The sequence below is a fragment of the Vibrio sp. Vb2880 genome (assembly GCF_033337975.1).
Classification (GTDB): Bacteria; Pseudomonadota; Gammaproteobacteria; order Enterobacterales; family Vibrionaceae; genus Vibrio; species Vibrio alginolyticus.
Genome location: NZ_JAWORT010000005.1, coordinates 115,049 through 230,391 on the forward strand (window position 1 = coordinate 115,049; position 115,343 = coordinate 230,391).

The 115,343-nt window shown below is 44.7% G+C and carries 91 protein-coding genes and 1 pseudogene (2 of these 92 running past the window's edge); 48 read left to right on the top strand and 44 right to left on the bottom strand.

What is annotated here, in order from left to right; genetic code table 11:
* The 4 genes from R7M92_RS07565 to R7M92_RS07580 all read right to left on the bottom strand — a co-directional run.
* Nucleotides 1–2,826 carry the 5' portion of an efflux RND transporter permease subunit gene (locus R7M92_RS07565; RefSeq protein ID WP_115386747.1) on the bottom strand. 354 nt of this gene lie to the left of the window's left edge, so 2,826 of the gene's 3,180 nt are visible here — the first part of the coding sequence; it begins with the start codon at nt 2,824–2,826; its stop codon lies beyond the left edge, outside the window.
* A gap of 2 nt (nt 2,827–2,828) precedes the next feature.
* Complete coding sequence (locus R7M92_RS07570; RefSeq protein WP_318133038.1) at nt 2,829–4,547, bottom strand: efflux RND transporter periplasmic adaptor subunit; 1,719 nt, start codon at nt 4,545–4,547, stop codon at nt 2,829–2,831.
* 146 nt (nt 4,548–4,693) lie between these two features.
* Nucleotides 4,694–6,085 (bottom strand): TolC family protein, encoded by a 1,392-nt coding sequence (locus R7M92_RS07575; protein WP_318133040.1) that lies wholly within the window; start codon nt 6,083–6,085, stop codon nt 4,694–4,696.
* 135 nt (nt 6,086–6,220) lie between these two features.
* A complete protein-coding gene (locus R7M92_RS07580) occupies nt 6,221–6,643 on the bottom strand; it encodes a hypothetical protein (protein ID WP_132696777.1) in 423 nt (140 codons plus the stop codon).
* A gap of 315 nt (nt 6,644–6,958) precedes the next feature.
* On the opposite strand from R7M92_RS07580, the gene fdhF reads away from it, so the two are divergent.
* Both fdhF and R7M92_RS07590 read left to right on the top strand, forming a co-directional pair.
* Nucleotides 6,959–11,197: a formate dehydrogenase subunit alpha gene (fdhF, locus tag R7M92_RS07585; protein WP_318133044.1), complete on the top strand. Its 4,239-nt coding sequence runs from the start codon at nt 6,959–6,961 to the stop codon at nt 11,195–11,197.
* Nucleotides 11,198–11,560: 363 nt separating this feature from the next.
* A complete protein-coding gene (locus R7M92_RS07590; RefSeq protein ID WP_141135663.1) occupies nt 11,561–11,932 on the top strand; it encodes a hypothetical protein in 372 nt (123 codons plus the stop codon).
* Between the two features lie 109 nt (nt 11,933–12,041).
* On the opposite strand, the gene R7M92_RS07595 is transcribed toward R7M92_RS07590, so the two are convergent.
* From R7M92_RS07595 to R7M92_RS07610, 4 genes are all read right to left on the bottom strand, one after another.
* Nucleotides 12,042–13,139: an ABC transporter permease gene (locus R7M92_RS07595; RefSeq protein ID WP_031778897.1), complete on the bottom strand. Its 1,098-nt coding sequence runs from the start codon at nt 13,137–13,139 to the stop codon at nt 12,042–12,044.
* Nucleotides 13,139–14,065 (bottom strand): ABC transporter ATP-binding protein, encoded by a 927-nt coding sequence (locus R7M92_RS07600; RefSeq protein WP_033906808.1) that lies wholly within the window; start codon nt 14,063–14,065, stop codon nt 13,139–13,141. The genes R7M92_RS07595 and R7M92_RS07600 overlap by 1 nt, the downstream gene beginning before the upstream one ends.
* Before the next feature lie 4 nt (nt 14,066–14,069).
* On the bottom strand, nt 14,070–15,020 hold the full coding sequence (locus R7M92_RS07605; protein ID WP_005385136.1) for an HlyD family secretion protein: 951 nt from the start codon (nt 15,018–15,020) through the stop codon (nt 14,070–14,072).
* 207 nt (nt 15,021–15,227) lie between these two features.
* Nucleotides 15,228–16,019: a PhzF family phenazine biosynthesis protein gene (locus R7M92_RS07610; RefSeq protein WP_262639119.1), complete on the bottom strand. Its 792-nt coding sequence runs from the start codon at nt 16,017–16,019 to the stop codon at nt 15,228–15,230.
* Nucleotides 16,020–16,206: 187 nt separating this feature from the next.
* On the opposite strand from R7M92_RS07610, the gene R7M92_RS07615 reads away from it, so the two are divergent.
* Together R7M92_RS07615 and R7M92_RS07620 are read left to right on the top strand one after the other, a co-directional pair.
* Nucleotides 16,207–16,740 carry a YbhB/YbcL family Raf kinase inhibitor-like protein gene (locus R7M92_RS07615; RefSeq protein ID WP_017635230.1) on the top strand — a complete coding sequence of 178 codons (534 nt, stop codon included), beginning with the start codon at nt 16,207–16,209 and terminating at the stop codon, nt 16,738–16,740.
* 19 nt (nt 16,741–16,759) lie between these two features.
* A complete protein-coding gene (locus R7M92_RS07620; protein ID WP_047101663.1) occupies nt 16,760–17,539 on the top strand; it encodes an AraC family transcriptional regulator in 780 nt (259 codons plus the stop codon).
* Nucleotides 17,540–17,575: 36 nt separating this feature from the next.
* Here R7M92_RS07620 and arsB read toward each other — a convergent pair whose 3' ends face one another.
* Together arsB and R7M92_RS07630 are read right to left on the bottom strand one after the other, a co-directional pair.
* Nucleotides 17,576–18,631: an ACR3 family arsenite efflux transporter gene (gene arsB / locus R7M92_RS07625; protein ID WP_005385145.1), complete on the bottom strand. Its 1,056-nt coding sequence runs from the start codon at nt 18,629–18,631 to the stop codon at nt 17,576–17,578.
* A gap of 85 nt (nt 18,632–18,716) precedes the next feature.
* A complete protein-coding gene (locus R7M92_RS07630) occupies nt 18,717–19,058 on the bottom strand; it encodes an ArsR/SmtB family transcription factor (RefSeq protein ID WP_182039344.1) in 342 nt (113 codons plus the stop codon).
* A 270-nt stretch (nt 19,059–19,328) separates the two neighbouring features.
* Between R7M92_RS07630 and R7M92_RS07635 the strand changes: the two genes are divergently transcribed.
* Together R7M92_RS07635 and R7M92_RS07640 are read left to right on the top strand one after the other, a co-directional pair.
* Nucleotides 19,329–19,913 (top strand): NAD(P)H-dependent oxidoreductase, encoded by a 585-nt coding sequence (locus R7M92_RS07635; protein ID WP_054730289.1) that lies wholly within the window; start codon nt 19,329–19,331, stop codon nt 19,911–19,913.
* Nucleotides 19,914–20,080: 167 nt separating this feature from the next.
* Complete coding sequence (locus R7M92_RS07640) at nt 20,081–20,446, top strand: winged helix-turn-helix transcriptional regulator (RefSeq protein WP_005375456.1); 366 nt, start codon at nt 20,081–20,083, stop codon at nt 20,444–20,446.
* A gap of 195 nt (nt 20,447–20,641) precedes the next feature.
* On the opposite strand, the gene R7M92_RS07645 is transcribed toward R7M92_RS07640, so the two are convergent.
* Both R7M92_RS07645 and R7M92_RS07650 read right to left on the bottom strand, forming a co-directional pair.
* Nucleotides 20,642–21,325, bottom strand: a complete 684-nt coding sequence (locus R7M92_RS07645; RefSeq protein ID WP_005385150.1) for a hypothetical protein — start codon at nt 21,323–21,325, stop codon at nt 20,642–20,644.
* Between the two features lie 512 nt (nt 21,326–21,837).
* On the bottom strand, nt 21,838–22,377 hold the full coding sequence (locus R7M92_RS07650) for a redoxin domain-containing protein (protein ID WP_005385152.1): 540 nt from the start codon (nt 22,375–22,377) through the stop codon (nt 21,838–21,840).
* A 637-nt stretch (nt 22,378–23,014) separates the two neighbouring features.
* On the opposite strand from R7M92_RS07650, the gene R7M92_RS07655 reads away from it, so the two are divergent.
* From R7M92_RS07655 to R7M92_RS07700, 10 genes and pseudogenes are all read left to right on the top strand, one after another.
* On the top strand, nt 23,015–24,094 hold the full coding sequence (locus tag R7M92_RS07655; protein ID WP_225473264.1) for a phosphoribosyltransferase domain-containing protein: 1,080 nt from the start codon (nt 23,015–23,017) through the stop codon (nt 24,092–24,094).
* A 5-nt stretch (nt 24,095–24,099) separates the two neighbouring features.
* Nucleotides 24,100–24,843 (top strand): HAD family hydrolase, encoded by a 744-nt coding sequence (locus R7M92_RS07660; RefSeq protein ID WP_053303784.1) that lies wholly within the window; start codon nt 24,100–24,102, stop codon nt 24,841–24,843.
* A 7-nt stretch (nt 24,844–24,850) separates the two neighbouring features.
* Nucleotides 24,851–25,969, top strand: a complete 1,119-nt coding sequence (locus R7M92_RS07665) for a cysteine protease StiP family protein (protein ID WP_053303783.1) — start codon at nt 24,851–24,853, stop codon at nt 25,967–25,969.
* Complete coding sequence (locus tag R7M92_RS07670; protein ID WP_225473266.1) at nt 25,966–26,841, top strand: HpcH/HpaI aldolase/citrate lyase family protein; 876 nt, start codon at nt 25,966–25,968, stop codon at nt 26,839–26,841. Before R7M92_RS07665 ends, R7M92_RS07670 begins: the two co-directional genes overlap by 4 nt.
* A 70-nt stretch (nt 26,842–26,911) precedes the next feature.
* The gene (locus tag R7M92_RS07675) at nt 26,912–28,024 is read left to right on the top strand and encodes a hypothetical protein (protein ID WP_225473267.1); all 1,113 of its coding nucleotides are present in this window, start codon (nt 26,912–26,914) and stop codon (nt 28,022–28,024) included.
* Nucleotides 28,025–29,272, top strand: a complete 1,248-nt coding sequence (locus tag R7M92_RS07680; protein ID WP_318133047.1) for a toxic anion resistance protein — start codon at nt 28,025–28,027, stop codon at nt 29,270–29,272.
* A 3-nt stretch (nt 29,273–29,275) separates the two neighbouring features.
* A complete protein-coding gene (locus R7M92_RS07685) occupies nt 29,276–29,842 on the top strand; it encodes a TerD family protein (RefSeq protein WP_318133048.1) in 567 nt (188 codons plus the stop codon).
* Nucleotides 29,843–29,851: 9 nt separating this feature from the next.
* Nucleotides 29,852–30,430 (top strand): TerD family protein, encoded by a 579-nt coding sequence (locus R7M92_RS07690; RefSeq protein WP_017635838.1) that lies wholly within the window; start codon nt 29,852–29,854, stop codon nt 30,428–30,430.
* Nucleotides 30,431–30,918: 488 nt separating this feature from the next.
* Nucleotides 30,919–31,434: pseudogene (locus tag R7M92_RS07695) on the top strand (IS5/IS1182 family transposase); the annotation flags it as partial.
* Between the two features lie 508 nt (nt 31,435–31,942).
* Nucleotides 31,943–33,700, top strand: coding sequence for an SgrR family transcriptional regulator (locus R7M92_RS07700; RefSeq protein ID WP_318133050.1), 1,758 nt, complete (start codon nt 31,943–31,945; stop codon nt 33,698–33,700).
* Between the two features lie 9 nt (nt 33,701–33,709).
* On the opposite strand, the gene R7M92_RS07705 is transcribed toward R7M92_RS07700, so the two are convergent.
* Nucleotides 33,710–34,585: a LysR family transcriptional regulator gene (locus R7M92_RS07705; RefSeq protein WP_318133051.1), complete on the bottom strand. Its 876-nt coding sequence runs from the start codon at nt 34,583–34,585 to the stop codon at nt 33,710–33,712.
* Between the two features lie 154 nt (nt 34,586–34,739).
* On the opposite strand from R7M92_RS07705, the gene R7M92_RS07710 reads away from it, so the two are divergent.
* The 3 genes from R7M92_RS07710 to R7M92_RS07720 all read left to right on the top strand — a co-directional run bounded on the left by R7M92_RS07710 (nt 34,740) and on the right by R7M92_RS07720 (nt 36,651).
* On the top strand, nt 34,740–35,708 hold the full coding sequence (locus R7M92_RS07710) for an aldo/keto reductase family oxidoreductase (protein WP_318133052.1): 969 nt from the start codon (nt 34,740–34,742) through the stop codon (nt 35,706–35,708).
* A gap of 9 nt (nt 35,709–35,717) precedes the next feature.
* Nucleotides 35,718–36,122 carry a GlcG/HbpS family heme-binding protein gene (locus R7M92_RS07715; RefSeq protein WP_005385161.1) on the top strand — a complete coding sequence of 135 codons (405 nt, stop codon included), beginning with the start codon at nt 35,718–35,720 and terminating at the stop codon, nt 36,120–36,122.
* A 148-nt stretch (nt 36,123–36,270) separates the two neighbouring features.
* Entirely contained in the window at nt 36,271–36,651 is a 381-nt protein-coding gene (locus R7M92_RS07720; protein WP_031780944.1) for a hypothetical protein, read from the top strand.
* Nucleotides 36,652–36,761: 110 nt separating this feature from the next.
* On the opposite strand, the gene R7M92_RS07725 is transcribed toward R7M92_RS07720, so the two are convergent.
* Nucleotides 36,762–37,094 carry a helix-turn-helix transcriptional regulator gene (locus tag R7M92_RS07725; RefSeq protein ID WP_318133053.1) on the bottom strand — a complete coding sequence of 111 codons (333 nt, stop codon included), beginning with the start codon at nt 37,092–37,094 and terminating at the stop codon, nt 36,762–36,764.
* A 141-nt stretch (nt 37,095–37,235) separates the two neighbouring features.
* Here R7M92_RS07725 and R7M92_RS07730 point away from each other — a divergent pair, with 141 nt between their 5' ends.
* The 3 genes from R7M92_RS07730 (at nt 37,236) to R7M92_RS07740 (ending at nt 39,990) form a co-directional block, all read left to right on the top strand.
* On the top strand, nt 37,236–37,547 hold the full coding sequence (locus R7M92_RS07730; RefSeq protein WP_005375472.1) for a hypothetical protein: 312 nt from the start codon (nt 37,236–37,238) through the stop codon (nt 37,545–37,547).
* Nucleotides 37,548–38,270: 723 nt separating this feature from the next.
* Nucleotides 38,271–39,428 (top strand): amino acid permease, encoded by a 1,158-nt coding sequence (locus R7M92_RS07735; RefSeq protein ID WP_005375474.1) that lies wholly within the window; start codon nt 38,271–38,273, stop codon nt 39,426–39,428.
* Nucleotides 39,429–39,660: 232 nt separating this feature from the next.
* Nucleotides 39,661–39,990, top strand: coding sequence for a hypothetical protein (locus tag R7M92_RS07740; RefSeq protein WP_081008272.1), 330 nt, complete (start codon nt 39,661–39,663; stop codon nt 39,988–39,990).
* A 144-nt stretch (nt 39,991–40,134) separates the two neighbouring features.
* On the opposite strand, the gene R7M92_RS07745 is transcribed toward R7M92_RS07740, so the two are convergent.
* The 4 genes from R7M92_RS07745 to R7M92_RS07760 form a co-directional block, all read right to left on the bottom strand.
* On the bottom strand, nt 40,135–42,006 hold the full coding sequence (locus R7M92_RS07745; RefSeq protein ID WP_017821611.1) for a methyl-accepting chemotaxis protein: 1,872 nt from the start codon (nt 42,004–42,006) through the stop codon (nt 40,135–40,137).
* A gap of 436 nt (nt 42,007–42,442) precedes the next feature.
* A complete protein-coding gene (locus R7M92_RS07750; RefSeq protein WP_054578688.1) occupies nt 42,443–43,807 on the bottom strand; it encodes a YjiH family protein in 1,365 nt (454 codons plus the stop codon).
* Nucleotides 43,808–44,262: 455 nt separating this feature from the next.
* Entirely contained in the window at nt 44,263–44,934 is a 672-nt protein-coding gene (locus R7M92_RS07755; protein WP_005375484.1) for a YoaK family protein, read from the bottom strand.
* A 153-nt stretch (nt 44,935–45,087) separates the two neighbouring features.
* A complete protein-coding gene (locus tag R7M92_RS07760) occupies nt 45,088–45,489 on the bottom strand; it encodes a GFA family protein (RefSeq protein ID WP_017635849.1) in 402 nt (133 codons plus the stop codon).
* 200 nt (nt 45,490–45,689) lie between these two features.
* Between R7M92_RS07760 and R7M92_RS07765 the strand changes: the two genes are divergently transcribed.
* The gene (locus R7M92_RS07765) at nt 45,690–46,319 is read left to right on the top strand and encodes a hypothetical protein (RefSeq protein WP_017635850.1); all 630 of its coding nucleotides are present in this window, start codon (nt 45,690–45,692) and stop codon (nt 46,317–46,319) included.
* A 124-nt stretch (nt 46,320–46,443) separates the two neighbouring features.
* Nucleotides 46,444–47,727, top strand: coding sequence for a peptidoglycan DD-metalloendopeptidase family protein (locus tag R7M92_RS07770; RefSeq protein WP_318133057.1), 1,284 nt, complete (start codon nt 46,444–46,446; stop codon nt 47,725–47,727).
* A 106-nt stretch (nt 47,728–47,833) separates the two neighbouring features.
* On the opposite strand, the gene R7M92_RS07775 is transcribed toward R7M92_RS07770, so the two are convergent.
* Both R7M92_RS07775 and R7M92_RS07780 read right to left on the bottom strand, forming a co-directional pair.
* A complete protein-coding gene (locus R7M92_RS07775; protein WP_005375494.1) occupies nt 47,834–49,654 on the bottom strand; it encodes a putative bifunctional diguanylate cyclase/phosphodiesterase in 1,821 nt (606 codons plus the stop codon).
* A gap of 183 nt (nt 49,655–49,837) precedes the next feature.
* A complete protein-coding gene (locus R7M92_RS07780; protein WP_025768470.1) occupies nt 49,838–50,725 on the bottom strand; it encodes a LysR family transcriptional regulator in 888 nt (295 codons plus the stop codon).
* Nucleotides 50,726–50,830: 105 nt separating this feature from the next.
* Between R7M92_RS07780 and R7M92_RS07785 the strand changes: the two genes are divergently transcribed.
* The 3 genes from R7M92_RS07785 (at nt 50,831) to R7M92_RS07795 (ending at nt 52,816) form a co-directional block, all read left to right on the top strand.
* Nucleotides 50,831–52,024 carry a multidrug effflux MFS transporter gene (locus R7M92_RS07785; protein WP_053303775.1) on the top strand — a complete coding sequence of 398 codons (1,194 nt, stop codon included), beginning with the start codon at nt 50,831–50,833 and terminating at the stop codon, nt 52,022–52,024.
* 176 nt (nt 52,025–52,200) lie between these two features.
* On the top strand, nt 52,201–52,548 hold the full coding sequence (locus R7M92_RS07790) for a hypothetical protein (RefSeq protein WP_005375501.1): 348 nt from the start codon (nt 52,201–52,203) through the stop codon (nt 52,546–52,548).
* Between the two features lie 133 nt (nt 52,549–52,681).
* Nucleotides 52,682–52,816: a hypothetical protein gene (locus R7M92_RS07795; protein ID WP_017635854.1), complete on the top strand. Its 135-nt coding sequence runs from the start codon at nt 52,682–52,684 to the stop codon at nt 52,814–52,816.
* Between the two features lie 127 nt (nt 52,817–52,943).
* Here the strand turns inward: R7M92_RS07795 and R7M92_RS07800 are convergent, their stop codons facing one another.
* From R7M92_RS07800 to R7M92_RS07810, 3 genes are all read right to left on the bottom strand, one after another.
* Nucleotides 52,944–53,558, bottom strand: a complete 615-nt coding sequence (locus R7M92_RS07800; RefSeq protein ID WP_053303774.1) for a glutaredoxin domain-containing protein — start codon at nt 53,556–53,558, stop codon at nt 52,944–52,946.
* A gap of 43 nt (nt 53,559–53,601) precedes the next feature.
* Nucleotides 53,602–54,459, bottom strand: coding sequence for a DMT family transporter (locus R7M92_RS07805; RefSeq protein ID WP_005375542.1), 858 nt, complete (start codon nt 54,457–54,459; stop codon nt 53,602–53,604).
* 464 nt (nt 54,460–54,923) lie between these two features.
* Entirely contained in the window at nt 54,924–55,895 is a 972-nt protein-coding gene (locus R7M92_RS07810) for a porin (protein ID WP_005375535.1), read from the bottom strand.
* 609 nt (nt 55,896–56,504) lie between these two features.
* Between R7M92_RS07810 and R7M92_RS07815 the strand changes: the two genes are divergently transcribed.
* Together R7M92_RS07815 and R7M92_RS07820 are read left to right on the top strand one after the other, a co-directional pair.
* Entirely contained in the window at nt 56,505–57,563 is a 1,059-nt protein-coding gene (locus tag R7M92_RS07815) for a porin (RefSeq protein ID WP_053303773.1), read from the top strand.
* 221 nt (nt 57,564–57,784) lie between these two features.
* A complete protein-coding gene (locus tag R7M92_RS07820) occupies nt 57,785–58,399 on the top strand; it encodes a fumarylacetoacetate hydrolase family protein (protein WP_082240193.1) in 615 nt (204 codons plus the stop codon).
* Here R7M92_RS07820 and R7M92_RS07825 read toward each other — a convergent pair.
* From R7M92_RS07825 to R7M92_RS07835, 3 genes are all read right to left on the bottom strand, one after another.
* Entirely contained in the window at nt 58,396–58,707 is a 312-nt protein-coding gene (locus R7M92_RS07825; RefSeq protein ID WP_005385193.1) for an AzlD domain-containing protein, read from the bottom strand. The two genes, R7M92_RS07820 and R7M92_RS07825, sit on opposite strands and share 4 nt — an antisense overlap.
* Nucleotides 58,707–59,417, bottom strand: a complete 711-nt coding sequence (locus R7M92_RS07830; protein ID WP_005375526.1) for an AzlC family ABC transporter permease — start codon at nt 59,415–59,417, stop codon at nt 58,707–58,709. Before R7M92_RS07830 ends, R7M92_RS07825 begins: the two co-directional genes overlap by 1 nt.
* A gap of 79 nt (nt 59,418–59,496) precedes the next feature.
* Nucleotides 59,497–60,324, bottom strand: coding sequence for an AraC family transcriptional regulator (locus R7M92_RS07835; protein WP_005385198.1), 828 nt, complete (start codon nt 60,322–60,324; stop codon nt 59,497–59,499).
* A gap of 229 nt (nt 60,325–60,553) precedes the next feature.
* Between R7M92_RS07835 and R7M92_RS07840 the strand changes: the two genes are divergently transcribed.
* Both R7M92_RS07840 and R7M92_RS07845 read left to right on the top strand, forming a co-directional pair.
* Nucleotides 60,554–61,186, top strand: a complete 633-nt coding sequence (locus R7M92_RS07840; RefSeq protein WP_005375522.1) for a LysE family translocator — start codon at nt 60,554–60,556, stop codon at nt 61,184–61,186.
* 79 nt (nt 61,187–61,265) lie between these two features.
* Entirely contained in the window at nt 61,266–61,688 is a 423-nt protein-coding gene (locus R7M92_RS07845) for a GNAT family N-acetyltransferase (protein ID WP_053307844.1), read from the top strand.
* A 99-nt stretch (nt 61,689–61,787) separates the two neighbouring features.
* Here the strand turns inward: R7M92_RS07845 and R7M92_RS07850 are convergent, their stop codons facing one another.
* Nucleotides 61,788–63,482 carry a phospho-sugar mutase gene (locus tag R7M92_RS07850; protein ID WP_064369155.1) on the bottom strand — a complete coding sequence of 565 codons (1,695 nt, stop codon included), beginning with the start codon at nt 63,480–63,482 and terminating at the stop codon, nt 61,788–61,790.
* Between the two features lie 330 nt (nt 63,483–63,812).
* On the opposite strand from R7M92_RS07850, the gene coxB reads away from it, so the two are divergent.
* Genes coxB through R7M92_RS07870 form a run of 4 tightly spaced genes read left to right on the top strand, consistent with a single transcriptional unit; the run spans nt 63,813 to nt 68,097 of the window.
* Nucleotides 63,813–64,976, top strand: coding sequence for a cytochrome c oxidase subunit II (coxB, locus tag R7M92_RS07855; RefSeq protein ID WP_005385208.1), 1,164 nt, complete (start codon nt 63,813–63,815; stop codon nt 64,974–64,976).
* Nucleotides 64,973–66,604, top strand: coding sequence for a cytochrome c oxidase subunit I (ctaD, locus tag R7M92_RS07860; RefSeq protein WP_005375510.1), 1,632 nt, complete (start codon nt 64,973–64,975; stop codon nt 66,602–66,604). Before coxB ends, ctaD begins: the two co-directional genes overlap by 4 nt.
* A 17-nt stretch (nt 66,605–66,621) precedes the next feature.
* On the top strand, nt 66,622–67,161 hold the full coding sequence (locus tag R7M92_RS07865; protein WP_017821600.1) for a cytochrome c oxidase assembly protein: 540 nt from the start codon (nt 66,622–66,624) through the stop codon (nt 67,159–67,161).
* Nucleotides 67,162–67,212: 51 nt separating this feature from the next.
* Complete coding sequence (locus tag R7M92_RS07870) at nt 67,213–68,097, top strand: cytochrome c oxidase subunit 3 (RefSeq protein WP_318133060.1); 885 nt, start codon at nt 67,213–67,215, stop codon at nt 68,095–68,097.
* Nucleotides 68,098–68,121: 24 nt separating this feature from the next.
* On the opposite strand, the gene R7M92_RS07875 is transcribed toward R7M92_RS07870, so the two are convergent.
* Entirely contained in the window at nt 68,122–68,358 is a 237-nt protein-coding gene (locus tag R7M92_RS07875) for a DUF2909 domain-containing protein (protein ID WP_005375504.1), read from the bottom strand.
* Here R7M92_RS07875 and R7M92_RS07880 point away from each other — a divergent pair.
* The 4 genes from R7M92_RS07880 to cyoE are packed head-to-tail and all read left to right on the top strand — an operon-like array spanning nt 68,357 to nt 71,597.
* Complete coding sequence (locus R7M92_RS07880; protein WP_186585627.1) at nt 68,357–69,148, top strand: SURF1 family protein; 792 nt, start codon at nt 68,357–68,359, stop codon at nt 69,146–69,148. The two genes, R7M92_RS07875 and R7M92_RS07880, sit on opposite strands and share 2 nt — an antisense overlap.
* Nucleotides 69,138–69,674 (top strand): hypothetical protein, encoded by a 537-nt coding sequence (locus R7M92_RS07885; protein ID WP_017635864.1) that lies wholly within the window; start codon nt 69,138–69,140, stop codon nt 69,672–69,674. Before R7M92_RS07880 ends, R7M92_RS07885 begins: the two co-directional genes overlap by 11 nt.
* A gap of 11 nt (nt 69,675–69,685) precedes the next feature.
* A complete protein-coding gene (locus R7M92_RS07890; RefSeq protein WP_017635865.1) occupies nt 69,686–70,705 on the top strand; it encodes a COX15/CtaA family protein in 1,020 nt (339 codons plus the stop codon).
* The gene (gene cyoE / locus R7M92_RS07895; protein ID WP_206947006.1) at nt 70,698–71,597 is read left to right on the top strand and encodes a heme o synthase; all 900 of its coding nucleotides are present in this window, start codon (nt 70,698–70,700) and stop codon (nt 71,595–71,597) included. The genes R7M92_RS07890 and cyoE overlap by 8 nt, the downstream gene beginning before the upstream one ends.
* Before the next feature lie 82 nt (nt 71,598–71,679).
* On the opposite strand, the gene R7M92_RS07900 is transcribed toward cyoE, so the two are convergent.
* On the bottom strand, nt 71,680–72,153 hold the full coding sequence (locus R7M92_RS07900) for an FKBP-type peptidyl-prolyl cis-trans isomerase (protein WP_258495345.1): 474 nt from the start codon (nt 72,151–72,153) through the stop codon (nt 71,680–71,682).
* Between the two features lie 13 nt (nt 72,154–72,166).
* On the bottom strand, nt 72,167–72,799 hold the full coding sequence (locus R7M92_RS07905; protein ID WP_191115890.1) for a thiol:disulfide interchange protein DsbA/DsbL: 633 nt from the start codon (nt 72,797–72,799) through the stop codon (nt 72,167–72,169).
* A gap of 282 nt (nt 72,800–73,081) precedes the next feature.
* Here R7M92_RS07905 and R7M92_RS07910 point away from each other — a divergent pair, with 282 nt between their 5' ends.
* Entirely contained in the window at nt 73,082–73,708 is a 627-nt protein-coding gene (locus R7M92_RS07910; protein WP_053308082.1) for an OmpA family protein, read from the top strand.
* A 191-nt stretch (nt 73,709–73,899) separates the two neighbouring features.
* Here the strand turns inward: R7M92_RS07910 and R7M92_RS07915 are convergent, their stop codons facing one another.
* From R7M92_RS07915 to R7M92_RS07930, 4 genes are all read right to left on the bottom strand, one after another.
* Complete coding sequence (locus R7M92_RS07915) at nt 73,900–74,259, bottom strand: glutaredoxin family protein (protein ID WP_005375631.1); 360 nt, start codon at nt 74,257–74,259, stop codon at nt 73,900–73,902.
* A 111-nt stretch (nt 74,260–74,370) separates the two neighbouring features.
* The gene (locus R7M92_RS07920; RefSeq protein ID WP_005375629.1) at nt 74,371–74,913 is read right to left on the bottom strand and encodes a hypothetical protein; all 543 of its coding nucleotides are present in this window, start codon (nt 74,911–74,913) and stop codon (nt 74,371–74,373) included.
* Nucleotides 74,900–75,445, bottom strand: coding sequence for a YaeQ family protein (locus R7M92_RS07925; RefSeq protein ID WP_005375627.1), 546 nt, complete (start codon nt 75,443–75,445; stop codon nt 74,900–74,902). Before R7M92_RS07925 ends, R7M92_RS07920 begins: the two co-directional genes overlap by 14 nt.
* Nucleotides 75,446–75,534: 89 nt before the next feature.
* Nucleotides 75,535–75,744, bottom strand: coding sequence for a cold-shock protein (locus R7M92_RS07930; protein WP_005375625.1), 210 nt, complete (start codon nt 75,742–75,744; stop codon nt 75,535–75,537).
* Between the two features lie 365 nt (nt 75,745–76,109).
* Here R7M92_RS07930 and R7M92_RS07935 point away from each other — a divergent pair, with 365 nt between their 5' ends.
* The 3 genes from R7M92_RS07935 to R7M92_RS07945 all read left to right on the top strand — a co-directional run bounded on the left by R7M92_RS07935 (nt 76,110) and on the right by R7M92_RS07945 (nt 79,294).
* On the top strand, nt 76,110–76,397 hold the full coding sequence (locus tag R7M92_RS07935) for a ribosome alternative rescue factor ArfA (protein ID WP_318133062.1): 288 nt from the start codon (nt 76,110–76,112) through the stop codon (nt 76,395–76,397).
* A 230-nt stretch (nt 76,398–76,627) separates the two neighbouring features.
* On the top strand, nt 76,628–78,070 hold the full coding sequence (locus R7M92_RS07940) for a sensor domain-containing diguanylate cyclase (protein ID WP_318133064.1): 1,443 nt from the start codon (nt 76,628–76,630) through the stop codon (nt 78,068–78,070).
* Between the two features lie 333 nt (nt 78,071–78,403).
* Nucleotides 78,404–79,294: an RNA polymerase sigma factor RpoD/SigA gene (locus R7M92_RS07945; RefSeq protein WP_017635872.1), complete on the top strand. Its 891-nt coding sequence runs from the start codon at nt 78,404–78,406 to the stop codon at nt 79,292–79,294.
* Between the two features lie 26 nt (nt 79,295–79,320).
* Here the strand turns inward: R7M92_RS07945 and R7M92_RS07950 are convergent, their stop codons facing one another.
* The 7 genes from R7M92_RS07950 to R7M92_RS07980 form a co-directional block, all read right to left on the bottom strand.
* Nucleotides 79,321–79,695, bottom strand: a complete 375-nt coding sequence (locus R7M92_RS07950; protein ID WP_005375619.1) for a hypothetical protein — start codon at nt 79,693–79,695, stop codon at nt 79,321–79,323.
* A 105-nt stretch (nt 79,696–79,800) separates the two neighbouring features.
* Nucleotides 79,801–81,939: an ATP-binding cassette domain-containing protein gene (locus R7M92_RS07955; RefSeq protein ID WP_053350479.1), complete on the bottom strand. Its 2,139-nt coding sequence runs from the start codon at nt 81,937–81,939 to the stop codon at nt 79,801–79,803.
* A complete protein-coding gene (locus R7M92_RS07960) occupies nt 81,936–83,522 on the bottom strand; it encodes an ATP-binding cassette domain-containing protein (RefSeq protein ID WP_005442631.1) in 1,587 nt (528 codons plus the stop codon). Before R7M92_RS07960 ends, R7M92_RS07955 begins: the two co-directional genes overlap by 4 nt.
* Nucleotides 83,512–84,936 carry a TolC family protein gene (locus tag R7M92_RS07965; protein WP_318133067.1) on the bottom strand — a complete coding sequence of 475 codons (1,425 nt, stop codon included), beginning with the start codon at nt 84,934–84,936 and terminating at the stop codon, nt 83,512–83,514. Before R7M92_RS07965 ends, R7M92_RS07960 begins: the two co-directional genes overlap by 11 nt.
* The gene (locus R7M92_RS07970; RefSeq protein WP_318133068.1) at nt 84,911–87,142 is read right to left on the bottom strand and encodes a response regulator; all 2,232 of its coding nucleotides are present in this window, start codon (nt 87,140–87,142) and stop codon (nt 84,911–84,913) included. Before R7M92_RS07970 ends, R7M92_RS07965 begins: the two co-directional genes overlap by 26 nt.
* A gap of 3 nt (nt 87,143–87,145) precedes the next feature.
* Nucleotides 87,146–88,495 carry an HlyD family type I secretion periplasmic adaptor subunit gene (locus R7M92_RS07975; RefSeq protein WP_033906830.1) on the bottom strand — a complete coding sequence of 450 codons (1,350 nt, stop codon included), beginning with the start codon at nt 88,493–88,495 and terminating at the stop codon, nt 87,146–87,148.
* A gap of 9 nt (nt 88,496–88,504) precedes the next feature.
* The gene (locus tag R7M92_RS07980; protein ID WP_031777210.1) at nt 88,505–88,873 is read right to left on the bottom strand and encodes a hypothetical protein; all 369 of its coding nucleotides are present in this window, start codon (nt 88,871–88,873) and stop codon (nt 88,505–88,507) included.
* A gap of 182 nt (nt 88,874–89,055) precedes the next feature.
* On the opposite strand from R7M92_RS07980, the gene R7M92_RS07985 reads away from it, so the two are divergent.
* The 4 genes from R7M92_RS07985 to R7M92_RS08000 all read left to right on the top strand — a co-directional run bounded on the left by R7M92_RS07985 (nt 89,056) and on the right by R7M92_RS08000 (nt 111,993).
* A complete protein-coding gene (locus tag R7M92_RS07985) occupies nt 89,056–108,306 on the top strand; it encodes a tandem-95 repeat protein (protein ID WP_318133070.1) in 19,251 nt (6,416 codons plus the stop codon).
* Nucleotides 108,307–108,737: 431 nt separating this feature from the next.
* Nucleotides 108,738–109,091 (top strand): hypothetical protein, encoded by a 354-nt coding sequence (locus R7M92_RS07990; protein WP_005375589.1) that lies wholly within the window; start codon nt 108,738–108,740, stop codon nt 109,089–109,091.
* A gap of 121 nt (nt 109,092–109,212) precedes the next feature.
* Complete coding sequence (locus R7M92_RS07995) at nt 109,213–111,213, top strand: methyl-accepting chemotaxis protein (protein ID WP_053303759.1); 2,001 nt, start codon at nt 109,213–109,215, stop codon at nt 111,211–111,213.
* Nucleotides 111,214–111,513: 300 nt separating this feature from the next.
* Nucleotides 111,514–111,993 (top strand): Dps family protein, encoded by a 480-nt coding sequence (locus R7M92_RS08000; RefSeq protein WP_005388254.1) that lies wholly within the window; start codon nt 111,514–111,516, stop codon nt 111,991–111,993.
* 108 nt (nt 111,994–112,101) lie between these two features.
* Here the strand turns inward: R7M92_RS08000 and R7M92_RS08005 are convergent, their stop codons facing one another.
* Nucleotides 112,102–112,716, bottom strand: a complete 615-nt coding sequence (locus R7M92_RS08005) for an HAD family hydrolase (RefSeq protein WP_318133072.1) — start codon at nt 112,714–112,716, stop codon at nt 112,102–112,104.
* Nucleotides 112,717–112,840: 124 nt separating this feature from the next.
* Here R7M92_RS08005 and R7M92_RS08010 point away from each other — a divergent pair, with 124 nt between their 5' ends.
* A complete protein-coding gene (locus tag R7M92_RS08010) occupies nt 112,841–113,836 on the top strand; it encodes an LD-carboxypeptidase (RefSeq protein ID WP_318133074.1) in 996 nt (331 codons plus the stop codon).
* 27 nt (nt 113,837–113,863) lie between these two features.
* Here the strand turns inward: R7M92_RS08010 and R7M92_RS08015 are convergent, their stop codons facing one another.
* Together R7M92_RS08015 and yiaY are read right to left on the bottom strand one after the other, a co-directional pair.
* Nucleotides 113,864–114,940 carry a PQQ-dependent sugar dehydrogenase gene (locus R7M92_RS08015; RefSeq protein ID WP_318133075.1) on the bottom strand — a complete coding sequence of 359 codons (1,077 nt, stop codon included), beginning with the start codon at nt 114,938–114,940 and terminating at the stop codon, nt 113,864–113,866.
* 149 nt (nt 114,941–115,089) lie between these two features.
* Nucleotides 115,090–115,343, bottom strand: partial view of an L-threonine dehydrogenase gene (gene yiaY / locus R7M92_RS08020; RefSeq protein WP_318133076.1) — the 3' end only. It continues 895 nt past the right edge of the window; only the last 254 of its 1,149 coding nucleotides appear in the window; its start codon lies off the right edge, out of view — the gene reads right to left on this strand; it ends in the stop codon at nt 115,090–115,092.

Below are 115,343 nucleotides of genomic sequence, written 5' to 3' on the forward strand. Positions count from 1 at the left end.
GTTGAGGTAGACGAGCATGATGACCCCAATTTCAACCGCGACGCCTGCTAGGGCAATAAAGCCGACCCCGACGGCAATCGAGAAGTTGTAGTTGAGGATATGCATGAGCCACAAACCACCGACCATAGCGAGTGGTAGCGTAAGCATGATGATCATTACTTCGCCGACACGACGGAAGCTGAAGTAAAGCAGTAGCATAATGATGGCGATGGTGATTGGTACCACGACACTCAAGCGATCTTTCGCACGTTCCATGTATTCGTATTGACCAGACCAAGCCAGCGAGTAACCCGCAGGAAGCTCCAATTGATCAGCCACGACTTGCTGTGCTTCCACGACGTAAGAGCCAAGGTCACGACCATCGATATCGACAAACACCCAGCCGTTTGGACGCGCGTTTTCCGTCTTGATCATCGGAGGGCCGTCTTCGTAACGAATGTCCGCTACATCAGCCAGCGCAATACGAGCGCCATTTGGTGTCACCAATGGTAGGTTTTGCAGTTTAACCACTGAGTCGCGGTAGTCTTGTGGGTAACGAACGTTGATTGGGTAACGCTCCAAGCCTTCAATGGTTTCACCCACATTCATGCCACCCACCGCAGTGGAGATCACTTGTTGAACGTCTTTGATGCTTAAGCCATAACGCGCTGCGGCACGACGTTTAATGTCGATCGTGACATAACGACCACCTGCTACACGTTCTGCATAAACCGATGCCGTGCCTTGTACGTCGTTAAGAATTGGCTCCAACTGAGAACCGATCTTCTCAATCACTTTCAGATCAGGGCCCGCGATTTTAATGCCGATAGGGGTTTTGATGCCCGTTGCCAGCATGTCGATACGCGTTTTGATCGGCATTACCCAAGCGTTAGTAAGACCAGGGAACTGAACCAGTTTGTCGAACTCTTTGCGCAGTGACTCGGTTGTGACCCCTTCGCGCCATTGATCGCGTGGCTTCAACTGAATCACGGTTTCAATCATGGTGAGTGGCGCTGGATCGGTTGCGGTCTCAGCTCGGCCAATTTTGCCCCATACGGTTTTCACTTCTGGAACGGTTTTGATCAGTTTGTTGGTTTGCTGTAGAAGCTCACGCGCCTTACCAATTGAGATACCCGGATAGGTCGTTGGCATGTACATCAAGTCGCCTTCATCCAGCGGCGGGATGAACTCGCTACCCAGTTTACTGGTTGGGTAGTAAGCCGATGCCATTAGACCTAATGCGATAACAATCATGGTCTTAGGGTATTTTAAGCTGGTGTTCAACAGTGGGCGGTACAACGCGACCAAGCCACGGTTAACCGGGTTTTTGTGTTCCGGTAACACCTTACCGCGAATGAAGTAGCCCATAAGCACAGGGACGAGTGTGATTGCCAAACCTGCTGCCGCTGCCATGGCGTACGTCTTAGTGAACGCAAGCGGCGAGAACATCTTGCCTTCTTGGCCTTCTAAGGCGAACACCGGTACGAAGCTAAGAGTAATGATCAGCAACGAGAAGAACAGCGGTGCGCCGACCTCTTCTGCGGCTTTACCTATTACTTGCCAGCGGTTTTTGTCGGTCAGTGGCGTTCGTTCAATGTGCTTATGAACGTTTTCAATCATCACGATTGCACCATCCACCATGGCACCGATGGCAATCGCAATACCACCCAAGGACATGATGTTGGCGTTGATGCCTTGCCAATGCATTACGATAAACGCAGTGAGAATGCCGACCGGTAGGCTCAGAGCGATAACCAACGAAGAACGAATGTGGAATAAGAACAACGCGCACACAATCGCAACGACGATGAACTCTTCTGCAAGCTTCTTCCATAGGTTTTCTACCGCTGAATCGATAAGGGTAGAGCGGTCGTAGGTTGCAACAATTTCCACGCCTTCTGGCAGGCTGCGTTGTAGGTCTGCGAGTTTGTCTTTGACTTTCGCAATCACTTCACTGGCGTTTTCACCAAAGCGCATCACGATAACACCACCTACCGCTTCACCTTCGCCATTCAGCTCTGAGATACCACGGCGCATTTGTGGGCCAAGGTTAATGTCTGCGATATCACCTAATAGCAACGGCGTGCCTTTCTCGGTGACTTTTAGCGGCAGTGATTTTATGTCTTCAATGCTGGTTAGGTAACCCGTGGTACGAACCATGTGCTCGGCTTCGGCCACTTCGATAACGGACGCGCCGGTTTCTTGGTTACCGTTTTGGATTGCCATGTTCACTTGTTGCAGAGTGAGGTTGTAAGCACGAAGCTTGGCAGGGTCAATCTGCACTTGATACTGCTTCACCATGCCGCCCACGGTAGCAACTTCAGAAACGCCATCAACGGTTTGCAATTCGTACTTCAAGAACCAATCTTGCAGGCTGCGAAGATCCGCCAAATCATGCTTGCCAGTTTTGTCTTGTAATACGTAGCTGTAAACCCAGCCCACGCCCGTTGCATCAGGACCTAGGGTTGGTTTTGCGTTCGGTGGCAGCTTTGGTGCTACTTGGCTCAAGTACTCCAACACGCGTGAACGTGCCCAGTACATGTCGGTATCATCGTTGAAAATGATATAAACGTAAGAATCACCAAAGAAAGAGTAGCCACGAACCGTCTCAGCACCCGGCACGGCAAGCATGGCGGTGGTGAGTGGGTAAGTAACTTGATCCTCGACGACTTGAGGAGCTTGACCCGGATAGCTTGTCTTGATGATCACTTGCACATCAGAAAGATCCGGAATCGCATCAACAGGCGTATTCTTTACACTGTAAAGTCCGCCTAATACAAGGGCTAAGGTCGCGACCAACACTAGGAATCGGTTGCTCAGTGACCAACGAATAATTGCATTGATCATAATTAACCCTCGACGGCTATTGTTGCAGGAACTAGCTGTTTAAGAACGTAGTCAGATCCTTGTTTTTCAACTAGAAACCGAACTTTCTGTCCTTCTTCAAAACCCGATAGATCAACATCTTCACCCACAGAGAAGTTCATCTCGCCAGCATCCCAGTTCCATTCTGCAACCGGTAGGTGGTTTAAGGTGATCATGCCAAAATCAGCCATCAGCATGCTAATGTCACCAGTTAGCCAAACTTCTGCGGCAATGACGCTGTTGTCTGCCTTATAGTCGATGATTTGGTACTGACCGGACTCCGTCTTTTGCATTTCAAATTCGATAGCCTGACCTTTTTTCAAGTCACCCATTTCAACGCCATCTGCGAAAGTGAAGTTCATTACCATGCCCGGCCAATCCCATTCTGGTACAGGCTGGTGGTTTATGGTCAGCATACGGTGATCTTTCATCACATCCGTGATCTCACCTTTAGCCCATGCCGTTTCTGCGGCCGCTTCCACACCATTGATGCGAGACAGATCCGCCGACTGGCTTGATTCAGAATCGAGCATGAAGTGAGATGAAGTAACGATCTTGTCGCCTTGCTTAAGCCCTTGTAATACTTCGATTTGTTCTCCAGCCTCACGGCCAACTTCAATTCGAGCTGAGCGATATTTGCCGTCGCCTTCAGCCAGAACCACACGAGTCATACCACCGGAACGAATGACGGAGGACTTAGGAATCGTTAACACTGCGTCGTCAGTGACAGGCTGCAAGGCAATGTTTGCGAACATGTTTGGCTTCAATGCACCATCTGGGTTAGGGAATTTAAGACGCACACGCAACGTACGTGTTTTCGGATCAAGGATTGGGTACACGTAATCTACGACGCCTTGCCATTCATTGCCCGGAATCGCGTCAAGGGTCATCGTGGCTTGAGAACCCGCTTTCATCCAGTGCGCTTGACGCTCAAAGACTTCCGCATCAACCCAAACATTGTCCAAAGGACCTGCACTGATCACCGCTTGAGCAGGGGACAAATAGCCACCTTCACGCACGTTTAAGCTCGCGATAACGCCATCAGAAGGCGCTTTGATTTCAATGGTTTGCGATGCTTTACCACTACGAGTAATGGATTTGATTTGAGCACGGTCAACACCAAGCGTTACCAAGCGCTCGGTCGCGCCTTTTACAAGACCTTTGCGGCCAGTGCGGTACGCATTCAGCAATTCTTCTTGTGCTTTAACCAGTTCCGGAGAGTAGAGCGTGAACAGCACATCGCCTTTCTTCACTTTCTCACCCACGGCATTGATGTAGAGTTTTTCTACCCAACCCGCCACACGAACGTTGGTTTGCCATAACAGACTTTCATCAAAGGCAATATAGCCAACCGTTTCGATGCGTGGTGATAGTTGTTGTAGTGTCGCGTTTGCGGTTTTAACCCCGAGGTTGTTTTCTACTGAAGGGTCAATAGTCACTGTACCCGGTGCGTCTTGTTCACCGGATAGGTCTTCTGCGTAAACCGGAATCAAATCCATGCCCATTGGGGACTTACCCGGCTTGTCGCGTTTGTAATTCGGATCCATTGGGGCAACCCAGTAAAGCGGATCATTAGAGCTTGCAGCAGATTCGCCACCCATCGCACTCATGTCGTGAGCCGAGCCCGTAAGAAAATGATTAGCACCAAACCCTAAAGCACCACCAACAATCAGCGCGATGGTTGCAATTTTTAATGTTTTCATTGTATTACCTTATTTTCCCCTTCACATTTGACGCTACAGCGTTGTTGCCTGCTCTCGTTCACCCAAATCACATAGCAGATCTATGCTCATGGGATTCTCTCGTTTGCCGCCTAGCTGCAGCCCCAACTGTCTTGGGGAATCACAAATTAATATGTCGAAATAGAGCGAGCTTCCGGTGAAGCCACTTGGTAGTCGAAACCACCGAGTAGGGTGGCTAAATTGCTGTTTGCGATGTTGAGATCGGTCAGTAGACGTTGTTGCTCCAATTGCAGAGCCAACTCGTCAGTCGTGGCGGAAATCACATCGTTAAACTGCGCTGTGTTGTTTTGATAACCCCGCTCAACGGCTTGGATGCGCGCTTTCGCTTGAGGCAATAAGGTGGATTGATAACGTTCTAAGCGTTGGGTTAAGTTGCCGCGATCAACCAGCAAAGTGTTCACCTTGGCATTCATCTGCGTTAGTAAGGTGTCCTTTTGTGATTGTGCCGCGCCAACTTGGTATTGAGCGGCCGCGAGATTGCGATCTTGGCGGTCACCCGTAAACAACGGAATGTCCATTGTGAGGTAAGCGCTGACCAAGTCTGATGCGGGTTCACCCATCATGTTGTCGGCTTGGCGGTAGGCGTACATTACTTCGACGCCAAACTGCGGGTTGTAGGCTTGCTCAGCAATCTCCACCTGAGTTTTATTGGCAGAGATGCTAACGTCGGCTATCTTAACCATCGGGTGTTGGCTGAGTTGCTGATAATGCTTGGTGGAACCCTGACTGGCAGCAAGTTTGCTGTTCAGTGTGTCCCAGTTCAATTGATTGCTCGCGTGCAGAGCTTGTTCGTTTGCCAACCAATCTGACCCCAACCATTCGGAGAGTTGAGAGATAAGACGACGTTGCATTTGTGCGTTGGCTTGCAGTTTCTCATCCAACTTGCTGACTTGTAATTGAGCGTTGAGTAGGTCTTGCGCTTCACTCTTACCAATCGAATAGTTGGTTTGAATAAAGCTTTCCATCTCCTTCATCAACTTGCGGTTCTCAAGCATGATTTGCTCCGCGCGTTGCTGGTAACCAAGCTCTAACCAAAGTTGAGTCATGCTGTTGGCTACCTCAAGCTCACGAGCGTGCACTTGAAGCCCAAGGCCGTCGGCTTGTTGGTTGGCTTTCTTCTGTTGCAAATCAAGCGTAGAGCCACGCTCAAACTGTTGCATTAAACCAACGGAGATGTTGGTCATTGGGTCTTCATCGAATTTGAAGCTGTCGACAGGCAAGCCACCAAAACCCACTTTCAGTTTTGGGTCCATCAAGGTCGCGCTCGCGACGCCCGTTTCACGCATGGCTGCAGATTGCGCTGAGTATTGCTTACGATTGCCATCGTTACTCAAAGCGACGTTGATCAGTTGGGCAAGCTTGGTCGTTGAAGCTCGCTCACTTGATGCGGAATTTTGTGCTGCGTGCGTCTCTTTACCTGCGGCGTTAACCAAGGTTGGCGCAGCGACCAGAGCCACCATAAAAATAGGTGCAGCTAAGCGGTATGGTTTGATATCCATAATCTAAATCCAGTGTTCGCCGGATCGATGGAGGTGCGGATTTTATTGCGGGAACAGTAAAGCCTTGTTACCTCATCGTTCAGGCGCATTAAAACAACCTGCGATACACGCGCAGGGTCGAATGCTAGGACGGATTTAGGCTATAGGAGGTCGGTATAGGTCGCGGCTGACGTGTACGACTGGGGAAGCAACTTCAGGAGTAATAGTTGCGCGATAGACGACGGGCATTGGGCTACTGACAGGATTAGGTAGGGGGACGAAAACTATCGTACACGCGGCAGTACAGCAGGTGTGAACCATGCCGGAGCCTCCACCACAGTTCATGCTGGTTTCTCTTACATCGCCATCTTCGGACATAGAAGCGTCAGTCATGGAGACGTCCATCATGCCAGGCATACCGCAGTGTTCGCTGTCACTCATCATAGAAGCATGGTGAGCCATGCCAGTAGACATCATTTGAATATTCATCAACGGCTCACTGTTCGCCACACTAGATACCAATAGTACTAGCGTCGTGAAGAGAGTTAACCAGATTGTATGCAGCGATTTTAAGTGCATACCCTTTCCCATGTATTTGATGAAAATGATGAAAACCCTTCGATTCTAAAGGTTAACCTAAGGGTAAGGTCAATCATTTATTACTCTTATTATCAAAATAGTCCAACCCTACAGTTTTCGCACTTTCGAGGGAGTAAAACGTTTGTTAAACACCGAGTGTTGAAAGTTAGCGAAAGAAGCCCTCGCTTTTTATGACACGTGAAAAATGTGGTTTATAAGTTTTACATCACACTAACTTGTCTTACAAATGATTATCCTTATAGAATGCATGGTTTTACTTGTGCAGATTTGGATTTGCTTTGCTGCGGGGGTTGCATGATAGAAATTGTCATCGATGGAAAATATAGAATTGTAGAAGAGGGTCTAACCCTTTTAGAAGCAGCAAAAGTGTGTGGGGTCGAGATCCCATCGCTGTGCGGAATGAACAAAAGTAATGAAAAAGTACCGTGTGACTTGTGTGTGGTTGAAGTCGAAAGCGGCGGTACTAAGCGTGCGTGTGAACTTGAAGTTTACCGCGGCCTTAATGTGGTCACGCAATCAGAACAATTAAGCGAGCACCGCAGAAAAGCACTCAACCGCATCATGACGGACCATTACGCCGATTGTGAAGCGCCATGTAAAACCGCCTGTCCAGCGGGCGTTGATATCCAATCGTACCTTTATCACATCGCACAGAACGATCATCAAAAAGCGATTGAAGTGATTAAGCGTACGCTTCCTATGCCGTTATCGATTGGCCGCGTATGCCCTGCATTTTGTGAGAGCGAATGTCGCCGTTCGTTAGTCGATGAGCCTATTGCAATTCGTCAGCTAAAACGTCATGCCGCGGATGCGGATTTGTCTGCGCATGAAGCCTACGTGCCAGAAAAGAAACCAAGTAAAGGTTTGAACATTGCCGTCGTCGGCAGTGGTCCTGGTGGTCTAACGGCTGGCTACTACTTATCGAATGAAGGCTACGACGTTACGGTCTTTGAATCCATGCCAAAAGCGGGCGGTTGGTTGCGTTACGGTATTCCTGAATACCGTTTACCAAAAGACATTCTCGATAAAGAAATCGAATTGATGTGCCGCAACGGTATGCAAGTTCACACCAATCAAAAGCTAGGTGTGGATTTCACGCTTTCTCAATTGAGCGAAGAATACGACGCGGTGTGTTTGGCGGTCGGCGCGTCTCAAGCGGTCGAAATGCATTACACAGGCAGTGACCTTGAAGGTTGCTACTTAGGTGTTGATTACCTCAAAGATTACGTGACTGAGCAAAACTATGTAACGGGTCAGAAAGTCGCGGTGATCGGTGGTGGTAACACGGCAATTGACTGTGCTCGTACTGCGCGTCGTGCTGGTGCAGACACCACGTTGATTTACCGTCGTACCCATGACGAAATGCCGGCAGAAGACTACGAGATTGTTGAAGCGGAACACGAAGGGGTGAAATTCCACTTCTTGACCAATCCTGCAGAAAACCTTGCCGATGAAACCGGACGCGTGAATGCGATTCGTCTAGAGCGCATGGCGTTGGGTGAGCCGGATGCATCTGGTCGTCGAAGCCCTAAACCAACTGGCGAGTTCTTTACCGAAGAGTTCGACACCGTGATTGCGGCAGTATCGCAAAAGCCAGATCTGAGCTTCCTCGAAGGCGAAGATTTATCGATTCCACTTACGCGATGGAATACCTCTGATGCAGATGAAAAGACCATGCACACAGGCACAGGCAACATCTTCAGTATTGGTGATTTCCGCCGTGGTCCTGCAACGGCAGTTGAAGCCGTGGGTGATGGCCGCGTTGCGGCAAAAGCCATTGATCTGTTTTTGAATGGCGATATGGCCGATATGCCAAAGGCGGCGTTCAACTCGCGCAAAGAGAAGAAACTCTCTCAAGTCGATCCGCTTCACTTCGAGAACATCCAGAAAGTCGCTCGATCTATCATGCCAGAATTGACTCCAGCACAACGCGAGCAAAGCTTCGCTGAAGTGGAGTTGGGCTTTGATAACGAAGAAGCGATGCAGGAAGCCGCACGCTGCCTTGAATGTGGCTGTCAGGCAAATACCGATTGTGCGCTGCGTGATTACTCCACCGAATATGAAGCTGAGCAAAGCTTTGACTTCTCCTTGCAGATTAAATCACACCAAGATTGGTTAGATCTTCGTGCGAAAGACTTGCGTCATAAGTACGAAGTTGACCGCAGCTCTGAGTTTATTGAGTTTGATGCTAACCGCTGTATTAGCTGTGGTCAGTGCATCCAAGCGTGCCGCGACAAAGCCGTACACGGTGTACTGAACTTTGTGTGCGACAAACAAGGTCGCCCGGCATTACGTCCTGACGATCGTCCACACTTTGGAAGTAATAAGAATGGCTTAACCCTAATGGGCGATTCGAACTGCGTGCAATGTGGCGCGTGTGTTCAAGTGTGTCCAACGGGTGCAATGGTCGATAGTCGTGACCGTTCACAAGGTCGTACTGAAGATCTGAAAGCGGTCGACACCATTTGTACATACTGTGGTGTGGGTTGTAAGTTGACTATGTTCGTGGACGAAACAACCAATACGATTCGTTACGTGAAAGGCGGTGACTCGCCGGTTAACCAAGGCATGCTGTGTGTGAAAGGGCGCTTTGGTTTTGACTTCATTGGCAGTGAAGAGCGTCTTACCACGCCATTGATCCGTAAAGATGGTTGGTTGCAGCCTGCAAGCTGGGAAGAGGCGATTCAACTGATTGCGAGCAAGTTCTCTGGCATCAAGCAAGATTTTGGCAGCAACGCATTGGCGGGTTTCTCTTCAGCGAAAACCACTAACGAAGACAACTACGCGTTCCAAAAATTTGTCCGTCGTGAACTGGGCACCAATAACGTCGACCACTGTGCGCGTTTGTGCCACGCATCGAGTGTAACCGGTCTTGAAGCGTCACTGGGTAGTGGTGCAATGACCAACGACATTCCAAGCATTAAGCACTCGGATGTGATCTTTATTATTGGTTCGGATACCACATCGGCGCACCCGATTATTGCTTCACATATCAAACAAGCAATTCGTCACCACGGCGCTCGTTTGATTGTGGCTGACCCGAAACGTGTCGATATGGCAGAGCATGCTGAGCTGTATATGGCGCACCGTCCGGGTACGGATGTGATGCTCCTAAACGGTGTCATGCAGCAGATCATCAAGAACGGTTGGTACGATCAAGAGTACATCGAAGAACGTGTCGACGGCTTTGATACCTTGTTGCAAGAGGTGATGTCGCCAGCTTACAACCTCGATAAAGTGGAGTTGGTTACGGGCGTAAAAGCCGAAGACATTCAAGCAATGGCGCGCATGATCGGTACAGCAGATCGTACGGCTGTTTACTACTCGATGGGTATTACTCAGCACACGACAGGTCATGACAACGTGCGTTCTATCGCTAACCTGCAATTGCTGTGTGGCAACATCGGTATTGAAGGTGGTGGTATTAACCCGCTACGTGGTCAATCTAACGTGCAAGGCGCGTGTGATATGGGTGCTTTGCCAAACAGCTTCCCAGGCTACCAAAAGGTATACAACCCAATTGTGCGTCAGAAGTTTGCTATTGAATGGAACGCACCAAATCTGCCTTCTGAGCAAGGTCTAACCCTGACAGAAATCATTGATGCGGCTTGCCATCGTGACGTCCGTGGTATGTACATTATGGGTGAGAACCCAGTGTTGAGTGACCCGAACCAAGCGCATGTGATTGAGGGCTTAGAAGCGCTCGATTTCTTAGTGGTTCAGGACATCTTCCTAACGGAGACTGCACAATACGCGGATGTGGTTCTGCCTTCTTGCTCGTTTGCAGAGAAAGCGGGTCACTTCACCAATACGGAGCGTCGTGTTCAGCGCGTGAATCAGGTTGTCACGGCACCGGGTGAAGCGAAAGAAGATTGGTGGATTATTCAAGAAATCGCCAATGCCATGGGTAGTGATTGGGATTATCACTGCGTGTCTGATATCACCAATGAAATCGCACGTGTGACACCTCAATACGCTGGTCTTCGTTGGGATGCCATTACGCCAAACGGTGTGCAATGGCCGAGCAACAAGAACAACCCGGCAGGTACTCGCATCATGCACCAAACCCAGTTTACTCGTGGTAAAGGACAAATGGTGGGCGTACCGTTCCGTTATGCGGCTGAGCTGCCAGATGAAGAGTATCCACTGGTGCTTACTACAGGTCGTGTACTTGAGCAATTCCACACTGGCACCATGACGCGTAAGACCAAAGGATTGGATAACCTTGCAGGCCCTCGCGCGATGGTGAGCGTGGAAGACGCAGAAGCGCTAGGCATCAGTAATGGTCAGCGTCTGACGGTGTCTACACGTCGCGGCAGCATTGAGATTGATGCCTTTGTGACTAAGCGTATTCAAAAAGGTGTGGTATTCATTCCATTCCACTTTGTTGAGTCTCCGGTGAACCGTTTAACGACAACGGCGACTGACCCGCATGCGAAGATCCCTGAGTTCAAGGTCGCTGCGGTTAAAGTGGAAGTGAGCGAGAAAAAAACGCAGACAGAGTCTCTCGAAGATAGTTACCAACACGTTTAAACTCGGTGAGTCGCGTTGTTGTTGTCACTGACAATTTGAGCCTAGTTGATGGGCGGATAATCTAATCTTGATTTCCGCTCTCACTACATTCACTCTGATTGTCTTTTTCCTCCAATTCCTTTTACTTTTCTGTTATCACCTCGCTCCGGTTAGTTTTCCCTTCTTACTTCTTGCTTTCTCTGAGGCGTATTTTTGTTCAAACTCATGATGAGACTGCAATAGAGTTTGTTGTTGAGCTTGTCATAGAATTGACTGTCTCTGACTGTCCCCTGTTATTTGGGCAAGTTCTATAACCTAAACTTTGCTCGCTTCCTATACTGAATTAACGAAGCAAGATTTTTATAACAACAAGAGGAAGCTTGTATGACAAGAACAACCTCATTAGCACTCGTTTTATTACTTATGTGCGCATACTTTGGTTACAACCGTTATTATGTATACCCCCAGCAGTTGGAAACACAGGCGAAGTCCATGCTAATACAAATGGCAAATCGCGAAGAGTGGGTCGATGTGTTTGAGATGATGAATCGCGTAGACGCGCACAAGGGCCATTTGGAACTTGTTGCTGACGTGACATCCTCTGATGGTCAGCGTGCGTACAGTGAAGGTATTATCACGTACACGGATCGCGAAGGCGTTGTCTGTAAACAGGTAGTGTTCAACTTTAAAATAAACTCTTTGAAAAACTACAATATTTCCGATTTACGAGATTGTTCCTACGGTGAGTACTATTAATATTGTCTGAGAGTTGAGCTTGATAGCACAGTGTATGAATACAGAAACAAAAAATAGCCCTTCGTTGGGGCTATTTTTGTTTTTAAGGAATGAACGCAATATCGTGGGATTAGTCGAGTGATTTTTTGAAGCGAAATGAAGCGACAATAAGGCCGATAACGGTGAATCCAAGTAACCAAACTGTATCTCGCCATAGTTCCATTAGGTCTGCACCACGCAGCACCACACCACGAATAATTCGCATAAAGTGGGTGGCAGGCAGCGCTTCGGATATCCATTGTGCCGCGATGGGCATTCCTTCATAAGGGAACATAAATCCGGATAGAAGAATCGACGGCAAAAGAATAAACACCGTCATCTGCATTGCCTGAAGCTGTGTCGTCGCAATGGTGGATATCACCAAACCTAAGGTTAAACTCGCGGCAATAAACAATAGCGTGCCAAATAGTATCTGACTAATGGCGCCGTTTATCGGCACACCAAATATCCAGTGACCCAAGCCTAAAATGATAAACACCTGTATCAGACCAACAAAGATGTAGGGAATGATCTTCGCTACCATGAGTTCGATGGAGTGGATTGGCGTGGTAATCAGTAACTCTAAATTGCCACGTTCCCGTTCTCGAACAATGGCTGCGCTGGTGAACAAGATCATCGTCATGGTTAGAATCACGCCCAATAAACCGGGGACAATGTTCACCGCCGAGCGCCGACTCGGGTTGTAATACAGCGCAACTTCAAAGGTTTTGGTTGGGGCGGGGCGTATCTCAAAATCAAAATCCGTTAACGGCATGGTTTGTAGCGAGAGAATCGCAGAGCTGATCATGGTATCTGAACCATCCACAATCCACTGTCCAAGCTCTCGACCTTGCACCATACGTTGGGTTAGGTCGCTAGGTAGAATTAAAGCCGCTCGCACCAAACCGTCTTGAATGGCTTGCTCGGCTTCAGAAGCGGTAGCGAAGGTTTCGACCACATCGACCACTTGTGTGACTTTGACGGATTCGGTAATCACGCGTCCGGCGGTGCTGCCACTTTGATCGACGACGCCAACGGGAATATTGCGAATATCGGTATTAATGGCAAAGCCGAACAGCAAAAGCTGAATCAGTGGGATCATCACGACCATGCCAAAGGTAATGCGGTCACGTGAAAGCTGACGGATCTCTTTGATCATTACCGCTTTCATACGGGCAATAGATTTCATCATTGGCGACCTTCTCCCGTAACGCTGACAAACACATCTTCCAAGCTCGGGCGAGCAATGTTCATCTCGCAGCCATCAAGCTCAGGAAAGGTTTGGGTTAACCATTCGATCGGTTGTTCGATGTGCTGGTGGATTAAAATGCGTAAGCGAATGCCTAGCTGTGCGGCCGAGCGCACCTCTTCACGCTGAATGACTTTCTCTTTTAGCTCGCGTAAGTTATCCGCTTTGACTTCGACGATGTTAACGCCCATTTGTGCCATAAGCTCTTCTGGCTCACCATCGGCGCGGATTTCCCCAGCCTCCATAATAGCCAGACGATGGCAACGCTCCGCTTCATCCATGTAGTGCGTTGTGACCAAAATCGTCGTGCCTTGGTCAGACAGATCAAACAACTGCTCCCAGAAATCACGTCGGTTCTCTGGGTCAACCGCAGACGTGGGTTCATCAAGAAACAACAGTTCTGGTTTATGCATGGTCGCTGCGGCGAGAGACAAGCGTTGTTTCTGGCCGCCACTCATTCCGCCCACGCGCTGTTTACGCAGTTGGTCGAGGCCGTAGGTGGATAGTTGTTCTTCGATGCGAGCTTTCAGCGCCTTGGTTTCCATACCAAAGATTTGTCCAATAAACTCAAGATTCTCTTGAACCGTCAGATCATCATAAAGCGAGAACTTTTGCGTCATGTAGCCAATCTTGAGGCGCAGAAGCTCAGATTGTTTTGGTATCTCTAGCCCGAGTACATCGACATTGCCTTCGCTTGGGCTAAGTAAGCCAGTTAACACACGAATAGTTGTCGATTTACCGCAACCGTTAGGACCAAGAAAACCATAAATACTGCCTTTGGGCACATTAAGCGTGATGTTGTTGATGGCGGTGAAGTCACCAAACTTCTTCACCACATTTTCAGCTTGAATCGCGTATTCGGTCATTGGCTTACTCCACCAAATCCACTTGCGCTGGAATGCCCGAAGGCAAGGATTGTGCGGAGTCTTGTAGGTCGACTTCTGCAAGGTACATCAAACGCGAGCGTTCTTCTTCGGTAAGCGCGAAATAAGGCGTGAATGAAGGCTCAGTCGCAACCCAACGAACGGTGCCGCTATATGGTTGCTCAACGCCATCTACATGCACGTTAACCGTTTTACCCGGCACAAAATCGACTCGGTAGTTGGCAGGAACATAAACGCGAGCGTATGGGACGCGGCTGGCTTGTATTACAGCAACCACACCATTCACAGGAACGCGTTCACCAAGGTTAAACGGTAGGTTATCTAACAAGCCATCTCGCGTGGCCGTGATGGTGAGTTCTGCCAGTTTCTGTTCTTGTAGTGCCACATCGGCTTTTGCTGCCATGAGTGCGGCTTTCGCTTGTTCAATATCTTCAGGACGAGAGCCAGCGGTCAGTTTGCTGAACTCTTCTTGTGAGGAGTCTAGCTCTGCACGGGCAGAATCTCTGGCTGCTAAAGCGGTGTCTTTTTCTGATTGGCTGATGAGTTTTTTACGAACTAACTCCGCCTTACGTTGGTAGTTCTTTTGCGCTTCAACCAATTGAGCTTCCGCTCTGGCAACGCGTGCTTGCGCTGCGGCAATGTCTTCTGGTCGCTCACCATTGGTCAATTTCAAAAGATAAGCGTCAGCCTTGGCTTGTTCGGCTACGGCGTGAGCTAAAACGGCTTCTTGGTTCTTTGTATCGAGCTGAACCAGCACTTCTCCTTCGGTGACTTGGCTGCCTTCCTTGATGGGTAGGGCACGAATTATCTCGCTAGAGGTTGCAGTAAAGGTTACGCGGTCACGTTCTAATGTGCCAAGGGCTTGCTGTCCGTCATCTTTGGAACAGGCAGTTAAAAGAGTCAGGGCTAGGGTGCCAAGAATGATTCGCTTCATCATGCGACGCTTCCTCTAAGAAGGTGAGCTCGAAATCGTATCAAGCTATAGAAGAGTGTGGGACTGCATTCAGTGTAACGTGAGTCAGTTTTGTCCGGCTAGGAAGTTAATTCCTTCAATATTCATCAATTGATTAATTATTGAAGCTGGCTTTATCCTGCGGAAGCCGTGCTTTACTTGGCTCTTTTAAGTTGATTACATGAATATCATTTAAACAAAAATCTTGCCTTTCATGTAGAGCACGCCGTCGCCAGATACTCTTACTTGTTCGCCAGTAACTTCACAATGCAAAATACCTCCGCGCTGAGAAGCTTGGTAAGCAATCAGAGATGTTTTGCCTAACTCCTCTGCCCAGAACGGTGCTAATCCAGCGTGAATCGAGCCGGTTACGGGGTCTTCGTCGCCACCATTTGCAGGCCAAAAGTAACGCGATACAAAGTCTTGTTGATCGCCTTTCGCAGTAACGACCACATCGTAAGGAGCGAGTGTCTTGAGGTGTTCGGAACGGTATTGAACCTCAAGTACTTCCTGCTGGCTGTCGACCACCACGAAATACGCTTGAGGGCTAAGCAGTACGCGTTCTACATCGCAACTTAAGCCCTCAATCAATGCCGAGGGAATATCAGAAACGGCTTTTGGAGGACGAGCAGGGAACGTCATCTCGATCTTACCTTGCGCATTCTTCTCTACGGTGAGGGTCCCTACTTCCAGAGTATGAAATTCAATCGTGCCATTAATGCCAAACTCATCAAACAGAACTAACGAAGAGGCCAGTGTTGCGTGTCCACAGAAATCGATTTCAGTAATCGGAGAGAACCAACGAATCTCATATTGGTTTGCGCCAATGGACTTTAGGAAAGCCGTCTCTGATAAGTTGTTTTCTGTCGCGATATTTTGCATCAATTCTGGGGCTAGCCATTCCTCTAACGGTATCACCGCTGCTGAGTTGCCTTTGAATTGCGTATCGGTGAAGGCGTCCACCACGTAGATATCCAATTCCATTTTCCTTCCTTATTCCGTGAGCGATTAATTAGCATAAACCAAGTGCAATTAAGAGAGTAAGAAATTTGTGTTAGAATCTTAAAGTGTCAAAATTATAGATTATTTTGTGTTTTTTGATACTTACTGACAAGGATTCGGACTGCTGGGTATTTAGACTAGTGTTGAATTCATTGAAAGGAAGAAAAACATGAAAGCGATCTACAAGTCAGTTTTGGTATTGAGTGTTTTTGCGGTCGGTTCTGCCCATGCATTTGAACTCGTGAGTAGAGATATTCAAGAAGGCCACCCGATGGCGAAGACATTTGAATACTCTGGTTGGGGATGTGATGGCGGGAATCAATCACCACAATTGATGTGGAAAGAAGCTCCAAAGGGCACAAAAAGTTTTGCGATCACCGTGTATGACCCCGATGCACCAACAGGCAGTGGTTTTTGGCATTGGATAGCGTTTAATATTCCATCCACCGTTAGCGAGCTGCCTCGAGGCATTGATATGAACAAGTTAGGCGGCAAAGAATCTCGTATTGACTACGGCACAACGGGGTTCGGCGGCGCGTGTCCTCCAAAGAATGATGGGATGCATCGTTACCAGTTTACGGTGTGGGCATTGCCAACTGAAGAACTGAATTTGGATGAAAACACGCCACCAGCCATTGTAGGGTTTACTTTGAATAGTGTTGCTTTGGGTAAAGCGACATTAACCACGACTTACACGCGATAATTGAATATAAGGGGAGAGAATGGGTCACCAATATCAGGTTACGCTGTTTCGTGCGGAGCAGCAGCAGAAGCTTCGTAATGTCAGGATTCACTCCCCAAGCATTATTCAGATTGTTAAGGGGAGTAAACATCTTTTCTGGAAAGACGAAGTACTCGACATCCATCATCCAAATATCATGCTTTGTGAAGCAAATGCATCCCTAAATTTTGAAAATCTTCCTCTACAAGGGCGATTTCTTTCTCGAATGTTCAGTTTTCACTGTGTGCCTAGCGATGAAATGTTGGAGCTAAGCATGAGCAACGCATTAGGAAACTATGTACCCGTTGTTGAGACAGATAAAGCATTGCAAGCGACGTTAAATGCTTTGTTTTCGTTTGAGCGGGAAAGCTTAAGTGAAGCGACACAACGCTATTGGATTATGGGCCTATATCAGCAGCTAGCTGAGAGAGGGTTATTGCATCGGTTGTTCTCGAGTTCACATATCTCTTTTAGTCAGAAACTTAGTCGTTACTTATCGCGCTCTCCAGGGGAGGAGCATCCATTAGACATGGTCGCGGGGCACTTTGCTATGAGCCGAGCAACATTGATACGCAAACTGAAACAAGAAGGTACCCAGTATCGTGAAGTATTGGCAGAAGTGCGCTTAAATCACGCACTTTACTTGATGCAAAATGGCTCGTATAACGTTGCTATGCTCGCACAGTTGTGTGGTTATCAGTCAGAGGGGCGTTTTAGCCAACGCTTTAAAAGTAAGTTCGGCCTAACGCCCAGCGAGTATATTAAAACGGTAGTGAGTTAATGTTTTACCGCTTTTGTATTTTTTGTGCTTTTTAGGTTAGCCATAATATTTGGCTTTCATTCGCAATGCTACATTCACCAAAGCAATCAACACAGGCACTTCGATCAGCGGGCCAATGACACCAGCAAAAGCTTGGTCTGAGTTTAGTCCAAACACCGCGATAGAAACCGCAATAGCCAATTCAAAGTTGTTGCCTGTTGCTGTGAAGGCAATCGACGCATTTTTGTCGTAGTCGATGCCCATTTTCTTACCAACGAAGAAGCTGACAAAGAACATCAACACAAAGTAGATAGCCAGTGGAATTGCTACACGGAATACATCCATTGGCAGTTCAAGAATCATTTCACCTTTTAAGCTGAACATCAGTACGATGGTCGCAAGCAGGGCGATAAGCGTAATTGGTGAAATGCGTGGGATGAACACGTCGTTGTACCATTGTTCACCTTTCGCAGCGACCAGCCATTTGCGGCTTAGGAAGCCCGCTAGGAATGGGATACCAAGGTAAATAAGAACGCTTTCCGCGATGTCCATCATCGAGATATCAACTACGAAACCTTCGTAACCAAAGACTGGTGGCAACACAGTGATAAACAACCATGCCATCACACTGTAAGTCACGATTTGGAAAGCGCTGTTTAATGCAACTAGGGCTGCGCCGTATTCTTTGTTACCACCACCGATATCGTTCCATACCAATACCATCGCAATACAACGAGCAAGACCGATCAGAATGATGCCAACCATGTAACCCGGATGATCACCTAGGAAAGTCAATGCAAGGATGAACATTAAAATAGGGCCGACAATCCAGTTCATGACTAAAGACAGCGTGATCGCTTTTTTATCTTTCGTCACTGTACCTAGCAGGTTGTAGTTCACCTTTGCTAGCGGCGGGTACATCATCAAAATCAAACCAATCGCGAGCGGTACGTTCGTGCTGCCGACTGACATTGACTCATTCCACTCAGCAACTTGAGGGAACGCTGCGCCAATACCTACACCGATTGCCATTGCGACAAAAATCCACACCGTTAGGTAACGGTCCAAGAAGCTCATTTTGTCGCTGGCACTATTTAAAACTTGAGTAGTCATAGTGTTCTCTTATTCGTTTATCGTCGAAAAGCGATAGTTGAAGGTATAGTTTATCTCTGCACGCCTGACCAGCGTGCAAAGGGAATTAATCAAATAACGTGGAAAAGCCTAGATTGAACTGATCAAACGCGTCGCGTTGAATGCGGTAACACACCTTAGGTGGGTTTGGCTCGGCGCTGATAAAGCCTGCTTGCTTGAGAATACGCAAGTGCTCGGAAACAGTAGATTGCGCAAGACCCAGTTCAGAAACCAAATCACTGTTCAAACAACCGCCCATGGTATCGAGCGTGTGCAGGATATGCAGAATGCGCAAACGTGCTGGATGCGACAAAGCTTTTGCTTGTGCTGCGAGAGTTTGTTCTTTCTCGAGCTGTTGTTGCGTTGTCTGAAAAACAACTTCGCACGTGTCCTTGCACTTATCACTCATTCGCTGGCCTTAATAGTTAATCGTCGAATTGCGATAAAGTGTACGCCTGCTCTGTGGAAGATGCAACAACTCGATGAAAAAATTAATCGTAAAATAACGATGAATAAAAAATTGAAAAAATATATGTTTTAAAAACAGTGATATAATAAAAAATTAAGTAGGTTACTAAAAGTTAACTAATTGCACTATATTTCTAGGTTACCATAATAAACCACACCCGACGCACAATGGTTACTGCGTCATCTTGTGAACTTATTTAAAGGTAATCCCATGAGCAACGTACTGATCATCAATGCACACGAACCATCACCATATTCAGAAGGTCGTCTAAATGCTTCTCTTGTCGACAAAGCACAGACGCTTCTGCAAGCAAAAGGCCATGAGGTTCGCGTTGTGACAATGCAAGATGAGATCAACGTAGATGAGCAACTCGCACACTTTGAGTGGGCTGATCGCGTGATCATCCAAAGCCCAATCAACTGGATGTCTGTGCCTTGGTCATTCAAAAAATACATGGACGAAGTGTTTACTGCGGGTATGGGCGGCGCACTATGTGCATTCGATGGCCGTAGCGCAGAAGAACCAAAGAAAAACTATGGTACAGGCGGCACTCAAACCAACAGCAAATACATGCTGTCACTGACATTCAACGCGCCAGAAGAATCGTTTGATGATGAGAGCGAATACCTATTCCAAGGTAAAGGCGTGGACGATTTGATGTTCCACATGCACGCTAACTTCCGCTTCTTTGGTATGTCAGCACTGCCTACATTCGCTTGTTACGACGTGATGAAGAACGCAGATATCGAAAACGATTTTGTTCGTTTCGAAGCGCACATTAACGAAAACTTCTAATCCTTTTAGAAAGATAGTGCGAACTGAATGATGAATTGAGATGGACTGCTACATGCGGTCCATTTTTATTTGTTTGCGGCGAGGTGACGTTTTTATTACTCTAAAGCACTAAATGTATCTAGCTTACTTTTCGTTACCTAGATTAGGTGCGTATCTTGAGGTGTATTGTGGAAAGCAGAATCAGTGTAGATAGCAAAGGTCGTAAGTCAGTGGCGAACGTATGTGCGGAGCCATGTGCTATCGAGAAAGGGATGCGTCTAATTGGTGGTAAATGGAAAGGTTCTCTGATTTATCATTTGAAAGACGGCCCAGTTCGTTTCAATGACTTAGCACGCATGCTAGGCGGTGCAAGTAAAAAGATGATCGACCAACGTCTTAAAGAGCTAGAAGCGGAAGGTATGGTGGTGCGTAAAGTGATCAGCGACCGCCCAATTGCAGTCAGCTATGAACTAACAGAGTTCGGCCGTACCGCACTTAAGATTCTTGATGATTTGCGAATTTGGTCTGAAAAGCATCAAATTGAGCTTCGTTAAGACCAAAGTAGTTAATCGCAAATGTCACTCTCTTTTGAAAGCTGATTAACAATACATCGCCGTTTATACCCAAGTAACTTAGATGTGCTTCATTAAAATCGTAATTTGTTTCGTAAAACAACGTACTCTTTCGAGTCAGGCATATCGAAGCTACTTGAGCATAATCGTACTTTTTAAGTTTTTGATTTTTAGTTATTATTTTATCATACTTAATAAGTTGTAGAATAAATCACTCACTTCAGTTGAATTTAAAAAAGCACTATTTAATTCCAGTTTCTTTTCAAAATCGGAATATTTATCGAATTCCTCTTTCTCAACTAAACCTATTGGTGAGTTGTCGTTAACGTGGCTTTCATATTTTTTGATGGTATATAATTTAGACTTTTCGTCAAAATATTGAATTATCTTAATGTTAACGTCAGGTCTCTCCGTATTATACGTGATCGTAATTTTTTCATAATCTTTATTAATCGGAGTCGTAAGTCCTGTAGGGTAGATGATTTTAAACCCATTAATGTCATTCTTCTTCGTGCTTTTATAATGTTTTGAGTATGAAAAGTTTTCAATTGCACTTTTAGTGACGATAATTGACTCACCTTTCTTTAAACCGTATTCGGTACATTCATAATCGTCAACAACCGTAGAATTTCTTTTCTTTTCAATCAGGTAGGACATGCTTGCAGATGTCCCTCCGTGTTCCAGTTTTTGTTGGTTTACAGAACAATAGAAATGACCTTTTTCCACCGTCATTGCGTTGATTTGTTCCGGATTTGAAATGGTGGGATGTATATCTTTTGCTGGATCGTTGTCGCTTCCTCCTGAACCGCATCCAACTAATCCGATACAAACGGCCATATAAAGCAAAGAGATTTTATTCATACTGTATTTCTCAATTAAGATGTGTGATTGCAAATAACGATTAATTACATTTTTATAAAGTGAAATGTTTTTTATTTTAATTGAATGGTGTTTTATTGGTAATTTAATCGTTTGCTTTTATTTTGTCTCTTACGGTATCTATGTTTTCATTTATGGTATGAATTATTAGAATTGCATAATTTTGAGTTGCAATAGGATAATAATCGCTAGCCAACTACTTGTGTAGGTACCGTTATGATTTATATATCCGTTAAGTCTAAGTTTTTAGTCTTAATTTCATGTATTTATCGTGAAAGTGACTTAGAAGTAAATAACTAACGTTGTTTGAGGGGAGCCTGGGCTTCACTGAGCTTGTTTTTCATCAAGGCGTTGTATAATGAACAAGGACTCTATTTCCAACTTGTTGATACATATCAGATCTCACGGATCTGATATGCATTCCAAGTTATTCTCACTAAGGCAAGAATCTTAGCTTATTTAAGGATAGAAAGTTTACTTGGGTGTAGAAGATATTAGTAATCCAATGTGCCACGGATAGGGTAGTTATTGTTTGGATCGCGAATCCATGCCAATCCGCGTGATAGCGCGCCAAGCTCAGGGCGAACAAACGGGTTGTTTGAAATATCCACCACGTGTAAGTCGCCGTGTTCATTCACCACAAACAGACCTGGTTCTGCGAAATTATGATCGGTTTCCTGTTCAGATCGAGGAATAGATACATACAAGCCTAGCGTTTTCATTTGTTCTTCGGTCAGGCCGTAAGCGATAGGGAAGCTGATTTCGAGTTTCTCTAGATGCCCCTCTAGCTGTGCTTTTGAATCGCCAGAAACGGCAAGAATATCGACGCCAGCATCAGCGAAAGCCTGTTTGTAACTCTCAAGCTCGTTGAGGTACTTAGTACAAAGAGGGCAGTGTTTACCACGATAAACGAATACTGCTTGCCAAGTCGCATCACCTTGCGGCTGACCCAACGTTACGCTTGAACCATCTAGCAAAGTGGCTTGAAGATGAGGGAAGCTGTCGCCCGCTTTAAGTTTCACTGAAGTTGCCATATTGACTCCCGAATTGGTGGTGTATATCCATGAATGCCCCTTTCTCAACAAAGCGATTGGGGGATGAGACTTCAATGTAAACTCTGTTTTTCGGTGTTTCAACTAGTTAACTTTTAGTAACCACAAAAACTGCAATGGAGCTTTAAGGTGTAATCTGACTTAGCTTAGGGTGATAAACTACTAGCTTACCTGTTACCTTCAAAACGAGTTAGGTTTAAAGGCAAACCTTCTCATAAAACAATGAGTTTAGAGCCTTAAGGAATGACGATAAGTTAGCGGTTATCATTGAATTAAATGTTGAAGTTGGAGAGGTGCGGAGGAATAGGCATTTAAATCTATTGATTTAGGTAAAGTGTTACACCTTATCTACGTGGAAGTTATACGATTGAAATTACCTTTAATTTTCGATGGAAAGGACAAAAACTAAGACTTTTGGCGATTTTGATGTTAAAAGCACATGCTTGACATGCATAATCACTAAATTATTAGAGTTTTAGTTCTTTCTGCAAGTTCCTAATATACATTTTTTATGTTTATTATTATATTAACTCTATTTTTTAAGTGATCTCTTCATTCTTTTTTATATTTGTGAAAGTAAATAATCACGATGAATGAAATTAATTAGCAACCGATAATAATGAATAAATTTAAAATAGAAATTAAAAATGGAACATTAAATATTGATTTATTTAAGCAGATGATGCCATTTGAGGATCTATTAGACTTCGCTTCAAGAGAGAACCCTAAAAGAGGTTTTTTATTTGTTTCTAAAGTTTTAGGAAAACATATTTCAGTAAAACCAAGTACGATGAGAGATACTTATGATTTACTTGTTTCGCAGATTAATAATGATCTAAGCAGTTTTGTGATTGGTATGGCTGAGACCGCGACGGGCTTTGGTGCTGGTGTTGCGGATAGTCTAGCTAGGGCACAAAGCAGAGAAGTTTACTATCAGCATACCACTCGTTACAAGTGCGACCTGCCAATCTGGTTTACGTTAGATGAAAATCATAGTCACGCTATTGATCATATTTTGTATCAACCAAAGATAGAACTATTAGAACCTATTTCTAATTGTCAGCGTCTTATACTCGTTGATGATGAGATTTCAACTGGTCGTACGCTAAAGTTACTCGGTGATAAGATTTTACCAAAGATGCGATTTGTGAAAGAGGTTGTAATAGTCTCATTAGTCAACTGGTTAAGCGAAGAAAATCGCGCTCAGTATGAAGAGTGGGATGTTACAGTTACTCATGTTTCATTAATTGATGGTCAGTTTGACTTTCAGGCAAAGCCTAACTTAAATCTTTCTCTCCCAGAAAAAGTTGATGGAGACCTTGTCAAAAAGCCTTGTAGGGATGATTTAGGGCGATTTGCTATGAAAATGCCATTCTGTGGTCATATACCTGTATTAGATATTACTTTTCCGAGAACTGTTATCGGAGATGGAGAGCACCTATATTTGCCTTTCCTAGCTGCGGAGCTAGCAGAGAGTCGAGGAGGAGATGTGATCTTTCAATCTACAACTCGTTCCCCGATTTTGGTGGGAAATGCAATTAATACGAAAGAAGCTTTTCAGGTGGATAGCCGAGATGTAGAGCATTACATTTATAACCTTCAAGAGAATGAGAGGCTACCAGTGCTCTTTTTAGAAGATGAATCACTTAGATCTGAGCACCAATTAGCCCAGCGTTTTCCTCCACTTGAGAGAGAGTAGTTATCATGCGTACTGTGCTTTTTACAGATATTGATGATTGTTTTATGGCAACTAAAAGGAAGTTTTCAGAAAGCGATAGCCTTTCTATAGCGTCATTAGATATTGACGGCCAAGCTCGTTCATTTATGTCAGAGAAACAGCGGACTCTTTTGGAGTTATTTATTGACACTAGATCTACAATTATTCCGGTAACTGGACGGAGTTATAACACGCTCAAAAGGGTTCAAGTAAGTTCATTATTTAAGTCGTGGATGGTCGTTTCTCATGGTGCTTTAATTATTGAACCTAACGGAAAGAAGTGCAACGCCTGGGTTGAGCATATTAAAAATAAATTTCCACTTGGATTATGGTCTGATAAATTGAATTTAATAAATGAAGAATTAAAAGAATTTATACTTTCTAAAGGGTTTAATGCACAAAGTTATATTGTTTCCGAGGATGATATTGATTGTTATGTTTGTGTAAAATGCACTGAAGGTATAGATTATGATTTTATATTCGATTCAATACTTTCACAAATCAGTATAGATTTAAATGATATAAAAATACATATTAATGGCCGAAATATGGCACTTTTGCCACCTTATACCCAGAAAAAATTAGCTGTTGATTATATAATACGTCAGCTAGATGAAAAGTCATTAATTTTAACCATGGGCGATAGCCTATCTGATATCCCATTTATGAAACTTTCTGATTTTGCTTTGATGCCCACTAAAAGCCAGATCGCAGATTCATTATCTTGGTAATAATACTATGAGCTTATCTATATCTCCAATAATCGGTAGTTATAATGAGAACGACTGTCAGTTCCTCTTAGAGGTTGTCAAGTGTCAGTTCTTTTCAATTAATGAAAAAGAAAATCTAATCCAGTCTGAAGGGGTTCATTACTCTGAATTATTGAACAAAGAATCAAAACCATCAATTAAATATCAAAGACTGTTCTTTGAATTTACCGATAAGTATAAAAACAAACTAGCAAAACACATTTTTTCTCTCGCTGAAAAGATTAATAATAATCAATTGGGAGATATCACTCTGGTTTCTTTAGCTAGAGCAGGAACACCAATTGGCGTTTTAATAAAGAGAGCGTTAGAGTATTATTTTAATAGAAAAGTTTGTCATTATAGTATTAGCATTATTCGGGATAGAGGTATTGATTCGGTTGCTCTTGATTACTTGTTGAAAATTAAAAGATATGATTCCTCTTCCTTAGTATTCATTGACGGCTGGACTGCAAAAGGAGTAATCACTAAGGAATTAAAGCGATCTATTTTCTCTTATAACAAAAGAAATAATACTGATATAAAACCGTACCTTTATGTTGTCAGTGATACAGGTGGGGTTGCCGATTATTGTGCCACGAAAGAAGACTATCCAATACCTTCGTCTATGTTGAATTCTACAGTATCAGGTTTGATTTCGCGAAGTTTATGGCAAGATCCTAAAAAACAAAAATTCCATGGCTGCGTAATCAATAATCACCTAAAAGAATTTGACTATTCCCACTGGTTTGTGGAAAAGATAGCAGAATGTTTTTTGAAAGAAAACTTTAAAGATGAACCTTTTGAGCAACATGAGACAATTGTCGATTTAGATAACACTAAAGATCAAATAAAAAGATTTATATCCTCATTGACCATTAAATATTCTATTAAAGATGTAAACTATATTAAGCCTGGGATAGCCGAAGCAACTAGAGTCATGCTAAGACGTGTTCCTTCTTTACTTATTGTTCGCTCAATAGACAGCAATAAAGTCAAACATTTATTAATGCTAGCAGATGAAAAAGGAGTCAAAGTAGAAGAAGAACCAACCTTGCTATTTGAAGCATGTGCACTTATTAAGCCACTTAATATAGAGGCAATAAAATGAACATCTCTAGCTACTTCTCTTTGGGAGCAACATTGTATACTCCGTGTAATCACCCGAATCTAAAAATGTTAATGAAAGAAGGATTGGGATCAAAGAGTATGGTTTTTTGTACTGAAGATGCCATTTCTGAAGGTGAATTGAATCAATCACTTAAGAATTTGAGTGTTGCGATCGATGGATTAGATAGTTCAAATACACAGTTCAAAAGGTTTATTCGTCCCAGAAGCCCAGAAGTTCTTGAAAATATATTGTATTTTAGAGGGATTGAAAAAATAGATGGTTTTGTTCTCCCTAAATATGATCTAAAAACAAATGAAGATTATCATAGAGTATTAAAATGTCACTCTATTAAGTTTAAACTAATGCCTACCTTAGAATCTCTTGATGTAATTGATGCGTTTAAATTACCAGAGATTAGAAGAAGTTTACAAAATATCTATGGAGATATAACTTGCCTTCGTATAGGAGGTAACGATTTATTCAATCTTCTGGGTATAAAACGTATGACAGGCCAAACAATTTATGAAACCCCCTTACGTTCGGTGATAGAGAATTTAATTATCGCTTTTAGGCCATACGGTTATGAGCTTTCTGCGCCTGTGTTTGATATGATCGATGACCATAAAACGTTGATAAGGGAACTTGCTATGGATGTTAACTATGGCCTTTTTGGAAAAACTGCTATTCATCCTCAACAAGTTAAAATAATTGAAGGTTTTTTTAAAAGTTATTCAAATACACATATTGTTCAAGCTGAGTCAGTTTTGGCAGATTCTTCCCCGGCAGTTTATAAAATGAATGGACAAATGATGGAAGTAGCATGCCACAGTAATTGGGCTAAACGAACTAAATTTTTGGCTAATTCATTTTAGACAACTTATGACCTCAAATTGATAATTATTATTGAGGAAGTTTTGATTTAATATCATAGTGCGAAAAGTAATGATAAAAACATTTCATCATAAAGATTTAGATCCAACTCATGTTAATGAACTTCCTGAAAATGAAGAAAAACATGAATTAGCTGTCAAGAAATTTAGCCATATAAAGTCTAATAGAAGTCTTGTATCCGAAGAGAGTTTTGAACACCTTCAGAGTGAAAAATATGGGAAAAACATAAAATATAATAATAAGAAAAAACCTTCAGTTTTATTTAGCAATAAAATAAAGTCAATTCAAAGTGACTTAGTTAATGTTGAAGAAGATTTTAAAATTGAAGTTGAAAAACTGTGTAGAAGAGAGTTTAAAAATGTCAATTTAAATAATGGAGACTATTTGGTTATAATTAACATTTACAATTCTATTATTTTCAATGATCCTATGTATCAAATAGAATTTGGAAATGTGGAGTCAAAAAAATTCCAACAATTACAAGGGTTTTTGTCCGATTATGCTAAGTTAAGTAAGGTAGATAAAATTTTAGGATTAGGACAGATCATTATTAAATTGGCAAAAAGTATAGATATTGATATTTTCAATCCACATAAGTTTGGTACGAAGCTATCTAAACTTTTTGGTAACCATAATCAAAAAATAAGAAAGATTAAGTATGACTTTGATTATGTAAGTGATAATATTGACGAAAGAATAAATCGAGTATTTGATAACCTAGCTGAAATGCGAACGCATCTCGAAAAGTTTCAGTATTGGTCTATAGAGTTACAAAGCTTGAATAAAAACCTTATATTCAAAATTTTAGCATTGATACTAAGGATGGATAAAGAAAAAAAATCAATTCAACAAGAAAGTATTAATCTTTCTGACTCTTTTAAAAAAAACGGATTTGATTCAATTAAAAGATGGGAAAGGAAAGTACAAACTTTGCTTTCTCTAAAACAATCTATAGATTTGACTTTCCCCCAAATAGAATTATATAGCTCTAATTTGTTAGGTAGCTTTGAACAGTTAGAAAAAATTAAAGTAGATATTATTCAAGTCTGGAAACAGCAATTTTTAACAGTTATTGCTATCGACGAATCAAACGATTCAATACTTTACTATGAGCTGAACGACATTCAGGAACAATTGATTCGAAATATAGAGGAGCTGCGATAAATGGTATTCCAACCGAAGACTTTTACATCCAAAAATGTTAATTCTAACAATATAGAAAATTCATCTAATACTAATGTTGTAAAAACAATAGAAAACTCACTAATAGTTGAAGGCACTACAGATATCTCTAAACTTCCGACGATTAAAGGACAAAATGTTAAAAGTATATACAGTTGTGTTGAAAAATCGATTGAAGTTTATCAAGCTGATCTGAACGAAGCGAACTTAAACCCGAGAGAAGCATTTCAACGTATAGTTACTCAACTTAATCAGATTGATATCTATTCGTCACGAGGTATTAGTACTCTCGGTCATGAGTCAGCTGAGAAAATAGCTGAATATTCTGACTCTATGTTGAATCAAGTTCGGACTAAAGATCTGGAAGAAATGGGAGAGAACCTAAATCAAGTTGTGGGCTTGGCTAAAGGAGTTGATTTAAGTGGGCTAATGGGGAAAGACAGCTTTTTTGGAAAGTTGATATCTAGATTCAAATATTCTAAAGAGGCTATTTTAGCTCAGTTTAACTCGGTAAGCACTCAGCTCGACAGGGTAGTAAAAGAGATTAATTCGCAGCAAGTGCGTCTCCAGGAGCGTTCTGTTCAGCTCGAAACTGTTTTTTCTCAAAACATAGCGCAGTATAAGGCGTTAACAGAAGCCATAATATACGGAGAATCAAGGCGTTTGCTCATAAAAGGTAAAGCAGAAGTCTTAGCAAAAGAGCTTGAAGATGAAAACTCTCCTTTAAAAGCGCAAGAATTAAGCGACTTACAGTCCTTTCACAATCGTATTGAAAAACGTGTTCACGACTTAAGGTCATTGCAAATGCTTGCGTTACAAACGGCTCCAATGATTCGGATGGTACAGACTAACAATATCACTTTGATTGAGAAGTTCGACAATATAAAGACATTAACGATCCCATCGTGGAAGAAGCAATTTACGCTTGCTATTTCTATGTTAGAGCAGAGAAAGTCGCTAGAACTTGCGGGCAAAATTGACAATGCTACAAATGGCTTAATTAAGAGAAATGCAGATTTATTAAGACAAAATACGTTGCAAACAGCAAGAGCTAATCAACGTTCAGTTATAGATCTGGAAACACTGGAGCACGTGCAAAATACTCTGATTACCACATTGCAAGATGTTGTTTCCATTGAACAGGAGGGAGCTAGAAATCGCGAGATCGCTGATGAGAGAATGGTTAATATGAAAAAAGAATTATCTAAGCTATTAAAAAATAAGGAATAATTAATGTCGATTAATTTAGAAAAAGGTAATGCAATAAACTTAACGAAAGCTGAGCCTGCGTTGCGTAAGTTGAGGCTTGGGCTTGGTTGGGATCTAATACCCACAGAACCACCAATTGACATTGATTGCTGTATATTTATTTGCTCTTACGATGCACAAGATCAGCCTAAACTTTTGTCTGATAAGCACTTTGTTTTTTACAATAATCTGGAGTGCCCCCAGGGAGCAGTGGTACACCATGGTGATAACCGCACCGGTGCTGGCGATGGTGATGATGAGGTCATCAACATAGATCTGCAATCAATTGACCTAAGAGCAGCTGAGTTATCTATTTTTGTTACGATTCATAACGATACACGTGGTTTTTCACATGTAAATACCAGCTACATTAGGCTTTACAATGACGTAACTGGGAGCTTGATTGCTGAGTACAAACTAGGTCAAGAGTTTGCAAACGAATCTGCTGTGCAAGTAGGTTCGTTAGTTAAAAGTGGTAACGAGTGGGAGTTCCATGCAGTTGGAGCTGGCTACCAACTAGGTCTCGGCGACATTGTGGCTGGTTATCAATAAGGTAAGATTATGTCTATTAATTTATCAAAGAACTCAACGATATCGCTTACTAAAGAAGTTGAAAAATTATCTAGTATTACTGTTGGTTTAGGTTGGGACGTAGCTAAATCGAAAGGTTTCCTTGCTTCTATTTTCGGTACCGCTTCAATTGACTTAGATGCATCCTGCCTATTGATTGATGAAAATTTAAATGTACTAGATTCTGTTTGGTACGCTCAGTTGAAATCAAAGTGTAAGTCTGTTATCCACCAAGGAGATAATTTGACAGGCAAAGGTGATGGTGACGATGAGAAAATTACTATTAACCTGACAAAGTTGCCTAATTCTGTTAAATACATTGCTGTTACAGTTAACAGTTTTAGAGGACAAACTTTCGATAAAGTCGAAAACGCTTTTTGCCGTATTTTGGATCAATCTTCAAATGAGATTTGTCGCTTCACTTTAAATGAACAAGGGAGTCATACAGGAATTTATATTGGCCTTTTGACTTATAAAAATAAAGAGTGGAACTTTACTTCTAAAGGGGTTAACGCTAATGGAAGTAATGTGAATCAGATTGCAAGCACGGTTTTGCAACATATATATTAATTAGTTTATATGATATTTTACATTTAAAATAAACAAAGCCTAACTGTTAATTTTTGTTAGGCTTTTTTAATGGTGAATTATATTTGCTAATGTTGTTTATAATGAAATGTAAAATTTAAACGATATTAAAAATTTAATATTACTTAACTTTTCTTACCAAATTCGTCTGTGCTGAGTAATTTGATGTAACTAAATAAATAAGTTGCGATTTGATAGGCTGCACTAGTTAATAACCATAACCTTATGCGTAAACCTCGTTAGAAAACCACTAAATAATGCCTTCATTAACCGGGGGTCACCCACTTTTGGGGTTGATGAATAAACCATAAGCGAATAGAAGCAAAGCCAATCGAACAAGCGTACTATGTCTCGTCGGATCTGAGACCTAGCTATTACTACCGCACTGGTGGTAAAGGGCGTTTTCTCTATACCGTTGGGCTTAGGACATTAAGCTTTCATTTAAAGCAACACTAGGAGCGCAATAGAGTATCTGGCGCAAGTTATATTTAGCCGTAGATACCAGCGCGTGCGAAATAGTCGTAGTAGCTCTGAGTTTATCTAAATAACTGGTGCCGAAGTATTGCCCCATTTACTTAGGCAGACACATTAAACGGTCCTAGAAGTATCAGATGATGACACTTATGGCATAAGAAAATGCCATGAATGTCATACGAATAAAGAGAGCAGTTCCTATCATTTAGCCAAGGGAAGGATCGGCCTTTTAGGAGCGTGGATACCTTCGTAATCTGGCTTTAGGATGTAAGACATTCTACGGTATATAAAGGAGGTCAAGAAAGAGCTCAGATGTGCACTCTCCGAAAAAGCTATGTATCGAGTGAAGCAGTTGCTGGGTTAGAAACTATAACTAAGAAACTACAACGCTCAAGTTGGTGAAACTTACACCATGATTAAAAGTGCTCAACAAGCTTAGAGGGTTTGGCATGCCTGAAGCTCAGTGTTTTATATCAAAATCATTTCTCTTTAGGCTGTTTAGCCTCTTGTAAGAATTTTGCAACAACGCTAATAGTGCATGAAATAATACTATTTCAAATAGTCAACTTTTAGTAACCTGCAATAAGGTAGTAGAGTGCAAAAGATGAAAAAGCAGAACTTAAGATACAACGAAGTGGGGGTGTAGTATCAGGAGCTAAGTTCTGCTTGAGGTTAGGCTATGACCACTGGAACATATCGTTAAGATAAACCAGAGTCATCACTTCTATTTTATTACTCGATTGAGCTAGGCGTTGCTGAAAAAAGTACGCCATCATTGGCTTCTTCATTTTTTCCTCCTTTAGCTGACGAGTAAATTATGTGTATAAAAGGGGATATAAAAAAGAGAGTGCTTTTGTTGGCTTTTTTCCTAATAACGTAAATATATGGGGCTTTAAAGCCGAATTTGGAGGTTAATTGTGGAAAAGGGGAACAGATAATTAGGAAGTTTTCTTATTTTATTACCGCCAACTTAAGTAAACTATTCCTATCCACAAACTTCACAGATCTAAGGTTGATTCAGTGTCTGATCTCAATTTGTTTCGCTATTACCAACGATTACTCTCGTTTAGCGTTGGTGATGAAACAAAAACCACGTTACAGGACATTGCCGACATCATGTTCACTTCTTCTCGGCATGCTCGTAGCCTGCTAACGCAGATGCAGCAGAAGGCGTGGTTGAGCTGGCACCCGAAAGCTGGGCGGAACCAACGATCGACTCTTATTCTGAATATGGAGTTAGACGTTTTAAAAGAGAGCTTGGCTCTTGAACGTATCAAGTTAGGCAAGTATGAAAAAGCACTGGCGATATTAGATGAAGACGAAATGGCATTTGGCCGTTTGTTAAAAACAACGTCTGGTGCTTCTGTTCAAGAAGGACAGCTCAATATTCAATTAACCTATAAGCGAATGTTTGAGCGCGTCGTTCCACATCAACTTCAGCGTAGCAGCGAACGTTTCTTATTAAGGCAAATCTATTGTTGCTTAGTTTCGAGTGATCACAATGGGAAAGAGCAACCAGAACTCGCACATCACTGGCGTTATGACGAAGACACCTACGAATGGACTTTCTACCTTCGTCCAGGTCTGACTTTTCATAATGGTAATTCCATTGATGCAGAAACAGTGGTTAGCTTGTTTGCAAAATTGAGTTCACTACAGTATTACGAAAAAGAATTGGCACATGTTGCTAACATTACTGCGCCAACGCCATTGAAGGTTGTTTTTAAGCTTAATCGAGCTGACTTGGGCTTTGCTGGACTTATTTCTGGTGTGAAATACGGCATTCAACCAGTAAGCCAAGTTAACGTAGCGAATAACAAGCTGGTGGTCGGAAGTGGCCCATTCTCTGTTGTCGAGCACAATGAAAGTCGTTTAAAACTGCAAGCATTTAATGGTTACTATGCATGTAGAGTTCTAACGGATTTGGTGACTATCTGGATTGTTAATGACGAGCAAATGGAGAACCCGTCATTGGCAGCAAATACGTTGCAAAGGGATGCTTCGCCCGAGGAGGATTTGTGTGGACACTATATGTCGACGCAAAACCGAGAAAACGCATCGGCGAGCAAGCGTAGCCGAATAGAAGATGGTTGCTTATTCGCCTTATTTAATCAGCACGCTAAGCACAAACTCTCTTTAGCGCAGCGCCGTTATATTAGTGAGCTAATTCAGCCTGAGCACTTGGCCGAAGTGATGCGCCGCGAGAATATTGTATTTGGGAGTATACCCGCTTATAACCTGCTACCAGGTTGGAAGTCAGTGCTCCGTCCGTTTAGTGAGCCGCTTAAGTTACCTAAACACATTACGATAGCAGGATATAACTATACCGCGTTGCGTCGCTGCGCGCGGGCTATTTCTAATCGTTTGGCGAGTGTTGGCAGTAAAGTAGAAATTGTTATGTATTCCTACCGTGAGCTGAACGAGAAGGCTAAGAACGGTGAGCTAAATGAGACAATGGTCGTAACGAACATAAACCTAGATGATAATCGTCATGCCTCAGCGTTCACGAACTTCTTCAGCAACGCTGTGCTATTCCACACTTTGGGAGAAAAGAACGCACAATGGTTAGATGAACAACTACAGAGAGTCAGATCTTTCGTTCCACTTGAGGAGTACCTTAATGCATTGGAGCCAATTGCATCGACGTTGATCAGCGAGTATTGGATTGCACCTATGTTCCACCATACACAAACTTTGCGTTTCCAAGGTGTTTTAGAAGACGTTGCTTTAACCAATTGGGGTTGGCCAGATATTCGCTCGGTGTGGTCTGCGGATTAACTGCCTTAGTTATATAGCAAAGTGCTGCTTCACGAATTCAATGAAGGCTCTGGTTTTCGCTGATTGATAGATAAGTTGTGGGTACACCAAGTACACCGCGTTGTGCTGGTGGTCGGTTTCTTCCGATAGAACCTGCACTAGACGGCCGTGCTCAACGTCTTGTTCGACAAAGTAACTTGCTAACCGAGCAATGCCATTGCCAGACAGGGCTGATTCTTTGAGTAAGCGGTTTTCATTGCTTGAAAGCCAACCTTGGGTTTGAAGTGTTCCCGTTTTTAACGGCCACTCTTTTTGATGCAATGTGGTTAAGCATTGATACTGTTTTAAATCCGCTAACGTCTCCGGTGAGCCTTTTTCTTGTAGATACTGAGGAGAGGCAACCAGCCAATGGTGGTAGTCCAAAAGGTGATGCGCAATCATATTCTCTGGCGGCGTTCTTGTCGCTCGAAACGCAAAATCAACGCTGGTTTCTGTCAGGTTAAACGCTTGATAGCTAGAAAGGATCTCGAATTCTACGTTTGGATGTAGAGCGCGAAACGCTACGCACAAATCATGCAGCACCGCTTCAGCAAACATCTTGGGAGCGGTAAGCCGAATCAGACCTTCTATTTGCTCAGATTGCTGACTTAAACTCTTTTCCATTTCCACTACGCGGCGTTTGAGATCTTCCGCTTGTGCAAAGATCGACTCACCCTCTGCCGTCAATCTCACGCTGCGTGTGGTTCGAACAATCAAAGGCGTGGCGAGTTCCGATTCCAATCGCTTGATTTGTTCCGACAGGTAACTTTTAGAAATGCCAAGTTGCTCCGCTGCCCTAGAAAAGTTGAGTGTTTGAGCCACTTCGGCAAACAGCATCAGTTTTTCGATTCTCTTATAATCTGCCATCTTGATTGCTCGTCTTTATTGTTCGCTTTAATTGTTCGGTAGCGAGGATAATGAATTCTATTTTACGGTATTAAACTAATTTTTACGAACGGTAAGATGGTTCGAGTTAACTTAAGAAATTGAAGATGCAGAAATCGGAAAAGTGAGAATAACGATGAACAATCCAACACTACCGCTCGCCAAAACCTTACCTAACGTTAGCCGCTTGGTCTTCGGCTGTATGGGACTTGGAGGGGAGTGGAATCGCAACCCATTAACCGCCCAAGATGAAAACCAAGCTTATGCCGCTGTAGAGGCAGCATTAGAGGTTGGCATCAATCTCTTTGATCATGCGGATATCTACAAATTCGGTAAGGCTGAAGAAGTGTTTGGGCGCATCTTAGCCAATGACTCAACCTTACGAGAACGAATGTATCTGCAATCAAAGTGCGGCATCCGTCTAGGAGATGAGCAAGGTGTTAAGCAGTATGACTTCTCTGCCAAATGGGTGACGGCTTCTGTTGAGGGCATTCTTGAACGCCATGGTGTGGAAAATCTTGATGTTTTGATGCTGCATCGTCCTGATCCTTTGGTTGAATTTGAAGAACTGGGCACAACGCTAAAAGCCCTGAAACAAGCTGGCAAAGTTAACCACTTCGGTGTTTCTAACATGAACAGTGCTCAAATTGACCTTCTTCAACAAGCAACGGGCGAAGTTGTTGTGGCGAACCAGTTGGAAATGAGTCTGGCTAAGTCTGACTTTATTAAGCAAGGCATGGGGCTTCCTTCGTCGGAATCTGACTACGTTGCGGGAACACTGGAACATGCCCGTAAGCATAATATCCAACTGCAAGCGTGGGGCAGTATGGCGCAAGGAAGATTCTCAGAGCGTGGTTTACATTCTGATGATCACAACACCAGACAGACGGCGGAGATGGTAATGGCGCTAGCAGCTGAATATGGCGTGTCGTCTGAGGCGATTGTTTTAGCCTTCCTAATGCGTCATCCAAACCAAATTCAGCCTGTTATTGGTACCGCAAACCCACAGCGTATTCGCGCTTGTGCTCAAGTAGAGAACGTCACGCTATCACGTAGCCATTGGTATGGCTTGTTCGAGAAAACCCTTGGTCATGAGATCCCGTAGGAGAGAAAAATGAAATACGTACAAGTTCAAACTCTGATTCAAACGGCATTGGAAATTGCGACTGCTCGCAAGCAAAACATTGCGGTTGCCGTGGTTGATACACATGGAGAATTGCTCGGTTTTGCCCGAATGGATGATGTGAGTGTGCAAGCAGGTTTGTTGGCACAGAACAAAGCTTACACCTCGGCTAGAGACCGTCAGCCTAGTGGCAATCTGGGCGCTTGGGCTCGTGAGACAGGTAAGCAGTTGAGTTATTGGACTGACCCAAAGATCACTGGCTTTATGGGTGGTGTACCTGTAGAACAAGAGGAGAAAGTCGTCGGTGCAATTGGCATTAGCGGTTTAGCTGAGCAAGATGATGAAGCACTGGCGATGGAAGTATTAAACGCGCGTGAGTATAACGTTTATCAGTAGGTGTGATGCTTTGTCCAGCTTTGTACTCACTGTAGGGACTCAAGTTCACAGGCTTCGTCGAGTCACAATGCTATCTAATAGCCTGAAGTAAGCAGAAGTTGAAATCGCGAACTATGATTAATTTATTTGAAAGCTTTGAGGCCTAAATATGTTTCATAGGGTATTCGTTTCGCTATTTTTTGTTCTCCTCTCAGGCTGTGGTACGAGTGACAGCGCGTTAAAAGAGAGCGGTTATGATGAAGCTTATATCCAAGGCTTTCATGACGGTCGGCATAGTGGTATGCAAGAGGCAGGGAATGATTTTGAACACTATATTAAGGACGAAACAAGGTATCAAACCGACTCAGATTATCGACAAGGCTGGGATGCTGGTGAGGTAGAGGGTAACAAGTTACAAAAGCAGGCGACCGCGATAGGACAAGGTATGATTGATAATTCGTATGAAGAACGTGATGTCTTTGATCCTGATAAAGTGGCGAAAGATGCAATAAAAGGCGTTGATACATCGGAATTAAAAAGCCTAGAGTAACGGACTGATATAAAGAATAAAACTCGTCATTTGACGAGTTTTATTTTTGTCTAAACGATTCATGTTTCAACGCTCAACAGGACATTCACGTTTGGGTATGAGTAATGTGGTTAATCACCTTTCTTGTTCTTTTGTTCAAGGATTAACGATAACAGGCGAACGAGCAGGGACTGAGCTTCCGGTGAGAGCAATCGCGCCACGGCCGTTAGGTCATTTGCTGTGACATGCTGAACATCACGTACATCTAAAGCAATATCTAGGTCAGTCAAATTAAGCGAACGCAATATGGCACGATATTGTGAGAGTTTAAGATCGGACTCTCCGCGCTCGATCCTTTGATATGTTTTTACGCTCATTCCAGCGATGTTTGCCATTTGCTCACGGGAGAGGCCATTCGATTTTCGTCTTGCGATCAGTGCTTGAATTATAGGGTCTACCTGCATGTGCTCTCCTGAAAGGACAGTTTTGACCTAAACGGAGCAAGAAGTGGACCAGTTTAACCACCACATATTTACCTGCTTTGCAATCAGTATAAAAATAACTGTCTTATAAAAACGTAAATATTTTAGTCAGTTATTAACTCAATGGAAAAGTATCAATCATACAAATCAATAGAAACGAAAGCTTCTATTCGCAAAATGCAACGCATTTTAGATCATTTATTTAGTGAAATTGATCAGCAACATCGTGAGACTAAAGAGAATGTTGTGACACTGATTCAACAGTCACAACAGCGATTGATGAACTACAAAGAGCTTTACCTTCACAAAGAATCGATAAGTGAAGTAGAGCTGCGGATGGCGCATGAAAACATGAGTGAGACTGAGAAGCAGGTCGCCGATATGGGTATTCCAGTGTTAACTTATATCATTGGCGCGCTAGATAAAGCGTATTAACACAGTCGTAAAGTCGGGCGATACAAGATTTACGCAATTTCGATCAATTGATGACATCTAAAAGAAAGGATGCAAATGCTGGGGAACCACACCCAGCATTCGGACACTCATTTACCTATATTTTCGAACCGTAAATCAGTGTTTAGAGGTATGTGAACCGAACAGTGTCGGTACGCAGCGAATAATAGCGATATTGTCCGATCTAGGCTACGTCCTTGGAATCTAACACCTTCACTTAAACTGTAAATTAATCTGTACACCCAGCCAAATTGAGCCATTGAGCACGTTCTTCCTTCTCTTTAAGCGATAAAAGACTAATTAGTGACGAAAAAAACAACACATCTTAGGTAAAAGATAAGAGTTGTTAAAATATATCGCTATAAGATTGACCTTTTGCTTTTCAATCGTCCTGCTTATGCCTTACAATCTTTTCGAACCAAATCCATTCATAACGAATGGGGTTGATGAATTAAGATGAACAATTTTGCTTCGAACCCAAAGTTGCGCACATTTCATCAACGATGACATCGCCAAAAATGACTCTCAAGTGTTCATGTGCAAATGATTAACCACCTTTTGTTGCATGTTTTCTTAGCCATACAGGGCTCTTGTAACATAGTGCTCTTGTAACCAAATTTTGACTAAGTCGGAGCGTTTTGCTGTGTGCTTTAGATAAAGCACAACTGGCGAGAAATTAACGGATTGAATTTAGAGGTATTAACCGTGAACCTAAAACTTGTCGGCAGCTCCCTGATCGTTGCAGGTACTGCTCTTGGCGCTGGTATGCTTGCTATACCAATGGTGCTTGCTCAATTTGGCCTCCTTTGGGGCACTCTTCTTATGTTGTTCATCTGGGCTGGAACGACTTATGCTGCGCTGCTCCTTCTTGAAGCCAGTTGCAAAGTAGGTGGTGGTGTGAGCATGAATGCAATTGCTCGCGAAACGCTTGGTAAAGGAGGCCAGTTGGTAACCAACAGCTTGCTTTACGCCCTGTTAGTTTGTCTATTAATGGCTTACATCATTGGTGCGGGTGATCTCGTACAAAAAGTAACAGCCTCAATTGGGCTTCCAACATCTACGATCTCAAGCCAAGTCGGTTTTACTCTTTTAGTTGGTATCATTGTTTCGGCAGGTACAGGGGTAGTAGATAAGCTGAATCGCGGTTTGTTCCTAGGCATGATCGTAGCGCTGATCCTGACACTTTTTGCGCTTGCACCAAGCGTCTCGTTTGAAGGACTTGATGAGGTTGTGAGCGACGATAAAATGGCACTTATCAAAACCAGTTCGGTGCTTTTCACCAGTTTCGGTTTTATGGTCGTGATCCCATCGCTTGTAACTTACAACAAAGAAGCGAGTAAAACACAACTGCGTAATATGATTATCGTGGGTTCAACTATTCCGCTTGTTTGTTACCTGTTATGGTTGTTAGCGGTTGTCGGCAACCTACCACCTCATGAGCTTGTTCAATACTCCAACGTAACAGAGTTGATCTCGGTACTAGGTCAGCAATACGAGGGCTTAGAGTTCATCCTATCCATGTTTACTGGTTTGGCACTGCTAACGTCGTTCTTAGGTGTTGCAATGGCGCTATACGATCAAAATGCAGACCTACTGAAAGCAAGTAAGCCAGTGATTTTTGTTACTACTTTTGTGCTACCACTATTAGGTGCTGTATTTGCGCCAGAACACTTCCTAGCTATTCTCAGCTACGCGGGGATTATTCTTGTGTTTCTCGCGGTCTTTGTCCCATTATCAATGACCATGAAAGTGCGCCGAGTGCCGGTAGAAGATGACAATATTTATGAAGCTGGTGGCGGCGCAATGGGAATGAGCATGATCTTCCTATTCGGCTGTTTCTTGCTGTTTGCCCAAGCAGTATAAAATCACGCTAGCTTATTTAAAAACTGAGCCGCTCGTATTCAAACGGGCGGCTTTTTTGTATTCATAGCCGAACCTAGGCCACTCAAAGTCATCAGCATTTGTGATGTTTGACGTTTCTCTGATAATCACGGTTAGTGCTGACTTTTTAGTAAAACTCCTTAGCGAAAGGCTGACATGTACAGTGATTCACCCTTCTATTATATCGATGTTGATATGAATAAGAGGCTCTGTTGTGTCAAAGCAATTATCTTTTGCCATGGTTGGCGTTATGTTGTCTTTAGGTGTGTTGAGTACAGAAGCGGTGGCTGACCCGAAGCATAAGCATCGACATCGGTACGATCACCATCATGCGCATCACCACCATCATAAACACAAGCATAAACACAAACATCGTGACGTTATTTATGTTGAGAACCGACGACCAAGGCGCAGTTACTATTACCATGACCGAATTCCTCGGAATAGTACCTACATAAAGATTGGAGATTTCACCTATCTAAAAGTGGACGACCGCTATTATCGTCGTTCTAATGATCGCTATATCCATGTCGAGTTCAATTAAACTTGAAAGGGCACATAGTCGGCGTTCTTGTAATGTTGAGCTTAATAGCAACAACATGGCACATGTAACATCGACCAATACTAGGGTAGAGGGTTAAAAACAAAAACAGCGAGCCGGTGCTCGCTGTTTTTGCTTAGATGAGTGTTAGACAGTAAATCTATTTAAGATTTGATCTTGTTTATGTACATCTTCTTGTTGCGCCTGCATCGCGTCGTTGGTTCGATTTGCCGATTCGGCGACTTGAGTCGATAGGTCTTTAATATTCACCGTATTGTTGTTGATCTCTTCAGCGACAAGGCTTTGCTCTTCCGCTGCTGAGGCAATTTGCAAGTTCATATCGGAAATACGCTGAATCGCGTCACGAATGCGTTGTAACGCACTATTTGCTAAACCCGCTTTTTCAACGGCCTCTATAGCACTACCTTTGCTTTGATGCATGGCATTTGCCACAGATGAAGCGCCAGATTGTAGTTGCTCAATCATAGTACGAATCTCTGTTGTCGACTCTTGAGTACGTTGTGCCAGTGTACGTACTTCATCTGCAACAACGGCGAAGCCTCGGCCAGATTCTCCCGCACGCGCAGCCTCGATTGCGGCATTCAACGCGAGTAAGTTTGTTTGGTCCGCAATATCGTTGATGACTTTTAGAATCGTTTCGATATTGGCGGTAGCAGATTCCAACACTTGTACTTCTTCGACTGCAAGGTCAATGCTATCGGAAAGCATGTTTATCGTTTGTGTAGATTCACCAACGATAGAAGACCCCTCAACCGTTGCTTGGTCGGCTTCTTTGGCTGCACTTGCCGCACCTTGCGCATTATTAGCAACCTCTGTCGCGGTGACAGACATCTCATGCATCGCGGTAGCAAGTTGTTCTAGCTCTTGCAGCTGAGTGTGAATTGCGCCTGCCGAGTCTTTTGCGCCCTCAGCGGTGATTTGAGTTCCGTTTAAAATTTGATCAGAAATACGTTTCGACTCAATGATTTGCTGTTGTAAGTTCTCCATGAACGTATTGAAGTTTGTGGCAAGCTCAGAAAACTCTTGGTCAGTATCTGTTTCGAGGCGTTGTGTAAGGTCGCCTTTCCCTGATGCTACATCTTTAATCGCATTGTTTAGCGTGTCCAAAGGACGCATGAGAGTGCGAATCAACAGAGTTAGGGCGATAATAGATGCAATCACGGCAATGATTGAATAAATAATAGCGTTGTTACGGAGCTCTCCTACGGCAGAATAGGCAACAGCTTCATCGATCACCGAACCTACGTACCAGTTCTCGCCAGGAATGTGAGTCAGGTTAACCATGTAGCGGTTGCCATCAATCTCAACATGTTGTGCTGATTGCGTAAGTTCGATTTGTGGGAGGTAGCTACCGACTTTCTCACCGTTGTATTTACTTTGAGGGTGAGCAATGGTTGTGCCATCAGCGGTGACCAGAAATAAGTAACCAGCATCAAACAGATTCACTTGGTTGACCAGATCTGAAAGGGTAGTTAATTCGAGGTCATAAAACATACCGGCTAAAAACTGGCCATTTTCTTTTACTGGCGTACCAACAGAGATGATAACGTTTTTCGAAGACGCATCGACGTACGGATCGGTTACGACCAAATCGCCTTTGCTCTTAGCTGCAATAAACCAAGGACGCTGACGTGGGTCGTAGTCTGGACCCGCATCCCAGCCGTCGTCATTTTCAATCACAAAGCCATTACTTTCATAACCAAAACCGATGGCAAGGAAGCTGCTTTTTGGCGTGGGTCTTTCAAGTATGTTTTGAACATAGCTATGTGAACTGGGGTCAAGCTCAATCACTTCAGTAATGGAGCGAGCGAGATCCTTCTTTGCATTCATTTCTGATTGCACAGTGTTACCAACACTGGTCAATATCTCGTTTACACTTGAGTCGATTTGCTCCTGAGTTTGGGAGCGGATGGTCATAACTTGTTGTGTCGACAATAACGACACGGTAATTAGCAGCAAAAATGAAGAGGCTGTGACAACCTTATGTCTGAATTTCATGAGCTTTCCTCTGATTCTCCCGGTTGGTTCCACTTTGCTTTCGCCTCTTTTAAACCGAGCGAATTGGGCATAAAGAGAAACCTATTGTGTTTGGTTATATTTTTATCGACATCTTTGTCAAAAACATGAACTCATTTGTCGTCTTTTTTAACTAAATTTAAACAAACCGACAATTTACGTTAAAACTTGTGAGTGTGATCATGTTTGCGAGCTCGATTAATGAAATCGTCATAATGAAAAGAATTGCTTAACAAACAGTGGTATCAACTGGTTTTACAGGTGAGGTGATGAAAATTTTGTTGGTGCTGACAGGTGTTTTGTTTAAGTTTTGTCTTTGTAAATTATGAGCTTTTTACTAAAAGCCTAATGTGGACGGAGTTTTAGGTATAAAAAAGGCCCCGACGATGCGGAGCCTTTGTTAATTGACGTCTCGATTTTAGAAAATAAGATGAGCAACGCCAGCAATCACAGGTAACGTGATTAACGTACGTAAAATGAAAATTACGAAGAGCTCTACAATGTTTACTGGAATTTTGCTGCCTAACAGTAGGGCACCTACTTCCGACATGTAGATAAGCTGAGTTACTGACATTGCTGCAATAACAAAACGTGTCATTTCGTTATCGATTGAGGCAGCTAAAATTGCTGGAATAAACATATCCGCAAAGCCAACAACGATTGTCTGTGATGCTGCAACAGCTTCAGGGACTTGCAGTAGCTCTAGGTATGGGATAAACGGTTGACCCAGAATTGCAAATACAGGCGTGTATTCTGCAATCACCAATGCAACGGTACCAAGACCCATAACTACAGGTAGTACGCCAAATACCATATCGACTGCGTTGTGTACGCCTTCTTTAAATACAGACTGAACCGATGTGACTTGACCAGCACGCTTAAGAGCTAGATCCATACCCCAAGAGAATGTGGTGTGGCCTTCTGGCACTGCATCTGCGTCTTTATCAGGGTTGCTGCCGTCAATGTAGCGATCTTTCTTCAGACTAAGCGGAGGCAGGCGAGGAATGATAATCGCAGCTACGATACCAGCTAGACAGATAGCGCCGTAGAAAGGCAAAAATAAGTGCTCTAGTTTTACCTGAGCGATAACAACTAAGCTAAACGTGATCGATACTGCTGAGAAAGTGGTCCCGACAACAGCCGCTTCACGCTGAGTATAGAACTTATTTTCGTATTGCTTGCTGGTTAGCAAGATACCAACACTTCCGTCGCCTAGCCAAGATGCCATACAGTCAATTGCACTGCGGCCAGGTAGGTTGAATACCGGACGCATTATTTTACTGAGTAACGCACCAAATAGCTCCAGAAGACCGAAGTTCAAAAGAAGCGGAAGCAGTAAACCCGCGAAAATGAAAACGGCAAACAGAGTAGGTAGAAGACCAGTAAGAACAAGCCCGCCAGTGTTCTCTTCCCAAATTTCTTTTGGACCCACTTGGAAAAACGTCATTAACACGGCAGCGCCGCCGATTAAACGAACAACGAGCCAAAGTGGAGATGGGTTGAAGAGACCGTTTAAAAAACCATTACGTAAAATTGCAGCTGGCTTAAAAATTTTGCAAAGAACAGAAGCAACGGCCATGAAAGCGATGATACTGGTGACGATAGCAATCAAGGTATCGCCTAACACCGCTGGGATGACTTTTGCCATCACGGCAACGGGAATGGTTAGGCCGCCATCGTAAGAGATCGGAGCCATAAAGAGTAGAAGACCAATTAGGGAAGGGATGAAAAACATCCAAAAGTTGCCCTTAGGAGCTTCAGTAGCATTAGTGGTGTTATGCATAGTTGTCTCGTGTTACTACTAGTCAATACTTGCCATTTCCATGACATAAATATTCACTAAACATCCGTATTTAATCACAGTTTTGCGGAGGGTACCCGCAAACTGCATCCATTGCAATACTATTCATTAAATACATCTAGTTATTCAGCCGATTTGTCGGGTAATTGGTCAAATAACGTATAAGTGTATGCGAATATGTTGCTTGTGTTAGAAAATTGTAGCACGAGAGGCGAATTGCGGAGTGAATTATGGGGCGCATTGTGACTGGAATAATAAAATGGTAAACAAATGTGATTTTGATCTGACTAACTTCTTAGCCAGAAATTCAGTTAGCCTTATCTATTCTAAGGTTTTTAGCAGTGTCAAATTGCCGTTCAGCGTTTCTTGTACCGTTGCAGTGTGAACCTATTGAGCCAAATCCGATTGAAGCATGTCACTTCAATCGGATCGAAATTTTATGCTTTTTGTTGACGGCTAAGTATGTATAGGTAACTCCAGTAAATCAGAGCTGTAGAAAAAGCCAATATTGCTGGGAAAACCAGCGTATATAAACCATATACCGTAAATAGAGCCGCTCCCGCGACGCCGCCAAACAAAAAGCCAAAGAAAATGAATAGGAATAATTTTGCTTTACGTCGGTCAAATTGACGACCTCTCAAGCTCTCTCCAATCATAATCCCTAGATCGGTGATGATTCCGGTCATATGTGTGGTTCTGACTACTGCGCCGCTAAACGTGGTGATCATTGCGTTTTGTAATCCACATGCTGCTGATGCTAGATATTGGCCGTACAAATCCCCTTGCACCAAAAAGCCCAAGCTGAGTAAGAGCAAGCTCCCTTCTATGCACAGTGCAACACCATATCTTCGCCCTAGTTTTAACGCACTGCTTTCAATAAAAAAGCCGCTAAAGGCAGCGCCAATCAAAAAGCTAAATACGATGAAGAGCAGGTGAATGGAGCTATCCACACCTGTTAGCAAGCTGTTCCCTAGCTGAGTTACGGTTCCCGAAAGATGAGTTATCGCTTGGTGTTGAAAGCCGAGAAGACCAACGGCGTTGACGCAGCCCGCGAGAAGAGCTAGTAGAAACGCGCCATATTCCACCCAACGAGGAAGTCTGGAAATCACAATAAACCCCAACCAAATATTAGGAGCCGATTATAACGCTCACACCGAGTTACGAAACCCTTTACAGTAAAACTCGATTGATCATTCTCAAAAAAATCTCACTTATAGGTCGTTTGTCCGAGCCAAAGTAAATACGTGAACGCGGATTGCTCGCTAGCAGATGTGTTCCGTTGTGCATTCGAAACTCACCCACCCGTGTTTCATTTGTTCATAGACTGAAACGGTAGGTTGGTGGAACTCTTTATCGGTAAATAGACCGACGGGAATGATCATGATTTCCGGGTATGCAGAAACGAACAACCTCATTGTCGTGCCGCAGGATGGACAAAAGTCATACTGAACCTCACTGCCATCATCGCCAATTCGGGTATAGCTAGTGACTTCACCGTTTAAAGTAACGTGCTCTTTTTCAAAGCGAGCTTGTACCCCAAAAACACTGCCAGTTCGTTTTTGGCATTCGAAGCAATGGCAGACAGACGTGTGGGTGGGCTCTCCCTTACAACGGATCTCAACTAAACCGCAGGCGCACTCGCATGTATGAATGGTTTTTGTCATCGTGATTACCTATTTGTCCCAATACACCAATAGACCTAGAGCACAGAGCTTGTGTCACTAGCTCGTTATGAGCTCTGGACTTGAAACTATTTGGATATAATCAGTTTAGTTTAATTTTGAAACACTTGAAGAGGTGAAATCATTTGGGTATACAATGGTATACTCGCTTTTCGTTTATACCTTGAAACAAGGAAGCTTTCATGACTCACAAAAAAATCCTGCCGATACCACTTATTCTACTTATTCCAATCGTTTTATTAGTTGTGGTTGTGATCGCAGGTGTTTATCGTTTTAGTTTGTCTGATGACGAGATCATGGCTAAGTTTCCTCAAACAGAAGTAGAAACTAACGTTATTGTGCAAGAGACGCTTGGTATCACTGCACGTAATCCTTGGACGATACAAGTCCCCGAGCAGGGTGCGGTCACTTTTCTTGATGAGTGGGATAAAGAAAACGGCTATTTGATAGGTGACTATGATGCAGGTGCGACGAAAGGTCAGGTACTTGTCCCAACTGCGTCGATTAGTCAGCGTGAGATTGAAGGTGTTTCATGGGTTGTTGCACCGATGATTGTAACGACACAAGGTAGCGGTTCGTTTAACTATGTTGGCTTGTTCAAGTTTGACCCCGTGCCGAGCCGAGTTGTACTTTTAGACAGTATTTTTGTTGGTGACCGCGTGAAATTTACTCAGCTCGAATGGAAAAGTGATACAACTATCACGCTTTCATATTTAGCGCACGGTGACGATCAAGCAATGGCAGACACGCCAAATCAATTCAATTCATCCACATTACAGCGTGTAGGGAATAACTTACATATGCAACAGTGATGAATTTTTTTTGAGTTCTGTAAAAATTCAGTATTTTCTGCGCTAGATCTCGAAATTTCCTAGTGATTTCTTATTCGGGAATGCATAAGCTATGAGCCTTGTTTGAAAGGAGATAGTAATTCCCGTGTCTACAAATGAAATTACAAGACGGTTGCCGAATCTGACAAGTCGTAGAGCGCTGCTGTTATACTCCTTGCCAGTTTTAGTTGCGATTGGTGTTTCTCACTCTCTCAAAGAGTCATCTTTAACCAAAACCATCGCATTGAACCTACCTGAACCTCAGGTCGTTGAAAAAATTCTTGATGCGACAACTGCCGAAGTTGTCACTCCCCCGAACTTCGAATATCAAATCCAAGCAGGTGACAACCTAAGCACTATTTTTAGTCAGCTCGGTTTCGGTTACAGCTCGTTAATGAAAGTAATGGAAACGGATTTGAACTACTTGGCACTTGATACACTTAAGCCGGGCAATACGCTCCGTTTCTGGCGTGATGATGCGACAGGCGAGTTAGCGAAAATGGAACTGCAATTTTCTATTGCAGATAAAGTGGTCTACAAGCTGAATAGTGATGGTAGCTATGACTTTACTGATATTTCCATTCCTGGCGTGTGGAGCCAAGAGCCTTTAGTTGGCGTTATTCAAGGCAGTTTTTCTTCTTCTGCGAGTCGTTTAGGTTTAACGTCGGCGGAAGTGAGTCAAGTCGTAAGCTTACTCAAAGAACAACTTAACTTTGGACGTGATCTTCGTGCAGGTGATCGATTTGAAGTTGTTCGTCGCTCACAAAGCATCAATGGTGTACCAACAGGTAAGAACGAAATTGAAGCGATTAAGATTTATAATCGCGGCCGCGAGATCACCGCTTACCTTCATACTGATGGTCAATTCTACAATGCCAAAGGTGAAAGCTTACAGCGCGCATTCCAGCGTTACCCTGTAAGTAGTCGTTGGCGTATCAGTTCTGGCTTTAATCCTAATCGTTTACATCCAGTAACGGGGCGTGTTGCGCCGCACAACGGCACTGACTTTGCTGTACCAACCGGTACACCCGTCGTTTCTACTGGTGATGGTACAGTGATCATGACTCGTAAACACCCTTATGCGGGTAACTACGTGGTTGTTGAGCACGGCAGCAAATACAAAACCCGTTACTTACACCTAAGTAAGATTTTGGTGAAGAAAGGGCAAAAGGTTTCTCGAGGCCAGCGTATCGGTCTTTCTGGTAAAACAGGTCGAGTGACTGGGCCACACCTTCACTATGAGTTGATTGAATACGGCCGTCCAGTTAACGCTATGCGAGCAAATATCCCAATGGCGAGTTCTGTTCCTAAGAAAGAGATGGCTACTTTTGTCGCGAACAGAGATGAAATGGATAAACTATTACGCGATAAAGAGAAAGCAGTGCTGTAATAAAGTACTTCGCTCAAAAAACAAAAAGAGACTAAGCATAGCTTGGTCTCTTTTACTTTGTGCATTAACTAGATTTGAATTCTATGACAGCAGTCTGTTCAGTACGTTAGGCACTCCGTACTTCACGTTCATTTATCAGGTGTACGATTTCTTCAACACTGTGTGGACGAGAGTAAAAATAACCTTGGATGTAGTGGCAGCCCATTTCAATTAACTTTTGCAGTGCTCTATCGTCTTCTACGCCTTCGGCAATCAAATCCACATCAAGCAGCTCTGCCAATTGCGCTATCAAAAACACTACTTGTTCAGAGGTTGTATTTGAGAGCATGTTCTGCACAAAGGTAGCATCGATTTTGATGCTATCAATCGGATAATTGTGTATATAGTTCAAGCTTGAGTATCCCGTACCAAAATCATCCAGTGCGACTTTAAAACCCAAGTATCGCAACGAGTTAAGTACCATCTGTTCACGGCCACTTTGTGAGAGCAAGACGGTCTCGGTGAGCTCTATAACAAAGTCTTTTGCTTCGTGCTGATACTTTTCAACCATGTTGGTTAAGTGATTAATATAACGGTTGGAATCAACCAGCTCATACGCTGAGCAATTGATGGAGAGTTTGACTTTATAGCCTAGGTTCGCTTCGAGTTCTTGCTTTGCGATACACGCGAGTTCAATAATCCGTTCACCTAACTCGATAATCAGGCCTGATTGTTCGGCAGCTTCAATGAACTCCGCTGGAGAGATATTTCCATAGATATTGCTATTCCAACGAGTCAAAATTTCAAAGTAATTCCAGCGGTCGCTCGTGATATCAACGATCGGTTGAACCACTACATACAACTCATCGCTGTCTTGTATATCAGTACTTAGCTGGATTCGCATTGCCTCAATAAGCTGCGTCCTACGGTGGTATAACGCACTAAGGTGTGTGTCGTAATGCTGAATCCGTGTATCGCGGTGTTTTTTACAATCTTTGAGAGCGAGACTGGCATTCAAAATCAGCTCATCGCTGTTCAACATATGTACTGGGGCACGTGCAATACCAATACTAACGGTGAAAGAAATCCGGTTAGATTTGTCGCTGTAGCCGCTTTCAATTTTGTCGAGTACTTCCTGACACACGGCGACAGGATCTTCGTCGTACGTGATGAAGGCGAATTCATCTCCTGCAACACGGAACGCATTGTTTGGCGACGACAAGCTCTGTTGAATGGCGTTAGCTGTGAACTTAATGATTTGGTCGCCGATATAGTTTCCGTTGATATCATTGATCGATTTGAAATTATCGATATCAAGATACGCCAAACTGAATGGGCGAGTCGCCTGCTGCGTTAATGTCTCCAAGGTATCAGCTAAACAGCTACGGTTGAGCAGTCCAGTTAGGTTATCATGCGATACCTCATAGCTAAGCTGATTAAGAAGCTTATCTGAACGTTCACTGACCCACTTTTCACGTAAGCTATGAATAATGACATTGGCATAAAATCGGTGGAAGTCGAGGATATCTTGCGCTTCTTTCGCGTGGATGCTTCGGGTAAAGGTAGACAGTAAAATTCCCAGAACTTCGCCATTTTGTGTCTTCAATGGCAGGCCAATGTAAGCTTGAATGCCATCTTCTTGAAACATCTGATCTTCAGGAAAACGCTTGTATACCTGGTCTTGATAGAAAATATGTTCGCCAATGTCTTTCGCCACTTTTTCACAGGGGGTGCCTGAAAGGTGGTAGCTTAGGTTGTCTGTAATTTTTCCATTGCTGGCGAAGGAAATGGTATGAGCCGAATGCTGAAGATGCGCAACTTCTACAACGCAAGTGCAATGGCTCTGCAAGTGTTGATGAATATCTAGCGTGACTCGGTTTAGCTGAGCCGTGCCGTTTAGCTTCAATATCTCATCAATTTTGTGGAAACTGATTTGTACCTGACCCATTGAGCATTTCACCTAGCGTTGTTATTAACATATCGTGTAAGACACGACGAATTATTATTTGATATGCATCAAATAAACTATCGGTTACTAAGGCAGATTTTTCAAATTTTGTGAACGAACAAATCATTATTTTCATGTTTTTATGCTTGAACCTTTTAAAGCTATAGCGATAAAAACGCTAAGCTAGGCGCGCTTCTCCTCTTCCAATCGTGATTTGAGATAATCGAGGAACAGCTTAGTTCGGGTATGCTGATAATCCAGCTTTGGATAGTAGGCATATACAGTGGCTTTATCCGCTGTGATATCGGGCAGGATAGGGACTAACGCGCCGGATTTGAGATCATCTTTGATCATGACGTTGTTCGTCATCAAAATACCCATGCCTCTTTTGGCACCATGAAACAGCGCTTCTGGGTTGGTCGTGGCAAAGTTACCGGACAAGCTGATACGTTTGCCTCGATTTGTTTTGATTTCTCGTGAGGGTTTTTCTCCCCAAATCAGGACATTATGCTCTGTCAGATCCTCAACGCATTGTGGTGTGCCATATTTCTTTAGGTAACTAGGCGCGGCGTAAAACTGGGCTTTATGTTCGAAAAGTGCAGTAGCTTTGAAACTTAGAGAGTTCAGTTGCTCTAATTCCCGGCTAATAAACAGGTCTAAGCTTAGCTCTGGCAATTGGCCTGGTAGCGTTGTTGTTAATTGAAGTGTGATGTCTGGATATTTATCAAGAAAATCATCAAGATAATGAACTAGAAACTTGGAACCAACGGCCAGCGTTGCCCCAATTTTTAATAGCCCCGCTGGTGATTGGTTGACTGAGCGAGTTTCATCTAATACCGATTGCCATGAATCAAGCTGACTTTTTGCTCGTTGATAAAACAGCGCACCAGCTTCAGTTTGGCTAATTGAGCGGGTCGTACGTTTGAGTAGTTGAACGCCAATTTTATCTTCTAGCCATTGAACTCGCTTACTGATAGCTGAGCTGGTGGTATTGAGTTTCCGCGCTGCGGCATTAAAGCTACCTTCTTCGACCACACGAATATAACTCTTCACGCTTTGAATCCAGTCCATTGTATCTCCTTGGGAATTAATTCCTTTCCAACTTAGCTGATTATCATCTTTGAGTATCAAATATACACTGTTTGCCATCAATCTGTCACAAAGTAGGAGGAACGTTTGCGTAAAACACCATTGTTATTAGCGATGATGATCATTGCCACAGGCCAAGTTGGCGTTAGTATTTATCTTCCTTCTTTGCCGTTGATTGGTCATGACTTGAATTTGCCGCAACATTCGATTCAGAATCTCGTCACGCTATTTCTCGTTGGCTTCGGTATCTCTCAGCTTTTTTACGGCCCATTGTCTGATGCGATTGGTCGTCGGCCGGTGTTTATTCTGGGGCAAAGTGTATATCTAGTTGGTACGGTTATTTGCATCGCGTTTTCGGACAACATTGTTGCCCTTGAAGCGGGACGGTTACTGCAAGGCCTAGGAGCGGGCAGCGCTTCGGTACTTGGTCGGTCAGTACTGCGTGATAGTTATGACGGTATGCAATTAACCAAAGCGCTATCTTATATTTCAGTCACTGCTTCAGCGATGCCAATTATTGCTCCGCTGTTTGGTGGCTGGATTGCTTTTCACCTGAGTTGGCATGCTGTCTTCGTGTTTGTGCTGATTTACTTAATGGCAATTTTTACACTTGGTTTATTGGTGCTGCCAGAAACGCTGCCTTATCCGAAGAGAAAATTTAAAGTAGGCGAAGTAAGCGCGAACTATTTGCGTCTGTTAACGAATACACAAGTGATTGGTAGTGCGAGCTACAACTGGCTTAGTTATTTATCGGCTCTGGTTACGCTCTCCTTGTATCCATTTTTAATGCAACAAGAGTTAGGATTAACGGCGGCAGATTACGGCTCTTTGATGATCATACCGTCAGTTGGTTTGCTGACGGGTAGCTTAGTGCTGAATTTGATCAATGCTCGTTACAAAGCTCAGCAAATCTTGCTGATGAGTTTCGCGATTGTTGCTGTTGCTGGCTTCATGTTGTTGGTTACCCCCTTCAGTGTATTTTCATTGCTGACGGCATTCACGTGTTTAAGTTTTGCCCAAGGCATGTCATTCCCAGTATCGATTAGTTTGCTACTCTCGCCACATAAGCAACAGGCAGGCGCGGTTTCTGCGTTATCTGGCTCTATTCAAATGTGTTTAGCAGGTTTGTTTGGTGGGTACTTAGTAGACTCATGGGTTACGAATCAGCAGCAGCTTGGGGTGTTTTATTTGTTTATTGCGTTACTTTCTTGCTTTGTTCTTGTACTAAGCCAATTTCGTAAAGTGCCAGAAGGGACGGTTCAAGCAGAAACTTCCATCTGAATATACTTGCAACCAGAAGGTCGGCTTTCTAAAATGCGCAGCTAAATTAAGTCTGGCTTGTTGTGTATACTGAATGACTTGGTTTGAAAGGAAGAGGGCGAACCTTGATACTTCTCTCAAGCTTGGAATACATTTCTGCCCAATGGCTATCCGATCTCTAATCGTTAGGTGAAAGAATGCAACAAAACGAATTTGAAACACTGGTAAAAGAAATTACTCAGCAAGAAAGCATGCCAAAGGCACTTGAAATCTTGAAGGCGTGTGAGGAAGAAGAAGTTGCACAAGCGGCGCAATCCCTAACGGGTCAGTTTGGCCTTGCAGAAGTTGATGGTGAGAAACGTATTTACCATATTACCACTCAAGAAGATGAGTCCGGAGAAGAGCAAGAATACGTAGAGCACGTCATGAATGAAGGCGATCACTTGATCAAGTTTGCTGCGTGGTTCTTTGAAACATTCTTTGAAATCAAACAGAAAGATACGTACGTCGCAGCGGGTAAAACATACCAACAACCTAAGCGATAGACGCTCATTTCAAGAAATCCACGAAAATCAAACTGAAAGTTAATTACAAAATAAATGTGACTGGAGTCTTGTTTTTATCTAATTGTGGTGTAAAATTACAACATAGTTAAGTCAATACATTCAGGAGAAGGTCATGGGTAACGAACTTGGTGGTGCTTATATTGGCCAGATGATTGCAAAAGACGCGATGCACAAAGCGCTTTACGGTAAAGCGAAGAAGAAAAAAGCTTCTGTTTTTGCTCGTGTTATTAAAAAACTGGCGAAATAATTTAAAAAGCCCTGATTGAAAAATCAGGGCTTTTTGCTTTTCTCTGTTTTGTTGTTAGTAAGTAGCCAACATATTGCACAACATTGGCAAAACGCTACTCAAAGACTGATGACATTTAAATCTAGAATTACGCGGATTGGCTTGGTATCTCCACAACATTGTTAGGCACTTTATCTAGCCCCTTTGCTGATAACCACTTCTCTAAATCGTCAGCCCCTCCAATATATTTTCCATCTAACCAAATTTGCGGCACTGTTACCGGTGTTTTTTCGCCAATGATGGCTTTTACTTCAGGAATCATGCGGTATAAGGCGGCGCTGTCTTTAACTACATCATGGTACTCATACTGAACGCCAGCCTCGTCAAGTAATTGTTTGGCTTTGACACAGTAAGGGCAAGTTGCTTTACCATAAACAATGTTGCCTTTTAGCTCATCGCGTTTTACCCACTCAGCAATAACAGACTGTACAAGCACACCCCGATTCAATGCTTCTCCTTGACTGATAACTTTCCCTTCGACAAGAAGAATGGGTGCATGCCAAGCCCCCGCTTTTAATGGTTCCCACCAGTGAGATAACCAATCTTTTATCTCGAGTTCAACGGGCACATCGGCTAGTTCGTTTTCAAAAGTATCCTTTAAAATATCTTTGGTTAATGTACATTCACCACAAGGAATATTGACTTTGAATGGGCCCCAACTACCAGCCCAGCGATACAGTGTAATTTTGATTGGTTGACTCATATGGGTTCCTCATTTCCTTTCCTGAAAATATAGAACTTTTAAATTAGATTTTTCTTTCAACTAACTTTGTCTTTTTCGCTTCCCAATGCGTAATAAACGCAATAGATGCAATAATAATCGCAGCACCTAACCATAAACGACCAGGTGGCACCCAACCAAACACCAACCAACCAGCAACAACATTCAAAGGCAGTTTGGCGTGATCAAATGGTTGCACAAATGAGGCGTCTGCTACTGCATATGCTTTAACGATAGCCCATTGAGCGAGTGCTGTTAGTGCACCTGCGGCTAAAAGCACACCCCATATCGTCCACGTATCTGGCATAGTAAACGTCGGTATCGCTAACAAGATATTAAATGGCGTTATCAGCAGTAATAAATAGACGACCATGGTTGAAGGCGGATCGTTTACCGACATTTTTTTAACCATTAATGAATACGCTGCCCAGAAAAATGCGGCGCCAACAGGGAGCAGGGTCGCCCATGTAAATGAGTCTGCCCAAGGCTCAAGAATGATCATGGCACCAACAAACCCCGTCAATGTAGCGAGCCAGCGTGCAGTACCTACTTTCTCTTTGAGTAACAAGCCAGAACCAACTGTGGCAAATAACGGAGAGGTCATGAGAAGTGCAATGCCTTGCCAAATTGGAACTGGGTAAGCGAGAGCCCATAACCAAAGTTGAATCCCGATAACAGAGAGAAAAATGCGGAATGCATGCCAGCCAAAGTGTTGGGTTCTTAAAGAACGTCTAATCCCAAGTGTACGTAGGTAGGGCAGAATAACAAATAAGGCGATTGCATATTGGAATAACGCAAATGTGGTGGAGGAGACACCAAAGTTGATGCTAGCAATCTGGGCGAAGCTGTTCACTATGGCGAATGCCAAGCCAGCTGTTAGCATCCAGGACGCACCTTGAACAGGATGATGATTCAATTGAAAAATTCCAGTTTGATAGAGGTGGCGGGATCATACGTCCTATTGTTTTTCGCGCCAATAAAAAAATGCCTCCCAGAGGGAGGCGACATTACCAATTCAAAGGACGTGCCTGTTATAACAGGTACAAAGAACGAGAAGCACAAACGCTGCCATGCATTTGCATAAATAATATTGCAGAACACGTGCCAACTTTTATATATTTGATTTTAAATGGTTTTTTGGTTTTTCTATGTTGTCGATTAGATGAAATGCACTAACTTAGTGATCAATCGCATTAAAAGAGGGCAGAAGTAGGCGTCGTTACGCTCGTTTTTCATTGCTGAGCGATGCTTGGATAGTGTGAAAACTTATCGAGTTGTGTTGGGTTAAATAAAAAATGGCCAGCAAAGGTGCTGGCCAAGTGGACTCGCTCTTAGGACAAGAGTGAATTAGAAATCGTAACGTACGCCTAGGCGCAGTGTATCTTCGCCTTCTGTTACTAGACCTGTTGTTGCATCTTTTGCTTCATCAAGTTGGTTGATGTAGTAAGACAGGTAAGTACGGAAGTTGCTGTTTAGTTTGTAGTAACCAACAAGCTCGATACCTTCAACGGTGTCGTACTTTGAACCGTTGTCTGGATCATTCTCTTGAGCTGTGTATAGAGCTGCAAGTGTCACTTTGCTTGCTACTTTGTAGCTTGCGACTAGCTCGTAAGCCGTAAAGTCTTCAGAGTCAGTCAGGGAGCCTTGAGAATAAGTACCTGCTAGGTAAAGGTTGTCCATCGAGTAAGCGATACCACCTAGAATTTGATCTTCAGAGTTATCTTTATCTACATCGCCACCAGAGTATGCAAGACCAAAGTCGAGGCCCATTGGTAGTGAGTACATTCCAGAGATGCCGTATTTATCTTCGTTATCGCTAGAGTTTGCTTGGTAGGTTGCTTGAAGTTGTAGTGCATCAAACGCACCACGGTATGCGAAAACGCTGTCTTGCTTATCAGAAGACGAATCAATAACTTGCTGAACACCAGAGAATTCAGTGATATCCGTCATGTCAGAGATGATGACTGCAGCCATGTCTTGACGACCTACAGAGAAAGCACCGATATCAGAGTCGACGCCTGCATACATGTAGCGGTTTTTGAATTCACTCTTGCCCGTTTTTTGTTCGGCTTCGTAAACACCGAAAGCAGAAAGGCCGTTGCCGATGTCTGTTTTACCTTTTAGGTTAAGACGAGCACGGCTTTTATCTTCCATAGAACCTTCAACTTCAGCACCGTCTGAACCGATGAAGTCACCACGAAACTCAACGCGGCCGCCAACTTTTAATTCAGTACCGTCGTTTTTGTATACAGTTGCTGCGAATGATGGTGCTGATACCAATGCTGTAAGAATTGCAGTAGTTAGTGCTGCCTTTTTCATTTTCTTATTACCCTAGTTGTAATCGATGGGCTTTCTTGCCCGATGTGTTGATGACGCTAAGGTAAATGCTGAAAATGAAAGATAGATTTCTGTTAAGTTATGATTTGATTGCACTTTTATTGCTGGCAAGAATAAGTGCCCCTTCTCATACCACTTATAAAAAGAAAGGTTTATCTTTTTTGAGGTTTTTTCCTCTCCGTTAAAGACTGTGTTTTTTTCAAAAAGTTCCTGAATTGCTTCTTGACCCTAAATGTAAGTAAACATTTCAATTTGGCAGGGAAGTTTGGCCTAAAAATAGCGAATCATCAGCTATTTGTGAGCTAACTCTCTCTAAAGCATTTCTTATTGTAAGGTTTTTATTTCTCGATTTCTTAAAGACTAAGTAAACGATTGCTTTTTAGGTTTTGTCTGAGATCTTTTCACTCGGTTGTCAGGAACTAATCAAATAAAGTGTCGGCAGTTGTTACACAAAGGTAAAAGTAATCTGGTGGAAACGATGCCTCGGATAGCCTTTGTATTCCTCTCTTTGTTCATCATTTCGTTTTTACGAAAGTGAACCAAAGCCGGGTCTAAAACTGACTAACCAACTAATAAGTAATGGATTTAGAAATGAATAAAAAATTATTAGCAGCGGCAATCGCGGCAGCAACCTTCGGTACTCAAGCAGTTGCAGTGGAACTATATAATAACGATGGCACAACATTTTCGATGGGCGGCCACGTTTCTGTTAATTTAAATGGATCAGAGCAAGGTGACACGGATGTGGGTACTAACTCTCCTCGTATCAATATCTCTGCGACACAGGATTTGGGTAATGGCTTCACCGCAGACGCACGTGGTGAATGGGCGCTAAACTACTTAGACGGTGGTGAAGAGTCGTTTAAAACTCGTCTAGGTTACTTAGGTGTAACGCATGAGGTTTATGGTCGTGCAGTAGGTGGTACGCAATGGTCACCTTACTACGATGTCGCAGGTATTGCAGATATGCCAATCGCGTTTGCAAACGACTTCATCTATGACGATCATGGAAACCTTGGCACAGGCCGTGCGGATAAAATGCTTTCTTACCGTAATGCCATCGAGTTGGGTGAAGCGGGGGTGATCAACTTTGGTCTTGGTTGGCAGGGTGCAAACGATGATTACACACGCAACGATGCTGGAGTTATAACTGGCGGTGCTAAATACGATGACCGTGTGCAAGCTGCGCTTTCTTACTCAATCATGGGCGCTAAAATCGGTTACTCTTACAATGGCGGTGATTTCCAGCACCCTGCATATGCAGGTAAGCACACGGCGGAATCACACGTTGTATCAGCATCTTACGGTGCGTACGGACAAGGCCTATTCCTTGCTGCGGTTTATGGTTCAAACGAAAACATGAACTTCAGTGCAAAAGGCGACCGTTTAGAAGAAAGTGATGCGTACGAAGCGATCATCGCATACGCTCTAGCAAACAGCCTAAACTTGAGTGTTAACTATGAGATGGTGGAAGGTAAAGAGTTTAAGAGCTCTAAAACAGAAACTGCTCGTGAAGAAATGGCACTACAAGCAGAATACAACTTCACGCCTAAATTTGTTGGTTACGCGGGTTACCAATTTGACCTAAATGACGACAATGGTCGTGAAACTGATGACAAATGGGCGTTAGGTGCTCGTTACTACCTATAATAGGGTTTAGCGAGAACTATTATTCAAGCTCATTGATCTAAAGCCAGCCTCGTGCTGGCTTTTTTGTCTATTTGTTTTACAAATACTTTGCTGTGTCAATTAGATGATACAAAACTCAAAACGGGGTGAATGTCTTATTTTTTACACTAGAGGTTGCTATTTAGTGTCGTTAAGTCAATAGGTTAGATTATGATGGGATTTTTGTTTTGCAGGGAAGAATGATGAGTGTTATTCAAGTTGAAGAAAAGAAAGTAGAAGTGGGTAAAGTGCTTTGTGTTGGACGAAATTACGTTGAACATATTCATGAGCTTAATAATGCAATGCCTGAGCAAATGGTGGTATTTAATAAACCCGCAACTTCCGTATCAACAACTCTGCGTTCATTCCATCAAGAGCCCCTTCATTATGAGGCTGAAATCTGCTTTTTGATCAAGGATGGACGTTATTCAGCGGTTGGTTTGGGATTGGATCTGACCAAGCGTGGTTTGCAATCCTCGCTTAAAAATCAGGGGTTGCCGTGGGAGCGTGCTAAGGCATTTGATGGATCTGCTGTGTTTAGTCGGTTTGTCTCTTTGGAAAACATTGATATCAATGATCTTAACCTTGAGCTCTTAATTAACTGTGTTCGTGTACAAAAAGGTCACGTTAACCAAATGCTCTATCCGCCGCTAAGTATCCTGGATGAATTAACCAGTTACACAACACTTCAAGATGGCGATGTAGTGATGACTGGTACACCAAAGGGCGTTGGTGAGGTACATGAAGGTGACATCTTCCTTGGTCGATTAAAGTGTGGCGATGTCACCTTGTTGGAGATTGAGTGGTTGGCGGATTAAAGCCAAATTCGCAGAACGAGAAATACCACCATACTGATAACCGTCGTTAAAAGAACATTTTTAGTAAAATACGCGATTAAAGCAGCCAGTACGGCAGCCAGTAAAAATGGGTTTTGCACATTGACGCTGAGCTCCCCATCGGGAATGAAAACGATAGGTGCCCAGATCGCAGTCAGTACTGCGGGGCTAGCGTAATTGAGTACTTTTTGAGTGCGCGTCCCTAATCGCAATGGTAGCTTGGGTTCTAAAAACAAGTAGCGGCTGGTGAAAACAAGTACCGTCATCAGCAAAATAGCCAACATGATCATTAGCGTTTCTCCTTTACTTGTTCCACAAAGTAACCAGTAAGCATGGCTAAAATGCTCGAAATCATCAAACTTCCCTCAATTTGATAATAGGTTAGGGCAACTGAGCTCACCAAAGCTACAATAACACTCGCGAGCACCGCTGCATTTTTAATGGTGGGTACTACTATCGCGATAAAAGTAGCGGCTACAGCAAATTCCAAACCCATTTCGTTCAGTTCAGGGATTAGACTTCCCGCAATAATGCCCGTCAATGTCGCGACATTCCAAAACAGGTAAAAACTCAGACCAGCCCCAAGTGCATACCAGCGATTAAACTGTTTATCGGAATGGTGGCCTACAATCGCAAACAGCTCGTCAGTAAGTAAGAAGCCGAGTGATAATCGCCATTTTAGAGGGAGCGGTGCAATTTTACTGCGCATCGATACACTGTAGAGGAAATGTCGAGAGGTGATAAAAAACGTTGTCAGTAACATGGTCACTAGACCTGCTCCGGTTTTAATCATTCCCATCGCGACGAGCTGTGCAGAACCTGCGAACAAAATGGCGGATAGTGCTTGTCCTTCCAAAGGGTGAAGCCCAGTATCAATTGCGAATGAGCCTGCGAGTAAGCCCCAAGGGAGCACTGCGATACTCAGAGGCATCATCGCAAGTGTACCTTGCCAAAATAGCGTGGCTTTTGATTCTTTTTGTAACGGCAAAGTGTGGTCCATAGTTTCTTCTTATTTATTCCTAAATCAGATTACCAAGATAGCTCGGTAGTCGCATAACGCCTTGTACAATATTGCTGCTTTAGCTGTGACGGACGTATTGGCCGGGAGTGACGCCCATGGCTTTTTTAAAGTGTCGATGCAGATGGCTTTGATCATGGAAACCGCATTCTTGTGCCACGTCTGAAATTTTTTGTCCCATTTTTAATAGCTTCTTCGCCATACGTAAACGTTGCTGAATTTGATAGGCATGAGGCGGAAAGCCAAATTGCTTTTGAAACTCTCTCAGCAGATGAAAAGGGCTTAATCCAGACAGTTTCGCGAGTTCTTCTAGTGAGACGTCCGTTTGTGGAAAGTCTTCCAAAAATTCTCTGACGAGCTGCACTTGTCGCTGAGCTCTGGTTGACTCTTTCAGTGGTGCCCGATGAGTGCTGTGTTTACTGGCTAGCTTGATCAACGTGCCGTAAACCAAAGTTTCTCTCAATAAACGGTTGTCTGATTTTTCTAGTGTTTCAAATACCAGTCGTAACTGACTAGCCAGCTCAGGATCGTAAACCACAGGTTGAGGGAAATAGGGCAGAGCTACATTTGGTGAGCCAAGCTCTTGTCCTAAAGTTTGAAACTGCTGAGGTACGGGGTACATTGCTTTGTATTCCCAGCCGCCTTCCGAGGCTGAATGCCCGTTGTGTACTTCATCTGCATTAACAAGGATGATGCTGTCCTGTGGCGCGATATGATTCCCGCCCGTCCTAAAAAATTGTTGTGCCCCTTTTTCGATGACACCAATAGTGTAACCTTCGTGGCTATGGCGTGAAAAATTCTGCTTCTCATACTTTGCATCGAGAAGCTCTAAACCTCCGAGCTCTTGAGCTATCTTGAAGGTAGCGATTTCCTTATTCTTTTCTTTCATCTTTATCCGGTCTGCTCAAGAAAATCATTTTAGAAGTGTAACGGATCCATCGTGCTTATTTTTGTACAAAATTGCTATTCGATTTTGATAAACAGGCGAATTGATTGCTATTTTTCGGCTGGGCAAACTATGATTTTTATTTTTTGATTTATCTTGGCTATTTTGGGCTGGATGATGTCATTTTGTTGGTATAACATTCGCCGCCTTGTTGTAGAAAAGCGGTTCCATCATGATTGATTTATCTGTACTTCCTGTTTATCTCACCGCAGTTGTCGCCTTATTGCTCTTACCAGGGCCTGATATGTTGCTGATAGCGAGCTCAAGTATGAGTTACGGTAAGAAGGTCGGTCTTTTTGCTAGCTTAGGCAATGCGACGTCTGGTGTTATTCTTACTTTGCTTGCTGCAATGGGCGTATCTACCCTGATTGCCATGAGCCCAATAGCCCTTAAAGTCCTTCATCTATTAGGTGGCGCTTACTTGTTAAAAATGGGTTGGGACTGCTTACGAGCTGAGGCATCTTCGGCTCCAGAGCTTGATGGTCAAAACAAAATGGCATCAACTTATTATCAGCGTGCTTTGATGAGTAATTTGCTTAACCCTAAAGCCTTGGTCTTTTTTGTGATGTTTTTGCCTCAGTTTGTCTCAAGCAATATCACTGCATCTTCCGGTGAGCAGATGCTAGCGCTAGGGTTATTGTTGAACGTTCTTGGCTTGTCATTCAATTTATTACTTGTTGGGTTAGCAGGCACATTGGGCAAAGGGCTGCTCGAGAACGAAAAATTCCGCACGTATCAACATAAACTAATGGGGTTAGTGTTTGTTATTCTGGCGTTGTGGATGCTGAGTAGTTTCGCCTTGTAAAGTTATCATATTCCATCAGAAAGCCAGCAATTGCTGGCTTTTTGTTTTAGGATATTGGTGTTTCCTAAGGAGAGGGTATATGAAGCTTGAATTTTGTTTAAATCCAGATCAAACAGACCTTGATTTTGTTCGTGAAGGTATTCGATCTTATAACCGACTGCATTTACCAGAAGGGGAAGTGCATGCTGTAGGCTGTTTCGCAAAAGATGAGAATGGCAAGATCATGGGTGGCTTGACTGGCGAAATGTTTAAAAATACGGTGTTTGTTGAGTTTTTGTGGGTAGACGCTGAAAGTCGAACCTCTGGTCTCGGTAGCCAATTAATGTCGATGCTAGAACAAAAAGTAAAGCCTCATGGGGTTACCCATGTTTATTTGGATACCTACAGCTTTCAAGCTCTTGAGTTCTATATCAAATTAGGTTTTGAGAAAGTGGGGCAGTACTCAGGCTATCCTGCAGAGGGCATCCACAAGTACTTTCTACAAAAGGAAATTGTAGGCTAGGGAAAGCACGGGTTAGCTTGACTTGTTCTAGTTAAAATCAAAAAAAGAGGCGCGAATTTGCGCCTCTTGTTGTATAAAATATCTATGTTTCTCTTTGACTTACAAACTTTGCTGGTGCGCGTCGATAAGTTCGTTCATCTTCGCTTCTGCTGCTTGCTGTGCTTGTTCATAGCTCATATCCGCAGGGAAGAGGTTGATGACTTCGTAGTAACATTTTAGTTTTGGCTCAGTACCAGAAGGACGAACAATCACGCGTGATTGATCTTCTAGGTGATAAATCAATACGTCACTTGCTGGTAAGTCAATGGATTCTTCAGAGCCGTCGTCAAACATGCGAACCGATGTTTTAAGATCTTCGGTTACTGCAACTTTTTTACCAGCAATCTCTGTTGGTGGATTTGCTCGGAGTTTGTCGCCGATTGGTGGAGAGTTCGGGTCGAGAGCGATGCTGCGTTGCGCGTTGAAGTAGAAACCGTGCTCGCGGTACAGCTCTTCCAGTTTATCCCACAGTGTTTTGCCTTGCGCTTTAAGCTTGCCTGTTAGCTGTGAAAACGCGACGATTGCAGATAAACCATCTTTATCCCACACCTTGTTACCCACGGTATAACCGAGCGCTTCCTCATAAGCAAACAAGAATGGGTTGACTTCTGTCTCTTGTTCCATGGCAACATTAGTAAGCCATTTAAAGCCAGTTAATGTTTGATAGTATTGTGCGCCATGCGCCTTAGCGATGCTGCTCAGCATTCTTGAGGATACGATGGTGTTGCCAACCAAAGCGTTAGGTTGCTGTTCCAGCAAGTAATCGCCAAATAGTGAGCCCACTTGGTCGCCGGTTAACATCTGATACTCGCCATCTGGGCGTTTAACTGCCACGGCAAAACGGTCTGCATCTGGATCGTTAGCGCAAGCGATATCTGCATCTACGGACTTACCTAATGCCATCACCATATCCATTGCACCGGCTTCTTCAGGGTTTGGGAAGTTGACGGTTGGGAAGCTTCCGTCAGGTTCGCGCTGTTCCTTAACACTTGCCACTTTTTGGAAGCCTGCGTCGACAAGTAGCGTTTCCGCCATATTCGCGCCAACGCCATGCATTGCGGTGTAAGCAATAGATATATCGGTATTGTTGTCAGGAGTAAGCAGCGCGTTTTCATTCATTGTCTTACGGTAAGTTTGGTAGTAGTCGTCTTCCAACCAAACTAACAAACCGTGCTGTTTTGCATCATCGAGAGACATTAAAGGTAATGGCTTCGTTGTTGCGTCATCAATTTTCGCTGCGATTCCAGAGTCGTGTGGAGGAATAATCTGTGCGCCATTTTCCCAATATACTTTGAAGCCATTGTATTCTGGTGGATTGTGGCTGGCAGTAACAACAACAGCGGCCGCAGCATTCAATGTACGGACACCAAACGCAACAATTGGGGTTGCTGCAACGTCATACGTTAGGTAAACCTTGATACCAAGGGCCGTCAGTACGGATGCGGTATCATGCGCGAATTGTTTTGAATCGGGACGACCGTCGTAGCCAATAACGACACCACGACTCGCGGCATCTTTGACTTGCTCAAGCAAATAGTTTCCTAAACCAGTGGCGGTCTCTTGAATCACCAAGCGGTTCATTCGGTTTGGACCTGCGCCCACTTTGCCACGTAAGCCTGCAGTACCAAAGGCAAGGCGTGAGCCAAAGCGATCAGTAAGTTCTTGTTCATTGTTCGTATCGACGAGGTGTTGTAGCTCTTCACGAGTCTTAGGATCAGGGTCTCGTTCTAGCCATTGCGTAATTAGTGCTGTCATATCAGTCATTCCTTAGTAGGGGGAGCCTACTTTCTTGGACACTTCGTTTGGTAAGTATCTCAATGTTTTCTTTTAAATCAATGTAAATGGTTCTCAATTACATTTCAAAGAGGGCAATCGATAAACCGAATTAATTTTTCTTATCCGAACAAAATTTAATCATATTTAATTTCTTGAAGAACCTTGGAACTATAACTAGCCTTTTAACATAAATATAACAAACCGTGTCGAAATCGTAGTTTTTGTGATTTTTCGTAAAGTTGTTCGATATTTGCATCGGGACGCAAGGAAGCTCGCGTAGGCGTAGCGGCTGAGCAGAGGAGAGATCTTTTGAAAAGATTAACGACTACTCTAGCCTTATCACTGAATGTGATTTTAATCACATTTTCCTCTTTTGGTTGGTCAAAGGAAAATGACTACAACATGACAAAAGGGGTCACAGAGATAAGTGGGCAAGTGTATGAATTACATATGCTGATTTTCTATATCTGCTGTGTAATTGCTTTGATTGTTTTTGGTGTGATGTTCTATTCCATCTTCCGTCATCGCAAGTCAAAAGGAGCAGTTGCAGCACATTTCCATGAAAGCACAAAAGTGGAAATTATTTGGACGGTCATACCCATCATCATTCTTGTCGCTATGGCGATTCCCGCAACAAAAACTCTAGTAGCAATGGAAGACACAAGCCAATCGGATATCACGGTCAAGATCACAGGCTCGCAATGGAAATGGCATTACAGCTATTTTGGTGAAGATGTTGAGTTCTTCAGTTTGCTTGCCACCAGCCAAAAACAAATTGATGGAATCGAAGCTAAAGGCGCGCATTACTTACTGGAAGTAGACAACCCTTTGGTGTTGCCTGTGAATCGCAAAGTGCGTTTTTTGATGACTTCTGATGATGTCATTCACTCTTGGTGGGTACCAGACTTTGCCGTCAAGAAAGACACCATTCCAGGTTTTATCAATGAAGCATGGACAAGAATTGATGAGCCAGGCGTATATCGCGGTCAGTGTGCGGAGCTATGTGGTCGTGCACACGGATTTATGCCAGTGGTGGTGCATGCAATGGAAGAAGAAAAGTTCGATGAATGGCTAGCGAGTAAGAAGGAAGAACTCGCGCTTCAAAAAGCGGCGGCACAAGAAGCGCTCTCTCAAGACTTATCTATGGACGAATTGATGTCGCAAGGCGAATCGATATACACGGCGCGTTGCGCTGTGTGTCATCAGGCAAATGGTGAGGGGATTCCGGGTGCATTTCCCGCGATTAAAGGCAGTCCTATTGCAACCGGAGATGTTACAGAGCACATAGATATTATTGTCAACGGTCGCCCGGGCACCGCAATGCAGGCTTTTTCTAATCAGTTAAGTGACAAAGAAATTGGCGCGGTTATCACATATCAACGAAATGCATGGGGCAACGATACTGGCGATACAGTGCAAGCATCCGATGTGAATGCCTTTAAGGCACAAGGCAGTGCTAAGGAGGAAATATGAGTAAGCCAATAGATAAGGCAGTGAAGTCTGCGCCAGCAGAAGCCAGTGCGAACAGTACCATTGCGATCGATGATGGTCACGAGCATCATGCACCCCAGGGCATCACTCGTTGGTTGTATTCTACAAGCCATAAAGACATAGGCACCCTCTACCTTTGGTTTAGCTTTGCGATGTTTCTAACAGGTGGTGCGATGGCAATGATCATTCGTGCCGAACTGTTCCAGCCAGGGCTACAGCTAGTCGATCCGCAGTTTTTTAATCAAATGACCACGGTACACGGTTTAGTGATGGTATTTGGTGCGGTGATGCCAGCATTTACGGGTCTTGCTAACTGGATGATCCCGATGATGATCGGCGCTCCTGATATGGCGCTGCCGCGCATGAACAACTTGAGCTTTTGGATCTTACCTTTTGCATTTCTTATTTTGTTGAGCTCGTTGTTTTTACCTGGCGGCGGTCCTGATTTTGGTTGGACGTTTTATGCTCCGCTGTCCACGACTTATGGACCAGATAGCACTGCGCTGTTTGTATTCTCTGTGCATATCATGGGTATCAGCTCCATTATGGGCGCGATCAACGTTATCGTGACGATCGTAAATATGCGAGCTCCGGGAATGACTTGGTTCAAGTTACCAATGTTTGTTTGGACTTGGTTAATTACCGCTTTCTTGTTGATCGCGGTTATGCCGGTACTAGCGGGTGCAGTGACCATGGTTCTTACTGACAAATATTTCGGGACTAGCTTCTTTGACGCAGCTGGTGGTGGTGACCCGGTAATGTTCCAACACATCTTTTGGTTCTTTGGTCACCCAGAAGTGTACATCATGATTTTACCGTCGTTTGGAATCATTTCCGCCATTCTGCCTGCTTTCAGTGGTAAGAAGCTGTTTGGTTATCATTCGATGGTTTACGCGACGTGCAGCATTGCATTGTTATCTTTCCTTGTGTGGGCGCACCACATGTTTACCACGGGGATGCCAGTTTTTGCTGAGCTCTTCTTCATGTATTGCACTATGCTGATTGCGGTACCAACGGGGGTTAAAGTCTTTAACTGGGTTGCCACCATGTGGCGTGGAGCTCTGACATTTGAAACGCCAATGTTGTTTGCCATTGCCTTTATTGTGCTTTTTACTATTGGCGGCTTCTCGGGACTGATGTTGGCGATTGTGCCGGCGGATTTCCAATATCATGACACTTACTTCGTGGTTGCCCATTTTCATTATGTGTTGGTATCTGGTGCGGTATTCTCGATCATGGCAGCGGCATACTACTGGCTACCTAAGTGGACGGGCAATATGTACGACCACAAGCTGAGTTTATGGCATTTCTGGTGCTCAATTATTTCCGTCAATGTCCTGTTTTTCCCAATGCACTTCCTAGGCTTAGCAGGCATGCCAAGGCGCATACCGGATTACGCCATTCAGTTTGCTGATGTTAATCAAATAGTATCAATTGGTGGGTTTGCATTTGGGTTGTCACAACTGATCTTCTTATGGTTGGTGATCAAGTGTATTCGTGGCGGGGAGAAGGCTTCTGCAAAACCGTGGGAACGTGCGGAAGGCTTAGAGTGGACAGTGCCAAGCCCTGCGCCACATCATACGTTTACTACACCGCCTAAGATTGACTAGCAAGTGGGGTGAGTGACATGAAACCGAATCCATCAAACAAGAAGCTCACAGTGAAGTTACTTTTGGCGACCCTGTTAATGTTTGGCTTCGGCTATGCACTGGTCCCACTTTATGACGTGATGTGCGACGCACTGGGAATCAATGGAAAGACAAGTGAAGTGGCCGCCATTCAACCGACAGGTATGCAACCGGACATGAGCCGAACTATTCGCGTGGAGTTTATGGCGCATGTCAGCCCAGATATGCCTTGGGAGTTTAGACCCAAAGTGATTTCGATGGATGTTCACCCAGGTGAAGTCGTGCAAACCGAATACCTTGCATTTAATGAAAGCGGGCAGAAGTTGGTGGGGCAAGCCGTTCCTTCTGTTTCTCCCGGGACTGGAGCTGCTTACTTCAATAAGATTGAGTGTTTTTGTTTTAACCAGCAGCCTCTGGATGGTAAACAGCAAGCTCAAATGCCGTTGATTTTTTATATCGAACCGGACTTGCCGGAGTCTATACACACGTTAACGCTGTCTTACACACTCTATAAACTTCCCCCTCCTACAGGCTCTTAGCCACTCAGGGAGAGAGATACAGACCAAGGTTGGTCAGTAAGGAGAGAAATTATGAGTAACAAGCCAGGAACATATTATGTTCCCGCTCAAAGTAGCTGGCCGATCATCGGTGCATTTGCTCTGTTTTTGGTTGCTGTTGGCGCAGGCATGACCGTCCAGGGGACACAAAGTGGCGGTGCAGTGGGAACCATTGGTGGCATTGTGCTAGCGGTGGGCTTCTTGTTCTTGCTTTACATGTTGGCTGGTTGGTTTAGTAATGTGATTACTGAATCACTGAGTGGAAAATACAGCTCGCAAATTACTCGTTCTTTTCGCCAAGGAATGAGCTGGTTTATCTTTTCTGAAGTGATGTTTTTTGGTGCCTTTTTTGGTGCCTTGTTTTACGCCAGAATGATTTCTGTGCCTTGGTTAGGTGGGGCAGATAATAACTTCATGACCAACGAAGTCCTGTGGCCAACCTTCGAAGCGATGTGGCCACTCACACTGACACCGGGGGGAGAAACAACACATGCTATGCCGTGGCAGGGCATACCCCTTACCAATACTATCTTGCTGCTATTGTCGTCTATTACGCTACATATGGCGCATATAAGCCTTGAACAAGACAAAAGAACGGCACTGATTGTTTGGTTAGAGATAACCATCGTACTTGCTGGCTTTTTCCTATATTACCAAGCGGTTGAGTATGTTCATGCTTATCAAGACATAGGGCTCACGTTGCAGTCCGGTATTTACGGTAACACGTTCTTCATGTTGACGGGGTTCCACGGTTTACACGTTTGTCTTGGGACTATCTTCTTGATCGTGCTGCTGTTCAGAATCGCTAAAGATCACTTTTCGCCAAAGAACCATTTTGCCTTTCAAGCGGGCAGCTGGTATTGGCATTTCGTGGATGTGGTTTGGTTATGTCTGTTTGTGTTTGTTTACGTACTTTAGGCGCAGTGTGAACTCTTGGTTCGACTAATAAGGGCGAGGGTTTGGTGCTAGCCAACCCGAGCTGAGCGCAATAAGCAAAAGGACGACCACCAAAGCGGAGAACATGACTCGACGGCCTAAGTAATGACTCATGGGTTTGTCTCTTTTTTCAGGATTATCTGGGTCTTCACGAACCATTTCGATAAGCGCTTTTGCGAGGTTGAAGATAATGAAAAGCAGCAAAAGGACAAGCGTCAGTTTGAATAGAAATACGGTGGACATGGCACCTCCGGTTTCATCATTGTTGTTATCAAGACAATTATGGCTATCGAAACGGTTTTGGGTTGCAGTTGGTTTAACTGTGGTTGTGTTTTCTCTTTTGGTCAAACTGGGTTTTTGGCAGTTTGAGAGAGGGCAAGAAAAACAAGCATTGGAACAAGCCATTCTCGCGCGTGCGGATAGTGCGTACCAAGCACTAAGCGTCGTTCTTGAAGACAACGACTGGCGAGAGGAAAGTATCCTCGGGAAAAAAGTGGAAGTTAATGTTGTTCCTCAGGCGTTTCCCGTAATTTTGTTAGACAACCAAACGCATCAAGGCAGTGTGGGATATTTAGCATTTCAGATTGTATTGACGAGCGATGAACCTAGTGCCTATGCGTTATTGGAGCTTGGTTTTGTCGAGGGAAAAGCAGATCGCTCAGTGTTACCAACGGTCACCAAACTCGATAATTCGATTTTCATCACAGGACGCCTGTACCGAAAATCTACTAATCCACTGAGCTCAGAGTTAATGCCGGAAGTTGGCGATGTTATTCGCGTGCAAAACCTAAACATCGCGCAATTGAATCAGCTACTGAATATTGAACTTATGCCCGCAGTCTTGCAGCCAGACAATTTAACTCGTTGGCCCTATGACTTTCCTTGGAATCCATTACCACTCAATAGTGCCAAACATTTTGGCTATTCGATTCAATGGTTTTCGATGGCAGGTGTTTTCTTAATACTGACTTTAATTGTTTTTGTTCGTTGGCAAAAAAAGTTGCGTCACATGGAGGTGAAGCATGACATCTAAAGTAACCAAAGGACGACTAATGTTGATTGCGCTGGTTTGTACGTTCGCGCTTCCCGCTGTCATTGCAAAAGTCATTCTCACACAAGGGTGGTATCAAAGCGGAGTGACCAATAGAGGCGAGTTAGTCGAACCATACACGACGTTAGAGCAGCTTGGTCAAGAGTCACCTCTCAAAGACCATGGTTGGCAACTCGCTTATGTATTGCCTAACGAATGCACTGAACAGTGTAAACAGCAGCTTTACCTGCTTCAGCAAAGTCATGTTGCTTTAGGTAAGTATCAAGAGCGAGTAGTGCCAGTCGTTTGGCAGACTGAGCATTCAGATCCCATGGAAGTATCGATGTTAGCGATGCAAATGAATGAATTGGTTACCGCAAAAGTGAAACCTGGGCAAATGTTGATCGTTGATCCTCTTGGGCAACTGGTGATGTCTTATTCGCCGAAACCAAATGAGGACTTAGTCCTATTGAATAAAGGTATGTTGGCGGACTTACGCAAGCTCTTAAAACTGTCACGAGTCGGTTAGAGGAAGTGCATATGAAATTAATTCAGTTGGTTAGATTCAGTTTGCTCCTAACTCTCGTGGTGATCATGCTAGGGGCATATACTCGCCTTTCAGATGCAGGGTTAGGTTGCCCGGACTGGCCTGGTTGTTATGGGCACTTTTCTGTGCCGCATCAAGAAGAAGACGTCATACGTGCTAACCTGAACTTCCCCGAGCGGGCAGTAGAGCATGAGAAAGCATGGCTTGAGATGATTCATCGCTATTTTGCAGGAACGTTAGGTTTAGTCATTTTTGCGATGGCAGCGATATCAGTAAGGTCTGAGCGTGTAAATTCAACCATTCCGATGTTGCTAAGCGTATTGGTGATTGGGCAGGCACTTTTGGGGATGTGGACAGTTACTCTTAAATTAATGCCCGTCATCGTGATGCTTCACTTGCTCGGTGGTTTTGTTTTATTGGCGTTACAGGCGATTTTTTACTGCCAATTAAAAGCGCAAAACAATCTCTATTTCTCTCCATCTTCTAGCTCTCTGAGAGGCTTTTCATTGTTGGTTTTCCTGGTTGTTTTGGTGCAAGTGCTCCTTGGAGGATGGACTTCGTCAAATTATGCTGCGCTGATGTGTACCACACTGCCGATTTGTGAGGGAGACTGGATGAGCCATCTCTCATGGAAAGAAGCGTTTTCTTTCTGGCAAACTGGATTCGAGAATTATGAATTTGGTGTCTTGGAGTATCCGGCAAGAATGACTATACACGTCACTCATCGTATAGGCGCTATTGTTACCGCCACCGTGGTATTGGCTTATAGTATTGGGCTTATGAGGCAAGATTCTCATCATTCACAGAGAATCGGAGGGTGGTTGTTATTCACTCTGGTGTGCCAAATTATGCTGGGTGTAAGCAACGTAGTATTTCAACTTCCTATCTATGTCGCGGTGGCGCACAACCTTGGTGCCGCTGTTATGTTGAGTCTCGTTTGTGTTAGCCAGTTTTACTTGTGGCAGGGTAAAACGGCTTGGAATTACACCGCGAAAGGAGTTCGCTATGAGTAAAGAAATCGCGCTGTCGTTAAATGGGCGAAAGCGACTAAGTTCCGTTTATTTGAAGTTAACGAAACCTAAAGTGGTGGCGTTAATGTTGGTGACGGCAGTAGTAGGTATGAGCTTAGCCCCGGTTGATGATTTCCCCTGGTTGCAGGCGGTAGTTGGCCTAACGGGGATTGGTCTGATGGCAGGGTCTGCGGCAGCGTTTAATCATCTAATTGACCGCCGAATTGATGCGAGAATGGCACGTACACACAAACGACCATTGCCATCGGGTGAGACTAAACCATCATCGGTGATAGCCTTCGCTACAGTTTTAGGTGTCTTAGGGTTTGTACTTCTCTATGCGATGGTCAACCCGCTGACGGCATGGTTGACTTTGATGAGTTTGCTCGGCTATGCGATGGTATACACAATGTACCTCAAACGTGCTACGCCCCAAAATATCGTCATTGCAGGGATTGCCGGTGCGATGCCGCCTCTTCTCGGTTGGACTGCTGTAACAGGGCAATTACATGCGAATGCTTGGCTGCTCGTGATGATCATTTTTATCTGGACGCCACCACATTTTTGGGCTCTCGCTATTCATCGTGTCGAGGATTACCGCAAGGTAGATATTCCCATGCTGCCAGTGACACACGGCATTGAGTACACCAAAACTTCTATTCTGTTGTATACGGTGCTATTGACTTTGGTTTGTGTTCTACCGGTTTTGGTTGGCATGGTCGGCGTGGTGTATCTTTTTGCTTCGCTACTACTCAATGTTGGCTTTATGTACCATGCATGGAAGCTAAAATATGCACCAGAGCAAAATACCGCGATGGAGACGTTTAAATTCTCTATCTATCATCTTTTGGCGTTGTTCATTGCATTGCTTTCGGATCACTATATTGGTTTTTAACCTCTCTTAAAACAGAAAACGCCGCGTGGTTCGCGGCGTTTTTGGTTTTGATACTTTGGCTTTAAGACAAAGCTTTCTAGATTTATTGAATTTCTAGCAGTTCAACATCAAAGATCAAAACACTTGCTGGTGGAATTGGGCCAGAGCCACTCTTACCATAGCCAAGCGTGCTTGGTACGAATAGACGGATTTTCTCACCCTCTACCATGTATTGTAGGCCTTCTTGCCAGCCTTTAATGACTTGGTTAAGACCAAATGAAATCGGCTCACCACGATTAACAGAGCTATCGAATACCGTGCCATCAATCAAGGTGCCGTGGTAGTGTACTTTTACTTTACTTGTTGCAGTTGGGTGAACCTCACCTTCGCCTTTTTCAAGAACCATGTATTGAAGGCCACTTTCTGTTGTGATAACGCCTTCTTTTTTCGCATTTTCTAGTAAGAATGCTTGGCCTTTGGCAAAGTTGTCATCTGCTACTTTATGGTTTGTCCAAGTACGGTAAATGAAAAAGCCCGCCAAAATAAAAATAATAAGAGGAAACAAAAATTTAGACACGTAATCTCCTTGTCTATTTAGGTTGTTTTAGCAAAAATTTGATGGTTTCTGCCATGGCTTCAACGCTGTCATGACCACCAGTAATCACTTGATATTTTCCGTTTACGATAAAGGCTGGAACGGAGTTAATTTGGCCGCGAGTCGTGATCGCTTCTGCCTTAGTGATGTACTCAAACAGCGTTTTTTGCTGTGCTTCATCTAAATGGTAAGGGCTGATAAGGTTGCGAGACTCAAAAGCTTTCTCAACAGCGATTTGGCGTTCCTCAGCCGTTGCATCGGCACCCATTTGCACAGCAGTAAAAAGATCTGCCATAAACGCTTTATCTGGTGTTGATTCAAGCTGCATTACGGCAGTATAGAAGATGATGGCGCTCACTTGTGCACTTTCATTGAACGTTACATGCATTTTTTCAACGCTTTGATCGGTCAATGATTCAATTTGAGGGACAAACTCTTCCATTGAGCGGCAGTGGCCACAAGTTAAAGAGAATGCTTCAGTCAGGGGAGCTAAATCATATTCTTCAAGGGATACTGGCAAAACTTCGTATTGTTTGCCTTGCTGAGGCTGACTCTTGCCGCTATCGCATGCCGACAAAGCCATTACGGCAACAACAACAGCAAAGCCTTTCGATATGGTTTTTAACATAGTAGTGCTCTAAATGAGAAATTTGCGTTAGTTTATCGGTTAACGATAGTGACTAAAACCATTAAATAACAATAAAGTGAGACCATTGGTAACAGACTTAGCCTGACGTATGGGCTGTAAGGGTAGGGTATTTTAGTGTTGCTTTTTATTTGAGAGATGATTTGGCATTGACTCCAGTGGCATGAACGCTGCATAGACAAACCAATCGGTGGACAAAAGCGCTAAAGATTCGGCGTGTTTTGTCGACACAATGAACAAGAGTTTTTCTACGTTGGTAATGGTATGAAGCATTGGTTATTAATTGTTTGTGGCATTCTGGCCGGGTGCAGTAGCCTCGATCAAGATATGGTCCCAGGTGGGAACATTTTAGATACAGCTCCTAAATCAAACACTGAGCTGAGACACCCAGAATGGGGATACCCGAGCGTATCCAATGTGGCTTCTTCCCCTCGTTCATATCAAACGGCGAGGGCGTCAGTAAAAAAGTCGCAAAACGTGACCTCTCTGGAAATGTTCCTGAGCAGGCATAACATTCCTCACGAGACGCTCAGTGGTGGTCACCTGATGATACGTTTGAAAGAGCAAGTGCATTTTCAAACGGGCTCTGCACGGTTATCTGCTCAATCTCAAGACTGGATTCGAAACATTGGTCACTATCTGGCTGGAAGAACTGATGTTGATGTCGTGATTGATGGTCATGCGGATAGCACGGGAGCTGAAAGCTTCAATGACACGCTATCTGAAAAGCGAGCTCGTGAAGTAGAAAAACAACTATTGGCGACGAGTATTCCACGTCAACGAGTGTTTTCTAGAGGCTTCGGAGAGTATGTACCGAAGTGCAGCAATGCGACAGCGAGTGGTAAAGCTTGCAATCGGCGCGTAGAGCTAACATTGATCGTGGATGAATAACGCAGACGTTAGGCGGTAATCTTCGTTGTGTTGTTCTCGCATACCCGTTATTTGCTTAGTGGAGTTTAAGTTCGGAGTTGAGCAAGAAGACTGAATAAGGAAAGCTCGCACGGCAACATTTAGCTAGAAAAAATAGAAAAGAGGCACCGTTAGGTGCCTCTTTTACATCCGCCAATGTTCATAGGGGGAACTTAGGCAAATTCTTTTTCAACGTAAGCGACGATGTCAGATGACTCGTATAACCACTGTGTCTCGCCATCTTTTTCGATACGAAGACAAGGGACTTTAACTCGCCCACCACCTTGCTCTAGTTCAGCTCGATGAGTCGGGTTATTTTTTGCATCACGTAGCTCAATGTTCACCGATTGACGCTTCATTGCACGGCGGACCTTTACGCAAAAAGGGCAGGCTTCAAATTGGTAAAGTGCGTATTGTTTCGCTTTTTCATCAATACGTTGCTGTTCTTCTGCGGTGCGCTTAATACCACGAGGTGAGAACACCGCGTTCAGCAATAAGATAACCTTGCCTAAAATCCAACGGATAAACTTCATAATGATCCCTTGATGTTCATTGGGTAATTGTCCTTTAAGAATGCAATCATGATGCTTGTTGCACTGAACGTGAAGTCTATCAGTTGTTTGAAATGGATAAAACCATGTATTTTATGCGGAAAATAGACGTTTAAACCAACCCCAAAAGCCACTTGCTGAAGCCGGACGGGCTTCTTTACCTTGATAAAAACTTTGCATGAGTTCGGTTCTGAATGCATCAACGTCCATGCGTTTTATGACAAGCTCATGCTGCAATGTATTTTGAGTCTGCTCGGCATGATCGTGCGCCAAGCTGAAATCCATATTTAAATAGCCTTGCGTGTATAACCAAAGGTGGGTGACTAAGATTAGGTCTTCAGCAGATTGGTTAGTAAACTTATCCGCGTGCTCATTACCCAAGGAGTCAGTCAGAACTTGCTGCATACGCTGGGTAGAGTGAGCATGTTGCTCGTAGTTAGCACTTGCTTCAATATGTGATTTGGTCAAAAGGCCAAGCAGGTGAAGAGTAGGTGCTGTTGTGGGTTTGTTCTCACAAACTTTTGTAAATAGTTGTGACTGTTCTTTTAACCAACGTCGCTTTGCTGCTTTATGTTCTTTAACAAAGGGGATTTCTTCAAATCCCATCTCTTGACTCAGTTCACTAAGAGACGTCATGGTTTTTTAGTTCCTTCACCGTTACTTCGATATGTTGATCATTGATATCAACAAAAATTGAGCTGCCAGTAATCATAACAGAAAGGCTAGTACCTCGGTCAAGGTGCTGACAAATCAAGTCGATAGCGTCATAGTCAAAGCTCTCTACGTTGACGGGAAGCATTGAGAACTTTCCTGACATTTTGTCCCACCAGACAGCCGCTTTGGTGTTATAAGTGTAAACTTTTACATGCTTTGCGAGGCGAGAAGCTTTCTTAATTCTGTCTGGTTCTGGTTCGCCAATTTCAATCCAGTGAGTAATGCTTTGATCATCGCCAACATGCCATAAATCAGGCTCTTCAATCGTAGAGAGTCCTTTTGTAAACTCCAGATTGCTTTGAGCATTTAAACAGTAAGCTAGAATGCGAGCCAACATTCGTTGCGGCTTTTCAGAAGGATGAAGGGCGATAGTTAGATTTTTAGAATCGTAATAGTCATTATTCATATCGGAAATGGCGATACGAAATTTGTAAATGGTTGGTTTAAGAGCCATAGATTTATATCGTTTTGTTGGCAAAATAAGTTTTAGGCAAAAAAATAGCCAGCTTTAAAAGCTGGCTATCGTATCAAATTCTTTAAGAATTAAAGTACTTTGATTTGCTCTGCTTGAGGGCCTTTTTGACCTTGAGAGATAACAAATTCTACTTTCTGGCCTTCAACTAGAGTACGGAAGCCGTCACCAGTGATTGCAGAGAAGTGAGCAAATACGTCAGGACCGTTTTCTTGTTGAATGAAACCGAAGCCTTTAGTTTCGTTGAACCACTTAACTGTGCCAGTAGCTGTGTTAGACATGTCTATTTCCTAAATATCTAAATAATGTAATCTTTCGCCTCAACGGCGCTTATAGCGTGGAAAAATAAATTGCTATTGCGTACCACAGGACGACGGGTTACAAGTAATCCAACGAAATGTGAAAACAAAGAACTTTCTTTCTAGCCGTGTTTGAGTCTAGGTTAATTCCACGAAGAGTCAACATATATTAGTGCTTTATGGACAAATATTTGTATTTAGTCACTATTTAACCAGAATGTTTTTGATTAAATTTCAAATAAATGACGGTGATGTGAAGTTTTTTAGCATAAAATTCAACTAAATCTATAAATTTGACTTATTTATATAATTATTGTCCAATCTGGTTCGACCATTAAGGAGGATTTATGGCAAAGCGTAAAATCAGTCCTCAACCGAGTGGCTCACAACATGAGACCGACTTCGGCAGAGGTGAAATCAAAGACAACGCGTTAAAAGCGGTTGTTACCAGTCAGCTGTTCCAAATACGAGTCGTTAAAGCGAAAAAAGGTAAAGGTAGCTTCAGCCGTAAAATGAAGCATAAAGGCAAAGAGCCCTATTCAAAGTTCTCCCCAAGGTGGATTTTGAACAGGGCTTTTTTATTGGTACTAGGTGTTTGCAAAACTGATGATATTCAATTTTTTAGTACCAGATAAGTTTTCCTAATTTATCATGTACTGCTTCAACTGCTTCAACTGCTTCAACTGCTTCAACTGCTTCAACTGCTTCAGCGAACCAAGCGTTGAAAGTACCAATTAAGTACTAAAACTTACTAAGTTAGATTCATATCAATAAGCGTCACTTCCTGTATTATGCAACTCTACTATATCTTTAGCCTAATCAAACAGCCGAGATTATGGTTTAAAAAGACTGGTGAGAAGTAGGTATGTCATCGACGAGTTATGGTACTTATGGTTGCAAATGTAAAAAAGCGTGTGCTTCTTTATTACTACTGTGGCTGTCCATTTGTCCGATGGCGCATGCACACAAGTCAGAGTCTCATTCTTTAATTGTTGCTAACTCCAAAGCGTGGAAGCCGTTCTCTTACCTTAGCCCAGATGGTGAACCTAAAGGTATTTTAATCGACTTTTGGAAAGAGTACGCGGTGAACAACCAAATCGACGTTCAGTTTCTCCTTTTGGATTGGGATGCTTCTTTGCAAGCCGTAAAAGAGGGTAAGGCTGACTTTCACGGAGGACTTGTCTACTCGCCCGAAATAGCGAAGTATATGGACTTTGGCGCAGTCATAATGCCTATCCAAACCAAACTGTACGTAAATAAAGATGTACTTTCGGTTGATATCAGGAGTGTTTTAACTGGCGAGATGACGCTGCCAATTGGCGTTGTTAAAGGAAGTTACGAGTCTGAGTTTGTTCAGACGAATTACCCGAATGCACCTATTGCAGAGTACATTAACAATGATTCGATGATACAAGCAGCCGTCGATAAAAAGGTGCTGTACTTCGTTGCAGACCTGCAAGTTGCTAACTTTTATATGGCAACCACGCCGGGAGCGGGTATGTTTGTCCCGACAATTAGCTTATATAGTAAAGATCTTCGGATTGCAGCAGGAATGCACAGTGCAACTTCCATTTTAGAGGTATCACGAGCGTTTGAAAAAGTCATCGATACGGATCGTGAGCGGATCCTCACCCGTTGGAGTCTGGTGAAAACGGTTTATCCACTTTATCTTTTCCCTATTGCTATTTTCATTATGGCGGTCGCAACGCTTTATCATATTTTTGCCCTCAAACGTATGGTTGCTCTTCGGACAAGGCAATTAACGATTGCCAATCAGCAATTGCTAGAGATGACGTTGACGGATTCTCTCACAAAGCTATACAACCGTAGACACCTGATTGAGCAATTGGCGCTACTGAATCATTTGAAGCGAAACTTAACGGTGATGGTGTTTGATATTGATGATTTTAAATCAATCAATGATCGATATGGCCACCTTGCTGGAGACCGAGCAATAGTTGCCATCGCAGATGCCGCTAAGTCGATGACTGATGACCGAATGACATTGGCGAGAATTGGAGGAGAAGAGTTCGCACTCGTTACGTCTTCTCTGTCAGAGCGAGAAGCGCTCAATTTTGCCAATATGCTTTGTAAAGCCGTTTACGATCAGCCTGTTATACTGGGCGGACAAGCAATTCATTTGAGTATCAGTTTGGGCTGTGCTTACTATCCTGAGTTTACCCACATCGTGAGCTTGCAAGATGCTGATGAGTTGATGTATCAAGGTAAGTCTGAAGGAAAGAATCGTGCAGTTTTCCAAGTTATAACAGACTGTCAGCTTCAACCTGCGCTTCGTCAAGTGAATTAGATCTCGCTAATTCAACTGATACTTCAAACCATCCTCAAGCCTCAAAGTTTTAGTCAGAGTAAGGTGGTAAGCGTTGACGATCACGTTGCGTTGTTTTCTTTGAGGCCAGTTTGCGTACAAATACTATCACTTTCATATATATAACCCCCCGCCTGCTCACGTTTTTATCATAGAAGCAGTAATTGTTTTAAAGTGATAAGTGATTTCTTGGTAAAGATCAGAACCCCTGTCTACACTCAGTGTAAAGTAATGCATATAAAGCATGATGCATACAGTGTTGTACAAAAACAATTAAAGAAGATAAGAAATAAGTTGGCTTGAGAAGGACGGGGAATGAACAACGAATGCTTTGCTAGGTTCCGAGCTGTCACGGATGAACTGTCAATGAAAGAATCGTTGTCAGTTGGGAAAGACCCTTATGCTCACTATCTCAAAGATATTGTGGGCATTGATTTGTTGTCTCGTGAAGAGGAGTTGCATTACGCCAAACTTAATCGAGCTGGTGATGAAGAAGCGCGCGAAATGTTGATTGAGTCTAATCTTCGACTTGTTGTGAAAATCGCAAAAGGTTACCTCAAACGGCCAGGTAATAACTTTACTCTGCTCGATTTAATAGAAGAAGGTAACATTGGTTTGATAAAAGCGGTCGATAAGTTCGATCCTGAGCCAGGCTATCGTTTTTCTACTTATGCGGTATGGTGGATTCGCGAGAATATAGAAGCGGCATTAATGAACAATGGCCGCACGGTACGTTTACCTGCTCATGTGTGCAAAGAGATAAATAGCCTGGCTTTAAAAAAGCTCGATGCGTCAAAAAGTGAGAGCAAGGAGTTGTCTATTTCTGAACTCTCACGCTGCTCAGGGGTGAAAGCAGAGCGCATAGATGAACTTGTTGCTCTAAGTGGTTTTATTGATGTATCGACCACGGCGGACCTACATCGTGTTCCATTTGTTCTTGAACTGTGTGAAAGTGAGTATACGCCAGATCCACAACAAGACTGTGAAAACCAGTGCTTTACTCAAGCTATTGAAAATATTATTAAAACTTTGCCAACTAAGTTGCAGAAAGTCTTGATCCATCGATTCGGATTATTTGACCAGAGAGTGAAAACCTTGTCGGAAATAGGCCTGTTATTAAACGTATCTAACGAGCGTGTTCGTCAGATGCAGATAGAGGCGGTTGAACGCGTGCAGAAACGTCTCCGATTCGATGGTTGGGTTTAAGATTTTTAGCCCCTTATCCTAGCCGATTAATTTACTGGCTTGCTACTCTGTTCTTCCGTAAGTAACAGCAGCTCAAGCTGTGCTTTAGCTGCTGCCTCCAATCTCCATACACTCAATAATCGGTTAAGTGCTGCGCGATAAGTACGACTTTTGAGTAAAAAAGCGAGCGTACTTGTGTAGTTGTTTACGACTTGCGCTTGTGTCTCGACTAATGCGGTTTTGTTTTCGATGTCGATGTGTTGAAGGTTAAAGTCAGGAAGAAACGCACACTCATACCATACCTCTACAATTTCACGAATTTCGAGTTCTTCTTCAGGCACATCGAAGTCTTGTAACTGGTAGTTTTCTGGTATTGTTGATAAATAAACCACATCCAATTTGTCTGCAACAAATGTATACATCGGATTCCTTAGTGTACGCGCTTACAGAGTAAATAGTCTCATCGTTTACATTTTTGTCAATGACCGTGCTCAAGTATGAATGATGAACCACACCACATTCCGAACTTAACTTAGACTTTTTAAGTACTTATCGGTTAACCCGAAATATTTCAGGTTGCCATCTGGCTCCAAGACTAAGCTCATGTTGGATGTAGAGATCATGCCCGGATCATTCGTTGAGAAAATAACGGTCTTATTGAGTAGTTTGTCGCTGAATAACCGCTTGAAGTAGTGCGAGTTTTCTTGCTCAGCACCATTAAATGGCTCGTCAATGATAATCAAAGATTGTTCGCAGTTACCTAGCCCTAATGCGAGCCGCAGTCTTTGTTGAATACCATTTGGTAAACTTTTACAGATATCAACGCTCAATTGAGTGTCCAGGCCTTGTGGCAACCATGTATCGAGCTCAAAGAAACTCACCATTTCACGCATTTTTTCTGTTGGGATTAACCCATTATGCAAGATGAAGTTAGTCTCCAAGGAGCCTTCAAAAATATGCAGGTTAAACGGGATGTAGTTAATCGAGGTTCGATAGCGGTAACTGTTGAATTGTTTGATGTTATAACCGTCCACCGAAACTGAGCCTTGATAGCGTTCCTCTAGCCCAGCGATAATAGAAATGAGCGTCGTTTTACCGCAACCTGTTGGTCCACAAATCACAACTTTTGCGCCCGGTGGAATTTTAAAACCAAGATTAGTTAAGCCTGTTGCCGCACCACTATAACGATGGCTCACACCAGAGCCGACGATACTACCTTGAAATAGGCGAATAGGGGGGCTTTTCTCTAACGTTAGCTTATCGTCATTCATCGCCATAAGGTTGTTGATTTGCGCAGAAGACGCCTTAATGGATTGGAACTTAGAAATAGAGTTGTAGATGCCCATAATAGGCCCCAACGCCTTCCAGACTAAAATTACGGTAGCAAGCATTGCACCTGCATCGGAGGTGCCGTCCATCACGCCGATAACGGCCGCGACGATACTTGCGGTACCAATAACCTGAATCAAACTCCCGCCTGCTGCCTGAACCCTGCTATTAGTCACTGAAACATGTTCTGCATCGTTGGTGCTTTGTAAATGCGATGCGCTAAAGCGGGACTGGATAACACGCAACAATGGCAAGCCTTGGATGGTTTTTATACCACGAAGAATCTCATTCCATTGGTAAGAAACCATGGCGTTGGCGCGAGAGCTCTTGGACGTGGCTTGCGAGTAGATGTAACGAGAATAAACACAGAACACCAACATTAGAATCAACCCCGCCATAACGACTAGCGCTGCGGTACCAGACATAAGAGCAATGGCAATAATGAATACGATAACAAACGGCATGTCGAAGTAGCTTAATGTTGACTCTGCGGTTACCAAACGGCGGAAAGTGTCGATGTCCTTCAATCGTGCTAACTGAGAAGAGACACCAGCGGTAGATGTCATCGAATAAGGAAGCCACAACAGTTTGGATATTACGTTTTGAGAAATATGCACCGCCAAATCCTTTCCTGATGTGGCGATGATGTTGACCCGCATTTTCTTGAAAAAGTATTCCGAGAACCCAACAATCACAGCAAATAACGTGAGCCAATAAAGCGTGGCTTGCGAGCTAGAGGTTAAGGCGAAGTTGTACACACTCATAATAAAAAAGGGCTGGAGTGCGCCGAGAATGCTGACCACGAAGCTGAGAATAATCAGGCTTTTGAGTTCATTGTTGTAGCGATAAAACGCGTATTTAATCCAGTTACTGCGGTCTTGAGATTCAGGTGGCGGTTCTCGGAATAAGCGGGAGTATTCGCTGATCGAGACCAACAAGCACGGCTTCTTGCAGAGCGGGTATTCAATGGTGTTGTTATTTGTGTAATCAAACAGGATCAGTTTGCCGTCTTTAGTGCCCAAGAAAATCGCAGTGAGGTTTTCTATCTCGATAAAACAAGGATGAGGATGCCCCTCGATGTGCTCCAACGTTTTTAGTTTGGTGACGTCACAACGGTAACCAAGGCGTTCAATCGTAGCGATAAAACTGTCGCTGTCTTTTGGTTTAGGGATAAAAGCGTCGCTGAGGATAGAAGGTGTGCCTTCCCATTCAAGCGCTATGAGGGTGTAAGCTAAACCACGAATCAAAGGTGACTCATTGTATCGCTCGTCATAACTGCGAGCCTCAAAGTCCAACAAGCGCTGAGGGACATTATTAAAATCAACCAAAATACTCATTGGTCACCTCCGGTAAGTTTGACGCGTTTGAGGCGATGATTGAGTTTGTCCATCTTGTTGCTGACGATGATGAGGATTTTGTCGTTGGCGCGATAGGCGGTGCTGGTCAAAACCAATCGAGCAAAGTCGTCATCATAAACACAGTCGATGTCGTCGAAGATCAACACACGTTTGTTCGCGAGTAAGGCACGCACTAACAACAAGGCATAAGCGACTTGGCGCGAGAATGGGTTGCGTAAATGTCCTTTAAGCTCGGTGTAAAAACCAGCGGGAAGGGCATCGATTTGTGCCTTGATGTTCATGGTTTCGCAAAGCGCAAATGCCGTGTTATTTAAGCTCGGGCGGAAACAAGTTAAGTTGTCGATGATGGTGCCTTCGACGAACGAACTGGTTTTGTCGACCATGAGCACGCTATTGCGCCAGACGTTGTAATTGACGTCATCGAGCGGTGTCTCGTTGATTTGGATATCGAGCTTGCTGTCGGTGTTTTGCCGCGTAATGCAATTGGCGAGGTGGGTTTTGCCTGCGCCGCTTTTCCCCGTCAGCAAGTAAGCCTGACCGCGTTCAAACTCGATGCGTTGCTTTTCCGAATACTTCACCGAGATACGCTCGACTTCTGTCGTGTCATTTTGTTGTTCTACAGATGCAGCAAGCTCAAGCAACTCGGCGATACGTTGAATATGAAGCTTGTTCAACTCCCAGCGGCTCACCGTGCGCATCACTTGCTGGTATGGGGCAAAGTAGCGGTTGGTAAGCATGATGATGGCTGCCATGATGCCTTGGCTAGATTGCATGTTGATAACGGCCGTTGCCAAAACTACCACCACACAAGCGATGGAGAGCTGTTGTATGAGCGACAAGATAAGGCTGAAGTTTGATTCGATCTGCTCGTATTTGATGTTCTCGACTTCACGTTCTTCCACCATTTGTGTCATCAAGCTCTCAACGCGATACTCCATATTGCGCGCTTTGATATCGAGAGGGCTAGAGATGATCTCGATGATTTTCGAAGTGGTTAAGCCTTCGATGTCGGATTTGTTCTCTAGGCTGTTGATTTTTTGCTTAGACAGGCTTAGCGCGAACACCGCCAAAACGATGGAGGCGAGCAAGATGGTCACCCCAGCCCAGATGTTGATCAGACCGATAATCAGAATGGTCAGTATGCTGACGGCAAGGTTGATCAATGCCCGTACAGATTCTCCGCCAAAGAAGGATTTAATCTCTGGAATGGTAGCAATACGCTCTAGGTATTCACCGGGTTCTAGGCGACGAAACTTCGATATCTCAGCCAAACAGATGGATTGAAACACCTTGTTGGTTAGGTTGGTTTCGAACTGCTTCATGATCACCGACGAAATCTTCTCTTCCTGATTTTTTAAGTGATAGTCGAGGAAGATGGTGATCAAGATAATGGCAAACAGAAGAAACAGTGTGTCTTTGGCTTGGTTAGGTAAAACTCGGTCAAAGATAATCAGAATCGAAAAGGGCAGTACTAAACCAAACAGCGTCGAGATGACCGTTGAGAAAGTCAGGTAACACTTGTCAGCAAAGTTAATCCTTTGGGAAAAATGCTCAGTTTGCATTGCGACCTCCTTTCTTAATCGATGGTTTGGAGAGAAGGTGTTTTGGAACTAAGTCTTGATTGCTTCTGCCTTCGATATCGCTCATTAACTGCATGATGCTTTCGATGGATTGCACCGACAGCATGCCTTTGATTTGCTCAAGATTGATCGATTCAATGATGTAGTCATAGCGCGCGCTCTCGTAATCACGTAGCGCGCTGAACAGTTTACTTTCCGCTGCCAGTAAGTCGGTAATGGTTCGCGTACCAAGCTGGTAAGCGCGTTGAATGCCTTTGTAGGAAGCGTAGTTGGCACGGATGATGTTCTCGTAACTGCTGATGGCGCGGGAGAAGTCATTAATGTTGAGTACTGAGGTGTTAACGCTATTGCGCGTCGTGAACAACGAATCTTGGTACAGCAGCTCCGTTCGCTCGATGGCAGTCGATGATTTTTGAAAACCGTAGTAATCCGAACCGCCTGAGAAAATTGGCACATTCAAGTTCAAGCCGACACTGGTGGAGTTACTGTCCCCTGTTGCGGTTGGGTCGGTTCGGTCATAGTTGTTCGCATCGTCGTAGCGGTAACTGGCAGAGAGCGATACGGTCGGCACAAAGTTTGAACCGCTTTCTTTCAAGCCTCTTCGGCTGCGCTCGACGGTTTTCTTCGCAACCAATAAGTCGTTATTGAGCTTCAAAGCTTGTTCAAGAATCTCACGTTGTTCGGATTCGCTGATTTCCGCCAAGGGCACGCTTTCGTAGATGTCCTGTGATGGGCTGACTGGGTATTGAACTTGAATCTCTAAACCGTTCAAAATTACGCGCCGGTCTTTCTCTAAGGTTCTTAAGCGATTGGCAATGCCTTCTTTCTGGGCAATTACCTCATACAACTCGCTCGCCGCAGTGTTGCCAAGTTCCACGTTGCGACGCATTTGGCGCTCACGTGTTTCAGACGATTTAAGTTCTACTTGGGTGGCTTTGATTTGCGCGTTGTTTTTGAGGTATTCGAAATATTGCGTCGCGATTTCAGAAATGGTGCTCTGGATTTTGTTCTCGTGTTTGATTTCTTCAATGTTGAAATCAAGCTTCGCGGTGCCGTATTTAAAGATGTCACCAAGGTTAAACACCGATTGGGATAAAGACACGCTGTAGCTGTTCGAGTTGTAGCTAGAACGTGTATCCGGTGTTCCCGTTAATATGGTTTCGTTTTCATTCCATGTGGTATCAGCAGCACCGTTTAAAGAGGGTAGAAACTTAGAACGGCTAATGTCGATGTTGTATTCGTTTTCTTCCACGCCTTTGTCACTAGCGCGCAGAGATAAATTGTTTTCCAAGCCGAGTTTGACCGCCTCAAGCAAGGTGGTCGCCATTGCCGAAGGAGCGTTGCTCAATGTAAGCGCTGCCAATACACAGCTAGTTAAGTTTCTGTACCGCCACATACTTGTTGATCACCTTGATGATTTCGTCGTTTTTATAAGGTTTGCTGATCACGTAATCCATTCCAGCTTCGATACAAGCTTGGTGTTCATTACTGCTGGTCAATGCTGTCGCACCTATAATGGTGCAAGGGTTCTGTCCGCTCTCTTGTTCGTATTGTCGAATGCGTTTGGTCGCTTCAATGCCGCCCATGCCCGGCATGATGCAGTCCATAAAAATGATGTCTGAGCGCTGATTCATGAAATGCTGAACGGCGTCTGCGCCATCGCCAACGGTGTCGGCTTCGTATTCTTGCTTGCTCAAAATACGTTTGAGTAGAATCTGTTGAACACGGTCATCCTCCACAATCAGGAATGAGCTGTTCTCCATCTGTTCTTCAGAGGCTTCCGCTTCCATGATTGCTAATAGATTAGGGATGAACTCATACGGAATCGCAGGGGAGTTCAGAATCTTGTCGACAAAGGTATGGCTCTCTTGCGCTTGCTGAGTGCTAGTGACCGAAAGCAGCAACTTGGTGTTCGGGTGATTGCGCAGTTGCGATTTCACCGTTTTGCTCAGTGAGGGCAGCTTGTTTGGCTCGAACGTGTCGGTCAGCATGATGGCATCGTATTCGCCAAAGGTTTTTGCCGCAGAGAAGAGTTCGTTCGGAGTTCGAATTGGCGTAATCTCTAAGCCCAAGTTGACTAACATTTTGTTCATTACATCAATGCGCAGCTGAGAGTTGGCACACAGCAACAAACGCTTATTGTCGAAGCGAGTTTTCTCGGTGTGGAAGCTTTTGGCTTTCAAATCGAGCTGAATTTGAAAACGTTCCTGATTGCCCGATTGATACCAATGGCTCTCGTAATAGCCATAATCTTTCAGTACGCTTTTCGCCAAATCGTCTTTGGTTGCAGTGTGCTGTTTATGGTCGCTCCAGTGTAGGGTATTGAGCTTGGCAAACGGCACATCCAGTGTGGTTAAGAAGTTTAGATTGATGGTCAGGCGGGTATTTTCAATGTCTGACGCCGCACCTGATTCAATGGTGACAAACAGTTTCTTGTCGGCTTTGAGTTGGATGGCATTTGATAGCTGAAGGAACAACACCCAGAATAAGCTGGTGGATTGTCCTTCAACACGGTTTGGTAAGTTATCTGAGATAAAGCAGTCTAGCTCACCTTCATTTCGCTGCACTTTGGAACTGATGTGAATCATCAATTCAGACAGCACATTCAGCAGCGAAAACTCTTTCGATTTGCTCTCGGTCCCTTGTGAAATGAGTCGGTTGTAGTTCTCTGCCAATTCAGACAGGGTATTGGCAGCCGAGGTTATATCTTGCGCCATCAACACGCCGCTCTCATCGGTCTCTTGAACGAGATATTGCACGCCGCCGTTAATGGTGTTGGTGATGCCACGAATCTCGTAACCAATCAGAGCATAGAGCTGCTTGTAGAGATCGTTATTGCGTTTTTGTTCTTCGAGTTTGCTGAAAATCAGTTTTAGGTGTGAGTAGATCTGACGCTGCTTAGGATTGATGCTCACTTCATTCAGCAACTCTTCCAACCTTTGTAAATCCAGTAGTTTGAGTTCTTGATAAAGCTCATCGAATTCTTGGTCAATGTCTCGCTCATTCGAGCTGGATTTTTTCAGTTTAAGGATTGCCACCAAGTTCGATAGCACTGCGATACCAACCAGTACGACAACGACCACAAACAACCAAATGAAGAACTCGTTTTTCTCCATCATTAGGTCACTCGCATGGTTGTTAAATATGGTCCGGTAGTTGTCGTCCATTTGTAAGTAGTTATTGGTGAGCGAGAGGTACAGTGCCAACACATCGTCGCGTGTTTTTTGGCTGTCTGAGAAGCGATTGATTGCCAGTTCAAGCTGCGTGTATTCGGTCGCGCCCACCAAGCTAAACTCGGTTTTGTTGAGTGACGCGAGCGACTTAAATTGGTCAATTTCGTCTTTCAGAACCTCAAAATCAAGCTCTGTTGTACTGCAATAACGTGCGCTTAAACAGCGTTGAAGTGTTTGAATATCAAACTCGATAGTTTGGTTGAGCTGTTGAGCTTGAACCAACAGAGGCGCGTTTTGCACTTTCTCGACTGAATCCACTTTTTCCCAAGAGATATACAAATAAAAGGCGAGGGCAGCCAGCATCATGCTGAAAGCAATGCTTAGGCGCATAACAGGAACGGAAATATTGTAAGAAGGTTTGCTACTCATCCATCACCTCTCATCGAATGCGTCTTCGATAGCCGACATAACCGGCTTCGCTGCGTATTCGATAACCCGGCGTGAACCTGTTTTCACGTCTGCGGTAAACTCCATATAAGGGGACAGCTTGTATTGTGTGCCTCCGCGCTCTAGATAGTTTTGACTGATTTGGATTTCCGCGAGGTAGAATTCAGCGTCTTCTTCTTCATAAGAAGAACGGCTGATCGATGCAATTCGACCTTCCAAAAATCCGTATTTGGCAAAGTTGTAGGTATCCATCTTCACTTTGACCGCTTGTCCGATTTCTACAAAACCCATGTCTTTACGCGGGATCTTCGCCTCTCCATGAAGGGCGTTATTGATCGGTGCAATGTCCGCGATGCTTTCACCTGGCGGTATCACAGCGGAGCGGAAGTTGAAGTGCACTTTATCTACTACACCGTCAATAGGGGCGTAAACCACGAGGCGATCCACTTTATCTGAGTGTTGAGGACGCAATATACGTTTCAACTTTAAGTCCTTGTTTGCTTGAATGATTTGCGCTTGATACTCGGCATTACGATTCTCCACCAAGTCTCGGTACTGCTTCTCTAGTTTGTCGAGTTGGAAGCGCTCATTCATGACCGACTCATCAAGGTTTTCAATCTCACGCACCATGTTTGACTCTTGAACCTGCATATTCAGAACATCGACGTAAGACGCCATTTCCTCTTTGTACAAGGTGTTCTTAATATTGAGCTGCTTGCGTATCAAGGAGAGCTGGTTCTCGGAGCTTTTACGGCGCTTGAGCATTGAATCAATAAGCGAATTCTTATGTTGGATATCGTGAGTGATCAACTCTTCATTGGAACGGTTTTTAGAAAATTCTTGCTGCCAGGTATTCATGTTGACTTGCACTAATTCTGGGTACTTTTCGATGTAGGCAGAAAAATCGGGTTCCACCATATCGCGCAGGCTTTCGTAACGAATCTTGTCTAGCTCTAGCTGAATGATCTCTGTGTTTACCGTATCGAGTTGAGTGTTTCTATCCAGAGAGCGAAGGCGTGCAATAGGCTGACCTTCGTAAACCACTTCGCCTTTGCGCACTAGCATTTCTTCTAGAATACCGCCTTCAAGGTGTTGCACTTTTTCGATGTCAGATTCGAGCAATAGCTCACCGCGCACCGACACCACAATGTCGATACGAGCCTGAGATGCCACGGCGATAGCCACCATGGAAAGCAAAAAGATAACCAGCAAGGTTTTGTGTACACTGGTCATTGCACTTGCTAGCACGATTGTATCGTCTGCTGTTACCTTCGAAGCTTCGTTGTTCGAAACAAGCGCCTTTTTGAGGTGATGTTCTATTTGCTTATTACTCATGAGCCACCCCTACGATTCACTACCTGTGCGGCTATCGATTGAATTTTCGATTTTTAACAGCTGGCTAATTTGTTTGTTTACGTTGTTAAGCTCGGTTTTAACGTCCTCGATCAATTCATTAGGAGCAGGGAAATGGTGTTTGTTTAAGTGTTCAAGCTTTGCCAATTTTGGTGGTAAGTCATCATCACATAACAAGACGAGAATGGTCTTTAGCCTTTTTGAATAACATCTGAGTGCTTCAAAACGGTTTTGTTTATGCAGCATCTCAATATCAATCCCTGCATCACTGAAATCTTGGTAAAAATCGCCTAATAGCAATTGCAGCCCCTTATGGCTGTTGTCGACTGAGCGCAACAGATTTGTCATATTTATCATTATCCCACCGCACTAATTGCTTTAATGACAACAAGTAAGGATCTTTATACTGGGTTTTCAAATTTTTTTGTTTTTATGGAACTCGAAAGGTATGAAAAAAGTTGTATAAAAAAGTTGGTTTCTAAAAATGGTGTCCTTTACTGCCTCTAAATACGATCAGTTAGCTAAAAGCAACGGAGGCTGTAATGGCAGGCGACACTAATCAAGAAAAAGACAATGAAAAGCTTAACGATGCGGTAGAGCAAACAGAAACGAAGGATACGGGGACAAAAGAAGAAAAACAGCAGTCGACCGTCTCTTCGACTGTAGCGACCGGTGCTGAAAGTGCAGATGCTGTTGATGAAGCCAATCGTGCGATGGAAGAAAATCCTAGTGGCGCGGGTACGGAAGAAGAAGCAGTGAGCTCGGGTGGCGCAGTTCAAGAAGAGGATACTGAAAGTAGCAGCGACTCTGACGCTGCACAATCCAATGTTGTTGATAGTGTAGCTTCTAGCGGAGAATCAGGTGACGAGGCTCTGGGCAGCGGTGGTTCGGATTCTGGGGCGGGTGCCCAAGCGGTCGGTGGTGGTGATGCCTCTGGCTCTGAAGGTGGTTCGGACGCAGAAGGCAATGAAGCGCAAGGACAAGCGGTACAAACTTCATCTGCGCCAAGTGCTTCTTCAGACTCTGAAGGTTCTCAAGGTGGTGACGAGCTAGATTCAGAAACCACTGAAGAGAGCTTCGCGGTGGATGTACAAGACACCAGCGAAGAAACCACGACGCAAGTAGAAGACGATTTCGACTCCGAAACTACGAGCGAGACGTTCCAAATTAAAGTCGAAGGTGAAAATGACGCGCCAGAAGTAGGGCAAGATCTGGCATACATCATGGATGAAGATGGCACTATTACCTTCACTCAAGAACAACTTCTCGGGTACGCGAGTGATGTTGATGGCGATGATCTTGCCGCATTTAACGTGCAAGTGGGTGCTAATGCATCAGTTGTGGATAATGGTGATGGCACTTATACCGTCACACCTGAAGCTGATTTTAATGGTGAACTCGACTTAACGTTTGATATCAGTGATGGTCAAGAAACCATTTCTAGTTCGATTGATTTAACTGTTCGTCCAATCAATGACGCACCAGTGCCGGAAGATAAAACCTTTGAGGTGGAAGAAGACGGCACGCTGATCTTCACCGATGCTGACCTGCTTGCTGGTGCAACGGATATTGAAGGCGATAACCTAACAGTTGAGGGCGTAAGCTACGACGGTGGCGACGGCATCCTGACCGACAACGGTAATGGGACTTACACTTTTGCGCCAAATGAAAACTTCAATGGTGATGTGAACTTCAGCTTTGATGTGTCCGACGGCACGGATACGGTTTCTGCCAACATTGATGTAAGCGTTACGCCAGTCGACGATGCACCAGTATCTGGCAATCTTGCATACTCGGTGGATGAAGATGGCTCGATTCGTTTGAGCCAAGAGCAGTTGTTGTCGCAAGCTTCCGATGTGGAAGGCGATGCACTGACGGCATCTAATCTTTCGGTAGATGGCAACGCGACGGTGACTCAAAACGACGATGGTAGCTTCACTATCACGCCGGACGCAGATTTCAACGGTGATATCGACATCAGCTTCGATATTTCCGATGGCACGAACACCGTTCAAGCAACCGCTGATCTAACCGTTAACCCAATAAACGATTTGCCGGTTCCTCAAGACCAGCAGTTCAGCGTGGAAGAAGATGGCACGCTGATCTTTACGGACGCAGACCTGCTTACTGGCGCAACGGATATTGAAGGCGATAACCTCACAGTTGAAGGCGTGAGCTACGACGGTGGCGACGGCATCCTGACCGACAACGGTAACGGGACTTACACTTTTGCGCCAAATGAAAACTTCAATGGCGATGTGAACTTCAGCTTTGATGTGTCCGACGGCACAGATACGGTTTCTGCCAACATTGATGTCAGTGTTACGCCAGTTGATGATGCGCCAGTATCTGACAATCTTGCTTACTCGGTGGACGAAGATGGTTCGATTCGTTTGAGTCAAGAGCAGTTGTTGTCGCAAGCTTCTGACGTAGAAGGCGATGCACTGACGGCATCTAATCTTTCGGTAGATGGCAATGCGACGGTGACTCAAAATGACGATGGTAGCTTCACCATCACGCCGGACGCAGATTTCAACGGTGACATCGACATCAGCTTTGATATTTCAGATGGCACGAATACCGTTCAAGCAACCGCTGACCTAACCGTTAATCCAATCAACGATCTGCCTGTTCCTCAAGACCAACAATTCAGTGTGGAAGAGGACGGCACGCTACAATTTACCGATGCGGATCTGCTTGCAGGTGCGACCGACATTGAAGGCGATGACCTTTCTGTAACGGGAATCAGCTACGAAGGAACCGACGGCGTTCTAACTGACAATGGCGATGGCACGTATAGCTTTGCGCCAAATGAGAACTTCAACGGTGATGTAAACTTCAGCTTCGACGTATCTGATGGCACAGATACAGTTTCAGCGAATGTGGATGTGAGCGTTACGCCGGTGAATGATCCTCCGGTGGCTGGTTCAACGTCTTACACGGTTCACGAAGATAACTCTATTACCATTTCTGACGCGCAGCTGTTGGCAAATTCTTCGGATTTAGAAGGGGATGTCTCGATTGATAGCGTGAGCTACTCTGGTAGCGATGGTGTGTTGCAAATCAATGGTGACGGCACGTACACCTTCTCTCCAAATGAAAACTTTAATGGTGAAGTGACGCTTGATGTTGTCGTCGCTGATGAAGAAGGCGCAACGGATGCCACCACTGCTGGCATTACGGTGCTGGAAGTGAACGATCCACCAGTCGCAGGACCAACTTCTTACACCATTGATGAAGATTCAGTTCTGACCTTCAGTGAATCGCAAGTGCTGCTGAATGCCTCTGATGTGGAAGGCGATGTAGAGCTTGTTGGCATTAGTTACGATGGTCCGGATGGCATTTTCACCGTTAACGATGATGGCACGTGCAGCTTCGCGCCAAACGAGAACTTTAACGGGCAAGTTCAACTTGATGTGACCATTCGAGATGAAGATGGAGCAGAAGTTGATACCGTCATTAATGTGAATGTATTGCCAATCAATGATGCGCCAGTATCGGGTGATTTGGCTTACAGTGTTGATGAAGACGGTGCGATTACACTCAGCCAAGAACAGCTTCTTTCTCAAGCGTCTGATATTGAGGGAGATGGTCTGACTGCTAGCGATTTGACTGTAGATGGAAACGCAACCGTCACAGCGAACGACGATGGCAGCTTCACGATTACGCCAGATGCGGACTTTAATGGTGACATTGATATCCAATTCAACATTACAGATGGCACAGACACTATCAAAGCAACGGCGGATCTAACGGTTAATCCAGTTAACGATCTTCCTGTTCCTCAAGACCAGCAGTTCAGTGTTGAAGAAGATGGCACGCTTCAGTTTACCGATGCAGACTTGCTTGCTGGCGCGACCGATATCGATGGCGATAACTTAACGGTTGATGGCATTAGCTACACAGGCAGCGATGGTGTGCTGACTGACCACGGTGATGGTACTTACACCTTTGCACCAAATGAAAACTTCAACGGAGACGTCAGCTTTAGTTTTGGTGTTTCTGACGGTACTGAAACCGTACCAGCAAATGTGGACGTGAGCGTCACTCCAGTGAACGATCCTCCGGTTGCGGGTTCTACGTCTTACACGGTTGATGAAGACAACGCGATTACCATTTCCGACGAGCAGCTTCTGGCTAACTCTTCGGATGTGGAAGGCGCAGTGTCTATCGATAGCGTGACTTATTCAGGCACCGATGGCGTATTCCAAGACAACGGTGACGGCACTTACACCTTCATGCCGAATGAGAACTTCAGCGGTGATATCAGCCTTGATGTGATTGTGGCGGATGAGCAAGGTGCGATTGACGAAACGACTGCAGGCATTACCGTCATTGAAGTGAATGACCCTCCAGTTGCCGGTCCAACGTCTTACACGATTGACGAAGATTCAGTACTGACATTCAGTGAGTCACAAATTCTTGCCAACGCATCTGATATCGAGGGTGATGTAGAGCTTGTTGGCATCAGCTATGAAGGTTCGGATGGTATCTTTACCGTCAATGGCGATGGTACTTGTAGCTTTGCGCCAAACGAGAACTTCAATGGTCAAGTTCAGTTGGATGTGACCATTCAAGATGAAAATGGGGCAACCGTTGATACGCACATCAATGTCGACGTATTGCCAATCAACGATCCACCAGTATCGGGTGATTTGGCTTACACCATCAACGAAGACAGCTCAATCACGCTAAGCCAAGAGCAGCTGCTTGCCAAAGCGGGCGATATTGATAGCGAGAACCTTGAAGCCATCAATCTATCGACAGATGACAACGCGACAATTCAATACAACGATGATGGCAGTTACACCATCACACCGGATGAAAACTACAACGGTGACCTAGCTCTGACCTTCGATATCATTGATAACGATGGCGGCTCGGTACAAGTTGGTCTGGATATTACGGTTAATCCTGTGAATGACTTGCCACAAGCGCAAGATCAACAGTTCACGGTAGAAGAAGATGGCACCTTGCTGTTCACGGATGCAGACCTATTGGAAGGTGCATCGGATATTGATGGTGATGATCTGTCTATCGAAAACGTTCTCTACACAGGTGCGGATGGTGTGCTTACCGATAATGGTGATGGCACTTACAGCTTCGCGCCGAATGAGAACTTCAACGGTGATGTTCAGTTCACATTCGATGTGTCTGACGGCACAGGTTCAACACCAGCATTCATTGATGTCAGCGTGACACCAGTGAACGATCCACCGGTTGCAGGTTCTACGTCTTACACGGTTCAAGAAGACGGTCAAATCACCATTAGTAACGAGCAGTTGTTAGCCAACTCTTCTGATGTGGAAGGCGATGTAGCCTTGGCGAATGTTAGCTACTCTGGTAACGACGGTAGCTTCGTGGACAATGGCGACGGCACATATACCTTTACGCCAAATGAGAACTTTGACGGTAACATTTCGCTCGACGTTACGGTCATCGACCAAGATGGTGCAACGGATACGACAACCGCAGGCATCGATGTTATCGCGGTGAACGACGCACCTGAAACATCAGGCATTCAAGCTGAAGTGGATGAAGATAATGCCATCACCATTACACAAGAACAGTTGCTTGCGAATGCGACAGATATTGAAGGTGATGACCTTGTTGCCAGCAATCTACAAACCAATGACCCAGATGCGACGATCGTAGCCAATGACGATGGTTCATTCACCATTACGCATACGGAAAACTTTAACGGAGAGTTGGACTTCACTTACAACATCAGCGATGGCGAAAATGATGTTCTGACCACGCTGGATCTGACCGTTAACCCTGTCAACGATGCGCCAGAAGCGGGCGACGAGATATTTATTCAAGCGGAAGAAGACCAAACCGTGGGTGTTTCTCTGCGTGAAGAGCCTGCGTTACGTCTCGACCAAGCCCCTGAAAACGGCATCATTGAAGCGAATCTAAATGACGAATGGGTACAGCTAGAAGTCGGGCAGGAGGTTCCTGCAGACACGGAAGTGCGCTTCATTCCAAATGATGATGCATTGGCGAACGGTACGCATACGAGTCAAATTGGTACCTTTGACGACAACGCTAGCCTCGATGATTGGGGTACTGCTGTTGACCCTTACACACGTGAGTTTGTTGATGGTGATTTGAAAGTTACCGTTCAAAGTAATGATGACCCACTCGGTGCGTGGAATGGTAAAACACACATCGGTCACGGTATTGGTGATACTGACCGTCAAGGCTTGAGTGGTGATGAAAAACTGACTGTGAGCGTTGAAGGTCAAGACATCAACGAAATCAGCTTTCACCTAGATGGTCTAGGCGGCTGGTTTATGGAAGAGTCTCGCCACTTTACCGAAGTCGAAATTCGCGCATTCAACTCTGATGGTGACTTGATCGACTCGATGACTTACCACAAAGAAGATCGTGGTAGCTATGAGACGGATTACACCCTAACGGTGAACGAGCCGGTGTCTTACTTTGAGCTAGGTACGATTCAAGGTAACGGTACATACGTGGTTCAAAACATGACGATTTCGCAAACTTGTCATGATGAAGCGGTGTTCACATCTATTGGCGTGGACGGCACGGAAATCACGGAAACGGTAGAACTGAATATCCGAGAAGGTGACAGTGAAATCGAACTGACTGCTGATCTGCCAAATGTGACCATCGATACCGAAGGTTCTACGCAGTTTGCCTCTGTGGTTATCACAGAAGAACAGCTTTTAGCACAAGCGAGTGATATCGATAGTGACGTTCTTGATATTCAAAACCTTGAGCTGGTGGGGGATAACGCGGAGCACGCTACGTTAACCGACAACGGCGATGGTACATGGACAGTCACACCAGATGAGAACTTCTACGGTGAGATTGAGCTTGGCTATCAAGTTACGGATGGTGAACTCACCGACGACAACATCATCAACATCAACTTCGAAGCAGTAAACGATGCGCCAATCGTTTCTGGTCCGATTGTGTTGTCGACTGATGAGGATGTGGGCATTACGTTTAGCGCGGATGATTTGCTTGCCAATGCAAGTGACGTGGAAGGCGATGCGCTGTCTATCTCTGATATCTCTTACAGCGGTGACAACGGTCAGCTTGTCGACAATGGCGACGGCACTTACACCTTTATGCCGAATGAAAACTTCAATGGTGAAGTCGACATCGATTACAAAGTCTTCGATGGCACCGATGAAGTCGATACCCATCTAGATCTGACCGTTATTCCAGTCAACGATGTGCCAGTTCCTGGTGCGCCGCTGCATACTCAAATGCTAGAAAACGGCACGATCATCATCGAAGCAAAAGACCTGTTATCAGGTGCGACCGATGTTGATGGCGACATTCTGCATATCGAGAATCTGCTGCTTGTTGACCAGTCACAAGGTACGTTGACAGATAACGGCGACAACACCTTTACCTTCGAACCAACTTCGAACTTCTACGGTGAAGTGAATCTGACCTTCGACATCAGCGACGGTCAAGCAAGTGCACCAAGCACAGCGAAGATCGATGTTGAGATCGTTAACGAAGGTCCAGAGGTTAGCGGTCCAGTTGATGCGGTCGTCGATGAAGATGGCTCAATTACCATCACTCAAGAAGACTTATTAGCGAACGCGACCGACGTGGATGGTGACAACCTTGAAGCGGTTAACCTGTCGACCAACGATCCTAATGCAACCATCGTTGAGAACGCTGATGGTAGCTTTACGATTACACCGAGCGAAAACTTCTTTGGTGAAATCGAATTTACTTATGACGTAACTGACGCGATCGAAACCGTCGCCGCGGATCTAAACCTTACTGTTAACCCAGTGAACGACCTGCCAGATGTACCTGATTTGTCCTTCACCACAGAAGACGGCGAAGCCATCACGATTACTGAAGCAGAGCTGCTGGCTCAAGCGACGGACATTGAAGGCGATGACTTATCTGTTGTGAACGTGACGAGCTTAAGCGATACGGTTCAAGTGACAGACAATGGCGATGGCACCTACACGTTAACGCCAGAGCAGGGCTTCTTTGGTAATGTTGACCTCACGTTTGATGTGAGTGATGGCACCGATGTGGTGGCGGCAAACATCGACTTGAAAGTTGAGTTCGTCAACGACGCACCAGAAGCAGCGCCAATCGTGGCAGACGTGGACGAGGATGGCTCTATCCTCGTGACACAAGAAATGCTGCTTGAAAACGCCAGCGATCAAGATGGTGATGACCTATACGCAACGGCACTAGAAACCAATGATCCGAATGCCTCTATCGTGGATAACGGTGACGGCACCTTTACCGTTACGCCTTCACAGAACTTCAACGGAGACATCGAGTTTACTTATGAAGTAAGCGACGGTGAATTGAGTGTTGCCAATGAAATGACATTGACGGTGAACCCAGTCAATGACATTCCAATTGTTGCGCCTGGCATGTACCACATTGAAGAGGATGGCAGCATCCTGTTCACGCAAGAAGATCTTCTAAGTGGTGCGATTGATATTGATGGTGATGACCTCACCGTTACCAGCATTAACTACTCGGGTGATGAAGGTACTGTAACGGACAACGGTGACGGTACATTTAGCTTCGTACCAGAAGAGCACTTCAGTGGTGACTTGCAGTTCAGCTTTACGGTTTCTGACGGTACTGATGAAGTTGAGCAAGACATTAATGTCCATATAGAAGCCGTGGCAGATGCGCCAGACCTAGTCATCACTGATGGCGATGGTCGAAACGTGGATGATCAAGCAATCTTGGTCGAGCCAGGCGGTATTGTTGAAGTGAACATCGCCGCAGCATTGGTTGACCAAGACTTGTCAGAAACGCTGACGGTGACCGTGGATGGTGTCCCAGAAGGTTCGGTGATCAGCTACGACAACGAAGGGGTACTTAACGATCAAGACAACGGTATCACCAGTTTCAACGATACTGAAATCACGGTTACGTTTGAAGGTGAAACCGCGGGTTACCAAAATACAGCGGGTTACTACAAAGTCGATGAAGATGGCAACATCACTGGCGTTGAAGTGGTGTACGAAAATGCCTCTCAAGTTGGCGGAGGCGGTGACCTCATTCCGGGACAAGATCAGTTCAGCTTCCAAATCTCGGAAGGGGAAAGCTTCAACCTATTCTTGATTCCTAACGGTCATAACTTCAATGACTTTGCGTCCATGCAAGATGGTCAGTACGAGTTCCGTGCAGCAGATGGCTCTCCTGCGAACATGGATACTGTTGACCCACAACTCGTGTTTGTTGGCGCTGATGGTTCTGAAACCGTGATTCAAAGCCAATTCGGTGATGCAGTCTTCCATGGTGGTTCAAGCTCAGAGCTTAACCAAGATGGTATTGAGCATACCCGAACCACCGTGAACGAGGACGGTGAACTGGTTTACGGCTTTGAAGATCTCTACGGTGGCGGCGATGCCGATTACACCGACTTCAACTTCACCATTGATGTAGGTGAAGTGAACAGCCAGATCTACAGCGGTGAAGTAACAGTAGGTCCAGATGGTTCTGTAACGCTTCCAACGACAGCAATTGAACAAGAGCTACAGATTCAATTGCCAGAAGACTTTAACCAACAGCTAGAAATCAACGTAACGGCAACGGCAACAGAGTTATCAAATAATGATTCTGAAACCGTTTCTCAAACCATCTACGTCAATGCAACAGGTGCCCACATTGAACATGCGCCTGAAGCATTGCCTGTTTCAGCGATGGTTGAAGAAGATGGTTCAATCCTAATTACGCAAGAAGATTTACTCGCTAATGCGCGTGACTTGGATGGAGACCAACTAACAGCGCTGAATTTGGCTACGGATGATGAAAACATCACCATCACAGACAATGGCGACGGTACTTACACCTTAACGCCAGATGCGGACTTTAATGGTGATATCACCTTTACGTTCGATGTGTCTGACGGCGATGATGTTGTCTCAACCAACCTTGAGTTATTGGTGTCACCAGTTAATGATGCGCCTGAACCACAAGATCAAGCGTTCACTGTTGGTGAAGATGGTGTGCTGACCTTTACTGATGCGGATCTGCTAACAGGCGCTACCGACATTGAAGGGGATGATCTATCTGTTGAGGGTGTCACTTACACAGGCGCAGACGGTGTTCTTACTGACAATGGCGATGGTACCTACAGCTTCGCACCAAACGAGAACTTCAATGGCGACGTGAACTTCACTTTCGATGTTTCCGATGGCACGGATACCGTGACGGCAAATATCGATGTAACAGTTACGCCAGAGAACGATCCACCGGTGGCAGGCAGTACGGCTTACAGCGTTCATGAAGATAATTCGATTACCATCAGTGACGAACAGCTATTAGCAAACTCATCGGATGTTGAAGGCGATGTGTTGATTGATAGCGTGAGCTACAGCGGTAACGACGGTGTGTTAGAAATCAATGGTGACGGTACTTACACCTTCTCACCAAACGAAAACTTCAGCGGCGAGGTGAGCCTAGATGTTGTCGTAGTCGATGAAGAAGGTGCAACGGACTCAACCACCGTTGGCATTACTGTTCTTGAGGTGAACGATCCACCAATCGCAGGCGCGACCAGCTACTCAGTGAACGAAGACGAAGTCATCACCATTAGCTCTGAACAGCTGTTGGCGAACGCTTCTGACGTTGAAGGTGAAGTTGCGATTGATAGCGTGAGCTACAGCGGCTCCGACGGTATCTTTACCGATAACGGTGACGGTACATTCAGCTTCGCACCAAACGCCAACTTCGATGGCGATGTGAGCCTAGATGTTGTGGTTGTTGATGAAGACGGTGCAACTGCGGCAACTAACGCAAACATCGATGTCTTGCCAATCAACGATGCGCCAGTATCGGGCAACTTGGCTTACAGTGTCGATGAAGACAATTCAATTACGCTAAGCCAAGAGCAGCTTCTTGCCCAAGCATCGGATGTAGAAGGCGACGCGCTAACCGCATCTAACCTAGTTGTTGACGGTGATGCAACGGTTACGGCAAACGATGATGGTAGCTTTACCATTACGCCAGATGCGAACTTCAATGGTGATATTGATATCACGTTCGACATCAACGATGGCAGCGACACTATTGTTGCAACGGCTGACCTAACGGTTAATCCAGTTAACGACCTACCACAGCCAGAAGATCAAGCGTTTACCATTGGTGAAGATGGCGTCTTGTTGTTCACTGATGAAGATCTGCTTGATGGCGCAACGGATATCGATGGCGATGACCTATCGGTTGAAGGTGTGTCTTACACTGGCGCAGATGGTGTCCTAACCGACAACGGTGACGGCACTTACAGCTTCGCGCCAAACGAAAACTTCAATGGCGACGTGAACTTTACCTTCGATGTTTCCGATGGCACGGATACCGTGACGGCGAATATCGACGTAAGCGTGACGCCAGAGAACGATCCTCCGGTTGCAGGCAGCACGTCTTACACGGTGCATGAAGACAATTCGATCACCATCAGTAACGAGCAGTTATTGGCTAACTCGTCTGACGTCGAAGGCGAAGTAGCAATCGACAGCGTGAGCTACAGCGGCGCAGATGGCGTGTTCCAAGACAATGGTGATGGTACATACACCTTCTCGCCAAACGAGAACTTCAATGGTGAAGTCAGCCTAGATGTTGTTGTGGTAGACGAAGACGGTGCTACGGATTCAACCACCGCAGGTATTACAGTACTTGAGGTAAACGATCCACCAATTGCCGGTGCAACTAGCTACTCAGTCAACGAAGACGAAGTCATCACCATCAGCTCTGAGCAGCTATTGGCGAACGCTTCTGATGTTGAAGGAGACGTCGCGATTGATAGCGTCAGCTACAGCGGCTCCGACGGTATCTTTACTGACAACGGCGACGGTACATTCAGCTTCGCACCAAACGAAAACTTCAACGGTGATGTTAGCCTAGATGTTGTGGTTGTTGATGAAGACGGTGCAACTGCGACAACCAATGCAAGCATCGATGTATTGCCAATCAATGATGCTCCGGTATCAGGTGATTTAGCTTACAGCGTGGATGAAGACGGCTCTATCACCCTCAGCCAAGAGCAACTTCTTGCTCAAGCTGGCGACGTGGATGGTGATGACCTAACCGCATCCAACCTGACTGTTGACGGTAATGCGACCGTTGTTGCGAACGATGATGGTAGCTTCACTATCACACCGGATGCGGACTTCAATGGCGACATTGATCTGAGCTTCGACATTACGGACGGTGATGCAACCATTCAAGCGACTGCCGATCTGACTGTGAATCCAGTAAACGACCTACCAACGGTTGGTCAGCCACAGTTCGTCACGCAAGAAGACACCAGCTTCACCTTTACCGAAGAGCAACTGCTGCAAAATGCAGGTGATATCGATGGTGATAACCTAACGGTTGAAAACGTTGCTTCTGACAGTGGTACGTTAGTCGATAACGGTGACGGCACGTACACCTTCGCACCAAACGAAAACTTCGATGGCAACGTGAACGTGACGTTTGATGTCAACGATGGCACCGCAACCGTGCCAGCAGAAGCGAACATTGATGTTCAATCTGTGGTTGATATGCCAGAGCTTTCGATTGCTTCAGACTTGGTGATTGCTTCAGACAACTTCGAATCTGGTTCGAACGGTTGGAACGCGAACACCGAAAGTTCACAAGGCTTCGAAACGGGCGACATGCTGGGTCGTATTGGTGGCACTGGCGGTGATGAAGCGGTCAGCAAAACCTACGAGATCCCAAGCGATGTCAATGAAGTGAATATCTCATTTAGCTTCTACGAAATCGATTCTTGGGATGGCGAGTCGTTCCAAATCTTTGTCGGCGGTGAACAGCTAACCACCTTGGAGAACTCCGCGTTCCGTACTCAAGATGGTACGACAACGCTTTACGACTCTGACGGTAATGAAGTGGGTGAAGTGATCCACGGAGCTTCTCAACGTGAAGGCTTCAGTGGCTGGAATGACCAAGCTCACCAAATCAATCTGACGGTTCCTGTCGAGGATGGCGAACTGCAACTCGGCTTCGGTTCAACCTTGAATCAAGACGTTTGGGATGAATCGTTCGGTATCGACAACATCGAAATCACGGTAGCGGATGCGGATTACCAAATCATTGGTACCGAAGATACACCAGTGTCGCTTGATATCGATGCCGCGTTAACCGATACCGATGGTTCAGAAAACCTCGCTATCTTGATTGAAGATGTGCCAGAAGGCAGCTCGCTATCAGCAGGTGTTGATAATGGCGACGGCACTTGGTCACTACAACCAGGCGAGCTAGAAGGACTAGAGTTTATCCCTTCTGCGGACTTCAACGGCGATGTGACGCTAACCGTGAATGCAACCTCTACGGATGTAGATACCGGAACCACGGCGACAGCGACGCAAGATGTGACGATTCATATCTCGCCTACTAATGATGCACCAGACGTAACGGGTGATATTAGCGCAGTCACTGCCGAAGACAACAGCATTACGTTGACTCAAGAGCAGTTACTTGAGCATGCCGTTGATATCGATGGTGATGATCTAAGCGCAATCAACCTGAGCACCAATGATGAAAATGCAACGGTTGAAATGAACGAGGATGGCAGTTTTACCATTACTCCGAGCGAGAACTTCTACGGTGATATCGAGTTCACCTACGATGTCACGGATGGCGAAGAAGTGGTTGCGGCTGGTCTCGACTTAACGGTAACGCCAGTCAATGACGCACCAGAGCCACAAGATCAAGCGTTCACTGTGGGTGAGGACGGTCTTCTTACCTTCACCGATGCTGACTTGTTAACAGGCGCGACAGATGTAGAAGGTGACAACCTAACAGTTGAAGGCGTGACTTACACTGGCGCGGACGGTGTCCTAACCGACAATGGTGACGGCACTTACAGCTTCGCACCGAATGAGAACTTCAATGGCGATGTGAACTTCACTTTCGATGTTTCCGATGGCGCGGATACCGTGACGGCAAATATCGATGTAACAGTTACGCCAGAGAACGATCCACCAGTTGCGGGCAGCACGTCTTACACAGTGCATGAAGACAACTCGATCACCATTAGTGATGAGCAACTACTGGCTAATTCGTCTGATATCGAGGGTGATGTTGCGATCAGCAGCGTGAGCTACAGCGGTAGCGACGGTGTGCTAGAAATTAATGGCGATGGTACTTACACCTTCTCACCAAACGAAAACTTTACAGGCGATGTTAGCCTTGATGTTGTAGTGGTTGACGAGGACGGCGCGGTTGATACAACAACAGCGGGAATTACCGTTCTTGAGGTGAACGATCCACCAATCGCAGGCACAACCAGTTACACCATTGATGAAGATGAAGTCATCACCATCAGTGCAGAACAGTTGTTGGCAAACTCTTCCGATATTGAAGGTGAGGTAGCACTAGATAGCGTGAGCTACAGTGGCAGCGAAGGTATCTTTACCGACAATGGTGATGGTACGTTTAGCTTTGCACCAAACCAAAACTTCAATGGTGAAGTGAATCTTGATGTTGTAGTCGTGGATGAAGATGGTGCGACCGCTTCGACGACGGCAAACATTGATGTTCTGCCAATCAATGATGCTCCGGTATCGGGTGACTTGGCTTACAGTGTCGACGAAGACAACTCAATCACCCTAAGCCAAGAACAATTGTTGGCACAAGCAACGGATGTAGAAGGTGATGCACTAACCGCTTCTAACCTAGTGGTTGACGGTGATGCGATGGTTACGGCTAATGACGATGGTAGCTTTACCATTACGCCTGACGCGAACTTCAATGGCGACATTGATATCACGTTCGATATCAACGATGGCAGCGATACTATTGTTGCAACGGCGGACCTAACGGTTAACCCAGTTAATGACTTGCCGCAGCCGGAAGATCAAGCGTTCACCATTGGTGAAGATGGCGTGTTGACCTTCACTGATCAAGACCTGCTTGATGGTGCAACCGATATCGATGGCGATGACCTATCGGTAGAAGGTGTCACATACACTGGCGCGGACGGTGTCCTAACTGACAATGGCGATGGCACATACAGCTTCGCTCCAAACGAAAACTTCAATGGCGACGTAAACTTTACCTTCGATGTTTCCGATGGCACGGACACCGTGACCGCGAATATCGATGTGAGTGTGACGCCAGAGAACGATCCACCGGTTGCGGGCAGCACGTCTTACACAGTGCATGAAGATAACTCGATCACCATCAGTGATGAACAGCTACTAGCGAACTCATCGGATATTGAAGGCGATGTATCGATTGATAGCGTGAGCTACAGCGGTAACGATGGTGTGCTGGAAATCAACGGTGATGGCACGTACACCTTCTCGCCAAACGAGAACTTCAATGGCGAAGTGAGCCTAGATGTTGTTGTAATCGACGAAGATGGCGCGACGGATTCAACTACCGCAGGTATCACGGTACTTGAGGTGAACGATCCGCCAATCGCAGGTCCAACTGCGTACACCATCGATGAAGACCAAGTTCTAACGTTCAGTGAATCACAAGTGCTTCTGAATGCTTCGGATGTCGAAGGGGATGTTGAGCTTGTAAGCATCAGCTACGACGGTCCAGATGGCATCTTCTCAGTAAATGGCGATGGCACTTGTAGCTTCGCACCGAATGAGAACTTCAATGGCCAAGTGTCGTTGGACGTGACTATTCGTGATGAAGATGGCGCAGAAGTCGACACCTATATCACTGTTGATGTATTGCCAATCAACGACGCACCAGTATCGGGTAACTTGGCTTACAACGTAGATGAAGATAACACCATTACATTGAGCCAAGAGCAATTGTTGTCTCAAGCGAGCGATGTGGACGGCGATGACCTTGTTGCTGAAAACTTGCTTGTGGATGGTAATGCGACAGTGACTGCTAACGACGATGGCAGCTTCACCATTACGCCTGATGCGAACTTCAATGGTGACATTGATATCACGTTTGATGTCAGTGATGGTTCTGACACCTTGGTCGCGACGGCAGATCTAACGGTTAATCCAGTTAACGACCTACCACAGCCAGAAGATCAAGCGTTCACCATTGGCGAAGATGGCGTCTTGTTGTTCACTGATGAAGATCTGCTTGATGGCGCAACGGATATCGATGGCGATGACCTATCGGTAGAAGGTGTGACCTACACAGGTGCTGATGGTGTCCTAACCGACAATGGTGACGGCACTTACAGCTTCGCGCCAAACGAGAACTTCAATGGCGACGTGAACTTTACCTTCGATGTTTCCGATGGCACAGATACCGTGACGGCGAATATCGATGTAAGCGTGACGCCAGAGAACGATCCACCGGTGGCAGGTAGCACGTCTTACACCGTACACGAAGACAACTCGATCACTATCAGCGATGAGCAATTACTAGCGAACTCGTCAGATATTGAAGGCGAAGTCGCGATTGATAGTGTCAGCTACAGTGGCGCAGATGGCGTGTTCCAAGACAATGGAGATGGTACTTACACCTTCTCGCCAAACGAGAACTTCAATGGTGAAGTCAGCCTAGATGTTGTCGTGGTAGATGAAGACGGTGCGACGGACTCAACCACAGCAGGTATTACAGTACTTGAGGTGAACGATCCACCAATCGCAGGCACAACAAGTTACTCTGTCAATGAAGACGAAGTCATTATCTTCACGGAAGAGCAACTGCTAGCGCAGTCAAGCGATGTGGAAGGTGACGTGAGCCTAGAAAGCGTCTCTTACAGTGGTAGCGACGGTATTCTAACGGCGAATGACGATGGCACTTACAGCTTCGCGCCAAATGAAAACTTCAACGGTGGCGTAAGTCTTGACGTAGTAGTGGCTGATGAAGACGGTGCAACTGCGACAACCAACGCGAACATTGATGTATTGCCAGTCAACGATGCTCCGGTATCTGGCGATTTGGCTTACAGCGTCGATGAAGACGGTTCAATCACATTGAGTCAAGAGCAGTTACTGGCTCAAGCGGGTGACGTCGACAGCGATAATCTAGAAGCGGTGAACTTAACCGCGGTAGCCAATGCAACCGTTGTTGAGAACCAAGATGGTAGCTTTACGATTACGCCTGACGCGAACTTCAATGGCGATATCGACCTAAGTTTCGACTTGATTGATAACGATGGTGCGAGCGTGGAAGTGGGCGTCGACCTAACGGTGAACCCAATTAACGATGCGCCGCAATCAACGCCAGTGAATATTGCTGGCACCGAAGATACCACCATTCTTATTACGCAGGACATGTTGCTTGCTAACGCGACAGACATCGACAACACCTACGATGAACTGTCTGTTGTCGACCTAGTGATTGATGAGCAATACGGTGACTTGCTAGACAACGGTGATGGTACTTGGTCATTCACTCCGGCTGAGAACTTCAATGGTGATGTGCCAATGTCGTTCGGCGTCAGCGATGGTGATTTAGTTACGCCGGTTGAAGGCAATCTAAACGTCGAAGCGGTTAACGATGCACCAGAAGCGCCAACCATCCAGATGCAAGGCGAAGAAGATGTGGTCATGGTGATTGACCCAGCTTACATCGCTGATCAAGTTACGGATCTTGATGGTGACGAAATCAGCGTAGAAAGCATCACGGTTCGTGCTCCTGCAAACGCGACATTAACTCAGCAGCCAGATGGTATGTACCACTTGGTAACCACTCAAGACTTCAATGGTTTGGTGGAACTGGGCTACACCGCGACGGATGGTGAAGAAGTGGTTGAAGGCTCGTTGAATGTGGATGTTATTCCAGTCAACGATGCTCCATTCAATGTGGGTAATGCCTTTATGGCAACCGACGAGGATGGAGCATTCACCTTCGACGCTGGCGACTTGATGAACTTGTTCGGCGATATCGACACTGAAAACCTAGTCGTATCACGCATTATCACCGCAGAAGGTGAAGATGGTGGTGAGGTAACGGACAACGGTGACGGTACTTGGACATTCACACCGACTGGCGATTTTGCAGGGGTTTCTGACTTGCAAGTTGTGGTAAGTGACGGTGAGTTTGAAACAGTACTTGATGTACCAGTGTTTGTTCGCCCTGTTGCGGATGGCGCAGTCATCACAACCGACCATGATGGTCCGTTAGTCTTCGGTGAGGACGAAACGGGTCACCTAGGCTTGAATGTCGGTCTAATCGACGATTCAGAAACGTTAAGTAACCTAGTGATGACTGGTTTCCCTGTTGGCTTCGAAGTTACGGATGGTGTGAACACCGTTACCATCACGGAACCGGGTCAATACATCGACTTGAACGAGTGGGATATCTCAGACCTGCAAATGACGCCTCCGGCTGACTTTAATGGCGAGTTCTTCGTAACCGTGACCGCAACAACGGTGGATTATGGCGACGAGCCAGAAGAGTTCGAAGATGGCATCGATTCAGGTGACTTCGAAACCCTAGCGGGTGAGCCAGTTATACTAACCGCAGATGACCTAATCGGATTGGCAGAGAATGTGGACGCTGACGCGGGTGATGAAGTGAAGTTCGTTCACCTAGCTGATCGCAGCCAAGGTGAGATTGTCGATAACGGTGATGGCACATGGACATTCAATCCAGCACCAGGCTTTACGGGTGAAGCGGATATCGCTTACGTGATTGATAAAGACGGTGTGCTTCATGATGAGCAAACAGGCGTGGTCGTGAAAGAAGACGCGCCACAAGAGAATGCTTCTCCTGAAATCGACAGCATTTCTACCACAGAAATGGCAGCGGATGGCACCTTGTCGTTCACCAGTGATGACATGCTATCGACCTTGAGCGATGCAGAAGGCGACAGCTTGAGCATTGAGTCAGTGAGCCTAATGGAAGGTCAAGGTGTGATAGAGACCGATAACCAAGGTAACTACCAATTCACACCAGCAGAAGGCTACACCGGAGATGTTCAAATTGGCTTCATTGCAACTGACGGTGAAAACCGCATTGAGAGCTTCTTTAATGTCGACATCCAAGGTGAAGGTGAAACCACTACCAGCGAAGGCTACGCACTGGCTGATGATGGTTCACTAACACTAACGGAAGCACAGTTGATTGATGAGCTTGGCATTAGCCCTTCTGCAGAAGTGTTGGATGTCGCCGATGCAAACGATGCTGGTTTCTTCGCCAAATCAGGTGATGAAGAGTGGACATACTGGCCGAACGATGACTTCGATGGCAATTTGGCTATGGATGTTCAGGTCAACGACAACGGTGAAGTATCGACTCAGAATCTGAGCATCCAAGTTGCGGACGACTCAGCGCAAAGCGACGAGCCACAAATCCAAACTGCTCAAGCATCATCAGAGCAGCAAGTCGGTGAAGCGCAACAGCCTGAAGAGCAAGCAGCAAACGGTGCAGACAGTGAAGAGGAGAGCGCAGCTGATGTGACTGCAGCACCAGGCGATACCATTTCTATCTCGGTTCCAGATGAGGTCAGTGGTAACGAATCGGTGGATTATGCAGAAATGTCCGGTCTACCTGATGGTGCATCAGTAAGCAACGCACTGGATAATGGCGATGGCAGCTTCACATTAAGTGGCAACCTGAACCAACCAGTATCGGTTGACTTACCAGAAGGTTACGAAGGTACGAGCGAAATCCAATTCCAAGGCTACGACGAATTGGGCAGCGCAGTAGAAGGTGCGAGTGGCACAGTTGAAGTTGAAGTCGATGATCAATACACCATGCAAGGTTCTGCTCAAGATCAGCAACCAGACATGGCGGGTATGGAATCTGGCGGCAGCGACTGGACAAGTGCAGGAGATCAAGATCAAGGTGTTGACTTCACGGATGACTCTGGCAGCTTCGACTCGGATACTCAAACGGGTACTGACCAAGGCAACGATTTCGATCAAAGCTCAATGTAACTAGTCATAGACGAGGGCAGTGTCATTGCTGCCCGAACCAAAGCCATGCAGGTTCTACTTTGCATGGCTTTTTTGTTGGGTTTCTTTCTATGAGCTTTAGAAAAAACTTGGAAATTGAAAAAAGTATTCTTAGCTAGTTTATACCCAAGTAACCTCGAGATGTTAGGTTCAGCGAGAATGGCTTGGTTTGTAGACGCGGCGGCGATTTAAAGGTCTAGTGGGTCTAAATCAAGAATCGACAACAAAGTATACAAACCAAGACAGCTCGCCCTTCGGGAGCGTGTCATTGACTCGGCTTCTGTGTCAAACAACTTGGAAAGAGCTGACTATTACGCTGCGTTGTTTTCCTTGACCCCGAATCAATGACAACGCTCTGAATCCTGCATCTTGAAGTCACTTGGGTATAAGAGTCATTTACAAGGAGGAGCGACATGTACCGTTATGTCAGTTCGCCAAAAGCATCGAAGTACATAGTGCCACCACCACAGCATCGCGAGTTGTCGAGTATCGATGTGCCGGAGTCAGAGCTTGAGATGCGTGAAATTCTGAACAATTGGTTTGCTGATGGATTGGCGCCCATCATTCAGAATGAAGACAATTACATCTCTGCTAATGAGCAACAACGCTTTGAGCAGCTCAGCCGCACGGTGGGCGTGCTACTGCGTAATAAAGATTACTACTTCGCCACCAAGCGAATTCTCTCATTGTGGGAGCAAGACTGCTTAGAAACGACTTACGTTAATTATCTGATTTTACGTAGTGAGCGCATACCATACTTCGAATAAGTCCCATTTCTTAGCTTGAAATAGTCGTTTACATGGTTTTCTTAGTAACTTTTGATACCTGTATTTAACATTTTTGTAAACGTCGTTATATTTAAGGCTCATCGTTGTCAGGAGTTTATGGATGAACCTTACGATATCAGGGAAGTTGCAGCTCAGTTTTGTGCTGCTAGCCGTACTTTTTATGGCATCAGCGGTATTCACGTATCGCAACGTTACCACCGTAGAGCAATACGCCTCTTCGTTACTTAAATCCGATTTACCGACCGTCGACACCAGTCGCGGTATCCAACAGTCCGTTCAAGCGTCGCTGTCTTCTATTCGAGCCTACATGTTGCTAGGTGGCGATGAAGAGGCGAGCGCACGTCTGAGTGAGGACGTACGCAATATCATGGCATCTACAGACGAGTCGCTTCCAACGTTGCAGGCTTTGATCTCTGAACAGGATTTTCAAGCGATTCAAAGTCAGTGGGACGCGGTAAAAGTCTCTTTAAACAAGTTGATTGAACTCAGCCACAGTGACGAGAACTTGCCCGCGCACAACCTCTTTATTAACGAAGCGGCACCCATTGCAGAAGTGGCACTTGATCAGCTTCAAAGCTTAATCAATGAAGAGTCAGGAAACCCATTTGGTGGAGACAGAAAACGTCTGTTTAAAGTCTATGCCGACAGTTATACCTCCCTCGCCAATGCACTGTCTGCTTTGCGAGATTTCCTGTTGTACGGGCAGCAAGATCATTTGGACAAATACCACGACTTGATTAAGTACCACAATCAGTCCGTGGCGGAAATCGACAGTAAACTCGACAGACTGACTGATAACGACCAATCATTGTGGTCACTGTTTAAGGAAATGCAGCAACTGTACTTTCCTTTAGCAGAGCAGGTAATTGCATTGCGTCAATCGCCAGAGTGGAACGAATCAAACTTGTTAATGGCGAATGAACTGTTGCCAGCAGCGGATGCACTAGACCAAAGTTTAGAAACGATCGTATTAGCTCAGCAAAGTCGTGCAGATCAAAGCGGACAGGGTATTAATCAGTCGATCAAGAACGTACTCACCACTATGTTGATTGCTGCGGCATTGGTTTTGTTTGCCGCAGTAGCGATTTCAAAATACATGGGCAATACCATTGGTCGCCGAGTGAAAAACTTATCGGAGCGAGCCAAGACCATCGCTTCAGGAGATGTTTCTCAGCCTCCGTTAACTGTTGTTGGGAAAGATGAATTGGCAGACCTTACCGATTCGATTAACCGCATGAACCAATCGTTAGCGAGCATCGTGGCAGGGGTGAGTGAGAAAGCGCACCAAGTGGATACCAGCATGGGGGCTTTATTGGAATCGGCGCAAGTCACTTCATCGAATGTTGAACAGCAACAGACCAGCATTGTTGAAATGGGAAGCCAATTGGATGAAATCGCTTTAGCCGCGCGTAACACCCTAGATCAAGCCAATCAATCGGTGCAGAAGCTTTCTGATTCAAAAGGCGAGATTGAACAAGGTCGTGATGCTTTAGAGCAAAACAAAGTCACTATGGAAAGTTTGCACGGCAGCATTGAAACCGCGAGTACACAAGTCACACAGCTAAGCAAAGAGAGCGAAGCCATTGGTCGAGTGACGGAAGTGATTGAAGGCTTAGCAGAACAAACTAACTTACTGGCATTGAATGCCGCGATAGAAGCAGCGCGTGCGGGTGACCAAGGACGAGGCTTTGCGGTTGTGGCGGACGAAGTACGCATGTTAGCGACGCGCACTACTCAATCGACGACAGAAATCAACGGTATCATCAATGCGATTCAACGCTCGACCAATTCGGTGGTTGAGGAGATTGAACACAGCCAATCACTTGCGGAGCAGGGCGCTGAGCACATTGAAAAAGCGGTAACTCGTTTGCTCGTCACTACTGAACAAATTGGTTCTTTGAATGAACAAATGGCAGAACTTGCGGCAGCGGCAGAGCAGCAATCTCATGCGACCAATTCGATCACTGGATTGATGTCCGGTATTACTCAATCAGTGGATGAGGTTTCGAATAACAGCCAACGTGCATCAGAGACATCATTGCAAGTAAAAGAGCAAGTTACTGAGCTGAATCAACAGATGGCAACTTTCAAAACGGCGTAGATAAGATTTACGTCTGTTCATCTACGTTTGAACGTTAACCAAATAGTAAAAAAGCCCCAATCCTTTTTACACAAAAAGGGTTGGGGCTTTTTGTTGGATGATACGCCGATATTCGTCTACTTGCTCATTGGATTTGGCTATTTAAATCATAGCTAAAACCAAATTCTCTTCGCCGAGCCGGAGTCGTAATATGACTCCATCGGCAGCAAATACTGCAAAAGAATTTTTAAACTTTATACCAATCCCGGTAAGAGAATCGTTCGTTACTACGATTGGTATCATCCTTCTAGGAGCAAGATTATGAACAAACAAGTAAGCCTAATTGGTCTAGACAGCGAACAATCAGCACAACTAGCTCAACAGCTCAATCAACTGCTAGCGCATTACCAAGTGTTGTACATGAACTCTCGCGGTTACCACTGGAACATTAAAGGTGCGCAATTCTTCGAACTGCACGTAAAATTTGAAGAGATCTACACTGATCTACAAACAAAAATCGATGAGCTTGCAGAGCGTATTCTAACTTTGGGTCACACGCCAGCGCACGCATTCAGCAACTACTTGGAAGCAAGTGAAATTAAAGAACATCAAAACGCGACTTCTGGTGAGGAGTGTGTACAAGGTCTGGTTCAAGGCTTTAGCGTTCTACTTCTAAAACAGCGTGAGATTCTACAAAACGCGGGTGAAGCAGATGACGAAGGTACAGCGGCATTGATGGGTGACTACATCCGTGAGCAAGAAAAATTAATGTGGATGCTTAACGCTTATCTACAAGGCTAAGCAGCGCATCACCCAAGCAATCCTTGGGAACGCATGAAACAATCGGGAATAAGTCACAAGGGGCACGTTGGTGCCCCTTTTTTTGTTTGCGTATTTTTTGTGTGTGCTTTATTTGCGTGGTAAGGATTCGAAATGGCTCAATAAATCACTGAGTTCATTAAGCGCCAACGAGGCTGAGTCATTGAAGGTTTCTTGATTCCCATGGTGCACAAGGCAAGAGGGCATCTGCGCGTTATACGCGGCCTGTAAGTCGTAAAGGTAATCGCCGACATAAAGCACTTCATCAGGCATCAAACGCCACTCTTTCGCCAATACCTGCAGAGACAAAGGGTCTGGCTTGGGCGGGAAGCATTCACGAGTGATGACTCGTTCCACTGAGATTTGGTTGTGTTCTAGTTTGCGCTGCGTGGCGATTTGACAGTTGCGCGTCACGATAGCGGTTTTGATTTCATTTTGATGCAAGTGGGCGAGCAATTCATGGCAGCCGAGCATGGGAGCAGACTGCTCAGCATCAGAAATCTCGTAATCAAATATCACGTTATGAGCGTGCTCTCTGTGGTGAGGATGCTCAAGTGCGTCGACAAAATCCAATAGATCTTCACTTTGCGGACAACCTAGCTGTTGTCTCAATTCGCCGAAGTTCATATCAGAACTCACCAAGGTGTTGTCTAAATCAAACACCACGGCTTTAATTTTATCGAGCTGTAAAGGGAATGGAATCATAATGACCTCGTACAACTTAACCGAACTATCGTTTTAAAAAACAAAAGGTTATTGTTAAGTTTAGATTCTTCTGCTTAGATTGTACGAAAATAAATCAACCATGTATCACAAAACAAGGACGCGCATGATCATTCCTAAACCATTACAAAAAGGCGACACCATCGGCTTTTTCTCGCCATCCTCTCCAGCCACGGTATTTGCGCCAGCGCGTTTTGAACGTGCCAAAGCGTATGTGGAATCCCATGGTTACCAGCTAAAAGCAGGCAGCTTAACGGGCAAAACTGACCAATATCGCTCGGGTTCGATTCAAGAGCGAGTAGAAGAATTGAATACGCTGATTCGTGATCCTGAAGTGCGCTGTATTATGTCGACCATTGGCGGTTACAACAGTAACTCACTGCTGCCTTACATTGATTACGAGGCATTGAAGAAAGATCCCAAGATCATTGTTGGCTATTCGGATGTGACGGCTCTACTCATGGGCATTTATGCACAAACCGGCATCGTTACTTTCTATGGTCCCGCTTTAGTGGCATCTCTGGGTGAATTCCCGCCACTGGTGGACGAGACCTTCGCTTCGTTTGAGTCGATTGTGAATACGTTAGATGGATTGGCGCATCAATACACAATGCCTCAAGGTTGGACAGATGAATGGATAGAGTGGGGCGAGCAAGACCGCGCAAAGCACACGCTAGCGAACCAGTGGCACTTTAAAGGCGAAGGCAAGATCACCGGACGCTTGATTGGCGGCAACCTCAATACCATGACAGGCATCTGGGCAAGCAAGTTTATGCCGAGTATCGAACAAGGCGATATTTTGCTGGTGGAAGATTGCTTGCAGGGTATTGAAACGGTCGAACGCTCTTTTGCGTTGCTCAAGCTTTCTGGCGTGTTTGAAAAAGTCAGTGCAGTTGTTCTTGGCAAGCATGAAAAGTTTAACGATAAAGGTACAGGTCGTGCACCTATAGACGTGTTATTAGAAGTACTTAACGGTCAACCACTGCCAATTTTGTATGACTTTGATAGCTGTCATACCCACCCAATGCTTACCGTTCCATTGGGCTCGACCATGACGCTCGACTTTGACAATGAAACGGTGGCAGTGAGTTTAAAGAGCTAGCTTTTTTGACTCGTTCGTCAGAGAAAACTATTTCTCCTCAAGACGAAAGATTTTGCCGCTGTCGGTAGAAAAATAGATATAGCCATCGGGGCTGATGGTTATATCTCTTACTCGCTCACCAAGATTCTCCATCAATCTTTTTGATTCGGTGAGCTTGCCATTCTCAATAGAAACCACGTTGATGTGCGCCAGTTTCAATGCACCGGCGAGGATTTTTCCGTCCAACTCTGGGTATTTATCGCCACGGTACAAAATCATATTGCTGGGTGCGATAGAAGGGATGTACACCAACTTGGGATCTTCCATTCCCGGCAACGACTTAGCTTCTCCGACGTCCAACGGTCCCCAATATTCTTTACCATGAGAGACTTTTGCCCAGCCGTAGTTTGCGCCTTTCTTGATTAGATTAATTTCATCGCCACCGCGTGGTCCATGTTCGATCGACCACAGCTGTTTTGTTGTTTCGTCGTAAAACATGCCTTGTGGGTTGCGGTGCCCGTAACTCCATATCTCAGGACGAGCTTCGGAAGGTTTGAATGGGTTGTCTTGCGGAACCGAACCATCAAGGTTAAGGCGCAGAATACTGCCAGCATGGGTTTGAGTGTCTTGCCCATTATCACGTTCGCCACGGTCACCGATTGAGAAGTAAACTTTATCGTCAACAAATGAAATTCGACTGCCGTAGTGACGCCCTGTGTCAGTGATGGCATCAGCAACAAAGAGATCTTTCCAGCCCACAAGCTGATTGTTTTGCAAGTGCGCCGTCGCTAACGCCACCGTATTGCCTTTGCTCGTGCGCTTGCTGTAGGTAAAGAAGAGTTGCGGGTTTTGCGTATCGGCATTCGGTGCGAGCGCGACATCCAATAAGCCAGCTTGCCCACTGGTGTTCACATCGGGGACGTTAAACAGCTTTTGAGGTTTGCCTGTGGTGATATCCAGCAACGAAACCGTACCGTTCTTTTCATTGACGATAACGCGATGGTTATCTAAGAACTCGATCCCCCAAGGGATCTGAAATCCATTCGCCACTTCGTTGGCGCGGTATTCGGCAGCGTTGGCAGAAAAGGATAAACAAGCGAGTAGGGCAGCAGCAATCGTTCTCATGGTTCCTTCCAATATGAATCGTATTAATGCTTAAAAGCTAACACTAAAAGAGAACGTTTTGCAGAGCATGGATTGTATAAGAATGTAAAAAATCCCCGATACGAGATCGGGGATTGAATTAAGGCTAGAGAATTGTTTATGTAGCGAGATTACATCGCTTCTTCGAAGATCTTAGAGATTTCTTCGTGAGTTGCTTGTTTAGGGTTAGTGAAACCACAAGCGTCTTTCAGTGCGTTGTCTGCTAGTGTCGGGATGTCTTCTAGTTTCGCACCAAGCTCTTTAATACCTGCTGGGATACCCACATCTTTCGCTAGAGTAACGATGGCGTCGATTGCTGCCGCTGCACCTGCTTCAGCAGACATGCCTTCTACGTTTACGCCCATTGCTTTCGCTACATCACGTA

Bases quoted from the DNA above. Each gene is read 5' to 3' on its own strand.
- R7M92_RS07850 (WP_064369155.1), bottom strand. From the start codon at position 63,482: ATGACAGCACTAATTACGCAATGGCTAGAACGAGACCCTGATCCTAAG.
- R7M92_RS07940 (WP_318133064.1), top strand. From the start codon at position 76,628: ATGTCATCGACGAGTTATGGTACTTATGGTTGCAAATGTAAAAAAGCG.
- R7M92_RS07580 (WP_132696777.1), bottom strand. From the start codon at position 6,643: ATGCACTTAAAATCGCTGCATACAATCTGGTTAACTCTCTTCACGACG.
- R7M92_RS07825 (WP_005385193.1), bottom strand. From the start codon at position 58,707: ATGATCATGTTGGCTATTTTGCTGATGACGGTACTTGTTTTCACCAGC.
- R7M92_RS07645 (WP_005385150.1), bottom strand. From the start codon at position 21,325: ATGAATAAAATCTCTTTGCTTTATATGGCCGTTTGTATCGGATTAGTT.
- R7M92_RS07630 (WP_182039344.1), bottom strand. From the start codon at position 19,058: ATGAGTGATAAGTGCAAGGACACGTGCGAAGTTGTTTTTCAGACAACG.
- R7M92_RS07775 (WP_005375494.1), bottom strand. From the start codon at position 49,654: ATGGGTCAGGTACAAATCAGTTTCCACAAAATTGATGAGATATTGAAG.
- cyoE (WP_206947006.1), top strand. From the start codon at position 70,698: ATGAGTAAAGAAATCGCGCTGTCGTTAAATGGGCGAAAGCGACTAAGT.
- R7M92_RS07605 (WP_005385136.1), bottom strand. From the start codon at position 15,020: ATGATGAAGCGAATCATTCTTGGCACCCTAGCCCTGACTCTTTTAACT.
- R7M92_RS07720 (WP_031780944.1), top strand. From the start codon at position 36,271: ATGTTTCATAGGGTATTCGTTTCGCTATTTTTTGTTCTCCTCTCAGGC.
- R7M92_RS07575 (WP_318133040.1), bottom strand. From the start codon at position 6,085: ATGGATATCAAACCATACCGCTTAGCTGCACCTATTTTTATGGTGGCT.
- R7M92_RS07665 (WP_053303783.1), top strand. From the start codon at position 24,851: ATGAGCTTATCTATATCTCCAATAATCGGTAGTTATAATGAGAACGAC.
- R7M92_RS07815 (WP_053303773.1), top strand. From the start codon at position 56,505: ATGAATAAAAAATTATTAGCAGCGGCAATCGCGGCAGCAACCTTCGGT.
- R7M92_RS07750 (WP_054578688.1), bottom strand. From the start codon at position 43,807: ATGCATAACACCACTAATGCTACTGAAGCTCCTAAGGGCAACTTTTGG.
- R7M92_RS08005 (WP_318133072.1), bottom strand. From the start codon at position 112,716: ATGATTCCATTCCCTTTACAGCTCGATAAAATTAAAGCCGTGGTGTTT.
- R7M92_RS07745 (WP_017821611.1), bottom strand. From the start codon at position 42,006: ATGAAATTCAGACATAAGGTTGTCACAGCCTCTTCATTTTTGCTGCTA.
- R7M92_RS07790 (WP_005375501.1), top strand. From the start codon at position 52,201: ATGCAACAAAACGAATTTGAAACACTGGTAAAAGAAATTACTCAGCAA.
- R7M92_RS07820 (WP_082240193.1), top strand. From the start codon at position 57,785: ATGAGTGTTATTCAAGTTGAAGAAAAGAAAGTAGAAGTGGGTAAAGTG.
- R7M92_RS07915 (WP_005375631.1), bottom strand. From the start codon at position 74,259: ATGAAGTTTATCCGTTGGATTTTAGGCAAGGTTATCTTATTGCTGAAC.
- R7M92_RS07795 (WP_017635854.1), top strand. From the start codon at position 52,682: ATGGGTAACGAACTTGGTGGTGCTTATATTGGCCAGATGATTGCAAAA.
- R7M92_RS07950 (WP_005375619.1), bottom strand. From the start codon at position 79,695: ATGTATACATTTGTTGCAGACAAATTGGATGTGGTTTATTTATCAACA.
- R7M92_RS07965 (WP_318133067.1), bottom strand. From the start codon at position 84,936: ATGTGGCGGTACAGAAACTTAACTAGCTGTGTATTGGCAGCGCTTACA.
- R7M92_RS07760 (WP_017635849.1), bottom strand. From the start codon at position 45,489: ATGACAAAAACCATTCATACATGCGAGTGCGCCTGCGGTTTAGTTGAG.
- R7M92_RS07835 (WP_005385198.1), bottom strand. From the start codon at position 60,324: ATGAAAGAAAAGAATAAGGAAATCGCTACCTTCAAGATAGCTCAAGAG.
- R7M92_RS07680 (WP_318133047.1), top strand. From the start codon at position 28,025: ATGGTATTCCAACCGAAGACTTTTACATCCAAAAATGTTAATTCTAAC.
- R7M92_RS07870 (WP_318133060.1), top strand. From the start codon at position 67,213: ATGAGTAACAAGCCAGGAACATATTATGTTCCCGCTCAAAGTAGCTGG.
- R7M92_RS07810 (WP_005375535.1), bottom strand. From the start codon at position 55,895: ATGAAAAAGGCAGCACTAACTACTGCAATTCTTACAGCATTGGTATCA.
- R7M92_RS07995 (WP_053303759.1), top strand. From the start codon at position 109,213: ATGAACCTTACGATATCAGGGAAGTTGCAGCTCAGTTTTGTGCTGCTA.
- R7M92_RS07570 (WP_318133038.1), bottom strand. From the start codon at position 4,547: ATGAAAACATTAAAAATTGCAACCATCGCGCTGATTGTTGGTGGTGCT.
- R7M92_RS07765 (WP_017635850.1), top strand. From the start codon at position 45,690: ATGACTCACAAAAAAATCCTGCCGATACCACTTATTCTACTTATTCCA.
- R7M92_RS07670 (WP_225473266.1), top strand. From the start codon at position 25,966: ATGAACATCTCTAGCTACTTCTCTTTGGGAGCAACATTGTATACTCCG.
- R7M92_RS07780 (WP_025768470.1), bottom strand. From the start codon at position 50,725: ATGGACTGGATTCAAAGCGTGAAGAGTTATATTCGTGTGGTCGAAGAA.
- R7M92_RS07595 (WP_031778897.1), bottom strand. From the start codon at position 13,139: ATGAAATCTATTGCCCGTATGAAAGCGGTAATGATCAAAGAGATCCGT.
- fdhF (WP_318133044.1), top strand. From the start codon at position 6,959: ATGATAGAAATTGTCATCGATGGAAAATATAGAATTGTAGAAGAGGGT.
- R7M92_RS07655 (WP_225473264.1), top strand. From the start codon at position 23,015: ATGAATAAATTTAAAATAGAAATTAAAAATGGAACATTAAATATTGAT.
- R7M92_RS07985 (WP_318133070.1), top strand. From the start codon at position 89,056: ATGGCAGGCGACACTAATCAAGAAAAAGACAATGAAAAGCTTAACGAT.
- R7M92_RS08010 (WP_318133074.1), top strand. From the start codon at position 112,841: ATGATCATTCCTAAACCATTACAAAAAGGCGACACCATCGGCTTTTTC.
- R7M92_RS07920 (WP_005375629.1), bottom strand. From the start codon at position 74,913: ATGACGTCTCTTAGTGAACTGAGTCAAGAGATGGGATTTGAAGAAATC.
- R7M92_RS07610 (WP_262639119.1), bottom strand. From the start codon at position 16,019: ATGGAATTGGATATCTACGTGGTGGACGCCTTCACCGATACGCAATTC.
- R7M92_RS07690 (WP_017635838.1), top strand. From the start codon at position 29,852: ATGTCTATTAATTTATCAAAGAACTCAACGATATCGCTTACTAAAGAA.
- R7M92_RS07910 (WP_053308082.1), top strand. From the start codon at position 73,082: ATGAAGCATTGGTTATTAATTGTTTGTGGCATTCTGGCCGGGTGCAGT.
- R7M92_RS07905 (WP_191115890.1), bottom strand. From the start codon at position 72,799: ATGTTAAAAACCATATCGAAAGGCTTTGCTGTTGTTGTTGCCGTAATG.
- R7M92_RS07935 (WP_318133062.1), top strand. From the start codon at position 76,110: ATGGCAAAGCGTAAAATCAGTCCTCAACCGAGTGGCTCACAACATGAG.
- R7M92_RS07875 (WP_005375504.1), bottom strand. From the start codon at position 68,358: ATGTCCACCGTATTTCTATTCAAACTGACGCTTGTCCTTTTGCTGCTT.
- R7M92_RS07620 (WP_047101663.1), top strand. From the start codon at position 16,760: ATGGGTCACCAATATCAGGTTACGCTGTTTCGTGCGGAGCAGCAGCAG.
- R7M92_RS07955 (WP_053350479.1), bottom strand. From the start codon at position 81,939: ATGAGTATTTTGGTTGATTTTAATAATGTCCCTCAGCGCTTGTTGGAC.
- R7M92_RS07890 (WP_017635865.1), top strand. From the start codon at position 69,686: ATGAAATTAATTCAGTTGGTTAGATTCAGTTTGCTCCTAACTCTCGTG.
- R7M92_RS07975 (WP_033906830.1), bottom strand. From the start codon at position 88,495: ATGAGTAATAAGCAAATAGAACATCACCTCAAAAAGGCGCTTGTTTCG.
- R7M92_RS07600 (WP_033906808.1), bottom strand. From the start codon at position 14,065: ATGACCGAATACGCGATTCAAGCTGAAAATGTGGTGAAGAAGTTTGGT.
- R7M92_RS07930 (WP_005375625.1), bottom strand. From the start codon at position 75,744: ATGTCTAACACAGCTACTGGCACAGTTAAGTGGTTCAACGAAACTAAA.
- R7M92_RS07715 (WP_005385161.1), top strand. From the start codon at position 35,718: ATGAAATACGTACAAGTTCAAACTCTGATTCAAACGGCATTGGAAATT.
- R7M92_RS07725 (WP_318133053.1), bottom strand. From the start codon at position 37,094: ATGCAGGTAGACCCTATAATTCAAGCACTGATCGCAAGACGAAAATCG.
- R7M92_RS07685 (WP_318133048.1), top strand. From the start codon at position 29,276: ATGTCGATTAATTTAGAAAAAGGTAATGCAATAAACTTAACGAAAGCT.
- R7M92_RS07880 (WP_186585627.1), top strand. From the start codon at position 68,357: ATGGCACCTCCGGTTTCATCATTGTTGTTATCAAGACAATTATGGCTA.
- R7M92_RS07945 (WP_017635872.1), top strand. From the start codon at position 78,404: ATGAACAACGAATGCTTTGCTAGGTTCCGAGCTGTCACGGATGAACTG.
- ctaD (WP_005375510.1), top strand. From the start codon at position 64,973: ATGAGTAAGCCAATAGATAAGGCAGTGAAGTCTGCGCCAGCAGAAGCC.
- R7M92_RS07925 (WP_005375627.1), bottom strand. From the start codon at position 75,445: ATGGCTCTTAAACCAACCATTTACAAATTTCGTATCGCCATTTCCGAT.
- R7M92_RS07675 (WP_225473267.1), top strand. From the start codon at position 26,912: ATGATAAAAACATTTCATCATAAAGATTTAGATCCAACTCATGTTAAT.
- R7M92_RS07650 (WP_005385152.1), bottom strand. From the start codon at position 22,377: ATGGCAACTTCAGTGAAACTTAAAGCGGGCGACAGCTTCCCTCATCTT.
- R7M92_RS07800 (WP_053303774.1), bottom strand. From the start codon at position 53,558: ATGAGTCAACCAATCAAAATTACACTGTATCGCTGGGCTGGTAGTTGG.
- arsB (WP_005385145.1), bottom strand. From the start codon at position 18,631: ATGACTACTCAAGTTTTAAATAGTGCCAGCGACAAAATGAGCTTCTTG.
- R7M92_RS07590 (WP_141135663.1), top strand. From the start codon at position 11,561: ATGACAAGAACAACCTCATTAGCACTCGTTTTATTACTTATGTGCGCA.
- R7M92_RS07960 (WP_005442631.1), bottom strand. From the start codon at position 83,522: ATGCAAACTGAGCATTTTTCCCAAAGGATTAACTTTGCTGACAAGTGT.
- R7M92_RS07885 (WP_017635864.1), top strand. From the start codon at position 69,138: ATGACATCTAAAGTAACCAAAGGACGACTAATGTTGATTGCGCTGGTT.
- R7M92_RS07710 (WP_318133052.1), top strand. From the start codon at position 34,740: ATGAACAATCCAACACTACCGCTCGCCAAAACCTTACCTAACGTTAGC.
- R7M92_RS07865 (WP_017821600.1), top strand. From the start codon at position 66,622: ATGAAACCGAATCCATCAAACAAGAAGCTCACAGTGAAGTTACTTTTG.
- R7M92_RS08015 (WP_318133075.1), bottom strand. From the start codon at position 114,940: ATGAGAACGATTGCTGCTGCCCTACTCGCTTGTTTATCCTTTTCTGCC.
- R7M92_RS07845 (WP_053307844.1), top strand. From the start codon at position 61,266: ATGAAGCTTGAATTTTGTTTAAATCCAGATCAAACAGACCTTGATTTT.
- R7M92_RS07830 (WP_005375526.1), bottom strand. From the start codon at position 59,417: ATGGACCACACTTTGCCGTTACAAAAAGAATCAAAAGCCACGCTATTT.
- R7M92_RS07635 (WP_054730289.1), top strand. From the start codon at position 19,329: ATGAGCAACGTACTGATCATCAATGCACACGAACCATCACCATATTCA.
- R7M92_RS07705 (WP_318133051.1), bottom strand. From the start codon at position 34,585: ATGGCAGATTATAAGAGAATCGAAAAACTGATGCTGTTTGCCGAAGTG.
- R7M92_RS07990 (WP_005375589.1), top strand. From the start codon at position 108,738: ATGTACCGTTATGTCAGTTCGCCAAAAGCATCGAAGTACATAGTGCCA.
- R7M92_RS07805 (WP_005375542.1), bottom strand. From the start codon at position 54,459: ATGCTAACAGCTGGCTTGGCATTCGCCATAGTGAACAGCTTCGCCCAG.
- R7M92_RS07970 (WP_318133068.1), bottom strand. From the start codon at position 87,142: ATGAGTAGCAAACCTTCTTACAATATTTCCGTTCCTGTTATGCGCCTA.
- R7M92_RS07660 (WP_053303784.1), top strand. From the start codon at position 24,100: ATGCGTACTGTGCTTTTTACAGATATTGATGATTGTTTTATGGCAACT.
- R7M92_RS08000 (WP_005388254.1), top strand. From the start codon at position 111,514: ATGAACAAACAAGTAAGCCTAATTGGTCTAGACAGCGAACAATCAGCA.
- R7M92_RS07615 (WP_017635230.1), top strand. From the start codon at position 16,207: ATGAAAGCGATCTACAAGTCAGTTTTGGTATTGAGTGTTTTTGCGGTC.
- R7M92_RS07730 (WP_005375472.1), top strand. From the start codon at position 37,236: ATGGAAAAGTATCAATCATACAAATCAATAGAAACGAAAGCTTCTATT.
- R7M92_RS07840 (WP_005375522.1), top strand. From the start codon at position 60,554: ATGATTGATTTATCTGTACTTCCTGTTTATCTCACCGCAGTTGTCGCC.